The sequence below is a fragment of the Mycolicibacterium holsaticum DSM 44478 = JCM 12374 genome, from assembly GCF_019645835.1.
GTDB lineage: Bacteria > Actinomycetota > Actinomycetes > Mycobacteriales > Mycobacteriaceae > Mycobacterium > Mycobacterium holsaticum.
Genome location: NZ_CP080998.1, coordinates 904,230 through 1,019,572, shown reverse-complemented (window position 1 = coordinate 1,019,572; position 115,343 = coordinate 904,230). Strand labels below are relative to the sequence as shown.

Sequence of the window (115,343 nt, the reverse complement as noted above, 5' to 3'; positions counted from 1 at the left end):
TCTTCGTCGCCGTGTGCGGTGCGGTCGTCGACGACGACGATAAGAGCGCGGCCCACCAACTCGCCTGGCTGTTCCATGAGTGCAACCGTATATGCGGGTAGCGACATCGGCGCGGCCACTGTCAGGGTGGCGCCGCGTGGCCCCGTATTCGTCGTGGTGGTCACTGCTGGGCCTTGCCGAGCGTTACCTGCACCGTCTGCGGCTTACCCGAGCGGTCCAGGAACGTCAGCGTGACCTGATCACCGGGCGCCTTCGAACGCACGGCGGCCACCAGCGCGTCGGCGCTGTTGACGACCCGGCCGTCGACCTTGGTGACCACGACCCCGCTCGGCAGTCCGGCCGCTGCGGCGGCGCCGCCACCGGTGACCTCGACGATCCGGGCGCCGTCGACGGTCGCATCGCTGGTGACCTGCACGCCAAGCGAGGCGTGGGAGGCCGAACCGTTCTTGATCAGCTCGTCGGCGATGCGCTTGGCCTGGTCCACCGGGATTGCGAACCCGAGTCCGATCGACCCGCTGGAGGCCTGCGGTCCCGCGTCGCCGCCGAGTGTGGCGATGGCCGAGTTCACGCCGACCAACTCGCCGTTCATGTTGACCAGCGCGCCACCGGAGTTGCCCGGGTTGATCGCCGCGTCGGTCTGGATGGCGTCGAGCACGGTGTTCTGGTTGCGGGCGTCCCCGCCTGCGGCGACGGGACGGTTCAGCGCGCTGATGATGCCGGTCGTCACGGTGCCTTCGAGACCAAGCGGTGAGCCGATCGCCACCACGTCCTGGCCTACCCGCAGGTCCCCCGACGACCCGATCGCGATGGGCGTCAGCCCGGACACGCCCTCGGCGCGGACCACGGCGATGTCGCTGCTGGGGTCGGTTCCCACGACGCTGAACGACGTGGTGTGGCCGTCGGAGAACGTCACCTTGGTCGATGCGTCGGCGTCCGCGCCGCGGGGCGCTGCCCCGGCCGCAGCCGAGATGACGTGGTTGTTGGTCAGGATCAGGCCGTCCGACGACAGGATGATTCCCGAGCCCTCCTCGGACTGGCGGCCGAGATCGACCTCGAGCTTGACCACGCTGGGCACCACCTTCGCCGCGACCTGTTCGACGGAGCCGGCGGGCAGGCTGGCGGCGGGCACGGTCGGCGCCGCCCCCGTGACCGACGACGTGGCCGCGGGCCGATCCGGTTGCGCGAGCACGGCGACCCCACCACCGATGCCAGCCGAAACCACCGCGACGGCAAGCGCGCCTACCGTCAAAGCGCCTGCACGCGAACGCTTTTGCGGCGGCGGTCCCGACGGTCCACCGGCCATCGGCTGGGATGCGCCCCGGTAGGGGTCGTAGGGCGCACGGAAGGGCGCCGACTGCTGCTGTTGCTGCTGGGTCGCATAGCGCCAGTCGTAGGCCTGCTGATAGGGACCAGACCGCTGCGCACCGGGGTAACCGGGTGCCGCGTTCTCATGCCCGCCGGGCCGACGACCCGGATGTGGTGACGGCGACGAATACCTCGGATGGTTTGTCATAGCGCTGTGATGCTCTTCCTTCTATTAGGGCAGTTATCAAGACAACGGTTCAGCCACGCCCAATGTCCCCAAGCGGGCTGAGAATCCACTTAGAAATCCTTCGGGGCATGCTCTGAGTCGATTCCCCCGTGGCGCGCACCCCAATCATCGGCGACGGCGGGCCCGCGGACGGCGACGTCAGGCTGGCGTGTCGGTATCGGCGGGCACTGGAATCGGGCTGCCGGGCAACACCACGTGCATGGCGGTCCCCGGCGGTTGCCCGCCGGGCGAGGCGTCCTCCACCCACAACGTGCCGCCGTGCTTGACGACGATCTGCTTGACGATCGCCAGCCCCAACCCGGAACCGGACATCGCACGCGCCGACGCCGAGCGGAAGAACCGCTCGAACACCAATTGGCGCTCCTGCGGCGGGATCCCCGGGCCCTCGTCGGACACCACCAACTCGGCGTGCACCGGATCGATCTGGGTCATCCGGACCACGACCCGTCCGCCGGGCGGGCTCCATTTCGCGGCGTTGTCGAGAAGATTGAGCACCGCCCGGCCCAGCCCGCCGTCGTCGCCGTACACCTGCCACGGCGTCACATCCACTCCGAACTGAATGTCGTTGCGGCGGCGACGAACCCGCTCAAGGGACCGGTCGATGATCTCGGTCATGTCGACCGGCTCGTGGATGACCACGCCCGCGTCGTCGCGGGTCAGATCCACCAGATCGCCCACCAACGTGGACAATTCCTGGATCTGGGCGATCACGTCCGCGCGCAACCCGGCCATCTCCTCATCGGGCAACCGTGGCGCCCCCGGCGCCATCGACGCCATCAACAGCTCCACGTTGGTGCGCAGCGAGGTCAGCGGCGTACGCAGTTCGTGCCCGGCGTCGGTGACCAATCTGGCCTGCTGGTCCCGTGATTCCGCGAGCGCGCGCAGCATCATATTGAAAGCTTCGGTGAGCCTTGCGAGTTCATCGCTGCCCACCACCGGGATCGGGCGGAGGTCGTCGGTGCGGGCCACCCGTTCGGCGGCTTCGGTCAGCCGGGCCACCGGACGCAGCCCCGCACGGGCGACCGCGCCGCCGGCCATGGCGGCCACCGCGACACCGATGCCGCCCACGATCGACAGCACCGTGCCCAGCCGTTTGAGCACCAGGGCGGTGGGCGCCATGCTCTTGGAGATCAACAACGAGCTGTCGTTGGACAGGCGCATCGCCAGCACCCGCTGGTGGTTGGCGGTCCGCAGCGACATGAGCAGCTCACCTCGCAGCACCGCCTTCTCCGGCTCGCCGAGCGGCAGCGTCTCGCCCTGTTGGTTCGCGGTGTAGATCGCCCGTCCCGGGATCACCAGCATCGCGTTGACGTCGGAGTAGGCGGTGCCCTCGATCGCCTTGCTCGGGTCCACCTGCAGCGACCCGCTTTCGATGAGCAGTCGAGCGCGGCTGCGCAGTTGGTTGTCGACGTCGTCGTAGAGCGCCCGCGAAACCACCGCCCAGACCGCGACGGCCATCAACACCACCACCATCGCGACCATCGACATGGCGAGCAACATCACCCGCCAGCGCAGCGACACGGACTTGGTGGGCGGCACCGGCGGTGACGAGTTGGGCTGCGGCCCAAATCCGTGACTCGGGGTCGACATCAGGGCGGGGTCTCGCGCAGCACATAACCCACCCCTCGAACGGTGTGGATCAGTCGCGGCTCTCCTTCGGCCTCTGTCTTTCGGCGGAGATAGCCGACATACACCTCGAGGGCGTTGCCCGACGTCGGGAAGTCGAAGCCCCACACTTCCTCGAGGATGCGGCTGCGGGTCAGCACCCGCCGCGGGTTCGCGATGAGCATTTCGAGCAGCGCGAACTCGGTGCGCGTCAGGCTGATCTGGCGTTGCCCGCGGGTGACCTCCCGGGTGACCGGGTCCAGCGAGAGGTCGGAGAACGTCAGGGCGGGCGACTCTTCACCGTCGTCTGAGGTGGTGCGCCGCAGCAACGCGCGCATGCGGGCCAGCAGTTCCTCGAGGGCGAATGGTTTGGGCAGGTAGTCGTCGGCGCCGGCGTCGAGCCCGGCCACCCGCTCGGACACCGAGTCGCGCGCGGTCAACACCAGGATCGGCAGGTCGTCTCCGGTGCTGCGCAGCTGACGGCACACCTCGAGGCCGTCGAGCCGCGGCATCATCACGTCCAACACCAGGGCATCGGGCCGGTCGCTGGCGATCAGGTCGAGGGCTTCGACACCGTCCTGGGCCAGCTCGACCGCGTATCCGTTGAACGAAAGCGAGCGGCGCAGGGATTCGCGCACCGCGCGATCGTCGTCGACGACAAGTATGCGCACAGCCACAGTGTCATCTCCCTATCTGAGAGTGACCTGAGAGGCGCGCCGGAGCAACTAGCGGCGGTCGAGGTCGATCAGGCCGAGGCGGGCGGCCTTGAGCAGCCGGCGCGGCACCTTGTGTTCCCGGCCTGCCACGGTGACGCTGACCAGCTCGGGGCGCTTGGCCTTCCACTGTGAGCGACGGCTACGGGTGTTCGAGCGCGACATCCTGCGCTTGGGCACAGCCATGAAAGAAGTCTCCTCGTGAGGGGGTCACCGGCCGGGCCGGAAATCCAACTTGCGCCGCGGGAGGTGTCCAGCGTCGACAATTGCCCTTCAGGATAGCCCCCGCGCTGCGTAGCCTCCAAAATGCGGAGTGCCTTGACGGGAACCTGCCGGCGCTCGCTAACCTACCGGTTGGTCGGCACGGCACGCCGGTGACGCGATGGGAGGCCTGGTGACTGGTCCGGTCCGCATCGGCAACTGCTCGGGGTTCTACGGCGATCGGCTCTCGGCGATGCGCGAGATGCTCACCGGCGGCGATCTGGACTACCTCACCGGTGACTACCTGGCCGAGCTGACCATGCTGATCCTGGCCCGTGACCGCGCCAAGGACCCCGCTCGCGGCTACGCCAAGACGTTCCTCAAACAGCTCGAGGAGTGCCTGGGCCTCGCGCTCGACCGGGGCGTGCGCATCGTCGCCAACGCGGGCGGGCTCAACCCCGCAGGGCTGGCCGACGCGGTGCGGGGGCTCGCCGAGCGGTTGGGGTTGACGGTGAACGTCGCCCATGTCGAGGGCGACGACCTGATGCCGCGGGCCGGCGAGCTCGGTTTCGAGTCGGCGCTGGCGGCCAACGCCTATCTCGGTGCGTGGGGCATTGTCGACTGCCTGACCGCGGGCGCCGACGTCGTCGTCACCGGCCGGGTGACCGACGCGTCGGTGATCGTCGGGCCCGCCGCCGCGCACCACGGCTGGGACCGCACCGACTACGACCGGCTGGCCGGGGCGATCGCCGCGGGCCACGTGATCGAGTGCGGCGCGCAGGCCACCGGCGGCAACTACGCGTTCTTCGCTCAGGAGTTCGGCGATTTCACGGACTTGCTCCGGCCGGGGTTTCCGCTCGCCGAGATCCACCCCGACGGGTCATCGGTCATCACCAAGCATCCGGGCACCGGCGGCGCGGTCACCGTCGGCACCGTCACCGCGCAACTGCTCTACGAGATCACCGGCGCGCGGTACGCCAACCCGGATGCGACGCTGCGGGTCGACACCGTCGAGTTGTCCTCCGACGGCCCCGACCGGGTGCGCATCAGCGGGGTCAGGGGTGAGCCCCCGCCGCCGACGCTGAAGGTGTCGCTCAACAGCATCGGCGGGTTCCGCAACGAGATGACGTTGGTGCTGACGGGGCTGGACATCGAGGCCAAGGCCGAGCTGGTGCGCAGGCAGCTGGAAAACAACATGGCGGTCAAACCGGCCGAGATGCAGTGGACGCTGGCGCGCACCGACCACGCGGACGCCGACACCGAGGAGACCGCCAGCGCGTTGCTGCGGTGTGTGGTGCGCGATCCGGACCCCGCCAATGTCGGACGCAAATTCTCCTCGGCCGCAGTGGAACTCGCATTGTCGAGCTATCCGGGATTTCACGCCACCGCCCCGCCCGGCGACGGCCAGGTGTACGGGGTGTTTCGGCCGGCGTTCGTCCCCGCGGGCGACGTGCCGCACGTGGCCGTGCACGCCGACGGTACCCGCGTCGACATCGCACCGGCCGCCGAGACGACGGAGCTCGCGGCGGTCGCGTCGCCGGCGCTACCGGAGCCGCATCCGTCCGGGCAGACCCGGCGCGTGCCGCTCGGCACGATCGCCGGCGCTCGCAGCGGCGACAAGGGCGGCAGCGCGAACGTGGGCGTGTGGGTGCGCACCGACCCGCAGTGGCGGTGGCTGGTGCACACCCTGACCGTCGACATGCTGCGCGAATTACTGCCGGAGACGGCGGATTTGCCCGTCACCAGGCATGTGCTGCCCAATCTGCGGGCGGTCAACTTCGTCATCGACGACATCCTCGGCGACGGCGTGGCCTACCAGGCCCGGTTCGACCCGCAGGCCAAAGGGCTTGGCGAATGGCTGCGGAGCCGCACTATCGAGGTACCCGAGGAGCTGTTGGCTTGAGCATCTGGCACACGCCCGAACGTGAACAACTGCGAAAGTCGGTGCGCGCGTTCGCCGAACGCGAGATCCTGCCGTATGTCGACGAGTGGGAACGCAGCGGTGAGCTGCCCCGCGAACTGCACCGCAAGGCCGGTGCGGCCGGGCTGCTGGGCGCGGGATTCCCCGAATCGGTCGGTGGTGGCGGCGGCGACGGCGCCGACGCGGTGGTCATCTGCGAGGAGATGCATCAGGCGGGCTGCCCCGGCGGGGTGTTCGCGTCGCTGTTCACCTGCGGAATCTCGGTGCCACACATGATCGCCTCCGGTGATCAGCGATTGATCGACACCTATGTGCGCCCCACACTCGCCGGTGAGCTGATCGGCAGCCTCGCGATCACCGAACCGGGCGGCGGCTCCGACGTCGGGCACCTGAGGACCCGTGCCGATTCGGACGGTGACGACTACATCATCAACGGCGCCAAGACGTACATCACCTCGGGCGTGCGGGCCGACTACGTCGTCACCGCGGTACGCACGGGCGGCGCTGGGGCAGCGGGGGTTTCGCTGATCGTCGTGGACAAGGGCGCTGCGGGTTTCGAGGTCAGCCGCAAACTCGACAAGATGGGCTGGCGGTCCTCGGACACCGCCGAGCTGTCCTACACCGACGTGCGGGTACCGGCGGCCAACCTGATCGGCGCCGAAAACTCCGGGTTCCTCCAGATCGCCGGGGCGTTCGTCGCCGAACGCGTCGGGCTGGCCGCGCAGGCCTATTCCAGCGCGCAACGCTGCCTGGACCTGACCGTGCAGTGGTGCCGCGACCGGGAGACGTTCGGCCGGCCGCTGATCTCCCGTCAACAGGTCCAGAACACGTTGGCGGAGATGGCCCGTCGCATCGACGTGGCGCGGGTGTACACCCACCACGTGGTGCAGCGTCAGCTCGCCGGAGCCGCGGAGCCGGCGACATCGAGCCAGGGTGAGCCGAACCTGATCGCCGAGGTGTGTTTCGCCAAGAACACCGCCGTGGAGGCCGGAGAATGGGTGGCCAACCAGGCGGTGCAGTTGTTCGGCGGCATGGGCTATATGGCCGAGTCCGAGGTCGAACGCCAGTACCGCGATATGCGCATCCTCGGCATCGGTGGGGGCACCACCGAAATCCTCACCGCGTTGGCCGCCAAAACGTTGGGATTCCAGTCATGACGGCGTTGAAGTCCGTCCTGGACACGAATTCGTCGGGCTACCAGCAGGCCGCGTCGGCGATGATCGCCAAACTGGCCGAGCTGGACGCCGAACACGCCAAGGCGCTGGCCGGCGGCGGCGAGAAGTACGTCAGCCGCCACCACGAGCGCGGCAAGATGACGGCTCGCGAACGCATCGAACTGCTCGTCGACCCGGATTCGCCGTTTCTGGAGTTGAGCCCGCTGGCCGGGTACGGCAGCGATTTCCGGGTCGGTGCCAGCGTCGTCGTCGGTATCGGCGCGGTGAGCGGGGTCGAGTGCATGCTGGTGGCCAACGACCCGACGGTCAAGGGCGGCACCAGCAACCCGTGGACGTTGAAGAAGGTGTTGCGGGCCAACCAGATCGCGCTGGAGAACCGGTTGCCGCTGATCTCGCTGGTGGAGTCCGGCGGCGCCGATCTGCCCACCCAGAAGGAGATCTTCATCCCCGGCGGGCAGATGTTCCGCGACCTCACCCGGCTCTCGGCGGCCGGTATCCCGACGATCGCGCTGGTCTTCGGCAACTCCACCGCGGGCGGCGCCTACATCCCGGGGATGTCTGACCACGTGGTGATGATCAGGGAACGCTCGAAGGTGTTTCTGGCGGGTCCGCCGCTGGTCAAGATGGCCACCGGTGAGGAATCCGACGACGAATCGCTCGGCGGTGCCGAAATGCACGCCCGCACCTCGGGTCTGGCCGACTACTTCGCCATCGACGAGCCCGACGCGATCCGCATCGGACGCCGCATCGTGGCACGGTTGAACTGGCACAAGCGCGGCCCGACACCGCGCCCGGTCACCGAGCCCTTGTTCGACGCCGACGAACTGCTGGGCATCGTGCCGTCGGACCTGCGGGTGCCGTTCGACCCGCGCGAGGTGATCGCCCGCATCGTCGACGGTTCGCAGTTCGACGAGTTCAAGGCCATGTACGGCTCGTCGCTGGTGACCGGATGGGCGACGCTGTACGGCTATCCGATCGGCATCCTGGCCAACCACCGCGGTGTGCTGTTCTCCGAGGAGTCCCAGAAGGCCACCCAGTTCATCCAGTTGGCCAACCGGGCCGACACCCCGTTGTTGTTCCTGCACAACACCACCGGATACATGGTCGGTAAGGCCTACGAAGAAGGCGGGATGATCAAGCACGGGTCGATGATGATCAACGCCGTGTCCAACTCCACCGTTCCGCACATCTCCCTGCTGATCGGCGCCTCCTACGGCGCGGGCCACTACGGCATGTGCGGACGTGCCTACGATCCGCGGTTCCTGTTCGCCTGGCCCAGCGCGAAGTCCGCGGTGATGGGCGGCACCCAACTGGCCGGGGTGTTGTCCATCGTCAGCCGGGCCGCCGCCGAAGCCCGCGGCCAGCAGTTCGACGAGGACGCCGATGCCGCGCTGCGCGCCGCGGTCGAAGCGCAGATCGAAGCGGAGTCGCTGCCGATGTTCTTGAGCGGGCGCCTCTACGACGACGGGGTGATCGACCCGCGCGACACCCGCACCGTGCTGGGAATGTGCCTGTCCGCCATCGCCAACGGCCCGATCAAGGGGACGTCGAACTTCGGCGTCTTCCGGATGTGAGCGCCGTGATGACTGCGATTTCGGTGTGCTTGGTCTCGTTGAGCGTGACCAACTACACCGAAATCACTGAGGGAGGGACCCGATGATCGCCCGCGTACTGGTCGCCAACCGCGGTGAGATCGCCCGACGGGTGTTCGCCACGTGCCGGCGCATCGGTGTCGGCACCGTGGCGGTCTACACCGATCCCGACGCCCGGGCACCGCACGTGGCCGAGGCCGACGCGCGGGTCCGACTGGACGGCACCCGCGGATACCTCGATGCGGCCCAGGTGATCGCCGCCGCACGCGCCGCCGGCGCCGACGCCGTCCACCCCGGTTACGGATTCCTCTCGGAGAACGCCGAATTCGCCAGGGCCGTCCAAGAGGCCGGGCTGACATGGATCGGGCCGCCTGCCGCCGCGGTCGCCGCGATGGGCTCCAAGATCGAGGCGAAAAAGCTGATGGCCGCCGCGGGTGTGCCCGTGCTGGACGAGTTGGACCCCGACACCGTGACAGCCGAGGCGCTGCCGGTGCTGATCAAAGCCTCGGCGGGCGGGGGCGGGCGGGGCATGCGGGTGGTCCGCGATCTCGCCGAGCTGCCCGGCCAGCTCGAGGCGGCCCGCCGCGAAGCCCAGTCCGCGTTCGGCGACCCGACGGTGTTCTGCGAGCGCTATCTGGCCACCGGTCACCACGTCGAAGTGCAGGTGCTCGCCGACGCTCACGGCACGGTGTGGGCGGTCGGCGAACGCGAATGCTCGATCCAGCGACGCCACCAGAAGGTCATCGAGGAAGCACCGTCGCCGCTCGTCGAGCGCACACCGGGCATGCGCGCCAAGCTGTTCGAGGCCGCGCGGCTGGCCGCGAAGGCGATCAGCTACACCGGCGCAGGCACCGTCGAGTTCATGGCCGACGACTCGGGCAACTTCTTCTTCCTCGAGATGAACACCCGGCTGCAGGTCGAGCATCCGGTCACCGAGCTCACCACGGGCCTGGACCTGGTCGAGCTGCAACTGCACGTCGCCGACGGGGGTCGCCTTGACCCCGAACCACCGCCGTCTGGCGGATACTCGATCGAGGCGCGTGTGTACGCCGAGGATCCCGCCAAGGGATGGCAGCCGCAGGCAGGACCGGTGCACCGGTTCGAGGTGACCGGGGCGGTGCGGGTCGACTCCGGCATCGTCGACGGCTCAACGGTTTCCATCTACTACGACCCGATGCTGGCCAAGGTGATCTCGCACGCGCCGACCCGCCGCCAGGCCGCGGGGGTGCTCGCCGACGCACTGGCACGCGCGCGCATCCATGGCGTGCGCACCAACCGCGACCTGCTGGTCAACGTGCTGCGGCATCCGGCGTTCCTCGACGGCGCCACCGACACCTCGTTCTTCGACACCCACGGGCTGGCCGCGTTGTCGGCCACGCTGACCGACGAGCGGGCCGTCACGTTGAGCGCCGTCGCCGCGGCATTCGCCGATGCCGCACAAAACCGCTCGGGCGCAACGGTGTTCGCCGCTGCACCCAGCGGCTGGCGTAACCTGGCATCGGGTTTCCAGACCAAACGCTACAGCGACGCCGCAGGGGGCGAACAGCAGGTGCGGTACCGGTTCACGCGCACCGGGGTGGACCTGCCCGACGTGGCCGGGGTGACGCTGGTGTCGCAGGCGCCGGACCGTGTGGTGCTGCGGGTGGACGGTGTGGACCGTCCGTTCGACGTCGCCCGCTACCGCGACGACGTGTTCGTCGACTCACCACTGGGACCGGTGCACCTCGTCGCGCTGTCGCGCTTTCCGGATCCCGACGCGGCCGTCGCGCACGGTTCGCTGTTGGCCCCGATGCCGGGTTCGGTGCTGCGCATCGGCGCGGCGGTCGGCGACCGGGTCAGCGCCGGCCAGCCGCTGGTGTGGCTGGAGGCGATGAAAATGGAACACACCGTGACCGCGCCCGCCGATGGCGTGCTCGCCGAACTCAACGTCGAATCCGGCCAGCAGGTCGACGTCGGCGCCGTCCTTGCCCGAGTGGACACCGAAGAAGGAGACCCCCGTTGAGCAGCTTTATCGAGACCGAAGAGCAGCACGCGCTGCGTAAGGCCGTCGCCGCGATGGCCACCAACTACGGCCAGGACTACTACCTGGAGAAGGCCCGCGCCGGCCAGCACACCACCGAATTATGGCAGGAGGCAGGCAAACTCGGATTTCTCGGGGTCAACCTGCCCGAGGAGTACGGCGGCGGCGGCGCCGGCATGTACGAGCTGTCGCTGGTGATGGAGGAAATGGCCGCCGCCGGTTCGGCGCTGCTGATGATGGTGGTCTCGCCGGCCATCAACGGCACGATCATCACCAAGTTCGGCACCGACGACCAGAAGAAGCGGTGGCTGCCCGGCCTGGCCGACGGTTCGACCACGATGGCCTTCGCGATCACCGAACCCGACGCCGGGTCCAACAGCCACCGCATCACCACCACCGCGCGCCGCGACGGCTCCGATTGGATCCTGTCGGGGCAGAAGGTGTTCATCTCCGGCATCGACCAGGCGCAGGCGGTGCTGGTGGTCGGCCGCGCCTTCAAAGACGGAGTGGCCAAGTCCGAATCTCTGCGCCCCGCCCTGTTCATCGTCCCCACCGACGCAAAAGGGTTGAGCTGGACCAAGATCGAGATGGAGTTGATCAGCCCCGAGAGCCAGTTCCAGGTGTTCCTCGACGACGTTCGACTGCCCGCCGACGCGCTGGTGGGTTCCGAGGACGCGGCGATCGCCCAACTGTTCGCGGGGCTCAACCCCGAGCGGATCATGGGTGCGGCCAGCGCAGTCGGCATGGGCCGGTTCGCGATCAACAAGGCCGTCGACTACGTCAAGACCCGTCAGGTGTGGAAGACGCCGATCGGTGCGCATCAGGGGCTGTCACATCCGTTGGCGCAGAACCATATCGAGATCGAGCTGGCCAAGTTGATGATGCAGAAGGCGGCTGCGCTCTACGACAGCGGCGACGACGCCGGGGCCGCCGAAGCCGCGAACATGGCCAAGTACGCCGCGGGTGAGGCGTCGGTGCGTGCGGTCGACCAGGCGGTGCAATCGCTGGGTGGCAACGGTTTGACCAAGGAGTACGGCATCGCCGCGGCGGTGACCGCGTCGAAGCTGGCGCGCATCGCCCCGGTCAGCAGGGAGATGGTGCTCAACTTCGTGGCGCAGACCTCGCTGGGCCTGCCGAGGTCCTACTGATGAGCACCTTGGTCCGCTACCGCGTCGACGGCCCCATCGCCCGACTCACCCTGGACTCTCCGGAGAACCGCAACGCGCTGTCCACCGAGTTGGTGGACCAGTTGCACCAGGGCCTCACCCAGGCCGTCGCCGAACCCGGCGCACGGGTCGTCGTCCTCGGCCACACCGGCGGCACCTTCTGCGCGGGAGCCGACCTTCGCGAGACCGCAGGACGCGACCCCGGCGATGTCGCCCTCGACCGCGCCCGCGAGGCGGCCCGGCTGCTGCGTCGCATCCTCGAGTTGCCGATACCCGTCATCGCCGCCGTCGACGGGCATGTCCGCGCGGGCGGGCTCGGGCTCGTCGGTGCCTGCGACCTCGCCGTGGCCGGACCGACGAGCACGTTCGCGTTGACCGAGGCGCGCATCGGGGTCGCGCCCTCGATCATCTCGCTGACCCTGCTGCCCAAGATGACCCCGAGAGCGGCCGGCCGCTACTTCGTGACCGGGGAGAAGTTCGGCGCGCAGCAGGCCGCCGAGATCGGGCTGGTCACGGTCGCCGCCGAGGACGTCGACGCCACCGTGGCCGAGCTGGCCGCAGCCATCGGCAAGGGGTCACCGCAGGGGCTCGCGGCTTCCAAGGCCTTGACGACGTCGCGCATACTGGATGAGTTCGACCGCCACGCCGAAGAGCTGACCAAACAGTCCGCCGAGCTGTTCGTCTCCGAGGAGGCCCGCGAAGGCATGATGGCGTTCCTGGAGAAGCGGCCACCCCGCTGGGCAGGCTGATGGCGCACACCGTCCTGATCACCGGAGCCACCGGCACGCTGGGCCACTGTGTGGTCCCCGAAGCCGTCGACGCAGGACATCAGGTCAGGGCGCTCAGCCGCAAGAACCGGGTCGGCTACACCGGTGTGCGCTGGGCACAGGGCGACCTGCTCGCCGGCACGGGTCTGGACGATGCGCTGCACGGCGTGGACGTGGTGGTGAACTGCGCGACGCAGCCCACCGGCGGCAAGGACGTCACGTCCATGGCCAACCTGATCGCGGCCGCGCGCCGGGCCTCGGTCGGGCACATCGTGCACGTGTCGATCGTCGGCATCGACCGCATCCCGCTGCCGTACTACCGGACCAAACTGCGGGCCGAGCAGCTCCTTGAGGCGTCGGGCGTCGGCCACACCGTGCTGCGCGCCACACAGTTCCACGACCTGATTTACGCCATCTTCGCGATCCAACGGTTCTCCCCGGTGCTGTGCGCGCTGCGCGGGGTGCGGTTCCAGCCGATCGACACCCACGACGTCGCCGCGCGTCTCGTCGAGCTGGTCGACGCCGAACCGGCCGGGCGGGCCCCTGATATCGGCGGGCCCGCCGTGCACACCCACACGGAGCTGGGCCGGATGTACCTCGCGGCGCGCGGCAGCCGGCGCAAGGCCGTCGCGCTGCCGATTACGGGCCGCATCGTCGCCGGGTTTCGCTCGGGCGCCAACCTGGTGCCCGCGAACGCCGTCGGCACGGTCAGCTTCGCCGACTACCTGACGGGGAAGCCATAAACTTTGCACATCTACATGCTTCGCCAACGACGGTGAGGGCACAGTTTGGACAACCACCTTGCATGTGCCAGCGTTCGTCGTAGGCTCGTAATCGATGAGTAGCCCAGCGTCGCGGAACGGTTCAATGCGTGCTGCCGATACCGATCGGATTCAGGTAGCGCAGTTGCTGACGGACGCCGCTGCGCAGGGACGCCTGCAGCTCGGCGAATACGAAGATCGGCTGACCAGGGCGTACGCGGCGCAGACGTACGACGAGCTCGAGCGGTTGTCCGCGGACCTGCCCGGCGCCATGAACCGTGGCCGCAGCGGCGGTCCGTGCCGGCCTGCGCCCTCGACGCTGCTGCTGGCGATCCTGAGCGGCTTCGAACGCCGTGGCCGGTGGAACGTGCCCGAACGGATGACCACGGTTGCCGTGCTGGGCGGCGGCGTGGTGGATTTGCGCTACGCCGACTTCACCTCACCGGAGGTGGAGATCCATGCCTACTCGATCTTCGGCGGGCAGACGATTCTGGTGCCGCCGGAGGTCAACGTCGACCTGCGCGGGGTCGGGGTGATGGGCAGCTTCGACCACAGCGTCAGCGGCGAGGGTTCCCCCGGCGCGCCGTGCGTGCGTATCCGCGGCTTTTCGCTGTGGGGCAGCGTCGGCGTCAAGCGCAAGAAGCGCAAACCCGCCTGACGTTCCCAGCCGAGCAGACGCGAAGTCGCGTGATCGCGGCGCGGAATGTGCGATTCAGTGTCTGCTCGCGGGGCTCAGCGCGAAAGCTAGCGGCGGCGCCGCGAGCGCAGGTAGTCGCCGACAACGGCCGCACCCAACCCGTCGAGCTCCGGCACCACCACACGTCCCTCCACCCGCCGCGCCACCTGGTCGATGAACCGCGCGAGGCCCGGATCGCTACCCAGCCGGAAAATTGTCACCTGCGCGCCGATGCTGGCCACGTCGTCGAAGCCCTTGACCGTGTGGGCGATGGTGCGCGGATGCGGCGGGTAGTCGAAGAAGACTCCCGGCGGCTGAGCCGCCGAATCAGGTCCCGCGCCTCGTTCATAAGACTCCAGGTGCGCGGTCGGCTCGCCGTCGGTGACCACCAGCACCACCGGTTGGGCATTGGGGTGCCGACGCAGATGCCGCACCGCCAGCGCCAGCGCGTGGTGCAGGTTGGTGCCCTGCTCGTAGACGCCCTCCAGGCCGGTGAGTTCGGCGGCGGTGACGGTGCGCGCGTAGCGGCCGAACGCGATGATGGACAACGCATCCGAGCGGAACCGTGTGCTGATCAGATGGCTGAGCGCGAGCGCCGTGCGTTTCATCGGCAGCCACCGGTTCTCCATCACCATCGAGAACGACGTGTCCACCAGCAGCGCGACGGCGGCCTGCGTGCGGGTCTCGGTCTCGGAGATCTCGACGTCCTCGACGGTGATGTCCATCGGCAGCGCCGCGGAGCCCGAGCCCGCTCGTCGTAGCACCGCGTTGGTGAGCGTGCGGGTGACGTTCCACGGCTCGGTGTCGCCGAACTGCCACGGCCGCGTCGCACCGGTGAGCTCACCGGCGGCCCCGGCGCGACGGGTCTCACGCTCCCCGTGTCGACCCGAAAGCTGTTGCGCCACATCACGTAACGCGGTCTGGCCGAGCTGACGCATGGCCTTGGGCGAGAGCCGCCACTGTCCGTCGGAGCCCCGGTCCAGAAAGCCCTGATCCATCAGCGCCCGTTCGAGCTCGGAGAGCGTGCGTGCGTCGACGGCGGCCTCGTCGCCGAGTTGGCGCGCGAGCATGTCCAGATCGACGTCCTCCATGGTGGCACCCGCATAGCTCTGCGACAGCGCCTCGGCGAGCTGTTCGAGCTCGGCGATGTCCTCGAGCGCCTGGGCGCCCTCGCCCATGCCGAGCGGGTTGTCGCCGGAGAACCGCGACGAGCCGGTCCAGTCTTCACCCGGCCGCGCGGCCTGCAGATGGCCGTCGAGCCGGTTCAGCGCGTTCATCAGCGACGGCGAACCAAACGCCTGCTGCGCCAACGCATCCAACTCGGCGCGCTGTTCTGCTGAGAGGCTGTTGCGGAACCGCTGCGCGGCGGCGGCCCGCTTGGCCAACGAGTCCAGCAACTCCTCGACGTTCTGCGGGTTCTCGGGGAAGAACTCGCCGTGCTTGTTCATGAAGTCATCGAAGTCTTGTTGCGAATCCTGTCCTTGGGAATGCTTGTCGAGCAGGTCGTTGAGGTCGTCGAGCATGTCGTTGACCCGTTGCCGGTCCTCGTCGGTGGCGTTCTCCAACGCCTGCTTCATGCCGGAAAACCGCTGATCGAGCATCTCGCGGCCCAGCAGATCCTTGATCTGCTCGTAAGACTCACGCGCCTGCGGGCTGCGCCACTCGTAGTCGGCGAGTTCCTGGACGGCCTTGGCCGGTGACGACGGCAGGTTCTCGATACGCATCTCCTGGAAGCGCGCGTCGTCGTCGAGCGCGCGCGCCAGCTCCTTGCGTTCAGCCAGCACCGCCTCATCGAGCAGCTTCTTGATCTCCTGCAGTGTGCCGTCGAGATTGTTGCGCTGCAACAGTTCTCGACGACGACGGTTGGCCTCGGCGGCGAGCTTGTCGGCGCCGCGCATGTTCTTGGTGCCGCGCCGCAGCATTTCCGACAGCGCGCGTCGCGGCGAGCTGCCCTCCATGACGTCCTGGCCGATCTGCTCGAGCGCGTCACGCAGGTCGACCGGCGGTGCCAGCGGGTCGGGCCCGCCGGTGTACCGCGAATATCGTGAGCTTCTGCTCATTAGCCGCACTCTCTCTCTGCGCTTCGCGCGGGAGGTGCCCCCACAACGCGGCTCGTCCCTCGCTGCTTGATCGTCGTCCGGCGGCGTTTAACCATAGACAGTTTCACCTTCGCCGGATTCCTTGTCGATCCGCTTGGCCAGATACAGCGCCTCCAGCGCCAGTTCGACGGCGGCGGCGCGTTGGCCGTCCGTCGTCGCGCCGAGGCGCTTTTGCACCTCGGCGATCGCGGGCACTTCGGGCACCGCGGCCAGCACCTCGCGCGCCGACACCCGATCGCCTGTGGTGACCGCCGAACCGTTCTCGATCGCCACCACCAGCGGGCCGACGTCGATGCCGCCGAGTAGCCGTTGGGCGGTGTCGGCCGTGGCGCGGCGCAACAGGTGCTCGAGCACCGCCTGTTCGCGGCCCTCTTCGCCGGTCTCGAATTCGAGCTTGCCCCGCAGCACGTCGATCACCGTGGAAAGGTCGACCACCCGGGCCACCGGATCCTGCTCGCCGAGCACGGCCGAGCGGTGCCGCGCGGCCGCGGCGACGGTTTCGGCGGCCGCGATCGCGAACCGGGCCGAGACCCCCGAGCGCTGATCGATCGAGCGCGACTCGCGCAGGTGGCGGGCGAAGCGCGCCAGCACCGCAAGCAGGTACTCGGGCACCTCGGCGGAAAGCTGCGCCTCCTGCTTGATGACGCCGACCTCGGCGTCGAGCTCCCGCGGGTAGTGGGTGCGGATCTCGGCGCCGAACCGGTCCTTGAGCGGGGTGATGATGCGCCCGCGGTTGGTGTAGTCCTCGGGGTTCGCGCTGGCCACCACGAGGACGTCCAGCGGCAACCGCAGGGTGTATCCGCGCACCTGGATGTCGCGCTCCTCCATCACGTTGAGCATCGACACCTGGATGCGCTCGGCGAGGTCGGGCAGCTCGTTGATGGCGACGATGCCGCGGTGTGCGCGTGGGATCAGCCCGTAGGCGATGGTCTCGGGGTCGCCGAGGCTGCGGCCCTCGGCGACCTTGATCGGGTCGATGTCGCCGACCAGATCGGCCACGCTGGTGTCGGGGGTGGCCAGCTTCTCGGTGTAGCGCTCGCTGCGGTGCCGCCACACGATCGGCAGGTCGTCGCCGGAGTCGGCGGTGCGCCGGATCGATTCGGGCGTGATCGGGCTGTAGGGGTGCTCACCGAGCTCCGAACCTTCGATGACCGGCGTCCACTCGTCGAGCAGACCGGTCAGCGCGCGCAGCAGCCGCGTCTTGCCCTGCCCGCGTTCACCGAGCAGTACGACGTCGTGACCAGCGATCAGGGCCCGTTCCAGCTGCGGGATCACGGTGTCGTCGAACCCGAGGATGCCCGGCCATGGGTCGCGGCCCTCGGCGAGGGCGGCCAGCAAGTTGTCCCGGATTTCCTGCTTCACGCCCCGCTCTTGGTGGCCGGAAGCTCTCAGCTCGCCGACGGTGCGGGGCAGATCACGTGGTTGAGTCACCACTCCAAGTTACGCAACTCCGCGCGCCGACGGTCCAGTGTGGGGTTATGCCACGGTTCGGGTGCCGATGGCGTGCGGGTAACCCACGTTCGGCCGTCCCGAAGCTAGCGACCCGCGGGCGGCAGCATCTGGAAGCCGGACAACATCGATTCGGCGTCGGCCTCGAACGTCGGATCCTGCGAGTCGACGGCTTCGATCGTCAGCGACGCGGTGTAGGTCCGATCGGCGGTCTGCAACGACACGAGGAGCAGGGTGGCCGGATGCGGTGCCAGCCCGGCGATCGCGCCGGTCAGGTAGCGGACCGTCTCGGCGGGCAGCCCGCAGACGGTGTGCTTCTCGGTCGTGACGTCAGTGGCGCCGATGGCCGACAGGGCCCCGCGTTTGAGCATGAAGATGCTGTCGGCGGGTGTCAGCGACCGCTCCTCGTCCAGTGACACCAGCGCGCTGGGTGCCACGCCGTCGGTGCTCATCATGCTGTTGTTGTAGAGCGCGAACCGGAAGATTCCGTCCGACTCCATCCAGGTGTTGCGCTCCCAGCCGGGCGGTTGCGGCATCTTTAGCACGGGTTCGTCAGGGTCGGTTTGGATGACGGCCAGCTGTCCCTCGGTGGGTGCGCAGGCGCCGCCGACGGTCGCTTCCGCGGCCGGGACCGCGGGGGCCCCGCCGTCGCCGGCTCCGACGCTGGCTGGGGGTTGCGGCGCGGCCGAGCGCGCGTCGGAGTCGGTTTCCGTGCCGCGGTTCACCACCACGAACGCCATCACGGCGACGAGCATGACGGCGGCACCGACCGCGCCGATGACCCAGCCCAGACGACGCCCGCGCTGCGGCGGTTCCGCCGGCGGCGGTGTTGCCGGCTCGGCCTGGCCCAGCAGCGCGTCGACCTCGGTTCGGGTGCGATAGGTGACGTCCTGGCGGTCGCGTAACTGCCCCAGCAACGCGCAGATGTCACGGCGCGCACCCGCGTCGTCCCCGTCGTCGTCGAGGGCGGCCCGAAGTTCGGCGACGATGACCGTCTGCTGCTGCGGTGTCAGCTGAGATCCGCTGATCTGCCCGCCCAACCGCATCAGGTAGCCGAACGGCATCGGCGGTTCGGCGGGCAGCGGATCGGGCAGCGCGGGCGCCGAGGCCTGCTTCGCACGAACGGCTTCGTCGAGTTCCATCCACGCCTCGATGCTGCGCTGCTGAAAGTCGATCACCTGCATACCGGCCAGCGGGTTGGTGCGCATGCTGTCGACCGGACCGACCAGCACCGGCAAGATGGGCTTGCCCAGCGCCAATGCGTAGCGGATTTCAGCCTGACATGCCTTGGACTGCAACATGTTCTGCGAAAGGGCCGCCAGGAAGACGTCACAGCTTCGGATCTTGCCGAGGATCGCGCGCCACCAGGCGTCTCCCCCGCTGAGTTCATCGTCCATCCACAGGTCATGGTGGCCGCGACGCAGCGCGGCCGCCAGATGCCCGACGGTCTCCGTGTCACGACTGGAGTAGCTGATGAAGACGGCCACGATGCTGCTCCGTTCGGGACGAGTGGTGACGGCGCAGTTCATCCTGCCCGCCGCCGCCGGTTTCAGTGTGCGAAGTGACGCGCGCCGGTGAGGTAGAGCGTGATGCCGGCCTTGGCGGCGGCCTCGGTGACCTGCTCGTCGCGCACCGAGCCGCCGGGATGCACGACGGCCTTCACCCCGCCTTCGATGAGCGTCTCGAGCCCGTCGGGGAACGGGAAGAACGCGTCGGACGCCGCGACCGCGCCGCGCATCCGGTCCCCGGCACGCTGCACGGCCAACCGCGCCGCGTCGACCCGGTTGACCTGACCCATCCCCACCCCGACGGTGGCGCCGTCGGCGGCCACCACGATCGCGTTGGACTTCACCGCGCGGCACACCCGCCAGGCGAACTTCAAATCAGCCAGCGTCGCAGGGTCCGCGGGCGAACCGGCGGCGAGCGTCCAGTTGACCACGTCGTCCCCGGGCGCGGTGAACGCGTCACGCTCCTGGACGAGCAGGCCGCCGCTGATCTGGCGGAATTCCGAACCGCCGGACTGCGGCTCCGAAGCCACCAGCACCCGGATGTTCTTCTTGCGCGCCAGCACTTCCACCGCACCGGGTTCGTAGGCGGGCGCGATGATCACCTCGGTGAAGATGTCGGCGACCGTCTCGGCCATCGCGACGCTGACCGTGGTGTTGGCGGCGATCACACCGCCGAACGCCGAGAGCGGATCGCATTCGTGGGCCTTGCGGTGCGCGTCGGCCACCGAGACCGAGGAGACCGCGATGCCACACGGGTTGGCGTGCTTGATGATCGCGACACAGGTCTCTTCGTGGTCGAACGCCGCGCGCCAGGCCGCGTCGGCGTCGGTGTAGTTGTTGTAGGACATCTCCTTGCCGTGCAGTTGCTCGGCCTGCGCCAGCCCGGGCCACGCCGCGTCGTCGCGGTACAGCGCGGCCTGCTGGTGCGGGTTCTCGCCGTAGCGCAGCACCGCGTCCCGTCGCCACGTCGCACCCAGCCACTGCGGCAACGATGCGGGCGCCGGCCCGCCCTCGGGCGCCAGCACCGAGCCCATCCACGACGCCACCGCGACGTCGTACTCGGCAGTGTGCCGAAACGCCAGCGCCGCCAGCCTCTTTCGCTCTTCCAGCGTGAACCCGCCTGCGCGCACCGCGGCGAGCACCCCGTCGTAGCCCAGCGGGTCCACGACGACGGCGACGCTGGGATGGTTCTTGGCGGCGGCACGGACCATGGATGGGCCGCCGATGTCGATCTGCTCGACGCACTCGTCGATGCCCGCGCCGGATGCGACGGTCTCGGTGAACGGATACAGGTTCGCTACCACGAGCTCGAACGCGGCGACGCCCAGGTCGGCCAGCGCCGAAACATGTTCGGGTTTGCGCTGATCGGCCAGCAGACCGGCGTGCACGTGCGGGTGCAGGGTCTTGACCCGGCCGTCGAGCACCTCGGGGAAACCGGTCACCTCCTCCACCGGGGTGACCGGAACACCGGCGCCGGCAATGGTTTTGGCGGTCGACCCGGTCGAGACGATGGCGACGCCCGCCTCGTGCAGTCCGCGGGCCAGTTCGGCGAGGCCGGTCTTGTCGTACACGCTGACCAACGCGCGCCGAATCGGCCGTTTATCGCTCATCCCAGGGTCGCCTTTCGTCCGGTCCAGGTCACGCCGCGGGTCGCGAGCGCTTCCAGTACGTCCACGAGCAGTCGTCGCTCCACGACCTTGATCCGCTCGTGCAGGGTGGCTTCGTCGTCGTCGTCGAGGACCGGCACCGCCTCCTGGGCCAGCACCGGTCCGGTGTCGGTACCCGCGTCGACCAGATGCACGCTGCAGCCGGTGACCTTGACACCGTAGGCCAGCGCGTCGGTCACCGCGTGCGCGCCGGGGAAGGCAGGCAGCAGCGCCGGATGGGTGTTGAGCACCCGGCCGGGGAAGCGAGAAAGAAATTGGGGACCAAGGATTTTCATGAACCCCGCCGATACCACCAGGTCCGGCGCATATGCGGCGGCGGCCTCGGTGAGGGCGGCGTCCCATGCGGCGCGGTCGGGTTGGTCGCCAAGCGCGACGGTGAACGCGGGCACCGACGACGACGCCGCGATCTGCAGGGCGGCGCAGTCGCGGTCGGTGCCGACCGCGACCACTCGGGCCGGATAGTCGCCGACCGCGGCGGCGAGCAGGGAGGCGAGCAGCGAACCGGTGCCCGAGGCCAGCACCACCACCCGCGCCGGTGCGCTGGGCGGCACACGAAGCGGTTCCTGCACGTCTGGGAGCCTAATGGTCACCGTTGTGGGGCCGGTCTGCGGTGTCCGGCGCACCGTCGTCGTCGACGACGAAGTGTTCCTCGGGGTCCTCGATGGGCACCGCCGCGGCGGCGGGCGCCTTTTCGCCAACCTCGGGTGCTGCGTCGTCGTCGCCGATGTGCTCGGGCTCAGGGTCGGGTTCGGGGTCGGGTTCAGGGTCGGGCTCGAGCTCAGCCTCGGGCTCGGGTTCAGGCTCGGGGTCGGGGTCGGGCTCGGGTTTGGGCTCGGCCGTTCTCGGTCTGCGCGTGACGCCGCCGGACATCGCCACCGTCAGCCCACCGATACCGGCGAACCACAGGAACACCGCGGGCCCGAACGTGGCCTGGTCGACGCCGACGTCGCCGAAGTTGCCCAGCCGCCCCCCGCCGGCGTGGCCGAGCAGCGCCATCGTCACCGCCGCGAGTGCGGCCGCGACGACGAGCTTGAGCAGCGCGGGCACCAACGGCAGCGGTTGTCGCGCGCACTGCTGGCCGATCGCCACCCCGGAGACCGCGGCCACGATCAACAGCGCCACCCAGATCGGACCGAGCGGCGGGGTCGGCACGGCCGCCAGCACCGGCAGCGCAGGGATGTCGCCGCCGAACACGGTGAACGAGCTGAACGTCGCCAACCCGATGTGGGCGCTGGAACCGACGGCGACCGCCGCGGTGCCCACCAGCACGTTCGGGATGTACAGGACCGACAACGCAGCGAGGCTGAGCTGTCCGAACGCCGACTCGGTGATCCCGAACAGGTCATGCATGGTCGACCAGTGCACGATCAGCGATCCGGCGGCCACGACACCGGACAGGCCGAGCAGCGCGAGCACTCCCGCGGTGGCCGCGCGGATCGCGTCGGGCAGCCAGCGCGGCAGCGGCGACGCGCTCAGCAGCCGCCTGCCGACGCGGGATCCCACGCCCACGCCCGCGCCGACCGCATGCACCGCCAGGACGCTGCCGAAGGCGCGCAGCGCGTTGGGCGTCTGCAGGTCGGTCAGCACCGAGGCGGCGTCGTGGACGATCGCCAGGGAGATCGCCGCGATCAGCAGCGGTCCGCCCAGCGCGGATCCGACCACCCACCGGGTCAGGAACCACGAACTCTGGGGTGAGGTGGCAGCCGCCGTCGTGCGGGCCGTGCCCCAGACCATTGCCAGCACCGGCAACAGCGGCATCACGCCGAGCTCGGCACCACCGATGGACACCGGCACCAGGTGCACACCCAGCCACATGCTGGCGATCGCACCGAACGCGCCGGTCATCTCGCTGTTCGCGATGAGCAGCTGGATCAGTACGACCGCGGCGATGATGACGAGCGCGACGATCGACGGACCGAACGCAACCCGAATCAGCTCACGTGCTTGACGCGTGCCCACCGGTCGGTTGTCCACTGGTTGGCCGCTCCTCGCACAAGCTCACCGCGTGCGAAGTTGACGCACGCGCGGCTCAGACTACGACGGCGTCTGCCCCGACTGCGAGGAGGACGACTGCTGTGAGGACGCCTGTGTCGTCTGATTCGAGTTCGACGGCGGCTGCCCGTACGTCGGGAAGCCGGTCGGCGGGGTCGGGGGGCCGCTCTGACCGCCGGACTGCGAGCCCGATTGCTGCGAGCCGGGTTGTGTCCCTTGCTGCGAGCCGGGTTGCGGACCGGCGAACCCGCCGGTCGACGGGCCGCTGCCATAACCGCCGTAGGGCGTGGGATAACCCGGCCGCTGCTGGTGCTGCTGGTGCTGCTGCGGCCCGCCGTACTGCTGGCCGTAGTAGGGCCCGCCGGGACCGCCGTACTGGCCGTAGTTCTGCTCGTACTTCGGGCGCGGGACGGGCGGAGTGATGATGCCTGACTCGAACAGCAGCACCGCCACGGCGACGATCGCCTGCAGCACGGTGAACGCGATGACCAGGTACAGCCCCCAGTCGATCGAGGCGACGCTGGGCTTGTTGATGACCTCGGCGATGACGAGCAGCAACGCCAGCACCGAGAGCACCGTCATCAGCGATGTCGCCACCGTCTGCCGGGGCAGCAGGCTGACACCGGCGAGCAGGCCGGCCAGCACCGCGGCAGCCACGGCCAGCACCAGACCGAACGAGCCGCCGCTGACGTCGACCAGGCCGGGGAAATCCGATGCGGCGATCGTGAAAAGCGGGCCGAAACTGGACAGATAGACCGCCAGGCCGAGCGCGGCGACAGCGGCGATCAGATAGGCGGGCAGCCTGCTGGCGCCTTCGGGCGTCGCGGCTGCGGGTTCGTTCACCTTGCCGAACTGCTGTGTCGGCGCGGCGAACTGGTGGGTCGGCTGTTGTGCGGACGGATATCCGGGGCTACCGGGCGGACCGGGCGGGTAGGTCATGACCTCTCCTGTGCTGGACGGGCTTGAAGACCACGCTAGCGCACCTGGCTGGCATCGACGCGGGCACGGGTTGCCCGATCGAATCCTCTTCGGAATCTTCGGTTTCGCGCACCACGGGCGATGCCGGCGCACGGACGTACTCGAATTCCCAGCGGACGTGCAGAAAGCGGTAGTGCGCAAAACCGCGGCAGAGTTTGCGATACGGCGCAACACGTTCCGCGACGAGTTTTCGGGGCGGTGGCCGACCGCGGGATGCGGACGTTGCTCGGTGCCATATCGACCCCGGTATTGCCACCGCCACTAGAACACGTTCTAATTCGAGGCATGAATTACGGGCTCGTACTTTTCACCAGCGATCGCGGGATCACCCCGGCAGCCGCGGCCAAGCTCGCCGACGACCACGGGTTCACCACCTTCTACGTGCCCGAACACACCCACATCCCGATCAAGCGGCAGGCCGCCCACCCGACGACCGGCGACGAGTCGCTGCCCGACGACCGCTACATGCGAACGCTGGATCCGTGGGTCAGCCTGGGCACGGCCTGCGCGGTGACGACCCGGGTGCGCCTGTCCACCGCGGTCGCGCTGCCGGTCGAGCACGACCCGATCACGCTGGCCAAGTCGATCGCCACCCTCGATCACCTGTCCGGCGGCCGGGTCAGCCTCGGCGTGGGCTTCGGCTGGAACACCGACGAGCTCAAAGACCACAACGTACCCCCGGGCCGCCGGCGCACGATGCTGCGCGAGTATCTGGAGGCCATGCGGGCCCTGTGGACCCAGGAGGAAGCGTCCTACGAGGGCGAGTTCGTCAGTTTCGGGCCGAGCTGGGCATGGCCCAAGCCGGTGCAGCCGCACATCCCGGTGCTGGTCGGCGCGGCGGGCACCGAGAAGAACTTCAAGTGGATCGCGCGCTCGGCCGACGGCTGGATCACCACGCCGCGCGACTTCGACATCGATGCTCCTGTGAAGCAGCTGCAGGACATCTGGGCCGGCGCGGGCCGGCAGGGCGCACCGCAGATCGTGGCGCTGGATTTCAAGCCGGACCCGGAGAAGCTGGCACGCTGGGCCGACCTGGGCGTCACCGAGGTGCTGTTCGGCCTGCCGGACAAATCCCCCGACGACGTCGCCGCCTACGTCGAGCGTCTCGCGGGCAAACTGGCCGCCCTGGCCTGATCAGGGGGCGCCGAAGCCGCCCGCACGCAGCACCCGCTGCCCGGGTTCGGCGGTGACGGCTGCGACGAACCTTCTTGCCAGATCGGGCTTTTCAGACTCCCTCAGGGCCGCGATCGGATAGGTGTTGGCGGCGCCGTTCGATTCGGGAAAGGCCACGGCGCTGACCTGGTCTTTGGCGTCGATCGCGTCGGTGACGTAGACCAGCCCGGCATCGGCCTGTCCGCTGCTCACCTTGTTGAGCACGTCGGTGACCGATGACTCCTCGCTGACCGGGGACAGATCGACGCCCGCCGCCTGTTCGGCACGCCGGGTGGCCGCACCGCAGGGCACCTGCGGTGCGCAGACGACGACGGTGGTGTCCGGCCGCGTCAGGTCACGCAGCGACGCAATGTCTTTGGGGTTGCCGGGTGCGACGGCGATGGTCAGCGTGTTCGACGCGAAGTTCAGCGGCTCGCCCGCCACCAGCCCGGCGTCGATCGCCCTGTCCATGTTGGTGACGTCGGCCGAGGCGAATACGTCGGCCCGCGCACCCTGTGTCAACTGGGTCACCAGGTCCGATGATCCGCCAAACGAAAACTGCACGGAGACACCGGGATCAGCTTGTTCGAACTGCTTACCGATCTCGGTGAACGCAGTTTGCAGTGACGCGGCCGCGAACACCACGATCGTGTTGCCCTCGGAGGCGCGCGAACCGCATCCGGTCAGCGAAGCGAGCACCACCACCGCGGCCAGCAGCACCCGTTTCACGGTCGTTCACCTCAGCGTCGCGCGGTTGCCGTGCTCTGTCGACCGGACGTGGATGGCGGCGTTGAGCGGATCACCGTCGCACATCAGCGCGACCAGGTCGGGATCCTCGGTGGTGGCCATGAAACGCGCATTGTCGGCGTCCAGGCGTCCGACGATGATGCCCGTGGTGGTGGGCCAGTCGTACCGCACGGAGTACGTCTCGATCGTGGCTGCACCTGCGGGTGAGGTGGTCACCGGAACGTTCGGCAACGCACTGATCTGCTGGTTGAGTTGTTCGCTGCGATCGGACCGCCATGGGGCCGACCGGGTGGAGTAGACACCGACCGAGTACTTGCTCATCGTGCCGCCGTTGGCGCCCACGAAGCCGAATTCGCCTGGCTTGTCGCGCAGTTGCGTCACGGTCTCGGCGATCGCGTGCAGCGAGTAGCTGTTGCCCGGCCCGCCGAAGTAGGGCAGGCCCCCGGTCACCGTGAGCCCGCGCGGGTCTGCACCGTCGATGCCGAGCGCCTCGCAGACGACGAACACCGGGAACGGGAAGCAACTGTACAGGTCGAACATGGCGATGTCGTCGACGCCGATCTCGGCGACCCGCAAGGCTTCTCGCGACGCGTGCACTGCCGCAGGGCTGGCGCCGAGGTCGACACGGTCCAGCAGCGCCTGCTCGGTGATATCCGAATGACCGTGCAGATATGCCCATTTCGCCTCGGGTACGCCGAGACGACGGGCGGCCGCCACCGACATCATGATCACGGCCGCGCCCTGGTTCACCTGATCTCGCGCGACCAGCAGGCGGGGGTAGGGATCGCAGATCATCCGGTTGTCGTCGGTGATCGTGCAGATCTCCTCGACCGAACGCTCGACCGGCGATGACGAGAACGGGTTCTTCGCCGCGACTTTCGACATCGGCGCGAACAACTCGGCCATCTGTCGCCGATACTCGACAACACCCAGCCCGAGCCGGCTGCGGCGCGCGTTGTCGAGCAGCCCGTATTGCACTGCCGCACCGGTCAACCCGTGTGAGGCGGTGTACTCGGTGAAGTACTGGTGGATCTGGTGACCGCGGTCCTCCAACTGGCCGTCGACGTGTTCGGTGAAGTCCGGCTTGTCCTCACGTTTGGCGAAGTAGCGTGCGGTCGATCCCGGTTCGGAGCCGATGATCATCGCGACGTCCACCTCGCCGGCCGCGATCGCAGTGCCCGCCTCGGTGACGAGCTTTTGTGGCCCCTGTCCGCCGACGGGTTCCAGCACGACGCGGGCCGGATTCCCGCCCACCCGGTTCATCACCGAGCGCGGGTAGTTGTTCGACTTGCCGAGCGTGGCCGGCATGGGTCCGGAGATCTCGAATTGCCTCAGCCCGTACACCGTTTCGATCGCCTCGGCGATCACGGCCGGGTCGACCCCGGTGTCGGTCAGCGCCGCGCGGACCGCTTCGGTCGCGAGGTCCACCGCCGACATGCCCCGGTAGTCGGGGTCGTCGATGCGTTCGGTGAACTGGCCGACGGCGACCAGCACCGGAGTCCGCGGATCGACCGCCATCGCCGGCCCCTTCCCCAATCTCGCGCACAGAGCGCTAGAGGCTCTGCAGGATCTCCCGGGCCAGCTGGGCCGTCGCCGACGGGGTCTTGCCCACCTTCACACCCGCGGCCTCCAGCGCTTCCTTCTTCGCCTGCGCGGTGCCCGAGGAACCCGACACGATCGCACCGGCGTGGCCCATCGTCTTGCCCTCGGGCGCGGTGAAGCCCGCGACGTAGCCGACGACCGGCTTGGTCACGTTGGCCTTGATGTAGTCGGCAGCACGCTCCTCGGCGTCGCCGCCGATCTCGCCGATCATCACGATCACCTTGGTGTCGGGATCCTTCTCGAACGCCTCGATGGCGTCGATGTGGGTGGTGCCGATGACCGGGTCGCCGCCGATGCCGATCGCGGTCGAGAAGCCGAAGTCGCGCAGCTCGAACATCATCTGGTAGGTCAGCGTGCCGGACTTCGACACCAGGCCGACCGGGCCCGAGCCGGTGATGTTGGCCGGGGTGATACCCGCCAGCGCCTCACCGGGGGTGATGATGCCGGGGCAGTTCGGCCCGATGATCCGCGTCTTCTGCCCTTTCTGCACGTTGTAGGCCCACGCGTATGCGCTGTCCTGCACCGGAATTCCCTCGGTGATGACCACCAGCAGCGGGATCTCGGCGTCGATGGCCTCGATGATGGCGTCCTTGGCGAACTTGGGCGGCACGAAGACCACGGACACGTCGGCGCCGGTCTCCTTCATGGCCTCGGCGACGGTGCCGAACACCGGCAACTTGATGTCTTTGCCATCTTTATCGACGTGCGACACCTCAGTTCCGGCCTTGCGCGCGTTGACGCCGCCGACCAGTTGCGTGCCGGCCTTGAGCATCAGCGCGGTGTGCTTGGTGCCCTCACCGCCGGTGATGCCCTGGACGATGACCTTGGAGTCCTTGTTCAGAAAAATAGACATAAACCCTGGGTCCTTTACTTGTTGGCCAGCTCGGCGGCTTTGTCGGCACCGGCGTCCATGGTGTCGGCCTGGATCACCAGCGGGTGGTTGGCCTCGGCCAGGATGCGGCGACCTTCCTCGACGTTGTTGCCGTCCAGACGGACCACCAGCGGCTTGTTGGCCTCGTCACCGAGGATCTTCAGCGCGTTGACGATGCCGTTGGCGACGGCGTCGCAGGCCGTGATGCCGCCGAACACGTTCACGAAGACGCTCTTGACTTGCGGGTCGTTGAGGATGACGTCCAGCCCGGCGGCCATCACCTCGGCGGACGCGCCGCCGCCGATGTCGAGGAAGTTGGCCGGCTTCACCCCGCCGTGCTTCTCCCCCGCGTACGCCGTCACGTCCAGTGTCGACATCACCAGGCCCGCGCCGTTGCCGATGATGCCGACCGCACCGTCGAGCTTGACGTAGTTGAGGTCGTTCTCCTTGGCCTTGAGCTCCAGCGGGTCCGTCGCGTCGCGGTCCTCGAACTCGGCGTGCTCGGGGTGGCGGAAGTCGGCGTTGGCGTCCAGCGTGACCTTGCCGTCCAGCGCCAGGATCTGCCCTGGGTCGCCCTCACCGAGGGAAGGCGTGCGCACCAGCGGGTTGACCTCGACCAGCGTGGCGTCTTCGGCGACCAAGACCTCCCACAGCTTGGCGATCGTCACCGCCGCGGCGTCGAGCACCTCGGCGGGCAGGTGACCCTTCTCGGCGATCTCGCGGGCGAACGCCTCGTCGACACCCTTGATGGCGTCGACGGGCACCTTGGCCAGCCGATCCGGCTTGGTGGCCGCGACCTCTTCGATCTCCATGCCGCCCTCGACCGAGCACATCGCCAGGTAGGTGCGGTTGGCGCGGTCGAGCAGGAACGAGATGTAGTACTCCTCGGCGATGTCGCTGGCCTCGGAGACCAGCAGCTTCTTGACGACGTGGCCCTTGATGTCCAGGCCGAGGATGTTCTGCGCGTGGGTGAAGGCGTCGTCGGCGGTGGCGGCGTACTTGACGCCGCCGGCTTTGCCGCGGCCGCCGGTTTTGACCTGTGCCTTGACCATCACCGGCTTGCCGATCTCCTCGGCGATCGCCTTGGCTCCCTCGGCGGTGTCGGTCACCCGGCCGGGCGTGGTGGGCACGTTGTGCTTGGCGAACAGTTCTTTCGCCTGATATTCGAAGAGATCCATGGACTCACTGTCTCTAGCGCGTTGACTGCAAAGGTTGGGCCTGACGAGGGCTCGGAGGAACTTTATCGACAGGCGCGGCGTTCGTTTGCACCGCCTACCGCTCATGTGGTCGATCTCACCGCGGCCCAACAGTGATACACCTCACAATCGCCCACGGAATATCCGCTTGGCTTGCAGGCATCATTGGACTTTGGTTAACGTGCCTCTGGTCTAGGTCACGTTTCGGTCACAGCGAAAAGGACTCCTTAGATTGGCAGCGCACCGTTCGTCTCGATTCCCCGACGGGGCTTCGACGAAACGGCAAAAGACCACCCGCGGCGCCGAAAGTCCCGCTGAAGTCACCGACATCATCCCGTTCGACGAGTTCGGCAAGCTGGCCGACGTCGACTTCCGGGAGAACTGCGCGTTCGACCGTGAGTCCGCCGTCTTCTCCGCACCCGAGCTCGACGACCTGCACGACACCGACGATCAGTCCCCGCTGCACCTTGCCGTGCCGTCGGAGTTCGCGCCCGCATCGCGCCACCAACGCCGCACCCACGCCTACCGCGACAGCCACACCGACACCAGCGACGGCATGGACGCGACCGACGTCATCAACATCGGCCGGCGCGGCGTGCACCGCAAACCCGATGTCCCCGTAAAGGGCCGGTTGGTGGTCGCGGCGATGGCCGTCGGCGCCACCGCCGCGGGCGCCTACTCGATGACGCACCCGTCGGCCAAGGAGGCCGACGCCACCGTGCTGGCCGCCGACCAGTCTGCGCTCGCGGGCGGGGCGATCACCGGGTCGATGGACGGCATGCAGATCGTGTCGGTCACACCCGCCGCCAGTGCCGCCGTGCACACCGAGGAGATTCAGAAGGCGGCCGCGTTCGCCCAGGAACGCGCCGAGCGCGAAGCCCGTCTGCAACGCCCGATGTTCGTCATGCCGACCCGCGGCGTGTGGACGTCGGGCTTCGGATACCGCTGGGGCGTCCTGCACGGCGGCATCGACATCGCGAACTCGATCGGCACGCCGATCCTGGCCGCCTCCGACGGTGTCGTCGTCTCGGCCGGCCCGTACGCCGGCTACGGCAACATGGTCAAGCTGCGCCACTCCGACGGTTCGGTGACGCTCTACGGTCACCTCAGCGCCGTGCTGGTCAACGTCGGCCAGCGGGTATGGGCCGGCGACCAGATCGCCAAGATGGGCAACACCGGTAACTCGACCGGACCGCACCTGCACTTCGAGGTCCTGATGAACGGCACCGACCGCGTCGACCCTGTCGGATGGCTGGCCAAACGCGGCCTGAGCCCCTGAGCCACCTGACAATTACGCTGGCTGAGTGGCCGAGGACCCGGAAAGCTCATCGCGGATAATCCGCCGACATCCCACCGGGGAGATTCCCGTCGCCGACGGCGACGCGCTCACCCAGCGGGCCCCCGACAGCGGTGCCGATGAGGCGTTGACGCGCATCATCCGCCGCCACCCGACCGGCGAGATGCCGACCGCCGCTGAGCCGCCGACCTGGGGGCACCTCCCGCCCGGAGGGCAGGGGGATTACCTCCCGCGGGCCAGACCCACCGCCGTGGAACCTTCGCGGCCGCGCCCGACCAACCCGCACGCCGCGATCGCCACCGCTATCACGGCCATCCTGTCCGGGTGGGCGACGGCCGTGATCGCCACCGACATCATCACCGGCTGGTGGCGCAGCGATCCGCTGTTCTGCGTGGCGGTGGCGTTCCTGACCGCGATCTCTGCGGCCGCCTTGATCGCCGGGCTCGTCGGGCTGTTGCTGCGCCGACGGATGAGCCGACTGCTGGTCGTGGTGGGTTCCGTGGTGGCGCTGTTGATCTTCTCGAGCCTGTTCGTCGCGGGCGCGAAACTTCCGCCGGTGGTCTACGCGATCCCGGTGCTGCCGGTGGCCACCATCGTGGCGGCCCTGTTGCCCGCGACGCGCCGCTGGCAGCGCGGGAACTGACCTTGCCGATTTTCGCCGAACGGGACAAACGGGCGAGAAAGTGCGATGTGCTCGTAGGCGTCGACGACGGCAGCGATTGCCTGGAGAACGGTTACCCCGAACAAGGTGCTCGGCCCCGCGTGTGGACCACCACCTGCAAAGTTGCCCCGGCCTCGGCCAGCGCGCGCGTCGTCGTCTCAATGCAGACGGCCGCCTTCTCGCCGTCGTCGTTACAGCTTCGTCAAAGGTGCGTGGTTGTGCATGAGCTTGACCCGGCCCGCACTGCCGAAGTCGATCAGCGACATCGCGGATTCGCCGACGCCGGACACCTCTTCGACGCGACCCAGGCCGTACTTGTCGTGGCTCACCCGGTCACCCGGTTCCAGCACCACCAGCGGGCGCTTACCGGCCGACGACCGGGCCGGTGCCGGACGCGGCGTACCGAATCTTCCTGCCCCGCTGACCGGCGCCGACATCGACGGCCCCGGATCGGTGCGCCGCCAATCGATGAGGTGCTGCGGAATCTCTTTGAGGAACCGTGATTCGGGGTTGAGCATCGGCTGACCCCACGACGACCGGATCTTGGCCCGGCTGACGTAGAGCCGCTGGCGCGCCCTGGTGATGCCGACGTATGCCAGCCGTCGCTCCTCGGACAGCTCGGTGGGGTCACCCAGTGCCCGCATGTGCGGGAACATCCCGTCCTCCCAACCGGTCACGAACACCACCGGGAACTCCAGGCCCTTGGCCGTATGCAGAGTCATCAACGTCACCACACCGGCACCGTGCTCGGGCAGTTCGTCGGCATCGGCCACCAGCGACACCCGTTCCAGGAACTGCGCGAGCACACCGGTGTCGGGGATGTCCTCGTCCACCGGTTCGTCGAGCGCCTGGGCGTTCGCGAGATCGGTGCTGAATTCGTGTGCGACGCTGACCAACTCGTTCAGGTTGTCCAGTCGCGCGAGATCCTGTGGGTCGCTGGAGGATTCCAGCGTCGTGCGGTAACCGGTCCGGTCGAGCACCGCCTCCACCAGGTCGCCCAGTTCACCGTCGAGACGCCCACGCAGGTCGTCGAGCAACTCGACGAAGCCGGCGATCGCCTTCTCCGAACGGGTGTTGAGCATCGGCACCTTGCCCTCGGCGGCCGCCTGCAGCGCATCGTTGAAACTCGCCCCGGTGTTCTCGGCGTAGACCGCAACGCACGCTTCGGCGCGATCGCCGATCCCGCGCCGCGGGGTGTTGAGGATGCGCCGCATGCTCACCGAGTCGCCGGGATTGTCCAGCACCCGCAGATAGGCGACCACGTCACGGATCTCTCTGCGTTCGTAAAAGCGAACGCCGCCAACGACTTTGTAGGGAATTCCGGAGCGAATGAACACCTCCTCCAACGCCCGCGAGGAGTTGTTGGTCCGGTAGAACACGGCGACGTCGTTATAGGTGATGTCGCCGCGGTCCACCAGCGTGTCGATTTCGGAGGCGACGAACCGGGCCTCGTCGTGCTCGTTGTCGGCGACGTAGCCGACGATGAGCTCGCCCTCCCCCGCGTCGGTCCACAGCTGCTTTTCCCGGCGCCCGGCGTTGCGGGAGATCACCGAGTTGGCGGCGTTGAGGATGTTCTGCGTCGAGCGGTAGTTCTGCTCCAGCAGAATCGTTGTGGCGTTGGGGAAATCGCGCTCGAAGTCTTCGATGTTGCGGATCGTGGCGCCGCGGAACGCGTAGATGGACTGATCGGCGTCGCCCACCACGCACAGCTCGGCGGGCGCCACACCATCCTCGGTCTCGCGCCCGACGAGCTCACGCACCAGCACGTACTGGGCGTGGTTGGTGTCCTGGTACTCGTCGACGAGGATGTGTCGGAACCGCCGCCGGTAGTACTGGGCGATCTGCGGAAATGCTTGCAGCACAGCGACTGTCTCGCCGATCAGGTCGTCGAAGTCCAGCGCGTTGGCCGCACGCAACCGGCGCTGGTACTCCGCGTAGACCTCGGCGATGATGCGGGGCAACTCCTCGCCGACGTCGGCGGCATCGGATGCGGCCTCCTGCGGGCCGATCAGCTCGTTCTTGAGGTTGGAGATGCCGTTGGCCAGCAGCCGCGGCGAATACCGCTTGGTGTCCAGCCCCATGTCCTTGCCGATCATCTGCAGCAGCCGGCGCGTGTCGTCGGCGTCGTAGATCGAGAAGTTGGAGTTCAGTCCGGGCAGCAGCGAGGCCTGGTTGCGCAGGATCCGCACACAGGTCGAGTGGAACGTCGACACCCACATCGAGCGCGCGCGGGGCCCGACCAGCGCGACGACCCGCTCACGCATCTCGGCGGCGGCCTTGTTGGTGAACGTGATGGCCAGCACCTGCCCGACGCCGACGTCGCGCGCGGCCAACAGGTAGGCGATGCGGCGGGTGAGCACCGCGGTCTTGCCGGATCCGGCGCCCGCGACGATGAGCAGCGGTGAGCCCTCGTGCAGCACCGCCTGGCGTTGCTGCGGGTTGAGGCCGGCCAGAAGGTCGCCGTCTGCGGAGTCCAAGCCGGTGCTGGCATCCGAACCGGTCACGTGCACACTCATGTCGCCTCCAAACTTACCGCTGACGAGGGACATCCTTTGCGCTGGCGCCGCCATTGGTGGCACACTCATCTGGTGCTCAAAAAGCAGCAAGCGGCTCGACGCCGATTTTTCTACGGGTACCGGCCAGCGGTGCCCGTGGTTTAGCAGCTTCTGTGAGCCCCGTGGTCCGCTTCCGGATCCGGGGCTCGTCTCTTGTGTGAGGCCCGAAACCGGATGAGACCAGACTTGCCACACCACGAGAGCGAAGAGAATTCCATGAGTACTGAAGCCGAACCCCGCACCGACATCGACGACCTGCGTCAGGAGATCGACCGGCTGGACGCCGCGATCCTGGAGGCCGTCAAGCGCCGCACCGAGGTGTCCAAGCTGATCGGCAAGGCCCGGATGGCCTCCGGCGGCACCCGCCTGGTGCACAGCAGGGAGATGAAGGTCATCGAGCGCTACAGCGAGCTGGGTCCCGAGGGTAAGGACCTGGCGATGCTGCTGCTGCGCCTGGGCCGCGGCCGTCTCGGCCACTGACACCGGTGATTACTTGAGGGCGTCGGTCAGCCACGGCGTCAACCACTCCACCGCATCCGGCGTGGGATGCAGGCCGTCGCTGCGCATCCGGATGCCGTCGATGCGGTTGGTGTAGCCGCCGTTGGGCCCGAGCTTGCGGTTGAGGTCGAGGACCTTGACGTTCGGTCGTTTCGTCGCGACCCGGCGCAGCAGATCGTTCCAGTCGTCGATGCGCTGGGGTCGGTCCTCGGGATAGAGGCTGCCGTCGGGCTTCTCCCCGCGCCGGTTGTACGGCTCGGTCGTCACGACGACGCGCGCGCCCGTGGAGCTGAGGATGTCCAGCGCACGGTTGAGTTCGCTGCGCAGATAGGAGTCGAAGACCGGTTCGCCGATGTGTGACCATCGGCCCTCGTGCATCCGGTCGACAACCTCCCAGCGGCCGATGACCAGCAGCACCACGTCCGGGCGATCGTGGTTGATGCGCTGCGCCCACCGGCTCGGCCACGTATCGCATTCCGGCTTCTGGTTCAAGGTGTCACCGACGTGGCGATACGGTCCGCCGCGGGCGATGCCGCAGCCGATCGTGGTGTAGTTGCTGAACGCGAATCCCGGTGTCGGCGGCAGGTACCGCATGATCGTCCAGGCCACCGAGTCGCCGAACACCGCGACGGTCCTGGTGCCGGGCGCGAGTTCGGCAGGCCGGTGCACTTCGACGGGAACCTCGGCGCCGACGAACGCGGCCGAGTCGATCTTGCTCGGGGTCTGCTCGGTCGGTGCCACCCCGACCGGCAGCACCGTCATCGTCACCACTGCGGCGGTGGCGGCCGTCGCGGCGGCCAGCGGCAGCATCGGCACGATCACCGGGCGCCAGTGCCGCACCGGTTGCTCGAGCAACCACCACGACGCCGCGGCCAACGCGACCGTCACCGCGCACCGCAGCGCGAACAGCGACCAGCCCGACCAGCCGGTGAGTTCCCCGTTGAGCGCCAAGAAGATCGGCCAGTGCCACAGGTACACGCCGTAGGAGATGGCGCCCAGCCACACCAGCGGCCGCCACGCCAGCACCCGCGCCACCGGGCCCTCCTGGTCCAGCGCCACCGCGGCGACGACGAACACCGAGGCCACAGCCACGGTGACCAGCAGGCCGCCGCGGAAGTCGCCGGTGCTGCCCGTCGCGTAGTGCACGGCCAGACCCAGCACGACCAGTCCGACGACCGACAGCGCCCTGGCCAGCCATCGCCGCCACCGCGCCCGGATCACCGGCCCGCCCATCGTCACCGTCGACCAGTCCCGCACCACCAGCGCCGCGGCCGCCGCCCCGACGAGCAGCGCCTGCGCCCGGGTGTCGGTGCCGAAGTAGACCCGGTTCAGCGACGCATCGGTGGTGAATACGATCGCCGCGGTCGCCGAGGCCGCCGCGCCGAGGGTGGCCAGGACGAGCACGGCCGCGCGCAACCGCGAACGGAACAGGAAGGCCAGCCCGATCAGCAACACCGGCCAGATCGCGTAGTACTGCTCCTCGACACCGAGCGACCACATGTGTTGCAGCGGTGACGGCGGCGCGCCCTGCGCGAAGTAGTCGGTGCGCTGCGCGACGAACGCCCAGTTGGCCACCCAGAAGAACGAGGCGACGGCGTCGTCACGCAGGGTGGCGATCGCTTCCGTCGGGAACAGCTGACGTAGCCCGACCACCGCCAGCACCACCACGAGCAACGCCGGCAGCAACCGGCGTGCGCGTCGGATCCAGAAGTCGGTCAGGCCGATTCGCCCGGTGCGGGCGTGCTCGTCGAGCAACAGCGAGGTGATCAGGAATCCGCTCAGCACGAAGAAGACGTCGACGCCGAGAAAGCCGCCGGACACGCCGGGAATGCCGCCGTGGTCGGCCAGCACCAGCGCCACCGCCACGGCCCGGAGCCCGTCAAGGGCGGGGATGTCTCGACGGCGGCCGGGGGTCACTGCCGAGATTCTTCCTGCGCAAGCAGACGCGAAATCGCATTAGCGACGGCGTGTCGATGCGATTAAGCGTTCTCCTACCTTCGGCGTGGGCGCATCTCGCCGGAAACGGCTACTTCGTCAGCGCGATGTACTTGATCTCGAGGTACTCGTCGATGCCTTCGAAGCCGCCTTCGCGGCCGAAGCCGGATTCCTTGACCCCGCCGAACGGCGCGGCCGGGTCGGAGATCACGCCGCGGTTGATGCCGACCATGCCGGATTCGATGCCGTCGGCGACACGCAGCGCCCGGTCGAGCGACTGCGTGTAGACGTAGGCGGCCAGCCCGTATTCGGTGTTGTTGGCGGCGGCCACGCCTTCGTCCTCGGTGTCGAAGCCGGTGATCGGCGCGACGGGCCCGAACACCTCCTCTTTGAGGATGCGGGCGTCGGCGGGTACATCGGTCAGCACGGTGGCCGGGTAGAAGTTGCCGGGTCCGCCGGGGGCTTCGCCGCCGACGGCGACGATGGCTCCGCGCGAGACCGCGTCGGACACCAGTTCCTCGACGGTGGCGACCTGCTTGGCGTTGATCAGCGGGCCCAGGGTGGCCGAGTCGTCGATGCCCTTGCCGAGGGTGAACTCGCTCATCCGCTTGACCAGCTTCTCGGTGAACTCCTCGCGCACGGCGTTGGCGACGTGGAATCGGTTGGCCGCCGTGCAGGCCTCGCCGCCGTTGCGCATCTTGGCCAGGATCGCGCCGTCGACCGCGGCGTCGACGTCGGCGTCGTCGAACACCACGAACGGTGCGTTGCCGCCGAGTTCCATCGAGGTGCGCAGCAGTTTGTCGGCGGATTGTTTGACCAGCGCCTTACCGACGCCGGTGGAGCCGGTGAACGTCAGCTTGCGCAGTCGGCCGTCATCGATCAACGCCTCGGTGACGGGTCCGGGGCTGTTGGTCGGCAGCACCGAGAGCACGCCCTTGGGCAGGCCGGCCTCGTCCATCAGCTGGGCCAGCAGCAGCATGGTCAGCGGGGTCTCCTGGGCGGGCTTGACGATCATCGTGCAGCCGGCGGCGAACGCGGGACCGATCTTGCGGGTGCCCATGGCCAGCGGAAAGTTCCACGGCGTGATCGCGTAACAGGGCCCGACCGGCTGCTTGGTGACCAGGACGCGGCCGGTGCCCGCCGGGCTGGGGGTGTAGCGGCCCGCGATGCGTACCGACTCCTCGGCGAACCAGCGGAAGAACTCCGCGCCGTATTTGACCTCGCCCATGCTCTCCGGGAGGACCTTGCCCATCTCCAGGGTCATCAGCGTGGCGATGTCTTCGGCGCGTTCGGTGATCTTCTCGAACACCGCGCGCAGGATCTCACCGCGTTCACGCGGCGCGGTGCCCGCCCAGTCGCCCTGCACACCGCATGCGACGTCGAGCGCGGCGATCGCGTCGTCGGGGGTGGCATTGGCGACCGAGGCCAGCACCTGGTCGTCGGACGGGTCGAGCACGTCGAACGTCGACGAACCGGCCCGTTGCTCACCACCGATCCACAGTCCGGTGGGAACTGACGACAGCAGCTTCGCGGTATCCATACTTCCTCTCTTACACCTTTGGGCTTTTTCCCGCACTAGGGTCGTCGTCATGAGTGCCGACATCCCCGATATCACAGGAACAACTGCGTGGCAGGCCCTGCAACGGCATCACGATGCGATCGGCGAAACACATCTGCGGCAGTTTTTCGCCGACGACCCGGCGCGCGGAACCGAGTTGACGCTGACCGTGGGTGATCTCTACGTCGACTACAGCAAGCACCGCCTGACTCAGGAAACGTTGCAATTGCTGGTGAACCTGGCCCGCGCGGCAGGGCTCGAGCAGCGCCGCGACGCGATGTTCTCCGGCGTGCACATCAACACCTCGGAGAACCGTGCGGTGTTGCACACGGCGCTGCGGCTGCCGCGCGACGCCGAACTGGTCGTCGACGGGCAGAACGTCGTCGAGGACGTGCACGCGGTGCTGGACCGGATGGGCGACTTCACCGACCGGCTGCGCAGCGGCGAGTGGACGGGCGCCACCGGTGAACGGATCACGACCGTCGTCAACATCGGCATCGGCGGTTCGGATCTGGGCCCGGTGATGGTGTACCAGGCGCTGCGCCACTACGCCGACGCCGGCATCTCCGCCCGGTTCGTGTCCAACGTGGATCCCGCAGACCTTGTCGCCACGCTCCACGGGCTAGACCCGGCCACAACGCTTTTCATCGTCGCATCCAAGACGTTCTCGACGTTGGAGACGCTCACCAACGCCACCGCCGCGCGCCGCTGGTTGATCGACGGGCTCGGCGATGCGGCGGTGGCCAAGCATTTCGTCGCGGTATCGACGAACAAGAAGCTGGTCGACGAGTTCGGCATCAACACCGACAACATGTTCGGCTTCTGGGACTGGGTCGGCGGACGCTACTCCGTCGACAGCGCAATCGGTTTGAGCGTGATGGCCGCGATCGGCAGGGAACGCTTCGCCGAGTTCCTTTCCGGGTTCCACATCGTCGACGAGCACTTCCGCACCGCCCCACTGGAGGCCAATGCGCCCGCGCTGCTGGGCCTGATCGGCTTGTGGTACAACAACTTCTTCGGTGCGCAGTCGCGCGCGGTGCTGCCCTACTCCAACGACCTGTCGCGGTTCGCGGCGTATCTGCAGCAGCTGACGATGGAGTCCAACGGTAAGTCGGTGCGCGCCGACGGCACCCCGGTGATCACCGACACCGGCGAAATCTTCTGGGGCGAGCCGGGGACCAACGGCCAGCACGCGTTCTACCAGCTGCTGCACCAGGGCACTCGGTTGGTGCCCGCCGACTTCATCGGTTTCTCCCAGCCCACAGACGATCTGGCGACGGCCGACGGCGCGGGCAGCATGCACGACCTGCTGATGAGCAACTTCTTCGCGCAGACTCAAGTGCTGGCGTTCGGCAAGACCGCAGAGGAGATCGCCGACGAGGGCACGCCCCCGGAAGTGGTGCCGCACAAGGTGATGCCGGGCAACCGCCCCAGCACGTCGATCCTCGCGGCGAAGCTGACCCCGTCGGTTGTCGGCCAACTCATCGCGCTCTACGAACATCAGGTGTTCACCGAGGGCGTCATCTGGGGTATCGACTCCTTCGACCAGTGGGGTGTCGAGCTCGGCAAGACCCAGGCCAAGGCGCTGCTGCCGGTGCTCACCGCCGACGCGTCACCGGCGCAACAGTCGGATTCCTCGACCGACGCGCTGGTGCGGCGCTACCGCGTGGAGCGCGGCCGCCCGGCCTGAGCTTTCACCGGATGCACCGCGGCGCACGCCCCCGGAGGGAGCGTGCGCCGCGTGCTCGTGCTGATTAGTGGTTACGGGGCAGGGATGTTGATGCACCCGACGTTGGGCAGGCAGCCGCTTGCGCCACCGGGTCCAGCCGTCCCGCCGGGACCGTTGGGTGCCAGCGAACCGCTGGCGCCACCGGGTCCGGCCGAACCCTCAGGCCCACCGGGGATCACACCCGCGGCGCCGCCTTGATCAGCGGTGCCCGCCGGACCGTTGGGAACGTTGACCTGGGCGCCGCCACCGGGGCCGGCCTCGACGCTGCCGATCGCGGCGCACGGAGTGCCGTCGGCGTTCAGGCACGGCGGAGGCGCGGGTTGCGCACCGGCGATCGGCGCAGCCGCGATCGCCGCTGCTGCAGCAGCGCTTGCGAACAACAGGGGCGTCATCTTCGTCAGTTTCGCGTTCATGGGCGTTGGCTACCACGATGGCGGACCGATGAAACATCGAATGTTCACAACCTGCCGACCTGCCGCAGGCCGGAAACGGTGTCCGCCAGCGTTTCCTGTGGATCGCGGTAGGTGATTCCCAGGTCGGCTTCGCTGGGTGAGTCGTCGCAGGACGGCATCTGGGTGTAGTACTGCATCGCGGCCCCGGTCACCGGGGTGTCGAACGGCAGATAGGGCCCCACCACGTCCACCACCCGCCCGATATTGCGCAGTAAGACGTCCGGAATGGGGTGCACCCGAAGTGGTGCCTCGGCCGCACCGCCGATCATCGACGCCAGTTCGGCGAGTTCGACTCGCCGGCCGCCCGCCATGTATCGACGTGGCCCCTTGCCAGGCTCGAGCAACGCCGCATGCAGCGCGGCGAGGTCTCGAACATCGACCACCGTCCACGCCGCGCCGCGCCCGGGCACCCCGCGCATCTGAACCGCCGCCTGCACGCCTTCGGCCGCCTCGCCGAATTGGTTGCCCGCCGGAGGTCCGAGCACCATGCCCGGATACGTGATGGCCACCGGCGCGCCGGCGTCCTGGAGACCCCTGGCGTACTTCTCCACCTCTGCCTTGGACTTCCCGTAACCGTCTGTGCCGCCCGCCACCGGGAGATCGGCGTGCAGAGTGCGGCAGCCGGGACGGAACAAGGCCGTGAAGCTCGAAACATGCACGATCGGGTCGAGGCCGCGCTCGGCCGCCAGGCCGAGCACGTTGCGGGCGCCGCCGAGATTGGTGGCCAACATGACGTCGGCCTGTCGCGGATCGGTGGATACCATTGCCGCGGAATGGATTACCGCATCACATCCGTCCATCGCCGCCGCTGCCGACGCGGCGTCGGCGATGTCGCCGACGGCGTAATCGCCGGTGTCGACGCCGATCTGGGCCGCGCTTGTCGCCAGCCGAGCCGGATCGCGGACCAAAAACCTCACCTGATGCCCCGCCTCGGCGACGGCCTTGGCCGTCCAGGCGCCGACGAATCCGGTTCCACCGGTCAACAGCACTCTCATGGCGCTCCCTATTACCCGGTAGCGCAATCGGCTACACGGTGCGCTAAGCGAACGGTTTGGTGAAGCGCGGCGGCAGCAGCCGCAATATCTGCGTCAACGGGGCCCACGGCCACCACGGCACCGCCGCCCGTCCGCTCTCGCGTTCGATGACGTTGACCATGGTGCGCACGCCGGTCTCGTTGTCCACCATCAACATCGTCGACGCGGACTTCGCGGTCATCTCGGATTCGATGTAGCCGGGTTCCAGGACGGTCACCGTGATCGGACCCGTGGCGTACTCCGCGCGCAGCGACTCACCCAGCGAAGATACCCCGGCCTTGCTTGCGGCGTAGGCGGCTTTGACCCCGGGCACACCTTTGTTCCCGAGCACCGACGAGACCAGCACCAGATGCCCGCCCCCGGCCTCCTTGAACATCTCCAGCGCGGTCTCGATCTGGACAAGCGCCGCAACGAGGTTCGTCTCGATGGTGGCCTTGTTGGCCCACAGCTTGCCCGACCCCAGCGGCGCACCCTTGCCGACGCCCGCGTTGACGACGACGCGGTCGATGCCGCCCAGTTCACCGGAGAGCTCTGCGAACACCTTCGGCACCTGATCGTGGTCGTTGACGTCGAGCGCGGCGACGGCGACCTTGACACCGGGATGACGGTCGAGCAGTTCGGCCTTCAACTCGTCGAGTCGGTCGATGCGGCGCGCGCACAGCGCGAGGTCGCGACCCCGTGCGGCGAATGCACGGGCCATCCCGGCGCCCAGGCCCGAGCTCGCGCCGGTGATCAAGATCTTCTGCCGAGTCACCCCGACAGACTAAGCCAGGATCATCGACGTCAAAATGGGCGGATGACTCTTGCGCGGGTGGCGGCGTTCCTGCTGGTGACGTTGGGTGTCTCGGTCTGCCAGGTGACGGCTTCCGCCGAACCCGTCAGCCCGCTGTACCGCCTGGTCGACTCCGCGGCGCAGCGGCTGGCCACCGCCGATCCGGTCGCGGCCGCCAAGTGGCTGCGCGGCGGGGCGATCACCGACCGGCAGCGCGCCGACGCCGTCCTGGACGCCGTCGCCGCGGACGCCACCGCGCGCGGAATCGACTCGGGCTACGTCCGAAGGATCTTCGCCGACCAGATCGACGCCACCGAAGGTGTCGAGTACATCCGGTTCGGCCAGTGGAAGTTCGACCCGGCTACCGCGCCCACCACCGCGCCAGATCTGTCCCAGTCACGTTCGCAGATCGACGGGTACAACAGGACTATGGTCGAAGAGATTGCGCAGCAATGGAACCGGCTGCACGGTCCAGACTGCACGGCCGTGCTGACGGATACGACAGCCGCCGTCGCACAGGCCCGTCAACTCGATCCGCTGTACCGCCAGGCGCTCTCGGCGGCCACCCGCAACTACTGTCCGGTCACTTGAGCAGCCGCGACAACCGCCGGTCGGCGAGCACTTTGCCGCCGGTCTGGCATGTCGGGCAGTACTGGAATGACTTGTCGGCGAACGACACTTCGCGCACGGTGTCCCCGCACACCGGACAGGGCAGCCCGGTGCGCGCGTGTACCCGCAGACCTGACCGCTTCTCCCCCTTCAGCGTCGCGGCCTGCTGACCGACCGAGCGTTCCACGGCGTCGCTGAGAATGCTGATCATCGCGTCGTGCAGCGCAGCGAGCTGCCCATCGGTCAGCTTGCCTGCGGTCGCGAACGGCGACAGCCTGGCGGCGTGCAGGATCTCGTCGCTGTAGGCGTTGCCGATGCCGGCGATCACCTTCTGGTCGGTGAGAACGGTTTTGAGCCGCCCGCTGTTGCCCTTCAAGACGTCGGCGAGTTCGTCGGGTCCCAGCGCCAGCGCGTCGGGCCCCAGCGTGGCGATGCCGGGCACCGTCGCCGGGTCGTCGACGAGCCAGACCGCAAGCCGCTTCTGGGTACCGGCCTCGGTGAGGTCGAAACCCGGAGCCGCCCCGGCGGCGACATTGGGGCTAGGTGCTTCACCGGGGGTCCCGAGGTGCACCCGCAGGGCGATGGGCCCCTTGCCGGGTTTCAGGGGTGCCGCGGCCAACTTGTCCGACCAGCGCAGCCACCCCGCTCTCGACAAGTGCGTGATCAGGTGCCAGTCGCCTGCCTGCAACCCCAGATACTTCCCCCACCGGTTGGCGCCGGTGACGGTTTGGCCGTGCAGCGCCGACGGCGGCGGGTCGAACGTCTTGAGCACCGACAACGCTGATACGTCGATGCGTCCGACGGTGAGGCCGACAGCGTGCCGGCGCAGGTGGTCGGCGAGCGCTTCGATCTCGGGGAGTTCGGGCATGTCTCTAGTCTGCCGTTCGCACCACCAACGACAACAGCCAACTGACCACAGAGAGCACGATCGCCGCCCAGATCGCCGTCCACCAGAAGTCGTCGATGTAGAGGCCCCAGTGGGTGGTGTTCTCGGTGATCCATGACGTGATCCACAACATCAGCGCGTTGATGACGATGTGGATCAAACCGAGCGTCAGGATGTAGAGCGGGATCGAGATGATCTGCACGATCGGCTTGATGACGGCGTTGACCAGACCGAAGACCACCGCGACGACGAAGATGATCCCGATTCTCTGCAACGTCGAATCCCCGCCGATGAATCCGATACCGGGAACGATGAGCGTGACAACCCACAACGCCAGCCCGGTCAGCGCAGCGCGCAACAGAAACGACATCGCATTAGCCTAAACCAGACGACGTGTGGAAGGGGCTGCCATGGATTTCGCACAACGGACCGTCGATCTGGCGCGCCGAAACGTCGAAGAGGGCGGCCGTCCGTTCGCCACCGTCATCGTCAAGGACGGCGAGGTCCTCGCCGAGAGCGCCAATCAGGTTGCCCAGACGCATGATCCGACCGCACACGCCGAGATCCTCGCGATCCGTCAGGCGTGCATGACGTTGGGCACCGAGCATCTCACCGGTACGACGATCTACGTCCTGGCCCATCCGTGCCCGATGTGCCTTGGCTCGTTGTACTACTGCTCGCCCGACGAAGTCGTCTTCCTGACGACCCGCGAGGCGTATGCGCCGTACTACGTCGACGACCGCAAATACTTTGAGCTCAGCACCTTTTACGAAGAGTTCGCCACGGACTGGGCACAACGCCGGCTGCCCATGCGCCATCAACCCCTGCAGGCAGCGGTCGACGTCTACCGCCGCTGGAACGAGCGCAACGGCGGTGAGCGCCGCGTCACCTAGGCGGGCCGCAACAGATAGGTATCCATGATCCAGCCGTGGCGGGCCCGCGCGTCGGCGCGCATCTGCGCGATCTGATCACCGACGTCGCCCACGGTGCCTGCGATCAGCAGCTCGTCGGGCGTGCCCAGGTAGGCGCCCCACCAGATCCGGGTGGCCGGCGGGCAGTCGCGAAAGGCGCAGTCCGCGTCGAGCATCACCACCGCGCTGCCCGACAGACCCTGCTGGCGCAGCTGGCGGCCGGTCGTGATCAGGACGGGCTCGCCGACGTCGTTGAGCGGGATGCGATGCCGCGCCGTCAGCGCCTGAATCGCGGTGATCCCGGGGATGACGTCGTAGGTGATATCGACCCCGCGCGCGACGGTCTGCAGGATCCGAAGGGTGCTGTCGTACAGCGACGGATCCCCCCACGCCAGGAACGCGCCGACGCCGTCTGCCCCGAGTTCGGTCTCGATGGCCGACGCCCACACCCGAGCCCGCGCGGTGTGCCAGTCGGCGACAGCCCGCCGGTAGGCCGGGCTGTCGGGGACCACCCGGTCCCGCGGCGGGTCGGCCAGCGTCACGAACCGGTAGCCCGGTTCGCGGATGAAACGGTCACAGATCTGCCGTCGCAGCGCCACCAAATCGTCTTTGGAGTCGCCCTTGTCCATCGCGAAGAACACCTCGGTGTCGTTGAGCGCGGCCACCGCCTGTGCCGTCACGTAGTCGGGGTCGCCCGCACCGATGCCGATGACGTGGATTCGACGGGTCACGCAGGAAGTATGCCTTCAGTGTCTACGGCCGCGCGAAAAGCGCAGCCGACGAGCTCGCTTGGTGTCCTTCTTCGCAGCGGCCTCGGACTTGCGCAGGTTACGGGTGTCTTTGGGCGGCAGCTGCAACTCCTGTTCGGCGGGCAGCCCGGCCTGCAGCTGGCGGCTGCGTTCCAGCTCGGCGTCCACTTCGGCGCCGAACAGCAGCGCCAGGTTGGTGATCCACAGCCACAGCAGGAACACGATGGCGCCGGCCAGTGTGCCGTATGTCCTGTTGTAGTTGCCGAAGTTCGCCACGTAGAGACCGAACAACAGGGAGGCGATCAACCAGACCACGATCGCGAGCGCCGCACCGCCGCTGATCCAGCGGAACTTCGGCTGCTCGACGTTGGGTGTCACGTAGTACAGGATGGCGACGGCGAGCACGACGAAGAGCAGGATCAGCGGCCACTTGGCGATGCTCCACACCGTCACCGCCGCGTCGCCAAGGCCGATGGCATCGCCGATCCACCGGGCCACCGGACCGCTGATCGCGAGCATCAACAGCACGGCGGCCGCCATCACCAGTCCGGCCAGCGTCAGCAGCAACTGCACCGGGCGCAGCTTCCACACCGGGCGCCCTTCGTCGACCTCGTAGATGCGGTTCATGGCGCGGCCGAACGCCCCCACATACCCCGAGGCCGACCACAGGGCGCCCACGATGCCCACCACCAGCGCCACGCCGGCCGTCGGCGAGTTGACCAGTTGCTCGACCGTCGGCCGCAGCGTGTCGAGCGCGGACGCCGGCGCCACATCGGCGGCGATGTCGAGCAGCGCGTCGACCGTGCGCCGACCCTGCCCGAACACCCCGAGCAGCGACACCATCACCACCAGCGCCGGAAAGATCGACAGCGTCGCGTAGTACGTCAGCGCCGCGGCCAGATCGGTGCACTGGTCCTGCTGGAACTCGCGAACCGCCTTGCGCATCGCATACCTCAGCGACGGCCGTGTGAGGTCGGTCGGAGAATCGGGCTTGCGGGGGTCGTCCGGGTCAAGAGACTCGGCTGCGTTGTCGTCGTCCTCGATTCGCATACCATCTCTTACCCGCGGCTTTCGATGCCAAACGTGGCGTTACCGCAAGTATGCGATACCGCGGGTATTGACTAGTGCATGCGGACTGCCTACCTTGAAGACACCTCATCGAAGGGAGGCACCGATGACCGGCTCGACCCTCAACCCGACGCGCGAGGAATTCTCCGAACGCCTGCTCAAAGGCTCGGTCAAGAAGTCCTACGCGCCGATCGTCGACATCGACTGGGACGCCCCACTGGACCCCGACAAATTCTTCCTACCTCCCAGGACCGTCTCGTTGTACGGAACACCGTTGTGGCAGAGCATGTCCCGCGAGCAACGCATCGAGCTGTCCCGCCAGGAGCTCGTCAATACGCTGTCGGCGGGCATCTGGTTCGAGAACATCCTCAACCAGGCCTTGCTGCGCAAGATGATGCACCAGGATCCCACCGCCCGCGCCACGCACTACGAACTGACCGAGCTCGGTGACGAGACCCGGCACATGATCATGTTCGGCAAGGCGATCGAGCGGGTCGGCGCAAAGCCGGTGCGGCCCAAGCGGTATCAACGCATCATCATCAACGCTTTACCCTTCGCCTTCCAGGGGTCGCTGCTCTGGGTGGCCGCGCTGATCGGCGAAGAGATCTTCGATTCGCTGCAACGCCAGATGATGGACGACCCCGAACTTCAACCGATGGTGCAGCGGCTCATGCGCATTCACGTCACCGAGGAGGCGCGGCACATCCAGTTCGCCCGCGACGGGCTGCGCAAGCGCACCCCGCGCATGCGCCGGATTCCTAAGTTCTTCGTGGCCAACATCAACGGGCTCGGCGGATACTTCTTTCGTCATCTGTTCACCAACCGCGTGCAGTATCGCCGGGTCGGGCTGGATGCCCGCGCGGCCCGACGCATGGCGCGCAACAGCCCGCACCGACGCGACACCCAGATCAGCGGCTTCGCCCCGCTGGCGGCCTTTCTCGACGAGGTCGGCCTGCTGGGGCCGCTCGCCCGCCGGATGTGGCGCCGCACCGGGTTCCTGCCCCGTTGAACCCCGTGTACGACGGCCCGGCGGCCATCCGCGTCGACGACGTAGACCATTCGGTGCGGGTCAGGCTGACCGGTCACCTCGATCCGATCGACGGCCGATACCACTGGCGCGGAATGGTTTTCGACTGGGCATCCGACATCGCGCTGCGGCTGCCGCAGCCGGTGTCGGTGTCGATCGGCGACCGCGTGTCGGAAGGCCACCTGACCGAGGTGACGCCGTGGGGCACCCATTGCGTCGCCGGGGTCGGCGCCCCGCCGTTTGCAATGGCCGCCGTCGACTGACCGGCTACTGCGGGCTCTCGTTGGCGATGGCGCGGTACCCGTGCGCGCCGGCGCGGTCCACCGCCGCGCGCACCAAACCGAACACCAGCCCGTGCAGCGCCGCGGCCGCGATCGCCTGACGGCCGGAGCGTTCGAGGTCCTTGGGGTCCGGCGGTTCGGTGTCCGACGGGCTGACCCGCTGCCAGATCTCGGTGAAGACCTTGCCCGCCAGCAGACCGCCGGCCACGCTGATGGCAAGTTGCAGCGGCATGTACACGGCCTTCGATACGACGCTCATGGCCCCAACGTTCCCATCGGGCCAAACCCTAAACCCGAAACTAGAACACGTTCTAGGATGGCGGGGTGCGCTTCACCTATGCCGAGGCAATGACGGATCCGACGTACTACCTTCCGCTGGCCAAAGCCGCTGACGCGGCGGGCTATCACGCGATGACGATCGCCGACAGCATCGCCTATCCGTTCGAGTCGGATTCCACGTATCCCTACACCCCCGATGGCAACCGAGAGTTCCTCGACGGCAAGGCGTTCATCGAGGCGTTCGTGCTCGCCGGGGCGCTGTGCGCGGTCACCACGACGCTGCGGTTCAACTTCTTCGTCCTCAAGCTGCCGATCCGCCCACCCGCGCTGGTGGCCAAGCAGGCCGGGTCACTGGCCGCGCTTTTCGACAACCGGCTGGGGCTCGGTGTCGGCACCAGCCCGTGGCCCGAGGACTACGAACTGATGGGGGTGCCGTTCGCCAAGCGCGGCAAGCGCATGGACGAGTGCATCGAAATCATCAAGGGCTTGACCACCGGTGAGTACTTCGAGTTCCACGGCGAGTTCTACGACATTCCCAAGACCAAGATGACGCCTGCGCCGACCAAGCCGATCCCCATCCTGGTCGGCGGGCACGCCGAGGCCGCGCTGCGGCGCGCGGCCCGCTGCGACGGGTGGATGCACGGTGGCGGCGATGCCGAGGAACTCGATCGGCTCATCAAGCGGCTCAACCAGCTTCGCGACGAACAGGGCCGCACCGGCCCCTTCGAAATCCATGTCATCTCGGCTGATGCCTTCACCCTGGACGGGATCAAACGCCTCGAGGACAAAGGGGTCACCGATGTGATCGTCGGCTTCCGCCTTCCCTACATCATGGGCCAGGACACCGAGCCGCTGGACACAAAGATCCGCCACCTGGAATCCTTCGCGGAGAAGGTCATCGCGAAGCTGTAGAGGTTAGCGCTCACGCCGGCCCGAGCGGCCACCTGCGACGCGAAGGTCGTCGCCGGCACGCGTTCGCTTAGTTCCTCGCAGCGTGAAGTGCGGGCTCTCTCCATACGTCTGGCGGTACAGCACCGCGAATCTGCCGGTGTGCGCGAAGCCCCAGCGGGCCGCGATCTCGGTGACCGTGTCGTACGTCCCGTCGGCGCCCAACAGTTCCTGACGGGCATAGTGCAGACGTAGCCTGCGCAGATACTGCAAGGGCGTGATTTCCAGGTGTCTGCGGAACATGTACTGCACTGCCCTGGGGGTGACATGCACGGCCTCCGCGACGTCGGCCAGCCCGATGTCCCTGGTGGCGTTGGCCTCCATGAAGTCCATGGCGCGACGGAGCAGCACCGGCTTGTGGTCGGTGTAGTCATGGCCCGAGGACTGGCCGGCCGCCGAGTTCGGGAACGTCGACAGGGTGACCGCGGCCAGCAACCGGCCGGCTTGACCGATCACGAGCGGTGTGGCGAGACGGTCGTCGGCCAGAACATTTTGTCTCACATAGTCGACGGTGTTCTTCCACAGCTGCGCGGCCGCCAAGTCCACCGGGGCGAAGCTGGAGAACCGGACGGGAAGGGGAGCATGGCTGCTTGGCAGGCCCGTCGCCACCCCGGCCACCACCGCCGGGTCCAGCAGCACCGTCGTGGTCGCAAGATCCTGCGATGTGGCGCGGTGCGGCAGGTCGGGCTGAGACGTCACCGCGATGTCTCCGGCCGAGGCCTCGCCGGTCAGACCGTCGCAGTCGGTGTCGAACCAGCCGCGGGTCGTCCACACCACCACAACTCTGTTGAGCGGATCCGGTGCGGCCGCCAAGTGGCCGTCCGAGACGACCTCGTCGATCGCGAAGGGCCCCACGGCGATTCGCGAGTGCGTCAGCAGCGGGCCCTCGCGCGGCCCATCCTGTCGGTGACGCAGCCGAAGGCGCGCTGCGTACACGCCCTGGAGGTATTCCTCGGCGTCCGCAGCGTCGGTTATCTCGACCCGACTTCGTTCCGGTCGGTGCACGTGACAAGAAGTAGTGCTGATGCGATCACCTCATTCTTCAAGGTGACGTACCCCGGGGCGTGTGTGCTCAACCCATGGTCACTCCGTCGTGATGATCTATTCAGTTTGCATGTGATCGGCGATGACCCTAGGACGCCATCGCATCGAACAGTCGGGCGATCTGTGCGGGTGCCACGTCGACATTGCACTGTTGGCGCAACGTGCGCAGTGGCGCCGCGATCGCCTGCAGATCGGCCCACTCCTGCGGATGGGCCACGAAGTAGGCGCGTATCGCGTTCTCGCCTTCACCGGGTGGCATCGCGCCGGCGTTGGTGACGACGTCGTTTGCCCCGGAGTGGCTCGCCAGGTAGTCGCCTGTCGCGGTGGACACCGTGCCGAGCGCGGTGCTCAGCCCGGCCGCGGTGCATTGCGGTTGCGCGGCCGCCGTCGGTAGCGCGATGGTGGTCGCGGCCAGCCCGCCGACCACGCTTGACATGAGCAGACCGAGGGCTGCGTTTTTTCCGCTGATGTTGTGCATAGTCATCCCTTGCGTGGCGTTACGTTCCCGACAGGGTCCTTTACCCTCAGCTCAGGGAGTTGACACTTATCGCGGCCGTGCTGTCACGAGACCCGCACCCCGATCTTGAAGATGAGCGTGATCAGCGCGCCGAAAGCGCCCCGTGCGCCGATGTAGAGCCGTTTGGCGTCGTATCCGGCGACGTCCTTCATGGTCTCAGCGCCGAAGCGGGCCGGGTCTGCCCATCGACGACGGTGACGTCGGCCCCGAGCAGGGCGTGCCTGATGTGGTCGCGTTCGGCGCCGGTGGCGGCGTCGGCGCCGACGACCAGGCTGAGGTTGCCGAGGTTGACCGCGATGTCGGTGTTGTCGCCTGCGGTGATAGGGGCGTCCGGCTCGGGTTTCAGACTGCCTGCGAGCGCGGCGAATGACCCATCACTCCCAGCCGACCTCGTCGGGTTCCTTGTCGGGCCGCAGCCCGCGCCAACTAGGCTGGCGCAGACGGTTATCCGACGTTCGTTCGCTGTAGCGCACCTCGCCGACCAGTTCGGGACGCACGAACGTGACGCCCTTGGCATCCTGGCGGGGAAGCCGGTCGTTGAACGGGCTCTCGTCGGTCTCCAATGGCTTCAGCGTCTTCTTCAGTTCGGTGAGCGCCTTGTCGGTGAAGCCTGTTCCGACGCGGCCGACAAACTTCAGACCACCTTTGGCGGGAATCCCGAGCATCAGCGAACCGATCCCGCTCGAGCGCCCGCCCTCCCCCTGACGCCATCCGCCGATCACGACTTCCTGTGTGTTCCAGAGTTTGTCCTTGATCCACGACGAGGACCGCCTGCCCGGCTGGTACGTCGAGTCGCGTTTCTTCGCGACCACCCCCTCCCACCGCTTCTTGCGGGCCTGTTCCAGCGCCTCGGGGCCGTCACCGGGCAACGTATCCGGAACGATCAGCCCGCCGCCCTCGGCCAGGGCTTCGAGTATCTTGCGGCGGTCGGAGTACTTGGCGCGCAACAGCGACCGTCCGTCGAGATGCAGGATGTCGAACGCCCAGAACTCCACCCGGGTGGAACGCGCCCGGTTCTGCATCTCAGAGAAGCTCGGCACCCCGGACTCGTCGAGCGCGACCGCCTCACCGTCGAGGATCACATGGTGCTCGGCGAGATCGGCTGCTAGCGACTCGAATTGGGGGAACTCGCCGGTGACGTCGCGGCCGCGCCGAGACCGCACGGTGAGGCGGCCCTGGTCGGCGTCGACGATCACGCGGTAGCCGTCCCACTTGCCCTCGAACGCCCACTGGCCGGCCTTGAGCCGTGCGACCGACCCCTCCTTGGACAGCATCGGCGCGAGATCGCCTGCGTGCGGGTGCTTCTGCTCCTTCATCCGGTGCGCGAGCCAGTTCTTGCCGTCGGTCTGGATCAGCGCGTAGCGACCGTCGATTTTGTCGCCCCGCAGGTTGATGATGACCTCACCGCCGTCTTTCGCACTGTCGGGAGGCACATCGTTGAACTTCTCGGCCTCATAGGTACCGCTGTCCCAGATGATCATCTTGCCGCCGCCGTACTCGCCCTTGGGGATTTCACCGTGGAAGGTCAGGTATTCCAGCGGGTGGTCCTCGGTGTGCACCGCCAGATGGTTGACCGACGGGGTGTCCGGCAGGTTCTTGGGCACCGCCCAGCTCACCAGCACGCCGTCGCGTTCCAGACGCAGGTCGTAGTGCAACCGGCGGGCGTGGTGTTCCTGGATGACGAACTTGTCGTTGTTTCCCGTCTTCGGCGGCGTCTTGGGTACCGGCTCCGGGGTTTTCGACGGGTCGCGCATGCTGCGGTAAGTGGTCAGCCGGTCCGCGATGGGCACCGCGACGTCGAGTTCTTCGAGCAGGTCGCCCATCTCTTCGGCGCGGGCCAGCACCTCCTCGAAGGTGAGGTGGCGCAGCTTGGGGTCTTCGATCTCGTCCCAGGTGCGCGGGGCGGCGACGGTCGGCTGCTCGCGTCCGCGAAGCGAATACGGCGCGATCGTCGTCTTGGACGCGTTGTTCTGGCTCCAGTCCAGGAACACCTTTCCGGTGCGCAGGCTCTTGGTCATCGTCGCGGTGACCAGCTTTGGCATCATGGTTTCCAGTTGCTGCGCAACGCGTTTGGCCAACACGACCGCACCCTGCGAGCTGACCGGTTCCTGCAGCGGCGCGTACAGATGCAGCCCCTTGCTGCCGCTGGTGAGCGGATAGGTCATCAACCCGATGTCGCTCATCAAATCCCGTACCGCCGAGGCCACCTGGCACAGCTGCTTCATCGTGACGCCCTCGCCGGGGTCCAGGTCGAAAACGATCCGGGTCGCCGGCCCCGGCTTGCTGGCCACGAACCGCCACTGCGGGACGTGCACCTCCAACGAGGCCTGCTGCGCCAACCACGCGACACCCTCGACGGTGTCGATAACCGGATACGTGGTGGTGCCGGACTTGTGCACGATCGTGCCGCGTTCCAGCCACTCCGGAGCCGACGACGCGAGTTGCTTTTCGAAGAACGACGACTCGCGGACACCGTTGGGCCAGCGCTTGCGGGTGACGGGCCGTCCGGCGATGTGCGGGATCATCACCTCGGCGATGCGCAGGTAGTAGTCGAACACCTCCGCTTTGGTCGTACCCGTCGCGGGGTACAGCACCTTGTCAGGGTTGGTGAGCTTCACCCGACCGAAACGATCCACAGTAGGAACGTATACCCGCTGCTACCGTGGACCAGTGCCGAGAATCCTGGCAGCGTGCCTGATCGCGGCGGCCGCGCTGATCGGCGCCCCGCATGCGGCCGCGGATCCGCAGGATTTGGTGCCCTACTGTTCGGGTGACCAGACGCCGATCGACAGCAACTGCAGGCCCATGGCGCACCAGACCGTCACCCATGAGGGCACCGGCCTGGACCCGGATTTGCCCAGCGGTCTGGACCCGGCCAACCCGGCAGTCGTCGGCGCCGATTAATTCGCGACGTCGACGGATCGCGACAGTTGTCACGCCGCGTCGGGTTCCGGGCCTGCTCGACTTTCGTTGTTGCCGTTCGGGTTCCGTTTATCGACGACTTCTTCGGGTTCGTCGTCGGGTAGTCGGTGGAGACGCTCGGGACGATGGTAGTCGTTGACGCGGGCTTGCCCGGTGTCCAGGTGTGGGGGCGGGAGCCACTCGACGTCGTTGTCTTCGTTGATCCGTGTTTGCCAGCCGCCGGGGCCGACCATGCGGTTGTCGGGCCCACACGCCAAACCGAGTTCGTCGACGTTAGTTTGTCCGTCGTCAGCCCAGTCGCGAGCCGCGTGATGGACTTGGCTGCCGTAGGCGGGCACGGTGCAGCCCGGCTTGGTGCAGCCGCCGTCACGGGCGATGAGCATGATCCGCTGGGCCGGCGAAGCCACGCGCCGAGCGCGAAACAGGTCCAGCGCCGAGCCGGTGGCCTTGTCGAACACCGCCAGGTAGTGGTTGGCGTGTGCAGCCAACCGAATCACGTCGCTGATGGGAACGACGGTCCCTCCACCGGTGACGCCGACTCCAGCCCGGCTCTCCAAATCCTGCAGTGTGGTGCGGATGATGATCGAGGTCGGTATCCCGTTGTGCTGGCCAAGCTCACCGCTTTCCAACACGCTGCGCCCGACCGCGACCAGCGCGTCGTGCTGGCGCTGCGCCAGACTGCGGTGGTCGTTATCGATCTGGGCCTGTGACGGCGTACCCGAAACGCAGGGATTGTCGTCGGCGGGATTGCACATCCCCGGCGCGGCCCACTTGGCGAAGATCGCCTCGTATATCGCCCAGGCTTCCGGAGTCAGGTTGGCCCGCAGCGGGGTCATCTTGTCCGATCCCTGGGGTCCCTTCGACACGCCGCGACGCCGAGCACGTTCACGCTCGTCGGGTTCGGGACCATCCTGGTCAAGAAGGAACAGGATGCGCTCGGCGTGGTCCTTCAATTCCTTGGGACCCACACCGATCGCGGTGCGGACCAGATCGATTTCGATCTGCGCGCGGGTCAGGGAGTCCACCGCGGGCGGGATGCGGTCCATCGCCTCGCGCACGACCTTGACATGCTCGCGATTGACCGCCCCGTGCGCTTGGGCAACCGCGGTGCAGGGCAATAGGGCATCGAGCGGTTCACCGGTCAGGGTGCGACGCGGGCCCAACAATGCTGCCTCGTCGAGTCGGCGGCCGGCCTCACTGGTCGAAATGCGCCACCGGATCGCCAGCACGTCACGCCAGGACTTCGCACCCATTTCCTTCGCGGTGGTCTCGGCTTGCAAACGCGCCAACATCCGATGGCTCTGAGCCGGCAGCTGGCAGGCGAGGGCTTCGAGGTCGTCGAGCGCCGCCATCAACTCCGGCGCACTGAGCGCGTCGATCGACAACGCGGCCAACTCGTCATAGGCCGCACGAAGCGAGGCAACCGTGGCCTGTACCGCTTCCGCACCCATGACTCGAACATACGTTCGAATTCTAAGGAAGTCGCGACGAATTTCTAAGATTTCTCTTATATTCCGTTGTCGGCCCTAGCCGATGCGTTCACCCGTCTTCGGGTGGAACAGGTGCACGCCGGCGTCCGAGCGCTTGCGTAACCGCACGGTGTCGGCCAGCTTCGGTGCGGTACGCGGCGACGAGCGGGCCACCAACTCCACACCGGAGCCGGAGCTGGCATGGGTGTACACGTATGCCTCGCTGCCGAGGTCCTCGACCAGGTCGACGACGACCTCCACGCCGCCGCTGTCGGCGATCTCGAGCTGCTCGGGCCGGATACCGATGGTGACTTCGGTCAGGCCGGCGTCGGCCAGCCGCGTCAGCTGGTCGCGCTCGAGCTCCAAAGTCGAATCCTCGCCGACCCGTACTCCGCCGGACGTGATCGGCAGCGTCACGAGGTTCATCGCCGGTGAGCCGATGAACCCGGCCACGAACGCGTTGGCGGGGTTGTCGTACAACTCGTTGGGTGAGGCGAACTGCTGCAGCTTGCCGTCGCGCAGCACGGCCACCCGGTCACCCATCGTCATCGCCTCCACCTGGTCGTGGGTGACGTACACCGTGGTGGTACCCAGCCTGCGCTGCAGCGCGGCGATCTGGGTGCGGGTCTGCACCCGCAGCTTGGCGTCGAGGTTGGACAACGGCTCGTCCATGCAGAACACCTGGGGCTCACGCACGATGGCCCGGCCCATCGCCACGCGTTGGCGCTGACCGCCGGACAGCTTGGCCGGTTTGCGGTCCAAGAACTCCACCAGGTCAAGCACTTTGGCGGCTTCCTCGACCTTGCGGCGACGCTCGGCGGAGGACACCCCGCGCAGCTTCAACGCGAAACCCATGTTCTCCGCGACGGTCTTGTTCGGGTACAGCGCATAGTTCTGGAACACCATCGCGATGTCGCGGTCCTTGGACGGCACGCCGACCATGTCACGCCCACCGATCTCGATGCTGCCCTCGTCGATGTCCTCGAGGCCGGCGAGCATCCGCAGCGCGGTGCTCTTGCCCGAACCCGACGGCCCGACCAGCACGACGAACTCGCCGTCGGTGATGTCGAGGTTCAACGAGTCGACGGCGAGCTTGTCGGAGCCCTCGTAGATGCAGGAGGCGTTGCGATACGTGATTGTCGCCATGGGATGTGCCTTTCTATTTGATGGCGCCGAAGGAGAGCCCACGAACCAGCTTGTTCTGCGCGATCCAGCCCGCGAGAACTACCGGCAGCGCGGCCATCGTCGCCGCCGCGCACAGCTTGGCCCAGTACAGGCCCTGACCCGCGATGAACCCGACCATGAACACCGGCATGGTCTGCGCCTGCACGGCCGTCAGGTTCACCGCGAAGAAGAACTCGTTCCACGCAAAGATCACGCAGATCAACGCCGTTGCCGCGATGCCAGGCGACACCAGCGGCAGGATCACCTCGCGCACCGAACGCCATGTGCTGGCGCCGTCGAGGCTGGCCGCTTCCAGTAGCTCGCCGGGAACCTCGAGGAAGAACGACCGCATCATCCACACCGCGATCGGCAAATTCATCGCTGTGTACAACACGATCAACGCCCAGATGTTGTCCAGCAGACCGATATTCGACACGATCACATACAGCGGGATGATCACCGCCACGACCGGAAGCATCTTGGTGCTGATGAAGAAGAACAACACATCCTGGGTCTTGCGCACCGGCCGCAGCGACAACGCGAACGCGGCGGGCACCCCCAGCAGCAGCACCAGGACGGTGGACACCCCGGTGGCGAACGCGGAATTCAGCAGAGCCGTGCCCACCCCCTGGTCGAACACCGCCTTGAACTGGTCCAGCGTCGGTACGAAGAAGACCTTCGGTGTCGTGGTGTAGGCGTCGACCTCTTGTTTGAACGCGGTCAGCACCATCCAGAACACCGGGAAGAAGAAGCCCAGCCCGACGATCCAGGCCACCGCGCCCCACGGTTGGAACCTGCGGCGCTTGACTTTCGGCTTGACCGGGGTACGTGTCTCGGTAGTGCTCATCGTGCTGCCTCTTCCTTACCGGTGAACGTCTTGAAGATCATTCGCAGCGCGAAGCTGGCGATCACGATGGTGAACACCACGACGACGACGCCCATCGCTGCGGCCTGGCCGATGTCGAATCCGAGGAACGCGCGTTCGTAGATGTAGAACGGCAGGTTCGCGCTCGCCGTGCCCGGACCGCCCTGCGTCATCATGTAGATCTGGTCGAAGGTGTTGACCAAGTAGATCGCGCCGAGCACCGCACCGAGTTCGATGAACCGACGTAGGTGTGGAAGCGTCAGCTCTCGGAACAGTTGAAACGAACCCGCACCGTCGACCCGGCCGGCCTCCAGGATGTCGCGCGGCATCGACTGAAGCCCGGCGAGGATCAGCAGCATCATGAACGGCGTCCACTGCCAGACCAGCGCGAGGATCACCGAACTCAGCGGGAACCTGCTGACCCAGTCGACGCCCTCGACGCCGAACGGAGACAGCAGCCAGTTCACGATGCCGAACACCGGGTCGAGCATCGCGGTCTTCCACATCAGCGCTCCGGCAACGGGTGTCACGAGGAACGGGGTGATCAACAGGGTCCGCACCACCCCGCGGCCCAGGAACGCCCGGTCCAGCAGCAGCGCCAGCACCAACCCCAGCACCACCGAGATCAGCACCGTGGCCACGATGATCACCACCGTGTTGACCGCCGCTTGCCAGAAGACACTGTCCTGCACCACATCCACGTAGTTCTGCAGCCCGACGAACTTACGCGAGCCCGGCCGCACCAGGTTCCACGACAGCGTGGAGTAGTACAGCGTGAACAGGAACGGGATCTGCGTGACGACGATCGTGAAGATCAGCGCAGGCAGCAGCGGCCCGCGCCTGCGCCAGCCTTCCGCCCGGCTCACCCCGGGGTCCTGCTTCTTCTTGATGCGCGCGCCCTGCCCGGAATCGGTGTGCGGCTCCCGCTCAAGCGTTGTCATGACTTCTCCTGATAGGTGCGGCCGACGACCTCGGCATAATCCTGGGATTGTTTGAGCGCTTCCTCGACCGACTTCTGGCCGGCGATGGCGGCGCTGATCTGCTGGCTGACCCTGGTGCCCAGATCCTGGAACTCCGGGATCGCGAGGAACTGAATTCCGGTGTAGGGCACCGGTTGCACGGTCGGTTTGCGCGGGTTGGCGCTCTCGATCGATTCGAGCGTCACCGCACCGAAGGCCGCCGACACCTCCTGGTATTGCGGGATCTGATAGGTCGACAGCCGATTACCGGGTGGCACCCGGGCCCAGCCGAGTTCCTCACCGACGAGCTTGATGTAGTTCTTGTCGGTCATCCACGCGATGAACTTCCATGCGTCGTCCTTCTTGTCACTGGAGGTGGGGATGCCCAGCGACCAGGCGTACAACCAGCCCGGGTTGGGTTTCTCCACCATCGGCGCCAAGGCGTAGCCGACCTTGCCCACCACGTTGGACTCCTTGGGATCTTCGAGCACCGACACCGCAGACGTGGCGTCGTACCACATGGCGGCCCGCCCCTGCGCGAACTGCGTTGCGCACTCACCGAACCCGCTTGTCGCCGCACCCGGCTCACCGTGTTCGCGCACCAGGTCGACGTAGAACTTCACGGCCTCGGTGGCCTCGGGGCTGTCGAGCGCAGCGTTCCATTCCATGTCGTACCAGCGTCCGCCGAACGTGTTGATCACCGTGTCCAGCGGTGCGAGCACCTCGCCCCAGCCGGGCTTGCCGCGCAGGCAGATGCCGACCATGTCGGGACCGTCGAGTTTGGCCGCGGCATCGGCGACCTGCTGCCAGGTCGGGTTGTGCGGCATCTCGATACCGGCCTGTTCGAACAGGTCCTTGCGGTACATCAGAAACGACGACTCACCGTAGAACGGCACCGAGTACATGTCGCCCTCATAGGACAGCGACTCGCGCAGCGACGGGATGAAGTCGTCCTGGTCGTATCCGGGGGTGTTGGCGATGTAGTCGGAAAGGTTGGTCAGCCAGCCGTTTTCGGCCCACTGCGGGGTCTCGTAGTTGCTGATCATCACGACGTCGAACTCACCGCCGCCCATCGCGGTCGACGCGGTGATCTTGGCCCGGGCCTGGTTCTCCGACAGTGTGACGAACCGCAACTGGATGTCGGGGTTGGCCTCCTCGAAGTGCCGGGCCAGCGACCGCGCATCGGTCATCTGTGAGTTGGAGACCATCGCGATGGTGACCGTGCGGTCGGTCGCGCCGAGCGTTCCCGCACCCGCACAACCGGCCGTCAGCGTCAGGGCCGCCGCGGCCGCACATGCCGCCCATCTGCGTAACGCCTTCACCATTTCTTCACCTTTCACTGTGCCAATAGCCAACGAGCACAATCGATGTCACAAACCAGCAGCCTGGCCAACGTCCCGCGCAACGCGCCGAGGGTGGCGTGGTACTTCGTGACGCCACTGGAGATCAGGATCGTCTTCTGGCAACCGCGGACGTCCGGCAGCGGAACCGACACCGCGCGATGCTGCAACTCGGTGTCGACCGGCACCCCGTCCGCGTCGAAGAACCGTCCGCCGATCTCACCGACCGCACCGAGGGAGACGAGTTCGTCGAGCATGCCGGTGTCGAGGAAACTGCCTTCGAACAGCGTGGTGGACGTGGACACCGCGCCCACCCCGAACAGCATCAGGTCGGCGCGCCTGCCGGCGTCCAACGTGCGCGAGATGAGCGAGTCGCTGCGCATGGACGCCACCGTCGACGGATCGGCGTACAGCGGCGCGGGAAGCCGGATCGCGGTAGCGTGCAACGCATCCGAAAACCGGCTGAGGATGAACTCGGTGCCGGTCTGGTAGGCCGCCGTCGACGTCGCACCGTTCAGCTGCACCACCGCACGGCATTTCGCCGCCCCGGGTGTCAGCGCGGTCGCCACCGCGACCTGCTCAGGTCCCCAGGTGAACCCGAGCACGTCGTCGGGTGCGAGTCGGCGCGCCAGAAGGGCCGCCGCGGCCCGGCCCACGCTGGCGAAGGCCGTATGCCTGCCGGGAGCGCCGACGTCGACCCCGTGGCCGGTGACAACCGCTTCGGTGAGACCGAAGCGCTGCTCGAGTTCGCGTTCCTCCTCGGCGTGCAGGTCGTCGCGCATGCCCGCGGGGACGGCCACCTCGATGCGCACCAGGCCGTGCGCTTTGGCCCGGGCGATCAGGCGTCCCGCCGTCGGCCGCGACACCCCGAGCCGTGCGGCGATCTCGGCCTGCGTCAACCCGTCGAGGTAGTACAGCGTCGCGGCGCGCAGCGCGAGCCGCAGGTCCTCGGCGCTCGCCGTGCGGTTCGGCGCGGGCGCCGCCTCGGCGACCTCGCCGTTCGACGTCGATGCGGCCACAGACCCTCCCTCGGTGAGCATCTGCTCAGGGGTGCGTGTAGATGCTCAAGAGGTTAGCATGGGAGTGTGACGCACACAACACTTCCCCCGGATGCCCACATGCGCGCCGCGGTACTCGTCGAACCCGGCCGCATCGTCGTCCAGGAACGCCCGGTACCCACTCCCGATCCCGGGGACGTCCTGGTCCGCGTCTCGTCGGTAGGGGTCTGCGGCTCCGATACGCACTACTACCGGCACGGCCGGGTGGGCAGCTTCGTCGTCGAGGCGCCGCTGGTGCTCGGCCATGAGGCGGCGGGCACGATCGTCGCCGTCGGCGAGTCGGTCGACCCGTCGCGCATCGGGCAGCGGGTGTCGATCGAGCCGCAGCGTCCCGATCCCGAGACCGAGGAAACCCGCCGGGGCGATTACAACCTGTGTCCGCACATGCGTTTCTATGCGACGCCGCCGGTCGACGGGGCGCTATGCGACTACGTGACCATCGGCGCCGAGTTCGCCCACCCGGTGCCGGGCTCGGTGTCCGACGACGCGGCCGCGCTGTGCGAACCGCTGTCCGTCGGCATCGCCGCGATCCGCAAGGCCGGCGTCGACGCCCGATCACGGGTGCTGATCGCGGGCGCCGGACCGATCGGCATCGTGGTGACCCAACTCGCCAGGGCCTACGGCGCCACCGAGATCATCGTCACCGACCTGGACCCGGCGCGCCGCGAACAGGCCACCCGGTTCGGGGCGACGACCGTGCTCGACCCGACCGTCGATCGGCTGGGTGCAGAACCCGTCGACGCGTTCATCGATGCCTCGGGAGCGCAGTCGGCGGTGGTCGACGGGATCCGCGCGGTGCGCCCGGCGGGCCGGGTGGTGCTGGTGGGCCTGGGGGCCGAAACGATGGAGCTGCCGGTGCAGGTGATCCAGAACCGCGAGCTGATGTTGACCGGGGTGTTCCGGTACGCCAACACGTGGCCGACCGCGATCGCGCTTGTCGAGTCGGGCCAGGTGGATCTCGACTCGATGGTCACCGCCCACTTCACGCTGGAGGAAACCGCGCAGGCCCTGGACTCCGACCGCACGCCGGGTAGCGTCAAGTCGGTGGTGAGGGTGTCATGAAGTTGGACAACTCGACGTTGACCGAGCTCTCCGTGGACAAGCCGAGCTATCGCCGCGACGAAATCAGGGTCGGCATCGTGCATTTCGGTGTTGGCGGCTTTCACCGCGCGCACCAGGCCGCCTATGTCGACCGGCTGCTGGAGATGGGTCTGGCCAAGGATTGGGGCATCTGCGGCGTCGGTGTCATGCCCGCCGACCGCAAGATGGCCGACGTGATGGCCGAACAAGACGGGCTCTACACCCTGCTGCTCGAAAAGCCCGACGGCACAAGCGAAGCCCGGGTGATCGGCTCCATCGTCGACTACCGCTATGCGCCCGACGATCCCGAAGCGGTAATCGAACTGCTCGCGGCGCCGAGCACCCGGATCATCTCGCTGACCATCACCGAGGGCGGGTACAACATCGACAACGCCGGCGGTGAGGTGAACGTGTTCGGGCTTGTCGCCGACGCATTGGCTCGCAGGCGCGAGCGCGGCGTGGCATCGCCGACGATCGTGTCCTGCGACAACATCGAGGGCAACGGCGACGTCGCCCGCCAGGCGTTCACCACCTACGCCGAACGCAGGCAACCCGGCCTCGGAGAATGGATCGGCGCGCACACCCGGTTTCCCAACTCGATGGTCGACCGCATCACGCCGGTCACCACGCCGGAGGTGATCGAGGTGGTCACGCGGGAATTCGGCGTCGACGACCGCTGGCCGGTCGTCGCCGAACCGTTCACGTCGTGGGTGCTCGAAGACGACTTCACCGAAGGCCGACCGCCGCTGGAACAGGCCGGCGTGCTTCTGGTCGACGACGTGACGCCCTACGAGCTGATGAAACTACGGCTGCTCAATGCGAGCCACCAAAGCCTCTGCTACTTCGGCTATTTAGCGGGATACCGGTTGGTCGACGACGCCGCGAGCGACCCGCTGTTCGCCCGATTCCTGCTGGAGTACATGGATTTGGAGGCCACCCCGACGCTTCAGCCGGTGCCGGGCATCGACCTGCCCGACTACAAGCAGACGCTCATCGAGCGGTTCGCCAACCCGGGCATCAAGGACACCATCGCCAGGCTGTGCTTTGCCTCCTCGGACCGGATCCCGAAGTGGCTGCTGCCTGTGGTGCGCGAGAACCTCGAGACGGGCGCTCCGGTCCGGTTGTCGGCGGCGACGGTGGCCAGCTGGGCCCGCTACGCCGAAGGTGTCGACGAGCAGGGGCAGCCCATCGATGTGCAGGATCAGCTCGCCGACATCTTGGTGCCGTTGGCGCAATCTCAGCGCGAGCATCCGACCGCGTTCATCGAAAACACGGCCGTCTTCGGCGATCTGGCTCGCCAACCGCGGTTTGTCGAGGCGTATCTGTGGGCACTCGACTCACTGCACCGTGACGGGGCGCGCGCGACGTTGGAGAACCTGCTGGGAAAGGACACGCCATGACCGAGCCGGGCAGCCCGCAGCGGGCCCTGGTGATCGGCGAGGCGTTGATCGACGTCGTCGAGCGCGACGGCCACATCACAGGCGAATACGTCGGCGGCAGCCCGCTCAACGTCGCCGTCGGCCTGGCCAGGCTGGGCCGGGGCGTCGACTTCCTCACCCACATCGGCGACGACCCGCACGGTCGGCGTATTGCCGATCACGTGAAACACTCTGGGGTGCAGCTAGTTTCAGGAAGTATGAGCGCTCAGCGCACGCCGACCGCGCGAGCCAGCCTCGACTCCGACGGGTCAGCGCAGTACGTGTTCGACATCGAGTGGCAGCTCACCGGCACACCCGAAGTGACACCGCCCCTTGTCGCACATACCGGATCGATCGCCGCGGTGCTGGAGCCGGGTTGCCGCGCCGCCGCGGCGCTGCTGGACACCTACCACCCGGCGGCCACCGTGACGTTCGACCCTAACGTGCGCGCGGTGCTCGTCGACGACGACGACGGCGCACGTGGGCGCATCGACCGGCTCGTCGAACGCAGCGACGTGGTCAAGGCCAGCGACGAGGACATGCGCTGGATCGACCCGGACCGCAGCCCCGAACAACTCGCGCAGACGTGGCTGGGGCTGGGCCCGTCGATCGTGGCGGTGACGATGGGCGACCGAGGCGCGTTCGCACTGTGCGCGGCGGGCGCCGTGCACGTGCCTGCGCTGCAGGTCGACGTGGTGGACACGGTCGGCGCAGGCGACGCGTTCATGTCGGGTCTGATCGACGCGTTGTGGTCACTGGGCCTGCTGGGCGCCCAGCGGCGCCGGGACCTGGCCCACATCAGCACCGAAAGTCTGACCGGCGCGGTGCAGACCGCGGCGCTGTCGTCGGCGCTGACGGTCGCCCGGCCCGGCGCCGACTTGCCAGATCGCGAAACCCGCGATGCCGCCCGCCAATCAGCCATACTGGGCTAATGCGTTCCATCTGGAAAGGCTCCATCGCCTTCGGCCTGGTGAACGTCCCGGTCAAGGTGTACAGCGCCACCGAGGACCACGACGTCAAGTTCCGCCAGGTCCATGCCAAGGACAACGGGCGCATCCGCTACAAGCGGGTCTGCGAGGTGTGCGGCGAGGTCGTCGAATACCGCGACATCGCCAGGGCTTACGAATCCGACGACGGCCAGACGGTGATCATCACCGACGAGGACATCGCGACGCTGCCCGAGGAGCGCAGCCGGGAGATCGACGTGATGGAGTTCGTGCCCGCGAGCGACATCGATCCGATGATGTACGACAAGAGCTATTTCCTGGAGCCCGAGGGCAAGTCGACGAAGTCCTATGTCCTGCTGACCAAGACGCTCAAGGAGACCGACCGCGTCGCGATCGTGCATTTCGCGCTGCGCAACAAGACCCGGCTGGCGGCGCTGCGGGTGCAGGACTTCTCCAAGCGCGACGTGATGGTGATCCAGACCCTGCTGTGGCCCGACGAGATCCGGGATCCCGACTTCCCGGTCCTCGACAAGGAAGTCGACATCAAGCCCGCCGAGTTGAAGATGGCAGGTCAGGTGGTCGACTCGATGACCGACGACTTCAACCCGGACCGCTACCACGACGACTACCAGGAACAGCTGCACGAACTGATCCAGGCGAAACTCGAAGGCGGCGAAGCGTTTACCGCCGAGGAGCAGCCGCAGGAGCTTGACGAGACCGAGGACGTCTCGGATCTGCTGGCCAAGCTCGAGGCCAGCGTCAAGGCGCGGCGCGAGGGCGGCGACTCAGACGGGTCGGCCAAGAAGTCGACAGCGAAGAAGGCTTCCGCCAAGAAAGCACCGGCGAAAAAGGCCGCGAAGAAGGCGGCCAAGAAATCCCCCGCCAAGAAGACCGCCAAGAAGGCCGCCGCCAAGAAGTAGCCGTTTTACCTCCGCTGCACGCGCGTAGCGGACACCTCCCCGCAGCGAATTAGAACGTGTTTCAGAATCACCGCACTCGGACGTGCGCGCCTTGTTACGGTCGCCCGGTGAGGGAAGGTAGGCCAACGTGATTCTTGACAGGTTTCGACTGGACGACCAAGTCGCCGTGGTGACTGGAGCGGGCCGGGGACTCGGCGCGGCGATGGCACTGGCGTTCGCGGAAGCCGGTGCAGACGTGGTGATCGCGGCACGCACCCAGGCCCAACTGGAAGAAGTCGCCGAACAGATCAACGCCGTCGGGCGCAGGGCGCACATCGTGGTCGCCGACCTCGCTCACCCCGAGGACACCGCCCAACTGGCCGGCCGGGCCGTCGCAGCGTTCGGGAAACTAGACATCGTCGTCAACAACGTCGGCGGCACCATGCCCAACGCGCTGCTGAGCACCTCCACCAAAGACCTGCGCGACGCGTTCACCTTCAACGTCACCACCGCGCACGCGCTCACCACGGCGGCTGTTCCGCTGATGCTCGAGCACTCCGGCGGCGGCAGCATCATCAACATCACCTCGACGATGGGACGCGTCGCGGGCCGCGGCTTCGCCGCCTACGGCACGGCCAAGGCCGCGCTGGCGCACTACACCCGGTTGGCCGCGCTGGACCTGTGCCCGCGGATCCGGGTCAACGCGATCGCGCCCGGGTCGATCCTGACATCGGCACTCGACATCGTCGCCTCCAACGACGAACTGCGTGAACCCATGGAGAAGGCCACGCCGATGCGCCGACTGGGCCGACCCGAGGACATCGCCGCGGCCGCGGTGTACCTCGCCTCACCGGCAGGCAGCTATCTGACCGGCAAGACGCTCGAGGTCGACGGCGGCCTCACGTTCCCCAACCTCGACATGCCCATCCCGGACCTGTGAGGAACCCGCTATGACAATCAAAGTCGCCGCGATCGGCACCGGCAACGTCGGTCGCCACGCGCTACGCCAACTCATCACCGACCCTCGTTTCGAGCTCACCGCCGTGTGGGTATCGAGTGAGTCCAAGGTCGGCAAGGACGCCGCTGAGCTTGCCGGGCTGCCGAATTCGACGGGCATCGTGGCCACCACCGACCTCGACGCCGTGCTGGCCACCGACCCGCGGTGCGCGGTCTACACCGCGATGGCCGACAACCGGCTGGTCGAAGCGCTGGAGGACTACCGCCGCATCCTGGCGGCCGGCGTCAACGTCGTCGGCAGCAGCGCGGTGTTCCTGCAGCACCCGTGGGGGGTGCTGCCCGACGAGATGATCAAACCGATCGAAGCGGCTGCGCAACAAGGAAACTCCACGATCTTTGTCAACGGGATCGATCCCGGCTTCGCCAACGATCTGCTGCCGCTCGCGCTCGCGGGCACCTGCCAGAGCATCAAGCAGATCCGCTGCATGGAGATCATCAACTACGACACCTACGACAGCGCAACGGTGATGTTCGACGTGATGGGCTTCGGCAAGCCGCTCGACGAAACCCCGATGCTGCTGCAACCCGGTGTGCTGAGCCTGGCGTGGGGGTCGGTGGTGCGCCAGCTCGCCGCCGGGCTGGGCATCGAACTCGACGAGGTGACCGAGACATTCGTGCGCGAACCAGCGCCCGAGGACTTCGACATCGCGGCCGGCCACATCGAAAAGGGCACCGCGGCGGCCCTGCGCTTCGAGGTGCGCGGGATGAAGGACGGTGAAATCGCCACGGTGCTCGAACACGTCACCCGGCTGCGTGACGACCTGCGCCCGGATTGGCCGCAGCCGGCGCAGGACGGCGGTTCATACCGCGTCGTCGTCACCGGTGAGCCGTCCTACACCCTTGACCTGTGCCAAAGCAGTCCCAACGGCGATCACAACCACGCCGGCCTCGTCGCCACGGCCGCTCGTGTGGTCAATGCGATTCCCGCGGTGCTGGACGCACCGCCGGGTATCAGCACGACCCTCGACTTACCCCTCATCACCGGAAAAGGGTTGTACGCTCGCAGTTAAGACGGGGGAATTCAACAGTAAGGACGTGCCTATGCGGACCACCCTTCGTTATCTCACGCCGATCTTCGCTGCGAGTGGCGTCGCAGCGGCCATGCTGTTGGCCCCCGTGGCCGCAGCCCAGGGCGGCGAGGAAGACCTGCTGCCCAAGTGTGTCGACACCGGCGGCGCCGAAGCGCTCGGCGGCTCCGACACCGAGTGCGCGACGCCCGGCAACACCTCGATTGACGCCACGCCGGCCGAGGTCGGCCCGTGGGGCGACATGTGGGGCGGCGAAGGGTTCTTCTTCCCCTAACAGGTAGTGGGAACCGCGGCCGAAGGAGGCCAATCATGCGGTCCAAGAATCGCTGTGCTGCAGTTCTTTTCGCAAGCGCAGGCATCATTGCAATCGGGCTCGTCGCACCGACTGCCGCGGCCGCGCCGCAATGCACCGACGTCGGCCCCAACACCACCCAATGCCAGACCAACGGCAGCGCTCAGATCGTCACCTCGCCATCGGTGACCAACAACAACTGGGGTTGGCCGTATGGCGGGTTCGTCATCAGCCTCGGCGGGTTCAGATGGTGACCTGCCGATAACCCACCATTAGGTTTCGTCTACCCTAACTTTTCTATTCGCTATCCCGGATAGAAAGGTGGGCTGGTGGCGAGCGACCAGAGGGCACGGCTGCGGCCGAGTTGGGTGCTGCTCGGACCCGCGTTTGTCGCCGCGATTGCCTACGTCGACCCCGGCAACGTCGCGGCCAACGTCAGTGCCGGAGCCCAGTTCGGCTACCTACTGGTGTGGGTGATCGTCGTGGCGAATGCGATGGCCTGCCTGGTGCAGTACCTGTCGGCCAAGCTGGGTCTGGTCAGCGGTCTGTCACTGCCGGAGGCGGTGGGCGGCCAGATGCGTCGACGCAGCCGGCTGGCGTACTGGCTACAGGCCGAATTGGTCGCTATGGCAACCGATCTCGCGGAGGTGGTCGGTGGCGCCATCGCGCTGTACCTGCTGTTCGACCTGCCGCTGCTGACCGGCGGGGTGATCACCGGGGTGGTCTCGCTGCTGCTGCTCGTGGTCAAGGACCGGCGCGGCCAGCAGATGTTCGAACGCGTCATCACCGGACTGCTGCTGGTGATCGCCATCGGATTTCTCACCAGCCTGTTCGTTGCGCCGCCGCCGGCCGCCGAGGTCGCCGGGGGGCTGCTGCCGAAGTTCGCCGGGACCGAGAGCGTGCTGCTGGCGGCGGCGATGCTCGGAGCCACCGTGATGCCGCACGCGGTGTACCTGCACTCAGGTCTGACCCGCGACCGCCATGGTCATCCCGAGCCGGGCCCGATGCGCCGCATGCTGCTGCGGGCGACGCGGTGGGACGTCGGCATCGCGATGGTCGTCGCGGGTGCGGTGAACCTCTCGATGCTGCTGGTCGCGGCGACCAACCTGCAGGGGCAGGACGACACCGACTCCATCGAGGGAGCCCACGCCGCGGTCCAGCACACGCTGGGCACGACGGTCGCGCTGCTGTTCGCGATCGGCCTGCTGGCCTCGGGCCTGGCGTCGTCGTCGGTGGGCGCCTACGCCGGCGCGATGATCATGCAGGGACTGCTGCACCGCGCCATCCCGCTGCTGGTGCGGCGCCTGATCACGCTGACGCCCGCGTTGGTGATTCTGGCGATCGGGCTGGATCCGACCCGCGCGTTGGTGTTGTCGCAGGTGGTGCTGTCGTTCGGGATCCCGTTCGCGTTGATCCCGTTGGTGCGGCTGACGAGCAGTCGGCGTCTGATGGGCGAGGACGTCAACCATCGCGTCACGACGGCGCTGGGCTGGATCGTCGCCGGGCTGATTACCCTGCTGAATGTGGTGCTGATTTACCTGACCGTGACCGGCTAGATGCGTCAGCCCGGGCACACGTATTTCGCGTACGGGTCCAACCTGTGCGCGCAGCAGATGGCCCGGCGCTGTCCCGGGGCCGCCGATCCCCGCCCGGCGATGCTCGCCGACCACGACTGGCTGATCAACGAACGCGGGGTGGCCACCGTCGAACCGTTCGACGGATCGCAAGTGCATGGCGTGCTGTGGCGGCTCACCGATCACGACCTGGCCACCCTGGACAGCGCCGAAGGCGTTCCGGTGCGGTATCGCCGCGACCGGCTCACCGTGCACACCGACGACGGCCCCGCCGAGGCCTGGGTCTACATCGACCACCGCGTCGAACCCGGCCCGCCGCGGCCCGGCTACCTGGAGCGGATCATCGACGGCGCGCGGCACCACGGCCTGCCGCAGCGTTGGGTCGAGTTCCTCAAACGATGGGATCCCGCGGGTTGGCCCCGTACCGCCGAAGCAGCGAATACCCCGGCGCCACAATCTCTTTCAGAGTTGCTGGCCGAGCCCGGCATGATCGAGTACAGCACGCTACGGTCACGTTTCGGCTTTCTGGCCATCCACGGCGGCGGCCTGGAGCAGATGACCGACGTCATCGCCGAACGCGCCGCTGACGCGGCGAACGCGTCGCTGTACGTGCTTCGCCACCCCGACCACTACCCGCACCACCTGCCGTCGGCGCGGTACCGCGCGCAGGAATCCGAACGGCTCGCGGAGTACCTGGCCCACGTCGACGTGGTGATCTCGCTGCACGGGTACGGCCGCATCGGCCGCAGCACACAGCTGTTGGCCGGTGGCCGCAACCGGGCGCTGGCCGAGCACCTCGCACGTCACGTCGAGATACCCGGCTACCGGGTCATCACCGACCTGGACGCGATCCCGCGTGAACTGCGCGGCCTGCACCCGGACAACCCCGTCAACCGGGCCCGCGGCGGCGGCACGCAGCTGGAGTTGTCCCCGCGGGTGCGCGGCATCAGTCCCCGTAGCCAACTGCCCGGCGATGACGGATTGTCCCCGGCGACATCGGCATTGGTGCAGGGGCTTGTCGCGACCGCGCATTCCTGGCACCCGCAGTCGGCTTAAGCCCGTGGCAGTTCTCGCGGCGACTCTGTGTCGGCGTGCCCGCTGCGGGCGCTAACAGCCCGACGTGGTGGCCTCGGTGGCCGCGGCGATGACGTCGGCGACGTCGTGGCGGCGCTGCCAGGCGCGGCGTTGCCGCATGGCGCCGTTGCCCTGTTCGGTCACGCGGACGAGTTCCTCGGTGACCGCGTCGAAGTCACCGACCGCTTCCAACGCCGGGCGGACACGATCGACGAGGCGGTCCAGCAGCAGGCGCGCGGGCACGCTGTGATGGCCCTCCAGCAGGTCGACCGCCTCGCCGTCCAGGCCGTCACGGGCGGACTTCCAGTACGCGGCCTTCAACGCGTGCGGCGCCAGCGCCGGCACCGGTTGGCCCTGACGCTCCTCGTCGAGCGCCGTCATCACCGTCGCCCTGACCAACATGGCCAGCAGCACCGTCTCGGCGACCGTGGCCGGCACGTCGGCGACACGCACCTCGATGGTCGGGAAGGTCGCCGACGGACGGACATCCCAATAGACCATGCCGTCGTCGAGCACGGCCCCGGCGTCGCGCAGCATCGCGACGACGGCGTCGTACTCGTCGACGGAGTCGAAGTGCGGCGGCGGCCCGGCGCTGGGCCAGCGCGCCCACAGCACGCTGCGCCAGCTGGCGTAGCCGGTGTCGGTGTTGCGGTACACCGCCGAATTAGCCGTCAGGGCAAGCAGAACCGGCAGCCACGGGCGAAGCCGATTGCTGACCCGGATGGCGGCCTCGCGGCTGGGGACCGCGACGTGCACGTGGCATCCGCAGATGCCCTGCTCGTGGGCGATCATGCCGAACTTGTCCCCGATTTCCCGGTATCGCGGGGTGTCGGTGATCGGGAACTGGTGCGGCACCGCGGGCGGCAACCCGACGGCGAGAAGTTGGGCACCGCTGGCTGTGGCGGCCTCGGCGGCCGCGCGACGCAACCGAAGCAGGTCGGCACGCAACTCGTGGCCGGCGCCGAAGACGTCGCTGGTGGTTTCGATCTGGCAGCTGGTCAGCTCGAGTTGCAGCTTCACCCCCCGCTCGGCGGCGTGGCGCGCGGTTTCGACGTTGACGGCGACCGGTTCGCCGGATGCCGGATCGGCGAGCAGAAACTCTTCTTCGACGCCGAGCGTGGGATGGGTGGCCATGTTGGAGGTGGTGGAGGTATTGATCCGGCCCGTCGGAATGGTTCACGACGGGCCGGATCGGGCGGGAAATCCTTCGGGGTAAGACCCCGGGAGTCAGGGTCAACGGCAGAAGTATTGCCCCGTGCGGACGCCCGCCAAACCTTCCCAGTCCGCTTGGCGAATACCATCTGGTGATGGCCAAGGATTTCCGGTTCGGTGTGGGGCTGCAGGCCGCGCGTCGCCGACAGTCGGTGCAGGACTTCGCCCGCCACGTCGAGGACATGGGTTACGACGTGCTGCACATGGCCGATCACCTCTACACCACCGCGCCGTTTCCGATGCTCACTGCGATCGCGGTGGCCACCGAGCGGTTGCGCGTCGGCACGTTCGTGCTCAACGCCGGCTTCTACCGGCCCGCGCTGCTGGCCCGCGACGTCACCTCGCTGCGGGATCTGTCCGACGGACGCTTCGAGCTCGGGCTAGGCGCCGGATATGTCGAGGAGGAGTTCCAGCAGGCCGAGCTGCCGTTCCCGACGCCCGGGCAGCGGGTCTCCTGGCTGCGCCACGTGACCGAACACTTCAACGCCCACGTACCCGATGTGCCGATCCTCATCGCAGGCAACGGCGACAAACTGCTCACCCTCGCCGCGCAGCGCGCCGACATCATCGGGCTCACCGGCGGCGCCCCCGTCGGACCGGATAGCGACCCGCTCGCCGATCGCGTCGCGTTCGTCCGCGCGGCGGCCGGGGAGCGGTTCGGCGAGCTGGAGCTGAACCTGGCCGTCACCGCGATGCCGACCGACGATTCGGGCCGACCGGACATGGCGATCACGCGGCAGTTCCTGCCCGGGCTGTCCGATGACGAGCTACTCCGCACGCCCGCGGTGCTGTCGGGGTCGACGAAGGAGATCGCCGACACCCTCCGGGGCTATCGTGAGACCTACGGCGTCACCTACATCACCGTGCAGCAGCCGCATGCGGAGGTGTTCGCGAAGGTGATCGCCGAGCTGCGCTGAGGCCTTTCGGTAAGCTCCGTGCGGTTGCGCCCCCGTAGCTCAGGGGATAGAGCACGGCTCTCCTAAAGCCGGTGTCGCAGGTTCGAATCCTGCCGGGGGCACTTTGCGTTGTGTATGACGTCGGTTGACGCGTGAACTTTGGTCTCCCGGTGATGACTAGCGACTTCCCAGCGTTCGTCCAGCTTGTCAGCGGATGCTTGGGCGGTATGGGATCGCATTCTCGTCGGGACGTGGTGCGGAGTCGGCGGTGCTGAACTGGTCGTTGCTGTCAGGACCGCTGCCGATGGTCTTGAACGTCGCGGCGATCGGCGCGGCCGCCGTGCTGGGCTGGTGTGTGTGCAAAGGCCGACGACCCGGGTGGCTGAAGGTCGCCGCCGCGGTCGGATGCACCCTGGGGTCGGTCGTCGCGGTCGGCGTGGTCGCAACGCTCGCCCGCCGGGTATGGATGCTTTTCCCCGACCAGCTGACGCTACCGGTGTATATCTGGGCGGTCACGGCCGTGCTCGCGGTGACGATTGCGTGCGCAGCGGCGGTCCTCGACCGCCGTCGGTCGAGCACGGTCGCGGGCTTAATGGCGGCGGTGGTGGTCGTGGCCGCCTGCGCCAATCAGATCAACGCGGTCTTCGGTGCCTATCCGACCGCAGCTGACGCATTGGGTTTCAGCCCCTACGATCGCGTCGCCTTGGCTCAGGTCGACTCCCGGGTGCGGGTGGTCAACGTCGCCGATCCGTTGGCGGCGCGGTGGTCACGACCTACTCAGCTGCCGATGAAAGGTAAGGTCGCCGCCGCACCGATACCGGCTCCGGTCTCCCATTTCGTCGCCCGTGAAGCGCAAATCTATTTGCCCCCTGCCTATTTCGCAGATCCGCGGCCTCGGCTGCCGGTGCTGGTGTTGATCGCCGGCGAGCCCGGATCGCCGTTGGACTGGCTGGGTGCGGGAAACCTCGTCGAGACCATGGACTCCTTTGCCGCTTCGCACGGCGGATTGGCGCCGGTGGTGGTCGTCCCCGATGGCACGGGCAGCCAGTTCGGCGATCCGTTGTGTCTGGATTCGCGCCGCGGCAATGCCGACAGCTACCTTGCCCGCGATGTGCCGACCTGGATCAAAACCCACCTGACGGTCGACGATGACCCGCACAGCTGGGCGGTGGGCGGACTGTCCTACGGCGGCACGTGCGCGCTTCAGCTGGCGACCAATCACCCCGACGTCTACCCCACCTTCCTGGACATCTCCGGAGCAGCCGAGCCAAGCCTGGGTGACGAGAAGCTCACGGTTGACGCGGCGTTCGGCGGCGATGCCGCGGCCTATCATCGGGTGAACCCGCTGGATCTGCTGCGGAACCACCGATACCCCAACAGTTCAGGAGCCATCGTCGCCGGCACAGCGGACTCCGACGCGCTGCGCGATTCACGAGTGGTGTATGCCGCCACGCGTGGGGCCGTGATGAACTGCCGCTACCTTGAGTTGCCCGGCGGCCACGATTGGCGGGTGTTCTCCGCGGCACTGGCGCGCGAACTGCCGTGGCTGGCAGATCAGATCGGGGTCACCTAGTGCCGGCGCCGTCGACCGATGTCGTGGTGCCGAAACGGTTTTCGGCCGGTATCACCGAAAGAGAGGGTGTCCGATGATCGAAGTGCTGCCAGACATGCCTGAGGGGGTCACGGGCATCCGGGTATCCGGCCGCCTGAGCGGGGACGATCGGCCTTCAAACGCATCGCGGTCGTGACCGACAAGGAATGGGTTGTCCACACACTGCATGCGCTGGCATGGCTGGTTCCGGGCGAAATCGCCCTGTTCGGCCTCGACGACCTCGAGCAGGCAAAGGCCTGGGCCGCCGGCTGAGAGGGCTCAGCTGTTTCTCGTGTCGATGACGCGCTGCGCGACCTCGGCGAGCCGTATGTTGCCATCCTGGGAGATCTGCCTGAGCATCTCGAACGCCCGCACGTCGTCGACGCCGTAGCGTTCCATGATGATGCCTTTGGCCTGGCCGATGCGGTCCCTGGTGGACAGCGCCGACACCAGCTGCTCGCCGTGGCGGCTGGCCAGAATCGCCGCCGCCGCGTGCGCCGCCAAAATCGTGGCCACCGTTTCGTCTTGGGCATCGAACGCATGCGGTCGGAAACTGAACAGGTTCAGCGCGCCGGCCGTGCGGTCGGCGGTGTACAGCTTTACCGACAGCCCGCTGAGCACCCCCAACTCGACGCACGCAGGTGCGTACTTGGGCCACCGCTCTTCGGCGCGGAAGTCCTCGGTGCGCACGATCACGTCGTCGAGGGCGGCCTGCACGCACGGGCCCTCGTCGAACGTCATCTGAAGCTCATCGAGTTGGTGCGGCAGCTCTGACGTGGCCGCCAACGATTCGAATTTGCCGCCCCTGCCCACCAGCAAGACGCCGGCCGTGTCGGCACCGGGCATCAACTCTCGTGCCGTGGCGGTTACGTCGGACAGCACTTCCTCGACACTGCGCGGCGCCGCGGAGGCCCGTGCCAACTCGGCCATCCGTTGCGCCAGCCCGTGCGGGCTCGTAAGGTCAGCCATTCTCCAGGGTTTCCCGCTATGGCTATCCAATACACGAACGTTTGCCTTTTCGCAGGTACGGGCATTGCCACTAGAGGCGAGCGTGGTGGTCGACCATCTCGCTTGCTGAGGTCTCGTCGGTTCAGAACGGAGCCGACGGGGCCGCCCGCGGACGGATGCGGCAGGCCGTCGTGAGTGCGAGGCGGTGTCGCTCGACACGCCAGATTTCGACCGAAAAACCCTCCCCGTGGAGCTAGCACTCTCTAGTCGAGAGTGCTAATCTCGCAGGTGCACAGTGATTTGGCTGCCCGCCAGGGTGGCGGGCTCTGAAGAACGAGGAGGTGAATTGCTGTGCTTCGTTTTGATCCGTTCAGTGACCTTGATGCGTTGACCCGGGGCCTGCTGACCAGCCAGACCGGATCAAACCGCTCCCCCCGGTTCATGCCGATGGACCTCTGCAAGATCGACGACCACTATCTGCTGACCGCCGATTTGCCCGGCGTCGACCCCGGTTCAGTGGACGTCAACGTCGACAACGGCATGCTGACCATCTCCGCGCATCGCACCGCACGCTCGGAGGACGGGGCGCAGTGGCTTGCCAGCGAGAGGTTCTTCGGCACCTACCGCAGGCAGCTGACCCTCGGCGAAGGTATTGACACCGAGGCTATTTCGGCGACCTACGAGAACGGTGTGCTGACCGTGACCATCCCGCTGGCCGAACGGGCGAAGCCACGCAGGATCGACGTCGCCCACGGCTCCAACCGGACCTCGATCGAGGCAACCACCGTCGAAGCCGAATAGTCTCCTCAGCCGTTGCGGTCCAACCTGAACTCCAGGTTGGACCGCACCGACGGCCATTCGATGTCCAGGATCGAATACACGACCGTGTCTCGCCTCGACCCGTCGGCCAGCAGCTGATGGCTGCGTAGCACGCCGTCGAGTTTGGCGCCCAGTCGCTCGATGGCCGCACGGCTGGCGAAGTTGAAGAAATGGGTTCGCAATTCGACTGCGACACAACACATCTGATCGAAGGCATGGCCGAGCATCAACAGCTTGGTCTCGGCGTTGACGCCGCTGCGCCGCGCCTGCTCGACATACCACGTGTTGCCGATCTCCAGTCGCCGATTGGGTGCGTCGACGCTCATGTAACTCGACGAACCGACGAGCGTTCCGTCGAGGCGGCGCACGACGAAGGTCAGGCCGTGGTCGGGCTTCTGCACCGACAACCGGTTGTCCACCCACTGTTCGACGGTATCGGGCCCAGGGGCCGCGGTGAACCACAGCCGGCCCAGTTCTCCGTCGGCGGCCACCGCGACGATCTCCGGGATATGTTCGCGGCCAAGAGGTTCCAGCTTCACCCAGCGCTGCCCGGTCAGCGTGACCGGCTCCACGAAGCCGGTCACAGCGCCCGGTCCGCCGTCGACCACGCGGCCACCATCGCCCACACCGACAAGATCACCGCGAGGACGGACACCGCGGCAGCCAGGAACAAGCCGTAGCCCGCCGACACCGGCGGGTACACGTAGAGCCGGTAATACCACGCCGTCATCACCACCAGCAGCACCGAAATCGCCAACGCCGCCGACGAAGCCAGCCGGCCCGACAGCCCGCGGCCCGCCATCGCGCCCGTCACGATCAACGTCGACCCCAGCAAGACGATCAGCTGCCCCACGCCGAATCCCGGCGGTGGCGCGGGCAACTCACCGAGCACGACGCCGCCGATCGCGTTGGCACGTCCACCGCCGCCGTCGGCCGATGACGTGAGCCACGGCAGCCAGGCACTCACCACCAGAATCGCCGCGCACAGCGCCACCAACCAACCCGGGCGCACGCGTGACATGGCTTGAGCCTATCGGGTGTGCCTGGTGGCTCCGATCTTTAAGGTGGAGTGTCCGACACCGAAAGCGCGGGTGCTGAAATGACCGAACTTCCCGACTGGGCGCGTCGCCTCGAGCTGTCCCCTCACCCCGAGGGTGGCTGGTTTCGGGAGACATGGCGCAGCGATCTGACCGTGCCGCAGTCGGCGTTGCCAACCGACTACACGGGCCCGCGCAGTGCCGGCACGGCGATCTTGTTCCTGCTCATGCCCGGCCAGCAGTCGGCGTGGCATACGGTGCGCAGCGCGGAGTTGTGGCTCTACCACTCCGGCAGCCCGCTTCTGCTCGAGGTCGGCCCCGAACAGGACGGTGCCACAACATATCTGCTCGGCGCAGACATCTCGGCCGGCGAGCATCCGCAGTACGTGGTGCCGCCCGGTCACTGGCAGCGGGCGCGGCCCCGCGATGACGAACCGACGCTGGTCAGTTGCGTGGTGGTACCCGGGTTCGACTTCGCCGACTTCGAGTTGGCCGCCCCTGCCGACTGACGCAATTCACCGCAGGCCGCTCGCGCGCAGCTTGTCCAGCATCCGGCGATCCCGCTTCGTCGGCCGCCCCGCACCGCGGTCGCGGGCCGCGACCGGGACCGATTCCACCGCCGGGGCTTTGGGGGTGCGATCGAGGAAACAGGTCGCGGCATCGGCCGCACCGACCCGTTTGTGGATGACGCGCACCACCTCGACGACGCGAGTGATCTCACCGATCCGGGCACGCACCTCGTCGCCCGGCGACACCGTGGTGGCCGGTTTCGCGGGCCGACCGTTGACCCGCACGTGCCCGCCCCGGCACGCCGCCGCCGCGTCCGGTCGGGTCTTCGCGATTCGCACGGACCACAGCCATCGGTCCACGCGGGTCGACTCCACGGGCCCATCATGCCGAAAGCGTCAACCTTATTGTGACCTTATCTTGCTCTTATTTTTCTTAGGAAATCGTGTACGGTGGTCCTTCAGCTGATTGATAGCGGCGACGGAAGGAGCCCCACATGCATGAGGCACCCGCACGGATCATCCTGGTCACCGGGGGTTCGCGAGGCATGGGCGCGCAGACCGCACGACAGCTCGCCGCCGCAGGCACGCACGTCGTCGTGCATTACCAGGAGTCGGCCGCGCCCGCGCAAGCCGTCGTCGACGCCATCACCGGCGCGGGCGGGCACGCCTCGATCCTGCGCGCCGACATCTCCGATGCGACCGAGTGCGCGGCGATGGTCGACACCGTCGCGGACCGCTTCGGGCGGTTGGACGCGCTGGTGCTCAACGCGTCGGTGCACCTCGAACCCGGAGCGCATCCGGGTTACGCGATGCGCCGCAACCGCGAGGCGCAGCGCCGCCTGGCCGGCATGGCCATGCCGCTGATACCGGTCGGCGGACGCATCGTGTTCGTCACCGACCATCAGGCGCACTTCTATCCCCACAAGGCGGTGCCGAAGGGGCACACCGCCGTCGTCGCGGGCAGGTGGGCGGGCGAGGCCACGCTGTACGCGATGCGTTCGGATTTCCACCGCGCCGGTGTGCATTTCACGGTGGTCTCCGGTGACACCGTCGACGATTCGTTCGCCGGCGCGATCGTCAACGCCGTCAACACCGCGAACCCGACCGGGATGGTGTATGTCGGCGCGCCCGAACACCTTTTGACCGCCTAGCCCGGCAACGACGACAGGTTGAAGCCGGCCCCGGTCACGTCGGCAACGGCCGCCAACCGACCGTACGGGGTGTCCTCGGCAGCGCGGATCACGCTGCCGCCGTTGTCGACGATCACCTGGACGGTCTTGTCGACGTCGTCGGCGCCGAGGAAAAAGCACCAGTTCGACGGCACACCCTCGGGGAGGTGTTGGGCGCCGTCCATCACCCCGAGCAATGCTTCACCGTCGAAGGAGGCTGTGCTGTACCGGAATTCGTCGGAGTCCGACACCGTCTCGATCTGCCAGCCGAACACCTCGCGGTAGAAGTCCAGCGCCTTGCCGTAGTCGCGGGTGGTGAGCTGGTGGTAGACCGGCGCGCCGTCCTCGTTGACCACTTCAAAGCCGTGGTGCCCGGTCGGCTGCCACAGCCCGAAGAACGCGCCGCTGGGATCGGTCAGCATGCCCATCCAGCCCTTGTCCTTGACCTCCATCGGCTCGACCGGGTCCATGCACGAAATAGCGCCGGCCGCAACGGCCTTGGCCAGCGTCGCGCTGATATCGGCGGTGTGCAGGTAGATGCTCCACCCGTCGGGGCTGTTCCACTGCGGGTCGTTGTGCATCAGCCCCGCGACGGGTCTGCCGTCCTTGAGCGCTGTGACGTAGCCGCCGTATTCCGGACCTGACGACTCGAACGTCCAGCCGAACACCGCGCCGTAGAACTGCTGGGCGCGCTCGAGGTCGGAGGTGGCGAGGTCGATCCAGGTCGGTGCGCCCACGGGGGCGGTAGGGCGAACGGGCACGATGGTCTCCTTCGTGGTGGTGTGGTCGGTCATCCCGGTAGACCACCGCCGCCGGCAAAACTCATCGCCGCTCAAGGGGCGAAGCCGAGGACCCGCATCGCGTTCTGCTTATAGACGAGCGGCACCACGGCCGGATCGATGTCGAGCGTCTCGAAATCGCGGCGCCACCGATCCAGCGCGATGTAGGGGAAGTCGGTGCCGAACAACGCCTTGGTGCGCAACTGCCGGCCCATCGCGTGCACCAACTGAGGCGGGAAGTACTTCGGGCTCCAGCCGGACAGATCGAGGTAGACGTTCGCCTTGTGCGCGGCGATCGCGATCTGCGAGTCCACCCACGGCACCGCGGGATGTGCCATCACGATCGTCAACTCCGGGAAATCGGCGGCGACGTCGTCGAGCAGCATCGGGTCGGAGTACCGCAGCTTGACCCGGCCGCCGCCGGGCAGTCCCGACCCCATGCCCGTCTGCCCGGTGTGGAACAACGCGGGCACACCGGCCTCGGCGATCGCCTCGTAGATCGGGTAGAAGCGCCGGTCGTTGGGCTCGAAGGCCTGCATGCTCGGGTGGAACTTGAAGCCCTTGACGCCGTAGTCGCGGACGAGTTCGTGCACCCGGTGCACTGCGCGGCGTTCGTGCCACGGGTCGACGCTGCCGAACGGGATCAACACGTCGCGGTTGCGCACCGCCCCGGCCACCAGATCCTCGATCGAGTTCGGCACGTGCCGCATCGCGGTGCGCGCATCGACGGTGAACACCACCGCGGCGGTGTTGTGTCGCCGGTACAGGTCGGCGACGGCGTCGACGCTCGACAAGGCGCCGGGCTCGCGCTTGAAGTACTTCTCGGTCGCCTCGATCAACTCGTCGGTGTAGGCCTTGTGGCCGTGGCCGTCGACCTCGACGTGGGTGTGGATGTCGATCGCGGCGATGCGGTCGAAATCGATCCCGTATTCGTACCTTTGGCTCACCCGGCCGCGGTCTCCGGCGCGTAACCGATCGCCGATTTGGTCTCCAGGTATTCGTCGAAGCCGAAATGACCCCACTCGCGGCCGTTGCCGCTGCGCTTGTACCCGCCGAACGGCGCGGTCATGTCGAAGCCGTGGTTGATCGCCACCGAACCCGCGCGGATCCGGCGGGCGACCGCCCGAGCCTGGTCCAGATCGGCACCGGACACGTACCCGGCCAGCCCGTACTCGGTGTCGTTGGCGATCTCGAGCGCCTCGTCGAGGTCGTCGTAGCCGATGATGCACAGCACCGGCCCGAAGATCTCCTCACGCGCGATGGTCATGTCGTTGCGGACGTTGGCGAACACGGTCGGCTTGACGAAGTAGCCGGCGTCCAGGCCGTCGGGCCGGCCGGGGCCGCCGACGACGAGCGTCGCTCCTTCGTCGATGCCCTTCTGCAGCAGGCCCTGGATCTTGTCGAACTGCGCCTTGGAGGCCACCGGCCCCAACGCGCGGGGTTCGTCGGGGTCACCGACCTTCACCGCGGCCGCGGTCTCCTTGGCCACCGCGATCGCCTCGTCCATCCGGGAGTTGGGCACCAGCATGCGCGACGGCGCGTTGCAGCTCTGGCCGCTGTTGACCATCATCACCGAGGTGCCTGCGGCGACGCTCTTGGCGAAGTCGTCGTCGTCGAGCACGATGTTGGGGCTCTTGCCGCCGAGTTCCTGCGTCACCCGTTTCACCGTCGCGGCGGCGTTGCGTGCGACGTCGACGCCGGCGCGGGTGGAGCCGGTGAAGGACACCATGTCGATGTCGGGGTGGCTGGACAGCGCGGCGCCGACGCCCGGGCCGTCACCGTAGACCAGGTTGTACACGCCGGCGGGAATCCCTGCGGCGTCGACGATCTCGGTGAAGATCTGCGCGGAGTACGGCGCCACCTCCGAGGGTTTGAGCACCATCGTGCAGCCGGTCGCCAGCGCCGGGAACACCTTGCAGGCGATCTGGTTGATCGGCCAGTTCCACGGCGTGATCAGGCCGCACACGCCGATCGGCTCCCGGACCACCAGCGTGGATCCGAGCTGTTCTTCGAACGAGAAGTTCTTCAGCACGTCGATGGCCGTGGCCAGGTGGCCCATCCCCAGCGCCACCTGCGGGCCGGCCGCCAGGGACGCAGGTGCGCCCATCTCCTCGTTGACCGCGTCGGCCAGGTCACCGGAGCGCTTCTGGTATCCGGCCAGGATCGCCTGCAGCAGGTCGAGCCGTTCTTCGCGGCTCGACTGGGACCAGGTGGCGAACGCCTTACGCGCCGCCTGCACGGCCACGTCGACGTCGACCGCGGAACCGATCGAGATCCTGCCGGACACCTCTTCGGTGGTCGGGTTGTCGACGTCCAGGGTGTTCGGCTGCACCGGGTCAACCCATTTTCCGTCGATGTAGAACTTCAGATACTCACGCATGGCTCCATCTTTCTCTACTGTGTGCCTTCTGCATACCAGGTCCGGAATCGGTCGTACTTGGGCATCTCCTCGGAGTTGGCCTTCGGGTCGATGCTCACGTGCACCACCCCCACCTTGCCGCTGGCATAGGCGCGGGCGATGGCCGGCCCGATCTCATCGTCCTTCTCGACGTATTCGCCGTGGCAGCCGAAGCCCTCGGCGATCTTGTCCATCCGGACGTCCTTGCTCCAGTGCACACCGGGCTGCGGGGACGGCTGCTCGAACGTGCGCTTGTAGACGCCGACCTCCAGGCCCCACTGATGGTCCACGCCGATCACACACACCAGCGGCACCCCCTCGCGGGCGGCCGTTTCGAGTTCGGCGATGTGGAACAGGAATGACGAGTCGCTTGTCAGCAACATCACCGGGCGGGTGCGGCCCTCGGCCACCGACGCGCCGACCGCGTACGGCAGTCCTGTGCCCAGATGTCCGAAGTTCTGGTTCCAGATCACGTCGCGCGGCTTGGCCTGCGAGTAGGTCCACTGGAAGATCACGGTCGCACCGCCGTCGCGCACCATGATGCCGTCCTCGAGTTCGTTGAATGCCTTGGTGGCTTCGACGACGAACCGCGCCGGATGAATCGGCGAGCGGCCCGACGGCGCGTTTTCGGCGAGTTGGGTGAGCTCCTCGGCGTCGGCCTTGACCAACTTGTCGAGGTTGGCCGACGGTTCGCGCGGGGTGTCGCGGAGCGCCTCGACGAGTTGCGGCACGATACCGCGCAGATCGCCGACCAGCGGCACATCGAACGGGCGGTTGACGCCGATGGCCGCTGGATCCTGCTCGACGTACACCCATTTGCGGTTGTCGTCGTTTCCGGCCCAGTGCTGGGTCCTGCCATAGTGCATGGGCTCGCCGAGTTCGGTACCCAGCGCGACGCACAGGTCGGATTCCTCGACCGCCTCGTTGGCGGCCGGGGAGAACAGGTACGGGAAGGTCCGGTCCTGAAGTCCGGGGATGTACGACGTGCCGCCGGAGGTCTGGATGACCGGGCACGCCATCAGCTCGGCCAGCTCTTTGACCTCCTGCTGCGTGCGGGAGGTGTGCACCCCGTGGCCGACGAGCAGGATCGGGCTCTTGGCCTCGCGGATCAGCTTCACGGCCTCGGCGACCTCAGGGGCTCCCGCCCGCTGGTTGACGAGGCGATACCGGTTGGGCGGCAGGGGTTCTGCGACGTCGAGCTCTTCGAGGATCACGTGCGACGGGAACTCGACGTAGCTGGGTCCGGGCGTGCCCGACATCGAGCGGCGGATGGCCTCACGGATGATCTCGTCGGTCTGGTCGGCGTACTCGATCGAGCTGCTGTATTTGACCGAAGCCTCGAAAAGTGGTTCCTGCTGCACGAATTGGATGCGGCCGCGCCGCACGCGCCGCTCGGTGATGCGGGCGCGCTGGCCGCCGAGGAAGATCACCGGGGAGTTCTCGACAAGTGCGCACTGGATTGCCCCCGCGATGTTCGCCATGCCCGGCCCGAGGGTCCCGATGCACAACCCCGGCCTGCCGGTCATCCGCGAAGCCGCCTCGGCCATGAACCCCGCGCTGAGCTCGTGGTGGGGTGCGACGACCGACCATCCGCGGGCGTCGGCTTCGGCGAACATGTGCACGAAGTTCGGGTCGGGGATGCCGAACAGCGTGTTGATCCCCTCGGCCTCGAAGAGGTCGAGGATGCGCTTGTATACCGGTATGCCCATGGAAACTCCTTGATGTCGTTAGCGATAGCGTTGTGCGAGTCGTTGACGGTGTGTGCTCGGCGAGCCGAACAGTGAACGGTTGAGCGCGGCGCGTTTGAGATAGACGTGGATGCCGCTCTCCCACGTGTAGCCGATGCCGCCGTGCAACTGCATGGCCTTGCCGACGATGTCGACGGCCGCGCCGCACGCGTGGGATTTGGCCATCGCGGCGGCGACGTCGGCGCGCGGATCGTTTCGGGTGATCGCCGCGACCGCGGCGCTGACGAGTTGGCGGGACACCGCGATGGCAACGAGCATGTCGGCGCAGGCGTGTTTGACGGCCTGGAAGGAGCCGATCGGCCTGCCGAACTGGTGGCGCACCTTGGCGTATTCGACGGTCGCGGTGAGCATGGCTTCGCTGAGCCCCAGGCTGTCGCAGGCCACGGCGACGGCGGCCCGGTCACGCAGCCGCGCTATCGCGGCGGCGGGATCCCCGGCGAAGCCCAGCACCTCACCGGCGCAGTCAGGTACGGATACCGTTGCCAGACGGCGGGTTTCGTCGAGTACGGGTTGCGCGGTGACCGTGACGGCCGGTTCGGCGGCACCGCTGGCGGTGACGACGAGCACCCGGTCGGCGTCCTCGGCGTCGGGCACGAAGTCATATGGTTCGAGTGCGACGGCAACGCGGGCGGCGCCGGAGACGACGTCGCGCAGCAGGTCGTCGCGGGCGTCGCTGGGCTGCAGGGCGTTCAGCGTGCCGACGGCCAGCACCGCGCTGCCCAGATAGCTGGTGGCGCTAGCGGCGCGGCCGATCTCCTCACAGACGATCGCCACCTCGTCGAACGTCGCTCCGGCGCCGCCGAATTCCTCGGGTACCTCCAGCCCGGCCCAGCCGGCTTCCACGAGGGAGGGCCAGCCGACCATGCGGTCCTTGCCGAGCAGACCGGCTGCCACCGAGCGCAATTCGTCGTGGAACTCGGAGAACTCGGTGTTCATGCGTTGCTCGGTTCCCGCGGCAGGCCCAGGCCGCGTTCGCCGATGATGGTGCGCTGGATTTCGCTGGACCCGCCGGGGATGGTCCACTCCCAGGAGCCGATGAAGTCCAGCACCCACGAACCTGACTCCCAGCCGCTGGACATCGGCTTGGCCAGCTCGGTGTGGGCAGCCAGGCCGCCGACCTCGGCGCCGAAGTCGGTCATCCGCTGCAACAGCTCGCTGTAGTAGAGCTTGACGATCGACGCGTCGGCGGGTCCGGGTTGGCCGCTCTCGTTGTTTTCCACCAGCTTTCGGCATAGCGCTCGTAGCCCGGTGATCTCGGTCTCGAACTGCGCCAGGCGGTCAGCGACGATCGGATCCTCGACGGGGCAGGACCGCACCAGCCAGCGGAAGCCGGCGTTGCCGAGCCGCTCGGCGAGTTCGAGCATGGTCATACCCCGCTCGGCCCCCAACGTGGCCTGCGCGACTTGCCAGCCGGCGTTCTCGGGCCCGACGAGGTTGGCTGCCGGGATCGCCACGTCGTTGAGGAAGATCTCGCAGAAGTGTGAGTCGCCGATCGCATTGCGGATCGGGCGCACCTCGACCCCGGGTGTGGTCATGTCCAGCAGGAAGTACGAGATGCCCTTGCGTTTGGGCGCATCGGGATCGGTGCGGGCCAACAGCAGGCACCAGTCGGCGTGCATACCGCCGCTGGCCCACAGCTTCTGGCCGTTGACCACGTAGCTGTCGGCGGTTTTGCGTGCCGTGGTGCGCAGGCCGGCCAGATCCGACCCGGCCTCGGGTTCGGAGAAACCCTGCACCCAGATCTCGCCGTCGAGGATGGCGGGCAGATGTCTGCGTCGCTGTTCGTCGGTGCCGGCCGCGAGCAGCGTCGAGGCGGCGTGGTGGATCCCGACGAACGCCAGCACGAGCCGGGGCGCGTCGTGGCGGGCCAGTTCCTGGTAGAGCACCACTTGCTCGGCGACCGACATCTTCCGTTCTGCTCCTCCCGTCCGCAGGCCGCCGCCCCATTCGCGCGGCCAGTGCGGTACGGCGAAACCCGCGCTGTGCAGTTCGGCGAACCAGGTCTTCTGGAAGGTGACGAACTGTTCGGCGGTGGCGCCGGTCTGCTTCTCGCGCCAGTCGGACGGAATGTGTTCGACACACCACTGCCGCACGCGGCGCCGAAACTCGGCTTGTGCCGGGGTGTCCGGCGAGATCTCCGGTTCGGCGGTCATGCGGTGCCGGCCTTGAGCAGGTCCATGGTGCGGGCGGCGGCGACGCCGTCGTCGAACGACGGGGCGATCGAGGCACCGGTTCGCAGTGCGTCGGCGACCTCGGCGAAGTAGGTGGTCAGCGCGGGCGGCGGGGTGCGCCGCGGCGGCGGGTCGAACTCGGTGACGTCTGGTTCCTGATCGGGGCGTCGGAGCACCAGCGTGGTGTCCGCGGTCAACTCGATCGTCCCCGCGCTGCCCATCAGCGTGACGCGCGGTGTCGACGCGACGGCGGCGGCGAACCCGGTGTCGTGGGTGGCGGTGGCGCCGTTGGCCAGCCGGAACCAGGCCGAGTATCCGTCTTCGGCTGTGGCGCCGGGGATGTCGGTGCGGGTGACGCCGCCGCAGTCGACGATGTCGCTGTCGAACAGCCAGCGGGTGAAGTCGATCAGGTGTGAGCCGTAGGCGCCGATCCAGCCGCCGCCGAGTTCGCGGTCGTTGATCCAGCCGAGCGTGCGACCGCGTAGCCCGCTGCCGAAGAAGGTCCAGCTCAGATGGGTGGGGGTGCCGATGGCTCCGGTGTCGCTGAGCTTCTTGAGCATCGACCACGACGCGTTGAACCGGAACTCGAAGTTCAAGAAGTTGGCGACGCCGGCCTGCTGGGCCTTGTCGCGCATGGTGATCGCCTCGTCGGCGTTGCGCCCGAACGGCTTGTCGCACAACACCGCATGCCCGTGCTCGATCGCACCGCCCACGTGCTCGAGGTGCAGAAACGGCGGCGAGTGCACCGAGACGAGGTCGACATCGGACGCCAGCGCGGTTTTCACCGCGCTCGCGTCCCGCGGGCTGACCACCTCGACGTCGAAGCCCACGCTCTGATACGCCGGGGCGGCGGCGTGCTTACCGAAGCCGGTGCCGATCACGACGACCTTCACGCGAACAACCCTGTCAACCCGGCGCGGCCGGCGCTGCGGGTCAGCGCGTCGCGGGTCGCCGACAGGCCCAGCGGCAGCCGCCTCAGCGGCTGGCTGTAGCGCGACAGCCACGACAGCGTGGTCTCGTCGCAGAACCCGACCGCGCCGTGCAGCTGGTGACACACCCGGAACACCACCTCCGCGGCTTCGATTGCCGACATTCTCAGCGCCAGCGCATCGTTGAGTGCCGTGGGCTGGTTTTCCTGAATACTCCACAGCGCGTACTTGGCGAGGATGTCGAGCCCGCTGCGCTCGACTTCGGCGTCGGTGAGCTGGAACTGCACCCCCTGAAACGCCGAAAGCGTCTGCCCGAACTGCTTGCGCAGGCTGATGTGGGCGATGGTCAACTCGATGACCCGGTCCAACATGCCCAGCAGCGTCCAGCACGGCAGCACCAACGCGAGCGCGACGTCGCCCGCGCCGTCGTCATCGACGCGGGACAGCTCCAGTTCGGCGACGAACCCGGGCCCCGACGGGCGCTGGGCACCCACGGTGCTGCGGGTACCGTCCAACATCACGGCGGCCCACCTTGTTTGGAGGCCGGCCACCGGGCCGGCCGGGCGTGCCCCGGCGACCACGATCAACCCCTCGACGTCCAGGTCGGCCGGTTTGGCCAGCCGCTCGGCGACCGGGTAGGGCAGCGCCCAGTAGCCCGCGCTTCGGCACAGCGCCGCGGCGGCCTCCAACCCGTCACCGTCACCGCGCGGGTCGAGGTCCCACGCGCCGAGTTCGGCGAGCACGGGGCCGACGAGTGGTTCGCGGCGCTCCGGTTTGGCTTCGGCCTGCTGCACCAACTGGTCTCCGCCTGCGGCCTCGAAGGCGCGCAGTGCCTGGCGCCCGTACTCCTGGGCGTCGTCGGTCAGGTCGAGAATCATCTCGTTCATTTCGCCGCCGCCAACAACGCGCGGGACAGCAGGATACGTTGCATCTCAATGCTTCCCGACGATACCGTGGATGCCTGCGAGTAGCGCCAGTGGTCGTCGACCTCGCCGAGGAACCACGTCGCCTGCGCAGCGTCGCGCGGCACCTCGGCGGCGATGTCCATCAGCACCTCGGCGCTGTCCTGATCGAGTTTGGTCACCGCGATCCGGTACGCCGCGGCGTCGCCGGGTTGGATGCGTCCGGTGCTCTGCAGGGACACCACCCGATATGCCATCAGCCGGGCGCGACGGCAGTGCGTGAGCATCCGGACCCATCTGCCCCGTAACTCCGCGGGCAGGTCCTCCCAGCGGTCGCCGAGCACGGCCGGTGCGGCGGCCAGCAACCGTTCACACCGTGCGTAGCGGGCGATGCCGACCCGTTCGAAGGCCATCACGTCCTGCACGACCGACCACCCCTGATCCACCGTGCCGAGCACGTCGGCCTCGGTGACCCGCAGATCGTCGAAGAACACCTCGTTGAGGTGATGCGGGCCCAACATGGTGCGGATCGGTCTGACCTGGATCGCCGGATCGTCCATCGGCACCAGGAAAATCGTCAGGCCCTGCTGCTTCTTCTGCCCTTTGGAGGTGCGCGCCAAAAGGAAGCACCACTGCGCCATCGTGGCGTAGGACGTCCAGATCTTCTGCCCGCTGACCAGCCAGCCATCGTCGACGCGGCGGGCGCTGGTGCGCAGTGACGCCAGATCGGAACCCGCCTCTGGTTCCGAGAAACCCTGGCACCAGATCACCTCGCCGCGGGCGATGGGCGGCAGATGCCTGCGCTGCTGCTGTTCGGTGCCGTGCCGCATGATGATCGGGCCGACCCAGTTGACCCCCATGTACTGGGCGCCTCGAGGTTCGTGGTGCGCCCACATCTCCTCGCGCACCACGGTCTGCTCCCATACCGATGCCCCGCCGCCTGCGAACTCCTTGGGCCACGACAGGCACAGCAGTTCGCGCTCGGCGAGCAGCCGGCAGAACCGCTGCGCGATCTGCAGGTCCTCGGGGTCGTCGGTGAACGCGCCTAAATACCGTTCGGGCACATGATCGTTCACCAGTGCGCGGAGTTCGTTGCGCAACGCGGCCGCCTGCTCGCCCATGTCAAAGTGCACGGTCGACTCCTGTCACGCCGAGTTCGGCGAGCACCTCCTCGGTGTCGGCGCCGAGTTCGGGCGCCGGACCCGTCACGGCTCCCGGGGTGCGCGAGAACCACGTCGGCACACCGGGAAAGCGCACCGGACCGTGCGGTGTGTCGACGGTCTGGAACAGCCCCGCCGCGCTCAGGTGCGGATCGTCGAACAACGCATCCGGTGAGTTCAGCGGTGCGGCCGGGATCTCCAGTTCATCGAACAGGGCCAGCCACTCGGCAGTAGTGCGTTCCTTCATCGTCTCGGCTAACAGCCCGTATACGGAGTCGATGTCGCGCGAGCGCATCTCCAGGGTCGCGTGAGACTCGTTGACCCAGGCCGGTTTGACCGCGTTGACGAACGCGTTCCAGTGCTTGTCGTTGTAGATCAGCGCGGCGATGAAGCCGTCGCTGGTGCGGTAGGGCCTGCGGTTGGGCGCCACCGTGCGCGGATACACCGCAGGGCCGAGGGGAGGGTCGAACATGGCGCCGTTGGCATGTTCGACCAGCATGAACGCCGCCATCGTCTCGAACATGGCGACCTCGACCTCCTGGCCCTCCCCGGTGCGCTCGCGATGGAACAGCGCCATCGTCGTCGCGTAGACCGCGGTCAGTCCGGCCACTTTGTCGGCGATGATGGTGCCGACAAAGTCGGCCTCGCCGGTGAGTTGCTGTTGGACAAAGGGGATTCCGCATTCCGCCTGGATGGTGTCGTCGTAGGCGGGCCGGTCTCGTTTCGGGCCGCGCCTGCCGTATCCATAGCAGTTGGTGTAGACGATGGCCGGGTTGATCGCCGCGACGTCCTGATAGCTGAAGCCCAGCTTGGCGATCGCCTTGGACCGCATGGAGTGGATGAACACGTCGGCCCCTTCGATGAGGGTGCGCATCGCGGCCTTACCGGCGTCGGTCCGCAGGTCGATGACGACGCTGCGCTTGCCGCGGTTGACGTTGACGAACACACCGCTCATCCCCGGCGCCGGGCCCACGGAGATGTAGCGGGTGTTATCGCCTTGCGGCGGTTCGATTTTGATCACGTCGGCGCCCATGTCGGCCATGATCTGGGTGCAGTAGGGGCCCATCACCATCGCGGTGAGGTCGACGACGCGTATGCCGTTGAGCGGACCGCTAGCCATGAGGCGCTCCCCGGCTGGCCATCGCGAAGCTGTACCGGATGTGGTCGCCGTGTCCGTCGGGTATTACCGGAAAGATCACCGGGTCCGAGGGGTCACGGATGGCAGCGATCTGCTCGCCCACGTCTTCGATCGACCATGCCGGCTGATACAGGCCGGGGGTTTCGGCGACGAATGCCCTGGCCACCCGGCCGGCCAACGCGATGAACACTTCACCGTTGACCGAACACGATTCGTGGGCGAGCCAACCCACCGTCGGGGCCACCAACTCCGGTCCCATCGGTGGATACGCCGACGTGTCAATGCCTTCGGCCATCCGGGTGACAGCAGCGGGCACGATCACATTGCTGACGACGCCGTCGGCCGCACCTTCCATCGCCGCGACGTTGGACAGCCCGATCACCCCGGCCTTGGCGGCCGCGTAGTTGGCCACCTGATGGTTGCCGTACAACCCGCCGATCGAAGAGGTCAGCACGATCCGCCCGTAGCCGGCGTCGCACATGGTGGGAAACGCGGGCCGCACCACGTGAAATGCACCGCGCAGGTGGACGTCGAGCACGGCGTCGAAGTCGTCGTAGCTCATCTCCCGCAGCGGTGCGCGGCGGACGTTTCCGGCGTTGTGGATGAGGATGTCGATGCGGCCGTACCGGTCGAGCGCGGTGTCGACGATGGCCTTGCCGCCGTCCGCGGTGGCCACCGAGTCGGTATTGGCCACGGCTTGCCCACCGGCAGCGACGATTTCACGCACCACGTCCTCGGCGGGACCGGCATCGGTCCCGCCGCCGGTGAGGTTGCCGCCGGGGTCGTTGACGACGACTTTCGCGCCGCGAGCGGCCAGCAGCATCGCATACGAGCGGCCCAGCCCCCGGCCTGCCCCGGTGATCACGGCGACCCGGTCGTCGAACCTCACCTCAACCTCCGATTTGTGTGCGAAAACGAGCGCTCACCGCGCCTGAACGCACACAAATCGCTACTTTCCGAGGACCAGGCCATCCAGGTCACCCCTGTCGCGCCACTCCTTGAGCAGGTCGCCGAAGGCGTAGAAGCCGGGACCGTAGGGGTCGCCGAGATGAGACCGGATGCCCTCACCGCCACCACCGCCCTCGTTGTTGTAGTAGCCGGGTGTGCAGGACGCGTCGAACGCCGAGTTGTCGACGGCGGTTTCGCGCACGGTCTGACACCAATCATCTTGTGCCTCTTGGGTCGGCTCCACCGTGCTGACGCCGCGGTTCAACGCTTCGGCGATGACGTACGCGATGTGTTCACCCTGCAGTTCGTAGTTCGATGCGATGTTCGCCGAGATGCCGACCTGGGTGAAGCCGGTGTAGAACTGGTTGGGGAAACCGCGGCTGGTCATGCCGTGCAGGGTCTTGTACCCGTCGCGCCAGTAGTCGTAGAGCGACACGCCGTCGCGGCCCTCGATCGCGTCGATCGAGTAGCGCCTGCTGATGTCGGTGGTGATCTCGAATCCGCTGGCGTAGATGATGCAGTCGACCTCGTACTCCTTGCCGCCGGCGATCAGGCCCTTCTCCGTGATCCGTTCGACACCTTTGGAATCCGAAACGTCGACCAGGGTGACGTTGGGGCGGTTGAATGTCGGCAGGTACTCGTCGTTGGACAGCGGACGCTTGCACAGGAACCGGTAGTAGGGCTTGAGCATCTCAGCGGTGCCCTGGTCGCTGACGATCTCGGCGATCCGGCGGCGCAGCCGCTCCATGATCTTGTAGTCCTCTTCCTCCCGGATCGCCATGAACTGCTCGGGTGTCATCGACGCCGGGTCCTCCAGCGCCATCACCCGCGCGGCGGTGTTGCGGCCCAGCTCGGTCCAGAAGTCGCACACCAGATCCGGCTGGCCCAGCGCCATGCCTTCGAACGTCCAAGAGTGGAAGTTGCGCTGGCGTTCCTTCTGCCAGCCCGGCTGCAGCGACTTCACCCACTCGGGATCGGTTGGGGCGTTGTTGCGTTCGTCGACCGTGGACGGGGTGCGTTGGAACACGTACAGGTGCTCGGCATCCTTGGCCAGAAACGGCACGATCTGGATGGCGGTGGCACCGGTGCCGACGACCGCGACGCGCTTGTCGGCCAGCTTGTGCAGGTTTCCGGTGCTGTCGCCGCCGGTGTAGTCGTAGTCCCACCGCGACGAGTGGAAGCTGTGCCCCCGGAAGTCCTTGATCCCGGGAATACCAGGAAGTTTCGGGCGGTGAAAGGGTCCCGAGGCCATGATGACGAACCGGGCCCGGATGTCGTCGTCGCGGTTGGTGCTGATCCGCCACCGCGCAATCTCGTCGTCCCAGCGCAGGCTGCGCACCTGGGTGGAAAAGATCGCCCCGTCGTAAAGCCCAAAGTGCTTACCGATGTTTCGGCAGTGCTGGTAGATCTCGGTGCCGTCGGCGAACTTCTTGGACGGCATGAAGTCGAGCTCTTCGAGCATCGGGATGTAGCAATAGGATTCGTTGTCGCACTGGATACCCGGATACCGGTTCCAGTACCACACCCCGCCGAAGTCACCGCCGAGTTCGATGATCCGGACGTCCTCGACGCCGGCCTTCTTCAGGTACGCGGCCGACAGCAGACCACCGAAGCCGCCACCGAGCACCGCGACGTCGATGTCCTCGTCGATCGGGTCGCGCGGGGCGACGGGCGTGTAGGGATCGACTTCGTAATAGCCGGCGAAGTCGTCGCTCAGTTCGACGTACTGCTTCGAGCCTTCCGGCCGCAGCCTCTTGGCCCGCTCCTGGGCGTACTTCTCCCGCAGCGCATCGATGTCGATGTCGTCGGGGGTCTCCGTCGGACCGCACGGCGGTGCGGAGGTGCTCAGCGTCTCGGTCATCGGTCGGAAAGCTCCTGGGGTTCGCCGGTGCCCATGTATCTGGACAGTTGGTAGTGAAGGTTGACGGTGCTGCGTTCGCGATACGGGTTGGGCCTGGTTCCGGGAAAGCCGAGCGACTTCATGCCCTGCTGCACCGCGGCCATGTTGGAGAAGTCCTGTGGCAGCACCGAGAGCCAGTTCGGGCTGTCCTTCGGTGTGTACTCCCATTCGGTCTGTGGCTCTTGACCTTTCGGGAACAACTCCAGCGTCGCCACTTCGAAGACGCACTTGTTCGGGTCATAGCTCGGGTGCGGTCGCGCGCTGTAGCACAGTGCGGTGGTCAGGCCCTGACCGATCTGGAAGTTCGGGAAGACCTGCCAGGCCGTGCCCGCCTGCCCGAGGATGTCGGCCGGGATCGTCGGCCAGATCACCCCTCGGGCTTCGTCGTCCCGCCGCGCCGACGCCAGCCAGTGTTCGAGGACCTTGTCGGGTGGTGTGCCTTCGGGCAGTTCGTCGACCAGCCTCTTGGCGGCGTTCACCAGCGTTTCGGTGGTGGTGGCGTTGGTCTGCTCCCACGTGTACATCTGCATCTCCGCGGTGGACACGCGCGGATCGTCGCCGGTGCCGAGCCGGATCTTGGACCTGGTGGCCTCCATGTCCTTTGGCGCGTCGTAGCCGATGTTGCTGTGCTTGCCCTGCGCCTTGGCCCAGCCCTTGAACTCGCCGAACCTGTTGAATTCCGGATGGGTGGTGAACACGTGGTAGGTCTCGTTGAAGGCCTCCAGCGCGACCTTCCAGTTACAGTCGAAGTACAGCCATTTGCGCCACTTGTAGCGCATGTTCTCCAGCCCGAACGGATCGAGTATCTTCGCCGCCGGGAACAGGTAGTCGCCAAGCGACTCACACGTCGGGTCCATGTTGATGAACAACCAACCGCCCCAGGTGTCCACCTGAACGGGAGCCAGATGGGTGTTCTCCGGCGTCAGCGCACCCTTCCAGTCGTCCTGTTCCCGGATGTGCGTACACGTGCCGTCGAGAGCGTATGTCCAGCCGTGGAATCCGCACACGAACGACTTACGGGCCCGATCGCAGGCGTTCTTCGCGCCGTCGGGGGTGTCGACGAGACGGCGGCCGCGGTGCATGCAGACGTTGTGATGCGCCTTGAAGGTGTGCGCGCCCGTTCGCACGATGATGATCGAGTCGTCGAGGATGTCGTAGGTCAGATAGCTGCCGACCTCCGGTAGCTCCTCGACCCGGCCGACCTGCTGCCAGACCTTGCGCCACAGCTTGTCGCGTTCGGCACGGGCATAGGCCTCGGAGGTGTAGGCCTCCACACCGATCGTCATCGGCTCGGAAAGCTCCTCGGCGACTTGGGCTTCTAGGTCTGTCATGGGTTCTCCTAAAACCGCTTGATCTCGGCGCGGAAGGATTCGTCTTTGAGGAACAGCGACGTATTGTCGGCGTCCAAATGGGTCCACTTGAGGTTCAGCCCGCCGTCGACGAGCAACGTCTGCCCGGTGATGTAACTCGACAGATCGGACAGCAGAAACAGGATCGCGCCGGCCTGTTCCTCCGGGCGGCCGCGCCGGCCCATCGCGATCGCGCGGCGGTCGCGGTCGGGGTCGTCGTCGACGTACGTGCGTGACGCGGCGGTTTCCGTCACGCCCGGTGCGACGGCGTTGACGCGGATGTCGGCCAGGGCCAACTCGGCGGCCATCGTGCGCGTCATCGCGGCGACCGCGGCCTTGGCGGTGCCGTAGGCGATATGGAACGGCGCGGTGTTCATCCCGCTGATCGACGACAACGACACGATCGAACCGGGGTTGCCCTGCTGCCGAATCTCGGCGGCCACCGCCTGGCTCATGAAGAAGGCCGTCTCGAGGTTGGCGGTGAACAGATCCCGCCAGTCGGTTCGGGTCACCCGGGTGGCGGGCATCCAGGTGGCAGGCGCGGCGCCGCCGGCGATGTTCACCAGCCCGTACAGCTCGCCGTCGGCGCGCCGGGCCTGGTCCATCACGGTCGCGATGCCCTCGTCGGTGGAGGCGTCGGCGGCCACCGGCACCACCGCCAGCCCCTGTGCGGCCAGCGGTGCGACGTGTTCGTCGAGGTTCTCCTTCGACCGGCTGACCGCCACCACGGTGGCGCCGGCCTGCGCGGCCATGCGGGTCACGGTGGTGCCGATGCCGCCGCCGCCAGCCCCCGACACCACGACGATGCGGCCGTCCAGCCTCAAAAGCTCGCTCACGCTAATTGTCCGGACAACATATGGTGCTCTGCATATTGCAGAACACTATTCCGCAGCGCTGATCCGTCCGTCAAGGCCCGATGAGCTGGTATCACAGCCTATTGTCTGGACTAACGGAGCTTGATACGGTCCGAGTTCATGACGCAATCCGCGACGGGGTCACCTCCGCAGGCCCGCTACGTGGGGCCCAACCCGACCGTGACCGAGGGCTGGCAGCTGCGCCGCCTCACCGCGCCGAGCCGGTTGTTCGGCGCGAACGGTCTGCGCACCGGACCCGACGGGCGCGTCTACGTCGCTCAGGTGACCGGCAGCCAGATCAGTGCGCTGGATCTGGGCACCGGCCAGGTGGGCACCGTCAGCGCCAAGGGCGGCGACATCATCGCCCCCGACGACGTCGCGTTCGACGCGCACGGCAACCTCTACGCCACCGAGGTGATGGACGGACGGGTCAGCGTGCGCGATGTTGGCGGCCAGACCCGGGTGTTGCGCGACGACCTGCCCTGCGCCAACGGCATCACCGTGCATCAGGACCGGTTGTTCGTCAACGAGTGCCGCGACGGCGGGCGGTTGATGGAACTCGATCGCGCCACCGGCGCGGCGCGGATCCTGCTCGACGATCTCCCCTCGCCCAACGCGATGGAGGTCGGCCCCGACGGTCTGGTGTACTACCCGCTGATGACGGCCAACGAGATCTGGCGCGTCGACCCCAACGGTGGTCAGCCACAACGGGTTACCGGTGATCTCGGTGTTCCCGACGCGGTGAAGTTCGACCCGCAGGGTTTCATCGTCTCCACGCAGGTGGCCAGCGGGCAGGTGCTGCGCATCGATCCGCGCACGGGCGACAAGACGCTGCTGGCGCAGCTCACCCCCGGGCTGGACAACCTCACGCTGGTCGGTGACCGGGTCCTGGTCTCCAACTTCACCGGCGAGATCACCGAGATCCTGGGCTCCGGGGAGACCCGCACGGTGCTGCCCGGCGGCCTGAATTGGCCAATGGATCTCGCGGTCGCCGAAGACGGCAACCTCTACGTCGCCGACGGCACGTACTTCTATGCGGTCAACCCCGACGGTTCGCTGCGCACCGTCGGCATGCTGTTCACACCCGGATATCCCGGGTTCCTTCGCGGGTTGGCTCCGGCGGGCGCGGGTGCGTTCGTGGTCGCCACATCCGGCGGCCAGATCGGCCGTTACCGCCCCGGCGACGGCGAAACCGATTACCTCGCTGACGGATTCGACCAACTCTACGGGGTGGCGATCGGACCCGGCGAGGGGATCGTGTTCGCCGAGCTTGGCACCGGTCGGGTGCACTCGCTGCGCTCGGGCAGCGCCGAGGTGCTGGCGTCGGGCCTGCAGGATCCGGTCGGCGTGGCGTTCGGCGCCGACGGCTACCCGCTGGTCGCCGAGTCCGGTGCCGGTCGGGTAGTGCGGCTGGCCGGTACCCCCGAGACCGTCATCGACGGGCTGCAGCGCCCGCAGGGCATCCATGTCGCCGACGGCACCCTCTACGTCGTCGACGCCGGGGCCAAAGAGATCGTCGCGTTCGATCTGGACACCAAGGTGCGCACCGCCATCGCCGCGGGCGTAGCAGTCGGCGCACCCCCCGGCGTGCAACCCAAGCCGCTCAAGGGGATGCCGCCGTTCTCCGGACCCCAGGGTCCGTTCGCCGGAATCACCATGGGACCCGACGGCACGCTGTACGTCTCCGCCGACGGTGACGGAAGCGTGCTGGCGTTGCGCCGGAATTCGACATGACGGCCGAGCCCACCGACCACCGGTACCTCCAGGTGGCACGCACCCTGCGAAAGGAGATCGTCGACGGGGTGTATCCGGTGGGATCGCAACTACCCACCGAACAACAGCTGTGCGAACGGTTCGAGGTCAGCCGCTACACGATCCGTGAGGCGCTGCGCCGGCTGCGTGACGACAACCTGGTCTCGTCACGGCCCCGGGCGGGCACCCTCGTCGTCCCGCGCCCCGCGGCCAATTCCTATGCCCAGGACGTGATGTCGATCAACGACCTGCTGGCGTTCGCCGCCGGTGCGCAGCTGGTGATCGAATCCAACGCGATGGTGACCGTCGACGACGACCTCGCGTCAAAGACCGGGCTGGCGGCCGGCTCGCAGTGGCTGGCCGTGCACGGGCACCGGCAGGCCGAGACGGGCAGCACCCCGGTCTGCGTCACCGAGTACTACATCAACCGTGCATTCGCCGCGGTGGGCCGGCTGTTGCAACGGCATTCCGGGCCGATCTTCCCGCTGATCGAGGACCTCTTCGGCGTGAGCATCGTCGAAGTGCTCCAGGAGATCTCGGCGGTCGCCACCACCGAGGACGTGGCCGAGGCGCTGCAGATGGCGCCGGGCGACGCCGCGCTGCAGATGCGGCGCACATACAAGACGTCCGACGGTCAGGTGGCTCAGGTCACCATCAACACCCATCCCTCGTCGCGTTATCGGCACACGATGACCATGCGCCGCATCAAGGGCCGGGCCGCGCCGTGAGGGTCGAAGAGGCCCGCGCGGCCGACGCCTACCGCCGTGGTCTGTGGGTGCATGAGACCCTGGCCGACGCCCTTCGCGATGCCGCCCGGGCCACCCCGCAGCGAACGGTGTTGGTGGACGGAAACATTCGACTCGACTGCCGCAGCCTGCACCAGCAGGCCAGCGCCCTGGCGCACTCGCTCACCTCCCGCATGCCCGCGGGCAGCGTGGTGTCGTTCATGCTGCCGAACTGGCACGAAGCCGCCGTCGTCTACCTCGGTGCGACGCTGGCCGGCATGGTGGTGAACCCGATCCTGCCCTCGCTGCGCGACCGCGAGCTGCAGTTCATCCTGTCCGACGCCGACACCCGGGCCGTCTTCGTGCCGTCGGTCTTCGGACGCCACGATTACGGCGCGATGCTGGAGCGCGTCACCGCCGCGATGTCCGCACCGCCCGAGGTGGTGGTGCTGCGGTCCCGGGGCGCCGGGCACACGCCCTACGAGTCGCTGCTGACCGAATCGGGCACGGCGGTGTTACCGGTGCTCAACCCCGACACCGTGCGGATGATCCTCTACACCTCGGGCACCACTGGCCGTCCCAAAGCTGTGCTGCACAGCCATAACTCGATCCACGCGCTGATCCGTCAGATCGGTGAGCACTGGCGCGTCGAGCATGGTGACACGTTCCTGGTGCCGTCACCGATCGCGCATATCGGCGGGTCGATATATGCCTTCGAATGCCCGCTGCTGCTCGGCAGCACCGCGGTGCTGATGGATGGGTGGCGCCCCGACGACGCCGTATCGTTGATGCGCGCCGAGCGCGTCACGCACATGGCGGGGGCCACGCCGTTCCTCGACGGGTTGCTCACCGCCGCCCGACGGGCCGACACGCGGTTGCCCGATCTGAAGGTCTTCATCTGCGGAGGCGCGTCGGTGCCGCCGTCGTTGATCCGCACAGCGGCCGACTACTTCGAGAACGCCGTCGTGTCACGCGTCTACGGCTCCACCGAGGTGCCGGTCACGACGGTCGGCTCGCTGCAGAGCGCCGAGCATGCGGCCGGCACCGACGGCCGGGCAGGCATCGCCGACATCAAGCTGGTCGACGGCGAGATCCGGGCGCGCGGCCCGCAGATGCTCGTCGGCTACCTGCGTCCCGACGACGAGGTCGCTGCCTTCGACGATGAAGGCTACTTCCGCACAGGCGATCTGGGTCGCTGGGTCGACGACGATTATCTGCTGGTCACCGGCCGTGCGAAGGACATCATCATCCGCAACGGGGAGAACATCTCCCCCAAGGAGGTCGAGGACCTGCTCGCCACACATCCGGGCATCGCCGAGATCGCCGTGGTCGGTGTGCCCGACGCGCGCACCGGGGAACGGGCGTGCGCGGTCGTCGTCGCATCCGATCAGCAGCCACCTGACCTGGCCGGCGTCCGGGACGTGCTGCTGCGCGAAGGGCTGGCCAAGTTCAAAATCCCTGAGCAGGTGGTCGTTTGGGACAGCCTGCCGAAGAACGACGCGGGCAAGGTGCTCAAACACCAGATCCAGGCGGCGCTGACGAGCGAAGGTGGACCGACATGCAGGTAGCGATCGTGACGGGCGCGAGCAGCGGCATCGGCTTCGGCTGCGCGACCAAACTCGCCGAGGCGGGCATGGCCGTGCTCGGGGCCGGCCGCGACCGCAGCAGGCTGGCCGAACTGGAAACGGCGATCGGCGATCCGGACCGGGTGGCCACCGTCGCCGTCGACCTGACCGCCGAGGACGGTCCGCAGCAGATCGTGCAGACCGCACTGGACCGGTGGGGCCGCATCGACTTCCTCATCAACAACGCGGGCGTGGGCAGCCCCAAACCGCTGCACGAAACCGACGACGAAAGCCTGGATTATTTCCTGGGTTTGATGCTGCGCGCGCCGTTCCGGCTGGCCCGCGACGTGATCGTGCACATGCAACCGGGCTCGGCGATCATCAACGTGACGTCGACGTTCGCCGTCGTCGGCGGGCTACGCGGCGGGGCGTACTCGGCGGCCAAGGGCGGGCTGACGGCGCTGACCACCCACATCGCCTGCCAGTACGGCCCCCAGGGCATCCGGTGCAACGCCGTCGCTCCGGGGGTGACGCTGACGCCGATGGTGGCCAGCCGCCTCGAGGACGAGCGGTTCCGCAAGATCAACACCGAGATGACCCCGTATCCGCGCCTCGGCAAGGTCGAGGACCTGGCGAGCACCGTGGCGTTCTTGTGCTCGGAGGGCGCCAGTTTCATCAACGGGCAGACCATCGTCGTCGACGGCGGCTGGAGTTCGACCAAGTACCTGTCGGACTTCGCGCTGAACTCCGAGTGGGTTGCGCGGTGAACCTGTTCGCGCTGCTCGACCAGGCCGCCAGCCGGCTGGGTGATCGCGGCGCGGTGTATCGCGGTGAGCGACAACTGCACACGTGGAATGAGTTGAGGGACCGGGTGCTGCGCCTGGCCGCCACGTTCGGTCCTGCCGGCACCCGCATCGCGGTCGCCAGCGAGAACCGCCCGGAGATCATCGAGTTGATGTTCGCGGTGTGGGCCGCCGAATGTGTCTACGTGCCGCTGAACTACAAGCTGCACCCGCGCGAGATGCACCAGATCCTCGAGGACTCCGGTGCGGCGCTGGCGTTCGCATCGCCCAAGATCGCCGAAGGGCTCGGGGACGCCGAAATCATCGGCAGCGCAAGCTATTCCCAGCGTCTTTCCGCGCCACCTGTCACCGCACCGGCGGACACCGACCCGGCGGCGCTGGCGTGGCTGTTCTACACCAGCGGAACCACGGGCCGCTCCAAGGGCGCAATGCTTTCCCACCGCAACCTGATGGCGATGACCGTCGCGCACCTGGCCGACTTCGACTCCCCGGACGCCGATTGCAGCCTGGTGCACGGTGCGCCGATGTCGCACGGGTCGGGTCTCTACATCCCGCCGTATGTGCTGCGCGGCGCTAGGCAGGTGCTGCCCGACTCCGGCACGTTCGAACCCGACGAGTTCCTCGACCTGTGCGAGCACCATCCCGGTGCCAGCGCGTTCCTGGCACCCACCATGGTCCAGCGGCTGGTGCAGACGGGCCGCGCCCGCCCAGGCAACCTGCGCACGATCGTCTACGGCGGCGGCCCGATGTACGTCGACAGCCTCAAGAAGGCGATGGCCGCGTTCGGCGCGGTCTTCGTGCAACTCTACGGTCAGGGTGAGGCGCCGATGACGATCACCGGCCTGCGCCGCGCCGACCACATCGACACCGACGACGCAATCCTGGGCTCCGTCGGCTACCCGCGCTCGGGCGTCGACGTCGCGGTGCTTCGCGACGACGGCACCCCGGCCCCGCCCGGCGAGATCGGCGAAATCGTCTGCCGCGGTGACGTTGTCATGTCCGGCTACTGGAACAACCCGCAGGCCACCGCGGCGGCGCTGCGAAACGGGTGGCTGTGCACCGGGGACATGGGTTCGTTCGACGAACGCGGCTACCTCACGTTGCGCGACCGCAGCAAGGACGTCGTGATCAGCGGCGGCAGCAATATCTACCCGCGCGAAGTCGAAGAGGTTCTGCTCGAGCACCCGGGCGTGACCGAGGCCGGTGTCGTCGGAGCACCCGACGAGGAGTGGGGTGAGATCGTGGTCGCGTTCATCGTCGGGTCGGTGTCGGCCGCCGAACTCGACGCGCACCTGCTCGAGCGCATCGCCCGGTTCAAGCGGCCCAAACGCTACGAGTTCATCGACGAGTTGCCGAAGAACAGCTACGGCAAGGTGCTCAAGCGCGAGCTGCGCGCCCGGCTGGCCACCTAGGATCGGCGGTATGCGCGTCATCATCGCGGGCGGCCACGGCAACATCGCCAGGATCCTGGAACGGATGCTGACCCAGCGCGGCGACTCGGTCGCCGGCATCATCCGCAATCCCGCCCATAGCGCGGACCTCGAACAAGACGGCGTCGAACCCGTGCTGCTGGACATGGAGGCGGCCTCCGCCGAGGACGTCGCGGCCCATCTCGACGGTGTCGACGCGGTGGTCTTCGCCGCAGGCGCCGGTCCGGGCAGCGGAGCCATCCGCAAGGAAACCGTCGACCGCGCCGCGGCGGTGCTGTTGGCCGATGCGGCGGAGGCGGCCGGAGTCCGCCGCTACGTGATGATTTCGGCGATCGGTGCCGACGCCGAGGCCCCCGACGAGGCAGGCAACCCGGTATTCGTGGCCTACCTGCGCGCCAAGGGTGCGGCCGACGACGACGTACGCTCCCGCGATGGTCTTGACGCCACGATCGTGCGCCCCGGCCTGCTGACCGACGACCCCGGCACGGGCACGGTGACGGTCGCCGAGGAAACCGGACACGGCCGCATTCCCCGCGAGGACGTCGCCGCCGTTCTGCTTGCCGTGCTCGACACGCCGGGCACCGCAGGCCGGACTTTCGAAGTGGTTTCCGGTGATACGCCGATCCACGAAGCCGTCGAGCGCATCGCGGACCGCCGTTGAGCGCGACGACCGGCCACCGGATCGATCCGGAAGTCCTGGCCAAGGTCGCAAGGGAGGTCGTCGGGCTGCCGCTGGAGAACGGTCAGCTGATCACCCGCGCCACCGAACTGCTGGCCGCCGAATATCCCGACCTCATCGATGCGGCGCCGCGACGCTGGGTGGGCAGCCGGGCAGGCGGGATCCTCGGCAAGGTCCGCTTCCTATACTTCAGCCCGCGCGAGTACATCGTGATCTTTGGCTCTCCCACTGGAACACAAGGCTTTTCCGGGCGCTACAAGCGGGTGCAGATCCACAAGTTCCTTCTGGCAGGCCAGATCGACTCCTACGACCTGGAGTCCGACGACCTCGTCGGCATGACCCTACGTCCCGGCGAGCACACCTGCCTGGAGAAGGGGCATGCCCGGGGGCTGACCATCCATCCCGGCTCGTGGCACATCGAGTACGGCCGCGGTGCGGTCGCCACCACGCTGCCGTTCGCGATGGTCGACACGCTGCTGGTGTCGTTGGAATTCGAGTCGGTGCGCCGATCGACGGTCGAGTTCACCCGGCTGGTGCGGCACCGGTTCCGCCGGTGACCCGGGCGCTTTCGCCTCTGTCCGCCGAACGAACTAAGCCGAGGCGAACACCTTTTTGAAGCGCTCGAGTGACTCGCGGATGTCGCCGCGCAGCGCGCCGGCCACCACCAGGCCGATCGGCCCGAACAACGCCGGCCCGCCGAGGTGGACGGCGAGCGACACGGTCGACCCTCCTGCGTCGGTCGGCGAAGCTTTCACCTTGCCGATGAGCTTGACCTTGACCCCGCCCCTGCCGTCGCCGTTGAGCGTCATCGCCTCCGGGGGCCTGAAGTGGACGATGGTCCACTTGATCCGGTTGGGCATGCCCTTGACCTCGACGATGGACTCCAGCGTCGTGCCCTTTTCCAGCGTCTCGGGCGGCTTGCTGCGCCACACCCGGTGGATGGTCAGCCACTCGCGGTAGCGCGACAGGTCAGACGCGCACTCCCACGCCTTCTCCGGGGGCAGCGGAACATCCACGGAGACAGAGAGTTTGGCCATACATCAATTCTGCGGGTGCTGCGGATCGTTCTTGTCTGTGTTTTTCAGGTACGTCTTGGCACTGTCCTGCACCTTGTCGACGTGCTGAGCGTACTTTCCCTGCGTCTTCTGGTCGACGATGTCACCGGCCTTGTCGATCGCGGTGTCCACCTTGTCGGCGTTCTTGGCCAGTAGATCTTTCACCTTGTCGAGAAATGCCATGTGGCCACCCTACTCCGAGCGCCACAGCCGGCGTTGTTCTCCCAGAACCGCCCCCTGCACCCACCAGATCACCTCGATCGCGCCCGCCCCGGCCAGGCCGATGCCCAACGCGATCGACGTCGTTTTCACGTTCGAGGGATCCAGCATGAACAGCTCCCGCGCCAGCGGAATCGAGAAGATCACCACGTAGGCCGCACCCGAGACCACCACCAGCGCAACCCGCCACCACTGGTAGGGCCTGGCCACCACCGCGAGCACCCAGATCGCCGAGACCAGCAGCGTGATCAGCGCCGCCGTGGACGCCTGGGTCTGTTCGGTCTGCGTGGCCGCCCGTCCCTGGTAGGCCGCCAGGTACGAGGCGAACGTCGCGATGCCGATCACCAGGCCCGACGGCAACGCCGCCGTCATCACCCGGCGCACGAACCCCGGATGTGCGCGCTCGTTGTTGGGCGCCAAGGACAGGATGAACGCCGGAATGCCGATGGTGAACCACGCCGCGATCGTGACGTGGATGGGCTGAAACGGGTAGAGCAGCGGATCGGACCCGAACACCTTGGACGCCAGACCCGCAAGGCCCACCAGGACCGCCAGCAGCACCGAGTACACCGTCTTAGTCAGAAACAGGTTGGAGACCCGCTCGATGTTGCCGATCACCCGCCTGCCCTCGCCGACGACGTAGGGCAGCGTGGCGAACTTGTTGTCCAGCAACACGATCTGGGCCACCGCCCGGGACGCCGAACTGCCCGAGCCCATCGCCACGCCGATGTCGGCGTCCTTGAGCGCCAGCACGTCGTTGACCCCGTCGCCCGTCATCGCCACGGTGTGCCCACGCGACTGCAGCGCGTGCACCATCGCGCGTTTCTGGTCGGGCCGCACCCGGCCGAACGTCGTGCACTCCTCGAGGGAGTGTGCCAGTTGGTCGAGTTCGTCGGGCAACTCGCGGGCGTCGATCGTCTGGCCGTGCAGGCCCAGCATTTCGGCCACCGCACCGACCGACACCGCGTTGTCACCGGAGATGACCTTGATCGAAACCTTCTGCGAGGCAAAGTAGTCGAGGGTATCGCGAGCATCGGGCCGGACGCGCTGTTCGAGCACCACCAACGCCGCGGGTGTGACGCACCCGGGTGCGTCGGGGTGGTCGACGGGCAGGTCGCTGGAACCCAGCAGCAGCACCCGCAGGCCGCGCGCGCCGATCTCCTCGGCCTGGGTCGCGACCGGTGAACCTGGTTCGAGCAGCACATCGGGCGCGCCGATCACCCAGTCACCGTGCTCGCCGTAGGACGCCCCGCTCCATTTGGTGGACGACTTGAACGGTGCGGTGGCGGTGGCGGTCCACCCGGGCCCCACCGGATACGCCTCGGCGATCGCCTGCATGCTGGCGTTGGGCCTGGCGTCGTCGGCGGCGAGTTGGGCCAGGATGTCGGCGACGTCACCTTCGGAGAGCTGCTCGAGATCCGCTACGCGCATACCGTTTTCGGTCAGGGTGCCGGTCTTGTCGGCGCACACCACGTCGACGCGGGCCAGCCCCTCGATGGCGGGCAACTCGTTGACCAGACACTGTCGCCGACCCAGCCGGATCACGCCGACCGCGAATGCGATCGACGTCATCAGCACCAGGCCCTCGGGCACCATCGGCACCAGCGCACCGACCATCCGCAGCACCGACTCGCGCCATCCCGCATCGGTGGTGAACAGCTGCGTGTAGATGATCAGCAGGCCCGCGGGGATCAGCAGGTACGTGATGAACTGCAGGATCTTGTTGATGCCGCTGCGCAGTTCGGAATTCACCAGGGTGAACTTGCTGGCCTCCTCGGCGAGCTTGGCCGCGTACGCCTCGCGGCCGACCTTGGTGGCCCGGTATGCGCCGCTGCCCGCGACGACGAAGCTGCCCGACATCACCATGTCGCCGGGGTCTTTGGCGATCGGGTCGGCCTCGCCGGTGAGCAACGACTCGTCGACCTCCAGGTTGGACTCCTCGACGATCTCCCCGTCGACGACGATCTGGTCGCCGGGCCCGAGTTCGATGATGTCGTCGAGGACGACCTCGTTGGGCGGCAGCGGCTCGGCGGTGGACACCGCACCGGATCGCCTTCGCACCAGCGGTTTGGCCTGTCCGACGATGGCCAGCCTGTCCAGTGTCTGTTTGGCCCGCAGTTCCTGGATGATGCCGATGGCGCTGTTGGCGATGATCAACAGCCCGAATGCGCCGTTGATCACCGAACCGGTGGACAGCACGATGATCAGCAGCACACCGAGGATCGCGTTGATGCGGGTGAACACGTTGGACCGCACGATGTCGGATACGCTGCGCGCCGCCCTGGTCGGGACATCGTTCGTCTTGCCCTGCGAAACCCGTTGGGCCACCTCGGCTTCGGTCAGGCCCGCGGCGATGGCCGTGGTCACCGGCGGAACGCTCCCTTGCCGAACTCGTCGTAGTCTTCGATGATGAGGGTGTCGCCGTCGAAGGTGACCTTGCTGACCGAACCGGGCGGTGAGTTCTCCGACACCCAGCTGTAGGTGAACGTGTTGCCGTCCCAATGCGACAGCCGCGCAGCCAACTTCGTCCCGAGGCGCAGCCGCAGCTCACCGTCGGCTTCGGTGATGGTGGCTGCCCCCCAGTAGTCGTTGTGGTAGACGCCGGTGTAGGACGGCAGCGGTGCGGCGGGTGCGGGATCGGCGGGTGGTTGTTTGCCTGCCAACGAGCCCTCCGGCTCGTCCATCTCGCCGAGAGCCTTGCTGTAGAGCCGGTACCAGTCCTCGCGGACCTCGCCGAACTGCACGAGGTCGGCGAATTCGGCGGTGAGCGTTTCCGGCACGCCCGACGGTGAGCCGTTGGTGAGCGCGACGATCGCCACGTCGGCTGACGGCAGGATCACGAAGTTGGTGCCGGCACCGAGCAGGAACGCGCCGGAATGGCTGAGTTCCATCCGCGCCCCCGACGTCGAGCTGACGTTGAAGCCGTAACCGTAGAAACCCGACCGCATCGCCGGCTCGGTCGCCCGGGCCGAGACGATCTGCGGGGTGAGCGCCGGAAGCAGCGCCTTCGGGTCGACGATCTGCTTGCCGTCGTGAGATCCGTTGGCCAGCACCATCGCCAGCCACCGGGTCATGTCGTTGGCCGATGCGCTCGCCCCGCCTGCCGGCGCTTCGGGGTCGGCATCGCGAACGTAGGTGGGCTGATAGCGCCCGTCGACGCGGATGTGGCCGACGGCGCGGTTGGGTCGGTCCTGGTAGTCGGCGAACCGGTAACTCGTCGACGACATGCCGAGCGGTTCGAACAGCACGTCCTCGGCGAGCTGTTCCCACGGTTTGCCGGCGCCGACGGCCACCGCCTCGGCGCCCGCGGTGAAACCGAAGTTGGTGTAGGCGTAGGAGATCCGGAACGGGTCCAGCGGCAGCTGGCCCAGCCGCTCCAACACCTGCCTGCGGTCATAGCCGATGTCCTCGAGCTTGTCGCCGGCGTGGTCGGGCAACCCGGAGCGATGCGCCAGCATGTCGCCGACGGTGACCATTCTCGTGACGGTGGGATCGGACAGGGTGAACCACGGCAGCTTGGACACGATCGGGGTGTTCCAGTCGACCGCCCCGACACCGACCTGGTGGGCCACCACCGTTGCCGCCAGCGGTTTGGACAGCGACGCCAGCTGAAACACGGTGTCAGGATCGACCCGGTTGCTTTCGGTCGTCTCGCCGACGTCTTTGACACCGAACCCCTTGGCGTACACGGTCTTTCCCTCGTGCACGACGGCCACCGCCAGCCCCGGGATACCGGATTTCGCCATCAGGCCCTCGGCGAGGTCGTCGAGTTTGGCGACGGCGTTGTCGACGGCGTTCTGCGGTAACGCCATCGCGGGTACCAGCGGTGGCGGCACGTCGGGCTGCGCGGGCGACGACGTCGCCGGCTGAGCCGGTTGCGATGCGCACCCCACCCCCAGCGTCAACAGCAATACCGCGACGACAGCCCTGACCAGTGCGCTCATGAGGTGAACGGTAACGGGTGCGCACCGCCTGGGCCCGTCATACGCGCCCGGGCACCATGTCGGGCGGGTTCCGGCGCGTCAGAGTCGCCACCACGGGTCGAACGACGACGTGGCGGGGTCGACCCGTTGGCCCGGCTTGGGCACTGCCACCGTGACACGCTCGGCGTCGGCGGCTTTGAGCAGGCGTTCGACGGGTTCTGCCCAGGGATGGGGGGCCAGCCGGAACGTCGCCCAGTGGATCGGCACCAGCAGACCCGAGTGGGCCTCGGCGACGTCGAGGTGGGCGCGCACGGCCTCTTCGGGGTTCATGTGGATGTCCGGCCACGCCGGGTGGTAGGCGCCGATCGGCAGCAGGGTCAGGTCGAAAGGCCCGTGGTCCACCCCGATTTCGGCGAAGCTCTTGGTGTATCCGGTGTCGCCGCCGAAGAACGCGCGGTGCTGCGGACCGGTGATCACCCACGACGCCCACAGCGTGGTGTTGCGGGAGAACAGCCGACCCGAGAAGTGCCGCGCGGGGGTGCACACCAGCCGCAGGTCCCCGATCTGGTGGCTTTCATACCAGTCCAACTCGACGATGCGGCTCTCCGGTATCCGCCACTTGCGCAGGTGCGCACCGACCCCCAGCGGCACCACGAACGGTGAGCGCTGGGTGCGGGCCAGCCCGACGATGGTCTGGATGTCGAGGTGGTCGTAGTGGTCGTGGCTGATCAGCACCGCGTCGACGGCGGGCAGCGCTTCCAGTGGGGCCGGCACGTCGTGCATCCGCTGCGGCCCGACGGCGTGCGACGGCGAACAGCGTTGGCTCCACACCGGGTCGGCGAGCACCCGGTAGCCGTCGATGTCGATCAGCGCCGAGGAGTGCCCGAACCAGCGCACCGCCAGTGGCGGCGCATCGGGGTCGACGACACCCGGTTCGACAACCGGGATGGGGCCGCCGGGCCTGCCGGTGTCCCGAGACCCCAGAAGTTCGCGCAGCAGCAACTGCTGCTGCTCACGGTCGAGGTTGACCGGGGAGGCCGGGTCCAGGTTGACGAAGACGCCGTCGCGGTAGTTCGGCGAGCGCCGCGCCACGGCTTCGATCTCGCCGGGCGAGGCTCCCAGCGCCGCGGGCGCACCGTTCAGCGCGCGCAGCACCCAGCCACCGGCCAGCAGCGAAGCCGTCCCGAAGCCGAAGCGCAGCGCCGCCCGGATCACTCAGGCCCCCTGGAACCTCGGTGGGCGCTTCTCGATACGCGCGACCTGGGCCTCGATGACGTCCTGGCTGCCCCAGGCCCGATCGAAGAGGTCCTGATGCTCGGGTCGCGGGTCCTCGTATGCGCCATCGTCGTTGAGTACCCGCTTGGCGTGCTGCAACGCCAAGGGGGCATAGCCGGCGATCTCGGCGGCCCAAGCCTGCGCATCGGCCGGCGTGCCAATGCGGTTGGCCATGCCGGTCTGCAGCGCGACGTCGGCGGTCAGCCGTTCGGCAGCCAGCAGCATCCCCCGCGCACGACCGGCTCCGACCAGCGAAGTCAATCGTCGGATGCTCCAGTTGTCCAGCGCCAAACCGTATTTCGCGACCGGGAACTGAAAGTACGCCTCGGGGGCCACAACCCGCAGATCGCAGATCATCGAGAGGATGACGCCTGCGCCGATCGCGGGCCCGTTGATTGCGCCGATGACCGGCACCGGGGCCTTGTCGATGGCGAGGTTGAGCGCCTTGGCCTTGTCGGGCAGCTCGTCGGCCACCCCGGAGGGATCCGACAGGTCCGCACCGGAGCTGAACACCGCGCCCTGCCCGGTCAGCACGATCGCGCGGACGTCCTCGGTGGCGGCCTTCTCGATCGCCTCGCGCAGGTTGTCGACGAGCTGGCCGTTCAGCGCGTTGCGGCGCTCGGCGCGCTGCATCTCCAGCGTCATCACCGGGCCGTCGCGGGTTACACCAATCATGTCGCCACCCTAGCGAGCGGCCTCGATCAGCTCTGCGGGGTGACCACTTCCCAGCCGTCGGGAACACCGCTGACCTTGACCTCGTCGCCCTCGGCCTCGATGTGCACGGTCGCATCGCCCAGCGTCAGGTCGGTCAGCGAGACGCGGCCCCAGGATTCCGGGAGCTTCGGGCTGACCACGATGCGCCGGTCCGGCACGTGCGGGTCCAGCCCGAGGAACGCACGCACCAGCAGCAGCGGCGCCGCGCTGGCCCATGCCTGCGGTGAACACGACGTCGGATAGGGCACCGGTGAGCGGAACTCCGAACGCGAGAAACCACAATACAATTCGGGCAATCGCCCGCCGAACGCGGCGGCCGCGTCGAGCAGACCGGTCGCCAACCGTTCGGCCAGCTCCACCGCGCCCGGCACGTGCTTGTAGCGCATGAGGCCCGCGACGACGATCGCGGTGTCGTGCGGCCACACCGACCCGTTGTGGTAGCTCATCGGGTTGTAGGCGCCCATCGACGTGGCCAGCGTGCGCAGGCCGAAGCCGGAGTCCATCTCGTCGGTCGCCAGCTGTTTCACGATCGACTCGACGTGCTCGTCGGCGGCGATGCCCGTCCACAGGCAGTGGCCGATGTTGCTGGTCAGCGAGTCGACCGGATTCTTGTCGCCGTCCAGCGCCAGGGCGTACCAGCCCCGGTCGGGCAGCCAGAACGCGTCGAGGAACTTGGCCCGAAGCGACTGCGCCCGATCGCGCAGCCGCTTGGCGGTCGCCGGCTCGCCGAACGCCTCGGCCAGCTCGGCACGGGCCAGCAGCGCGGCGTACTGGTAGCCCTGGACCTCGCACAACGCGATCGGCGGCTCGGCGATTGGGCCCACCGCGTAGTTGATCCCGTCGAAGCTGTCCTTCCAGCCCTGGTTGACCAGCCCGCGGTCGGTGGCGCGCCGGTACTCGACGAACCCGTCACCGTCGCGGTCGCCGTATCGGGCGGCCCAATCCAGCGCCGCGTCGGCGGCCGGCAGCAGTGAGCGGACCAGGTTCTCGTCGGCTCCCCAGCGCCAGCTTTCGGCGAGCAGCATCACGAACAGCGGCGTCGCGTCGACGGCGCCGTAGTAGACGGGGCCGCCGAGCACCGCGGCGGACAGAGGTCCGCGGCGCAGCTCGTGCATGATCCGGCCGGGCTGTTCCTCGGTGACCGGGTCGACCTGGCGGCCCTGGGTGTCGGCCAGCTGCTGCAGGGTGCCCAGCGACAACCCGTAGTCCACCGGCAGCGACATCCACGCAGTGAGAATGCTGTCGCGCCCGAACAGGGTCATGTACCACGGTGCGCCCGCGGCGACGAACGGCCGCTTCTCACCGCTTTCGTCGTGGATCAGCAGCGCGCCCAGGTCGCTTTCGGTGCGCCGCAACACTTCTGCGAGCACCCGATGGTCGGGGTCGACCTTGGTGGCCGTGCCGCGCCACGCCTGCAACTTCTGTGCGGGCGCGCTGGACTCGAGGTGCTCGCCCGTGCGAAAGCGGCTCTTGACGCTCTGGTTCGACCACGTCGGCTGCGCGACGATCTCGGTCTGCCACCGTTGGCGCGGCGGCACGACGATGCGCCAGCTGAACGCCCCCGGCACCACCGTCGCGCCGTCTGAGGCCGACACGACCAGTCCGCGGACGTGGTCGGTGCGGTCGCGAAGGACGAGTTCGCCGCTGACGACGGTCATTTCGGCACCACCGAGCGAGGGGCGGCCCTCCTTGACCGCGAACAGATCGGCGAAGTCGGCGTCGGCGTGCAGTTCCAGGGACACCACGGTGGGTTCGGTGCCGAGGTTGTGCAGTGTGATCGTCTCGCGCATGCCGTCGGCCACCAGCCGCTCACGCACCACCAGCAGCGTGCTGTCCGCCAGCCCGGCCAGCGGTGCGCGCCGCGAAACAAAATGGGCGGCGAACGCTTCGGGCATTTCGACGGACAGCGGCTCGGGTTCTCGGCCGTCGACGCGCAGCTCCCACCGCGACAGCACCCGCGAGTCGCGGAAGAACAGGCCGTGTGAGCGGCCTTCGAGCACGTCGCCGTGGTGGTCGGAGCGGCAGAAGGTGGCGCCCTCCACCAGCGTCACGGCGTCGCCGCCGAAACCGAGGCTGGCGGGTTCGCCGCTGTTGAGTGCGGACGGGGTGCTCATAGGCGCCCTCGCCTCGACGTAGTGGGGGTGACGATCCGGCGCATCGCGATCGGCTGACGGCCGCGTGCGGCGCCGACGACCTCGCGGTAGATGCGTTCGTAGCCCGAGCCGAAGTGGCCGAATCCGAAGTGCGCGGCCACATGTCGGCGGCAGACGGCCGGGTCCAGCGTTTCGGTCTTCGCGATCGCCTGCGGCAGTTCCTCGGGCCGATCGCAGACGAACCCGGTCACGCCGTCGGCGATCACCTCGGGCACCGCGCCGCCACGCAGCGCCACCACCGGGGTGCCGCAGGCCATCGCCTCGATCATCACCATCCCGAACGGTTCCTCCCATTGGATCGGGAAGAGCACGCACCGCGCGCCGGCCAACAGCTTGCGTTTGTCGTCGGCGTCGGCCTGGCCGAACACGTGGTCGTTCTCGGTGAGCCGCGGGCGCACGTACTCGTCGAAGTAGGCCTGCTCGGCCGGCTCGTCGCACTTGGCGGCCAGCACCAGCGGGATCCCTGCGGCGTGCGCGGCGTCGAGCGCCAGATGGGCGCCCTTGTACGGGGCATAGCGGCCGAGGAACAGCGCGTAGTCGCCCTTGTCGGTTCGGAACGGCCAGTCGTCGATGCGCAGCGAATTGTGGACGCGGCCAACCCAGTTCAGGTCGGGGGCCAGCTCACGCTGGCGGTCGCTGATCGCGATCAGGCCGACGTCGTCGCCGAGCTCCCGATAGAACGGATACAGATCCTCGTCGATCGGACCGTGCATGGTGACCACGGTCGGCAATCCGAGCGACCGGTACAGCGCGGCGTTGAGCGGTCCGGCGAACGTGTGCTCGTGGATGATGTCGACGCCTTCGTTCTCGACGATCCGCTCGATCGCACGCCGGGTCTTGAGCGCGTGCATGATCTCCGGATAGGGCTGGCCGAGGCGGTCGGGAAGCGTGCGGTCCCACACCGGAACGAACTTGGCTGCGGTGCCCGGCTCGCCCGCGCCCAGCAGCGTCACGTCGTGTCCACGTTTCACCAGGGCGTCGGCCAGATCGGCGACGACGGCCTCGGTGCCTCCGTAGCCCTTTGGCGGAACGTCGAAGTAAGGCGGTGCGACGAGCACGATGCGCATCGGTTCGATGGCCGATTGGATGGTCGGTTCGTCGACTTCACGCTCGTTGACGAAATCGGTCGGGCTCAACTGGTCCTCCTTTGTCTCCTCTGCCCTCGCCGCGGCGTTAGCACTCTCACCTCACGAGTGCTAATTATGGCTCGTCGTCGGGCAGTTAGCTAATCGGCCGGCGCGGACCGCAAGCGGCCCGCGTTAGCCTTCTCGGGTGAGCCGTATCGGTGCCGTTGAGCTGCGGGACGCCGTCCTCGATGACGGCTCGTTTCGCAGCTGGGACACCCAGCCACTGCAGGTCGCGACCACCGACTCGTATCGCCGCGAACTGGCCGACGCAGCGGCGAAGACGGGCCTCGACGAGTCGGTACTGACCGGCGAGGGCACGATCTTCGGCCGCCGCGTGGCGTTGGTGATGTGCGAGTTCGACTTCCTGGCCGGCTCGATCGGAGTGGCTGCCGCTGAGCGCATCACCCTGGCGGTGCAGCGGGCCACGGCCGAACGGCTGCCCTTGGTGGCGTCGCCGAGTTCGGGTGGCACGCGGATGCAGGAGGGCACGGTCGCGTTTCTGCAGATGGTCAAGATCGCGGCCGCGGTCGAACTGCACAAAAGAGCGCACCTGCCGTACTTAGTATACCTTCGCAACCCGACGACCGGCGGTGTGTTCGCGTCGTGGGGTTCGCTCGGCCACGTCACCGCCGCCGAACCCGAAGCGCTCATCGGCTTTCTCGGCCCGCGGGTCTACGAGCACCTCTACGGCGAACCGTTTCCGCCGGGCATCCAGACCGCCGAAAACCTCGAACGCCACGGCGTCATCGACGCGGTGGTTCCGCTTGACGCGCTGCGCACGACGCTGGACCGCACGCTGAAGGTGGTCGCCGATCCGGCCGGGGCGCCGCCGCCTGCGCCCGAACCCGAAGAGCTGCCGGACGTGCCGGCGTGGGAGTCGGTGCAGGCCTCACGGCGGCCCGACCGCCCGGGCGTCGGCTACCTGCTGCGGCACGGGACGACCGACCGGGTGCTGCTGTCGGGGACCGGCCAGGGTGAGGCGGCGACGACGATGCTGGCGTTGGCCCGGTTCGGCGGCCAGCCCGCCGTCGTCCTCGGCCAGCAGCGGGTGGTCGGCGGCATGGTCGGACCGGCCGCGTTGCGCGAAGCGCGCCGCGGCATGGCGTTGGCGGCCGGCCTGAAGCTGCCGCTGGTGCTGGTCATCGACACGGCCGGGCCCGCGCTCACCGTCGAAGCCGAACAGGGCGGGCTGGCGGGCGAAATCGCAAGGTGCCTCGCCGAACTCGTCACGCTGGACACCCCGACGGTGTCGGTGCTGCTGGGCCAGGGCAGCGGTGGGCCGGCGCTGGCGATGGTGCCGGCCGACCGGGTGCTGGCCGCGTTGCACGGCTGGTTGGCGCCGCTGCCGCCGGAGGGCGCCAGCGCGATCGTGTTCCGCGACCTCGACCACGCACCGGAACTTGCTGCCGCGCAAGGTGTTCGGTCGGCTGACCTGTTGCGGCAGGGTATCGTCGACGCGATCGTGCCGGAACGCTTCGATGCGGCCGACGAGCCGGTGGAGTTCACCCAGCGGTTGTCGGCCACCATCGCCAACGAACTGCACGCGCTGCGGTCGGTGTCCGACGACGCGCGGCTGAGCACACGGCTGCAGCGGTACCGGCGCATCGGGCTGTAGCGGCGCGCCCCCGCCCCCGGATGGCATGCTGGAAATGTGGAATCTCTGCTTCATTTCGCGGGGAACTTCTGGTGGCTGATCTTTCCGCTGGGCGGCGCGATCGGCGGCGGAGTGCGGGCGATCGCCGCGGCCAACGAGCGCCGTGCACAACGGCGCCTGGAACGCTTCCGCATCAAGCAGCAAACCAAGATTGCGCTCGCCGAGGCGTCGGGACGGACCCGCGAGAACGAGGCGGCCAACCGCCGTGAGATGACCAAAGTGCTGCAGCGCCACGACAGTACCGACGCGCGCTGGCTGGCCTACGAGATCGACGTCGCTAAGTTGTTGGACTTTCCTGTGATGACCGACATGCGTGACCCGTTGACCATCGGCTTCCACAAGGCGCGCAGCCGCGCTGACCTGCTGCGCCCCGACACCGTCGAGGACATCCTCGGCGACCGCGCCGCCCAGCTCGAATACCGTGATGCCGTCCATGACTACGTGGCAGCGTTCGACGTGGCCGAGGCCGAGGCGATACGACGGCGGCGCAGCGACTTCTCGGCCGAGGACCGCGACCGGTTGGACCGCGCCGCGCACCTGTTGCGGCTGGCCTCCGACGGCGGTGCCACCCCCGGTGAACGCAGGGCCGCCTATGCCCGTGCCCGAAAGGAACTCGACGGGCTGATCGTGCTGCCCGCGGTGACCAGGGCCAGCATCGAACGCAAGATCGCCGGGGAGATCGAGGCCTAGCGGCCGTCGCTAGCCGCCCAGCTCCGATACCGCCGCGTCGAGGATGCTGGCCTGCTCGGTCAGCGCGCGCTCGGAGGGATCCCGGCCGACGCGGCTGACCAGGTCCTCGCGGGAGATCACTTCCAGCGCGCCGCGATACTTGTCCGACGCCAGCGCTCCGGCGCCGATGACCTCGATGCGGCCCTCCACCATCACCAGGATGGCGTCCTTGTCCTCGGTCTGCAGCAGTCGACGCACGTCGTCGGTCGAGATCGTCATGCTTCCGCTATACCCCTTCGTGCGCTGAGTTCGCCCAACCGGCGGCTGTAGGCGTAGAGCACCGCCGCGGCGGCCAGCGCCTCGGTCAGCGCCAGCGTTGTAGCGACGGTCATCACCGTCGACGGCTGCTCGGCGGTGCCCGTCGCACCGTGTTGGTGGGTGGGGCCCGGCAGGTGCAGCGCGATCATCGCCAGGTTCATCAGCGCGACGACGACCCAGGCCCGAACGGTGCCGTCGCGCCAGAGGTCACGCGCGCAGTACAGGCAGGCCCCGATCATCGCCGCCAGCAGCAGCGCCGCCGCCGCGCCGGCGTGGCCCAGCATCACCGCATGCAGCCCGGCCGAGGTCACCGCGAGCCCGGCGCACGTCCGCCGTCCGAGGACGGCCAGCTTTTTCCTCACGTCACTAGGGACTCCGCGCCACGACGAAATTCATCCGTGCGACCATGCGGCATGGCCTCGATCACCCCGTTTCGCATCGCCGTTGCCGATTCCGACCTCGAAGACCTGCGCGCGCGGTTGGCCCGCACGCGATGGCCGGAGGCCGAATGCGTTGACGACTGGAGCCAGGGTATCCCGCTTGTCTACACCCGCGAGCTGGCCGACTACTGGGCCAACACCTACGACTGGCGTGCCCGCGAAGCCGCGCTCAACCGGTTCGACCACTTCACCACCGAAATCGACGGGCTCGACATTCATTTCATCCACCAGCGCTGCGGCCGCGATGACGCGTTCCCGTTGCTGATCACCCACGGCTGGCCAGGTTCGGTGGTCGAGTTCCACAAGGTGATCGAGCCGCTCACCGAGCGCGGGTTCGACGTGGTGTGCCCGTCGCTGCCCGGATACGGATTCTCCGGCAAGCCGACCCAAACCGGTTGGGGCATTGAAAGAATCGCGACGGCCTGGGACACGCTGATGGGTCGGCTCGGCTACCAGCGCTACGGCGCACAGGGCGGCGACTGGGGGTCGGCGGTCACCACCCAGATCGGGCGCAACGGGGGTCGCCGGAGCCGCTCCGGCGGCGACATCAGCCGATGCGTGGCCATCCACACCAACATGCCGCTGGGCTTCCCGCCGGGCAACCTGGAAAATCCGACCGAGGAGGAGAAGCAGGCGCTCGAGCGGGCGGACTACTACCAGAAGTGGGATTCGGGCTACTCCAAACAGCAGTCGACGCGGCCGCAGACCCTGGGCTACGGGCTTGTCGACTCCCCGGTCGGACAGCTGGCGTGGATCGTCGAGAAATTCTGGTCGTGGATGGACTGCGACGGCCATCCGGAGAACGTGTTGAGCCGCGACGAGCTACTCGACAACGTGATGCTGTACTGGCTCACCGCGTCAGGCGCATCCTCGGGCCGGCTCTACTGGGAGAGCTTCAACGCGTTCGGCGGGTTCGACCGCGTCGAATTGCCCACTGGCGTAGCGGCTTTCCCCAAGGAGATTCTCAAGGCGCCGCGCAGTTGGTGCGAAGCCGGATACAACATCACCCATTGGACGACGATGCCGCGCGGCGGCCACTTCGCCGCGTTCGAGCAGCCC

General features: G+C 67.7%; 107 protein-coding genes, 1 tRNA gene and 2 pseudogenes (2 of these 110 cut by a window edge). 45 read left to right on the top strand and 65 right to left on the bottom strand.

The annotated features are described in order from the left end of the window. From K3U96_RS05035 to rpmF, 5 genes are all read right to left on the bottom strand, one after another. On the bottom strand, positions 1–125 hold the beginning of the coding sequence (locus K3U96_RS05035) for a MogA/MoaB family molybdenum cofactor biosynthesis protein (protein ID WP_372514910.1). It extends 421 nt beyond the left edge of the window; the window shows 125 of its 546 coding nt (coding positions 1–125); the start codon lies at positions 123–125; its stop codon lies beyond the left edge, outside the window. A 35-nt stretch (positions 126–160) separates the two neighbouring features. After that, positions 161–1,513 carry a S1C family serine protease gene (locus tag K3U96_RS05030; RefSeq protein ID WP_069407137.1) on the bottom strand — a complete coding sequence of 451 codons (1,353 nt, stop codon included), beginning with the start codon at positions 1,511–1,513 and terminating at the stop codon, positions 161–163. Between the two features lie 177 nt (positions 1,514–1,690). Beyond that, the gene (locus K3U96_RS05025) at positions 1,691–3,142 is read right to left on the bottom strand and encodes a HAMP domain-containing sensor histidine kinase (protein WP_069407138.1); all 1,452 of its coding nucleotides are present in this window, start codon (positions 3,140–3,142) and stop codon (positions 1,691–1,693) included. After that, entirely contained in the window at positions 3,142–3,828 is a 687-nt protein-coding gene (locus K3U96_RS05020) for a response regulator transcription factor (protein WP_069407145.1), read from the bottom strand. The genes K3U96_RS05025 and K3U96_RS05020 overlap by 1 nt, the downstream gene beginning before the upstream one ends. A 54-nt stretch (positions 3,829–3,882) precedes the next feature. Continuing rightward, positions 3,883–4,056 carry a 50S ribosomal protein L32 gene (rpmF, locus tag K3U96_RS05015; RefSeq protein WP_069407139.1) on the bottom strand — a complete coding sequence of 58 codons (174 nt, stop codon included), beginning with the start codon at positions 4,054–4,056 and terminating at the stop codon, positions 3,883–3,885. 208 nt (positions 4,057–4,264) lie between these two features. Here rpmF and K3U96_RS05010 point away from each other — a divergent pair, with 208 nt between their 5' ends. The 8 genes from K3U96_RS05010 to K3U96_RS04975 all read left to right on the top strand — a co-directional run bounded on the left by K3U96_RS05010 (position 4,265) and on the right by K3U96_RS04975 (position 14,131). After that, positions 4,265–5,974, top strand: a complete 1,710-nt coding sequence (locus K3U96_RS05010) for an acyclic terpene utilization AtuA family protein (RefSeq protein ID WP_220692270.1) — start codon at positions 4,265–4,267, stop codon at positions 5,972–5,974. After that, positions 5,971–7,149 carry an acyl-CoA dehydrogenase family protein gene (locus K3U96_RS05005; protein WP_220692269.1) on the top strand — a complete coding sequence of 393 codons (1,179 nt, stop codon included), beginning with the start codon at positions 5,971–5,973 and terminating at the stop codon, positions 7,147–7,149. The genes K3U96_RS05010 and K3U96_RS05005 overlap by 4 nt, the downstream gene beginning before the upstream one ends. Then, on the top strand, positions 7,146–8,741 hold the full coding sequence (locus K3U96_RS05000; RefSeq protein WP_069407142.1) for an acyl-CoA carboxylase subunit beta: 1,596 nt from the start codon (positions 7,146–7,148) through the stop codon (positions 8,739–8,741). Before K3U96_RS05005 ends, K3U96_RS05000 begins: the two co-directional genes overlap by 4 nt. A gap of 82 nt (positions 8,742–8,823) precedes the next feature. Further along, positions 8,824–10,761, top strand: a complete 1,938-nt coding sequence (locus K3U96_RS04995; RefSeq protein ID WP_220692268.1) for an ATP-binding protein — start codon at positions 8,824–8,826, stop codon at positions 10,759–10,761. Continuing rightward, complete coding sequence (locus K3U96_RS04990) at positions 10,758–11,927, top strand: acyl-CoA dehydrogenase family protein (RefSeq protein WP_069407144.1); 1,170 nt, start codon at positions 10,758–10,760, stop codon at positions 11,925–11,927. Before K3U96_RS04995 ends, K3U96_RS04990 begins: the two co-directional genes overlap by 4 nt. Next, a complete protein-coding gene (locus K3U96_RS04985; protein ID WP_220692267.1) occupies positions 11,927–12,694 on the top strand; it encodes an enoyl-CoA hydratase family protein in 768 nt (255 codons plus the stop codon). The genes K3U96_RS04990 and K3U96_RS04985 overlap by 1 nt, the downstream gene beginning before the upstream one ends. Continuing rightward, entirely contained in the window at positions 12,694–13,455 is a 762-nt protein-coding gene (locus K3U96_RS04980; RefSeq protein WP_220692266.1) for an SDR family oxidoreductase, read from the top strand. The genes K3U96_RS04985 and K3U96_RS04980 overlap by 1 nt, the downstream gene beginning before the upstream one ends. A gap of 94 nt (positions 13,456–13,549) precedes the next feature. After that, the gene (locus K3U96_RS04975) at positions 13,550–14,131 is read left to right on the top strand and encodes a DUF1707 SHOCT-like domain-containing protein (RefSeq protein WP_220692265.1); all 582 of its coding nucleotides are present in this window, start codon (positions 13,550–13,552) and stop codon (positions 14,129–14,131) included. 86 nt (positions 14,132–14,217) lie between these two features. Here the strand turns inward: K3U96_RS04975 and K3U96_RS04970 are convergent, their stop codons facing one another. From K3U96_RS04970 to K3U96_RS04940, 7 genes are all read right to left on the bottom strand, one after another. Beyond that, complete coding sequence (locus K3U96_RS04970) at positions 14,218–16,209, bottom strand: vWA domain-containing protein (protein ID WP_220692264.1); 1,992 nt, start codon at positions 16,207–16,209, stop codon at positions 14,218–14,220. 87 nt (positions 16,210–16,296) lie between these two features. Then, a complete protein-coding gene (locus tag K3U96_RS04965; protein WP_220692263.1) occupies positions 16,297–17,679 on the bottom strand; it encodes a sigma 54-interacting transcriptional regulator in 1,383 nt (460 codons plus the stop codon). A 104-nt stretch (positions 17,680–17,783) separates the two neighbouring features. After that, positions 17,784–19,184 carry a toll/interleukin-1 receptor domain-containing protein gene (locus K3U96_RS04960; RefSeq protein WP_220692262.1) on the bottom strand — a complete coding sequence of 467 codons (1,401 nt, stop codon included), beginning with the start codon at positions 19,182–19,184 and terminating at the stop codon, positions 17,784–17,786. 62 nt (positions 19,185–19,246) lie between these two features. After that, a complete protein-coding gene (gene purH, locus K3U96_RS04955; protein WP_220692261.1) occupies positions 19,247–20,815 on the bottom strand; it encodes a bifunctional phosphoribosylaminoimidazolecarboxamide formyltransferase/IMP cyclohydrolase in 1,569 nt (522 codons plus the stop codon). Beyond that, positions 20,812–21,441, bottom strand: coding sequence for a phosphoribosylglycinamide formyltransferase (gene purN, locus K3U96_RS04950; protein ID WP_220692260.1), 630 nt, complete (start codon positions 21,439–21,441; stop codon positions 20,812–20,814). Before purN ends, purH begins: the two co-directional genes overlap by 4 nt. Positions 21,442–21,451: 10 nt before the next feature. Beyond that, the gene (locus K3U96_RS04945) at positions 21,452–22,846 is read right to left on the bottom strand and encodes a cell division protein PerM (protein WP_220692259.1); all 1,395 of its coding nucleotides are present in this window, start codon (positions 22,844–22,846) and stop codon (positions 21,452–21,454) included. A gap of 60 nt (positions 22,847–22,906) precedes the next feature. Next, the gene (locus K3U96_RS04940; RefSeq protein WP_220692258.1) at positions 22,907–23,803 is read right to left on the bottom strand and encodes a DUF5336 domain-containing protein; all 897 of its coding nucleotides are present in this window, start codon (positions 23,801–23,803) and stop codon (positions 22,907–22,909) included. A gap of 324 nt (positions 23,804–24,127) precedes the next feature. Between K3U96_RS04940 and K3U96_RS04935 the strand changes: the two genes are divergently transcribed. Further along, positions 24,128–24,976, top strand: coding sequence for an LLM class F420-dependent oxidoreductase (locus K3U96_RS04935; RefSeq protein WP_069406172.1), 849 nt, complete (start codon positions 24,128–24,130; stop codon positions 24,974–24,976). On the opposite strand, the gene modA is transcribed toward K3U96_RS04935, so the two are convergent. From modA to sucC, 4 genes are read right to left on the bottom strand one after another with little or no spacing between them, the layout of a single operon-like run. After that, positions 24,977–25,723, bottom strand: coding sequence for a molybdate ABC transporter substrate-binding protein (gene modA / locus K3U96_RS04930; protein ID WP_220692257.1), 747 nt, complete (start codon positions 25,721–25,723; stop codon positions 24,977–24,979). A gap of 6 nt (positions 25,724–25,729) precedes the next feature. Next, positions 25,730–27,259, bottom strand: a complete 1,530-nt coding sequence (locus tag K3U96_RS04925) for an acetyl-CoA acetyltransferase (RefSeq protein ID WP_220692256.1) — start codon at positions 27,257–27,259, stop codon at positions 25,730–25,732. 34 nt (positions 27,260–27,293) lie between these two features. Then, entirely contained in the window at positions 27,294–28,196 is a 903-nt protein-coding gene (sucD, locus tag K3U96_RS04920; protein WP_069406086.1) for a succinate--CoA ligase subunit alpha, read from the bottom strand. Between the two features lie 14 nt (positions 28,197–28,210). After that, positions 28,211–29,497, bottom strand: coding sequence for an ADP-forming succinate--CoA ligase subunit beta (sucC, locus tag K3U96_RS04915; RefSeq protein ID WP_268928482.1), 1,287 nt, complete (start codon positions 29,495–29,497; stop codon positions 28,211–28,213). 145 nt (positions 29,498–29,642) lie between these two features. Here sucC and K3U96_RS04910 point away from each other — a divergent pair, with 145 nt between their 5' ends. Both K3U96_RS04910 and K3U96_RS04905 read left to right on the top strand, forming a co-directional pair. Further along, positions 29,643–30,689, top strand: a complete 1,047-nt coding sequence (locus K3U96_RS04910; RefSeq protein WP_220692254.1) for a M23 family metallopeptidase — start codon at positions 29,643–29,645, stop codon at positions 30,687–30,689. 25 nt (positions 30,690–30,714) lie between these two features. After that, positions 30,715–31,350 carry a hypothetical protein gene (locus tag K3U96_RS04905; RefSeq protein WP_220692253.1) on the top strand — a complete coding sequence of 212 codons (636 nt, stop codon included), beginning with the start codon at positions 30,715–30,717 and terminating at the stop codon, positions 31,348–31,350. Between the two features lie 209 nt (positions 31,351–31,559). Here K3U96_RS04905 and pcrA read toward each other — a convergent pair whose 3' ends face one another. After that, positions 31,560–33,884 (bottom strand): DNA helicase PcrA, encoded by a 2,325-nt coding sequence (gene pcrA, locus K3U96_RS04900; protein ID WP_220692252.1) that lies wholly within the window; start codon positions 33,882–33,884, stop codon positions 31,560–31,562. 213 nt (positions 33,885–34,097) lie between these two features. Between pcrA and K3U96_RS04895 the strand changes: the two genes are divergently transcribed. Beyond that, positions 34,098–34,403: a chorismate mutase gene (locus K3U96_RS04895; RefSeq protein WP_069406081.1), complete on the top strand. Its 306-nt coding sequence runs from the start codon at positions 34,098–34,100 to the stop codon at positions 34,401–34,403. 9 nt (positions 34,404–34,412) lie between these two features. Here the strand turns inward: K3U96_RS04895 and K3U96_RS04890 are convergent, their stop codons facing one another. Continuing rightward, positions 34,413–36,347: an acyltransferase family protein gene (locus K3U96_RS04890; RefSeq protein ID WP_220693397.1), complete on the bottom strand. Its 1,935-nt coding sequence runs from the start codon at positions 36,345–36,347 to the stop codon at positions 34,413–34,415. Between the two features lie 100 nt (positions 36,348–36,447). Beyond that, positions 36,448–37,896: an NAD-dependent succinate-semialdehyde dehydrogenase gene (locus K3U96_RS04885; protein ID WP_220692251.1), complete on the bottom strand. Its 1,449-nt coding sequence runs from the start codon at positions 37,894–37,896 to the stop codon at positions 36,448–36,450. Positions 37,897–37,945: 49 nt separating this feature from the next. On the opposite strand from K3U96_RS04885, the gene pgi reads away from it, so the two are divergent. Further along, the gene (gene pgi, locus K3U96_RS04880) at positions 37,946–39,604 is read left to right on the top strand and encodes a glucose-6-phosphate isomerase (RefSeq protein WP_220692250.1); all 1,659 of its coding nucleotides are present in this window, start codon (positions 37,946–37,948) and stop codon (positions 39,602–39,604) included. Between the two features lie 71 nt (positions 39,605–39,675). On the opposite strand, the gene K3U96_RS04875 is transcribed toward pgi, so the two are convergent. Genes K3U96_RS04875 through K3U96_RS04865 form a run of 3 tightly spaced genes read right to left on the bottom strand, consistent with a single transcriptional unit; the run spans position 39,676 to position 41,883 of the window. Further along, positions 39,676–40,056, bottom strand: a complete 381-nt coding sequence (locus K3U96_RS04875) for a hypothetical protein (RefSeq protein ID WP_069406078.1) — start codon at positions 40,054–40,056, stop codon at positions 39,676–39,678. Between the two features lie 44 nt (positions 40,057–40,100). Next, on the bottom strand, positions 40,101–41,090 hold the full coding sequence (locus K3U96_RS04870; RefSeq protein WP_220692249.1) for an NAD-dependent epimerase/dehydratase family protein: 990 nt from the start codon (positions 41,088–41,090) through the stop codon (positions 40,101–40,103). 43 nt (positions 41,091–41,133) lie between these two features. Beyond that, entirely contained in the window at positions 41,134–41,883 is a 750-nt protein-coding gene (locus tag K3U96_RS04865; protein WP_220692248.1) for an SDR family oxidoreductase, read from the bottom strand. Positions 41,884–41,925: 42 nt separating this feature from the next. Here K3U96_RS04865 and K3U96_RS04860 point away from each other — a divergent pair, with 42 nt between their 5' ends. Continuing rightward, the gene (locus K3U96_RS04860; protein WP_220692247.1) at positions 41,926–42,492 is read left to right on the top strand and encodes a chorismate mutase; all 567 of its coding nucleotides are present in this window, start codon (positions 41,926–41,928) and stop codon (positions 42,490–42,492) included. Here the strand turns inward: K3U96_RS04860 and K3U96_RS27105 are convergent. Further along, positions 42,485–43,378, bottom strand: a complete 894-nt coding sequence (locus K3U96_RS27105) for an Fpg/Nei family DNA glycosylase (RefSeq protein ID WP_220692246.1) — start codon at positions 43,376–43,378, stop codon at positions 42,485–42,487. The two genes, K3U96_RS04860 and K3U96_RS27105, sit on opposite strands and share 8 nt — an antisense overlap. A gap of 4 nt (positions 43,379–43,382) precedes the next feature. Further along, positions 43,383–43,766 carry a phage holin family protein gene (locus tag K3U96_RS04850; RefSeq protein ID WP_069406073.1) on the bottom strand — a complete coding sequence of 128 codons (384 nt, stop codon included), beginning with the start codon at positions 43,764–43,766 and terminating at the stop codon, positions 43,383–43,385. Between the two features lie 40 nt (positions 43,767–43,806). Between K3U96_RS04850 and K3U96_RS04845 the strand changes: the two genes are divergently transcribed. Continuing rightward, positions 43,807–44,289, top strand: a complete 483-nt coding sequence (locus K3U96_RS04845) for a nucleoside deaminase (protein ID WP_220692245.1) — start codon at positions 43,807–43,809, stop codon at positions 44,287–44,289. On the opposite strand, the gene cobF is transcribed toward K3U96_RS04845, so the two are convergent. Together cobF and K3U96_RS04835 are read right to left on the bottom strand one after the other, a co-directional pair. Then, entirely contained in the window at positions 44,286–45,038 is a 753-nt protein-coding gene (gene cobF / locus K3U96_RS04840) for a precorrin-6A synthase (deacetylating) (RefSeq protein WP_220692244.1), read from the bottom strand. The two genes, K3U96_RS04845 and cobF, sit on opposite strands and share 4 nt — an antisense overlap. 15 nt (positions 45,039–45,053) lie before the next feature. Next, a complete protein-coding gene (locus K3U96_RS04835) occupies positions 45,054–46,106 on the bottom strand; it encodes a YihY/virulence factor BrkB family protein (RefSeq protein WP_220692243.1) in 1,053 nt (350 codons plus the stop codon). A 124-nt stretch (positions 46,107–46,230) separates the two neighbouring features. Between K3U96_RS04835 and K3U96_RS04830 the strand changes: the two are divergent. Next, positions 46,231–47,414: pseudogene (locus K3U96_RS04830) on the top strand (diiron oxygenase). Between the two features lie 4 nt (positions 47,415–47,418). Here the strand turns inward: K3U96_RS04830 and K3U96_RS04820 are convergent. Further along, positions 47,419–47,691: a DUF4235 domain-containing protein gene (locus K3U96_RS04820; protein WP_220692241.1), complete on the bottom strand. Its 273-nt coding sequence runs from the start codon at positions 47,689–47,691 to the stop codon at positions 47,419–47,421. Between the two features lie 65 nt (positions 47,692–47,756). On the opposite strand from K3U96_RS04820, the gene K3U96_RS04815 reads away from it, so the two are divergent. Next, entirely contained in the window at positions 47,757–48,623 is an 867-nt protein-coding gene (locus tag K3U96_RS04815; protein ID WP_069404115.1) for an LLM class flavin-dependent oxidoreductase, read from the top strand. Between the two features lie 3 nt (positions 48,624–48,626). On the opposite strand, the gene K3U96_RS04810 is transcribed toward K3U96_RS04815, so the two are convergent. From K3U96_RS04810 to K3U96_RS04795, 3 genes are all read right to left on the bottom strand, one after another. Continuing rightward, a complete protein-coding gene (locus K3U96_RS04810; RefSeq protein ID WP_230982367.1) occupies positions 48,627–49,595 on the bottom strand; it encodes a helix-turn-helix transcriptional regulator in 969 nt (322 codons plus the stop codon). 196 nt (positions 49,596–49,791) lie between these two features. Beyond that, the gene (locus K3U96_RS04805) at positions 49,792–50,139 is read right to left on the bottom strand and encodes a heme-binding protein (RefSeq protein ID WP_230982366.1); all 348 of its coding nucleotides are present in this window, start codon (positions 50,137–50,139) and stop codon (positions 49,792–49,794) included. A 455-nt stretch (positions 50,140–50,594) separates the two neighbouring features. Next, positions 50,595–52,856 (bottom strand): ATP-dependent DNA ligase, encoded by a 2,262-nt coding sequence (locus K3U96_RS04795; RefSeq protein ID WP_220692240.1) that lies wholly within the window; start codon positions 52,854–52,856, stop codon positions 50,595–50,597. A gap of 34 nt (positions 52,857–52,890) precedes the next feature. Here K3U96_RS04795 and K3U96_RS04790 point away from each other — a divergent pair, with 34 nt between their 5' ends. Next, the gene (locus K3U96_RS04790; protein WP_220692239.1) at positions 52,891–53,124 is read left to right on the top strand and encodes a hypothetical protein; all 234 of its coding nucleotides are present in this window, start codon (positions 52,891–52,893) and stop codon (positions 53,122–53,124) included. Between the two features lie 29 nt (positions 53,125–53,153). Here the strand turns inward: K3U96_RS04790 and K3U96_RS04785 are convergent, their stop codons facing one another. From K3U96_RS04785 to K3U96_RS04760, 6 genes are all read right to left on the bottom strand, one after another. Then, positions 53,154–54,593 (bottom strand): HNH endonuclease signature motif containing protein, encoded by a 1,440-nt coding sequence (locus K3U96_RS04785; RefSeq protein WP_220692238.1) that lies wholly within the window; start codon positions 54,591–54,593, stop codon positions 53,154–53,156. A 75-nt stretch (positions 54,594–54,668) separates the two neighbouring features. Next, positions 54,669–55,757, bottom strand: a complete 1,089-nt coding sequence (locus K3U96_RS04780; RefSeq protein ID WP_220692237.1) for an ABC transporter ATP-binding protein — start codon at positions 55,755–55,757, stop codon at positions 54,669–54,671. A gap of 13 nt (positions 55,758–55,770) precedes the next feature. After that, positions 55,771–56,622, bottom strand: coding sequence for a carbohydrate ABC transporter permease (locus tag K3U96_RS04775; protein ID WP_220692236.1), 852 nt, complete (start codon positions 56,620–56,622; stop codon positions 55,771–55,773). Continuing rightward, positions 56,619–57,581: a carbohydrate ABC transporter permease gene (locus K3U96_RS04770; protein WP_220692235.1), complete on the bottom strand. Its 963-nt coding sequence runs from the start codon at positions 57,579–57,581 to the stop codon at positions 56,619–56,621. The genes K3U96_RS04775 and K3U96_RS04770 overlap by 4 nt, the downstream gene beginning before the upstream one ends. After that, positions 57,578–58,924 (bottom strand): ABC transporter substrate-binding protein, encoded by a 1,347-nt coding sequence (locus K3U96_RS04765; protein ID WP_205870953.1) that lies wholly within the window; start codon positions 58,922–58,924, stop codon positions 57,578–57,580. Before K3U96_RS04765 ends, K3U96_RS04770 begins: the two co-directional genes overlap by 4 nt. An 11-nt stretch (positions 58,925–58,935) precedes the next feature. Further along, a complete protein-coding gene (locus K3U96_RS04760) occupies positions 58,936–59,979 on the bottom strand; it encodes a sugar-binding transcriptional regulator (protein WP_220692234.1) in 1,044 nt (347 codons plus the stop codon). 78 nt (positions 59,980–60,057) lie between these two features. Between K3U96_RS04760 and K3U96_RS04755 the strand changes: the two genes are divergently transcribed. The 10 genes from K3U96_RS04755 to K3U96_RS04710 all read left to right on the top strand — a co-directional run bounded on the left by K3U96_RS04755 (position 60,058) and on the right by K3U96_RS04710 (position 69,308). After that, positions 60,058–61,059, top strand: a complete 1,002-nt coding sequence (locus tag K3U96_RS04755) for an NAD(P)-dependent alcohol dehydrogenase (protein ID WP_069404123.1) — start codon at positions 60,058–60,060, stop codon at positions 61,057–61,059. Beyond that, a complete protein-coding gene (locus K3U96_RS04750) occupies positions 61,056–62,477 on the top strand; it encodes a mannitol dehydrogenase family protein (RefSeq protein WP_220692233.1) in 1,422 nt (473 codons plus the stop codon). The genes K3U96_RS04755 and K3U96_RS04750 overlap by 4 nt, the downstream gene beginning before the upstream one ends. Then, a complete protein-coding gene (locus tag K3U96_RS04745; protein WP_220692232.1) occupies positions 62,474–63,427 on the top strand; it encodes a carbohydrate kinase family protein in 954 nt (317 codons plus the stop codon). The genes K3U96_RS04750 and K3U96_RS04745 overlap by 4 nt, the downstream gene beginning before the upstream one ends. Next, positions 63,427–64,362: a non-homologous end joining protein Ku gene (gene ku / locus K3U96_RS04740; RefSeq protein ID WP_220692231.1), complete on the top strand. Its 936-nt coding sequence runs from the start codon at positions 63,427–63,429 to the stop codon at positions 64,360–64,362. Before K3U96_RS04745 ends, ku begins: the two co-directional genes overlap by 1 nt. Before the next feature lie 127 nt (positions 64,363–64,489). Next, positions 64,490–65,281 (top strand): SDR family oxidoreductase, encoded by a 792-nt coding sequence (locus K3U96_RS04735; protein ID WP_220692230.1) that lies wholly within the window; start codon positions 64,490–64,492, stop codon positions 65,279–65,281. 10 nt (positions 65,282–65,291) lie between these two features. Continuing rightward, entirely contained in the window at positions 65,292–66,368 is a 1,077-nt protein-coding gene (locus K3U96_RS04730; protein WP_220692229.1) for an NAD(P)H-dependent amine dehydrogenase family protein, read from the top strand. Positions 66,369–66,399: 31 nt separating this feature from the next. Then, positions 66,400–66,660 carry a hypothetical protein gene (locus tag K3U96_RS04725; protein ID WP_069404129.1) on the top strand — a complete coding sequence of 87 codons (261 nt, stop codon included), beginning with the start codon at positions 66,400–66,402 and terminating at the stop codon, positions 66,658–66,660. 35 nt (positions 66,661–66,695) lie between these two features. Next, positions 66,696–66,932, top strand: coding sequence for a hypothetical protein (locus K3U96_RS04720; protein WP_069404130.1), 237 nt, complete (start codon positions 66,696–66,698; stop codon positions 66,930–66,932). Between the two features lie 75 nt (positions 66,933–67,007). After that, positions 67,008–68,234, top strand: a complete 1,227-nt coding sequence (locus K3U96_RS04715; protein ID WP_220692228.1) for an Nramp family divalent metal transporter — start codon at positions 67,008–67,010, stop codon at positions 68,232–68,234. Further along, a complete protein-coding gene (locus K3U96_RS04710; protein WP_220692227.1) occupies positions 68,235–69,308 on the top strand; it encodes a poly-gamma-glutamate hydrolase family protein in 1,074 nt (357 codons plus the stop codon). 51 nt (positions 69,309–69,359) lie between these two features. On the opposite strand, the gene K3U96_RS04705 is transcribed toward K3U96_RS04710, so the two are convergent. Continuing rightward, positions 69,360–70,460, bottom strand: coding sequence for a glutamate--cysteine ligase 2 (locus K3U96_RS04705; protein WP_220692226.1), 1,101 nt, complete (start codon positions 70,458–70,460; stop codon positions 69,360–69,362). A 173-nt stretch (positions 70,461–70,633) separates the two neighbouring features. On the opposite strand from K3U96_RS04705, the gene K3U96_RS04700 reads away from it, so the two are divergent. From K3U96_RS04700 to K3U96_RS04685, 4 genes and pseudogenes are all read left to right on the top strand, one after another. Then, positions 70,634–71,455, top strand: a complete 822-nt coding sequence (locus K3U96_RS04700; protein WP_220692225.1) for a TIGR03621 family F420-dependent LLM class oxidoreductase — start codon at positions 70,634–70,636, stop codon at positions 71,453–71,455. Between the two features lie 28 nt (positions 71,456–71,483). Next, a tRNA-Arg gene (locus K3U96_RS04695) sits at positions 71,484–71,556 on the top strand. 92 nt (positions 71,557–71,648) lie between these two features. Continuing rightward, positions 71,649–73,007: an alpha/beta hydrolase gene (locus tag K3U96_RS04690; RefSeq protein ID WP_220692224.1), complete on the top strand. Its 1,359-nt coding sequence runs from the start codon at positions 71,649–71,651 to the stop codon at positions 73,005–73,007. Between the two features lie 73 nt (positions 73,008–73,080). Continuing rightward, positions 73,081–73,298 (top strand): annotated as a pseudogene (locus K3U96_RS04685) (SpoIIAA family protein). Between the two features lie 6 nt (positions 73,299–73,304). Here the strand turns inward: K3U96_RS04685 and K3U96_RS04680 are convergent. Then, entirely contained in the window at positions 73,305–73,994 is a 690-nt protein-coding gene (locus K3U96_RS04680) for a GAF and ANTAR domain-containing protein (protein WP_220692223.1), read from the bottom strand. A gap of 330 nt (positions 73,995–74,324) precedes the next feature. Here K3U96_RS04680 and K3U96_RS04675 point away from each other — a divergent pair, with 330 nt between their 5' ends. Then, positions 74,325–74,774, top strand: coding sequence for an Hsp20/alpha crystallin family protein (locus K3U96_RS04675; protein WP_069404137.1), 450 nt, complete (start codon positions 74,325–74,327; stop codon positions 74,772–74,774). Between the two features lie 5 nt (positions 74,775–74,779). Here K3U96_RS04675 and K3U96_RS04670 read toward each other — a convergent pair whose 3' ends face one another. Further along, positions 74,780–75,376 carry a GNAT family N-acetyltransferase gene (locus K3U96_RS04670; RefSeq protein WP_220693395.1) on the bottom strand — a complete coding sequence of 199 codons (597 nt, stop codon included), beginning with the start codon at positions 75,374–75,376 and terminating at the stop codon, positions 74,780–74,782. Next, positions 75,373–75,813 carry a hypothetical protein gene (locus K3U96_RS04665; protein ID WP_069404138.1) on the bottom strand — a complete coding sequence of 147 codons (441 nt, stop codon included), beginning with the start codon at positions 75,811–75,813 and terminating at the stop codon, positions 75,373–75,375. The genes K3U96_RS04670 and K3U96_RS04665 overlap by 4 nt, the downstream gene beginning before the upstream one ends. A gap of 78 nt (positions 75,814–75,891) precedes the next feature. On the opposite strand from K3U96_RS04665, the gene K3U96_RS04660 reads away from it, so the two are divergent. Beyond that, a complete protein-coding gene (locus K3U96_RS04660; RefSeq protein ID WP_069404156.1) occupies positions 75,892–76,338 on the top strand; it encodes a cupin domain-containing protein in 447 nt (148 codons plus the stop codon). A 6-nt stretch (positions 76,339–76,344) separates the two neighbouring features. Here K3U96_RS04660 and K3U96_RS04655 read toward each other — a convergent pair whose 3' ends face one another. Next, positions 76,345–76,713 carry an Hsp15 family ribosome-associated heat shock protein gene (locus K3U96_RS04655; protein WP_069404139.1) on the bottom strand — a complete coding sequence of 123 codons (369 nt, stop codon included), beginning with the start codon at positions 76,711–76,713 and terminating at the stop codon, positions 76,345–76,347. Positions 76,714–76,832: 119 nt separating this feature from the next. Between K3U96_RS04655 and K3U96_RS04650 the strand changes: the two genes are divergently transcribed. Next, positions 76,833–77,489 (top strand): SDR family oxidoreductase, encoded by a 657-nt coding sequence (locus tag K3U96_RS04650; protein ID WP_069404140.1) that lies wholly within the window; start codon positions 76,833–76,835, stop codon positions 77,487–77,489. Here the strand turns inward: K3U96_RS04650 and K3U96_RS04645 are convergent. From K3U96_RS04645 to K3U96_RS04580, 14 genes are all read right to left on the bottom strand, one after another. Beyond that, positions 77,486–78,268 (bottom strand): VOC family protein, encoded by a 783-nt coding sequence (locus tag K3U96_RS04645; RefSeq protein WP_220692222.1) that lies wholly within the window; start codon positions 78,266–78,268, stop codon positions 77,486–77,488. The two genes, K3U96_RS04650 and K3U96_RS04645, sit on opposite strands and share 4 nt — an antisense overlap. 71 nt (positions 78,269–78,339) lie before the next feature. Continuing rightward, a complete protein-coding gene (locus tag K3U96_RS04640) occupies positions 78,340–79,233 on the bottom strand; it encodes an amidohydrolase family protein (RefSeq protein WP_230982364.1) in 894 nt (297 codons plus the stop codon). Beyond that, positions 79,230–80,666 (bottom strand): aldehyde dehydrogenase family protein, encoded by a 1,437-nt coding sequence (locus K3U96_RS04635; protein WP_220692221.1) that lies wholly within the window; start codon positions 80,664–80,666, stop codon positions 79,230–79,232. Before K3U96_RS04635 ends, K3U96_RS04640 begins: the two co-directional genes overlap by 4 nt. Positions 80,667–80,680: 14 nt before the next feature. Further along, complete coding sequence (locus tag K3U96_RS04630; protein ID WP_220692220.1) at positions 80,681–82,393, bottom strand: thiamine pyrophosphate-binding protein; 1,713 nt, start codon at positions 82,391–82,393, stop codon at positions 80,681–80,683. Between the two features lie 18 nt (positions 82,394–82,411). Beyond that, positions 82,412–83,368: an acyl-CoA dehydrogenase family protein gene (locus K3U96_RS04625; protein ID WP_220692219.1), complete on the bottom strand. Its 957-nt coding sequence runs from the start codon at positions 83,366–83,368 to the stop codon at positions 82,412–82,414. Then, positions 83,365–84,585, bottom strand: coding sequence for an acyl-CoA dehydrogenase family protein (locus K3U96_RS04620; protein WP_220692218.1), 1,221 nt, complete (start codon positions 84,583–84,585; stop codon positions 83,365–83,367). The genes K3U96_RS04625 and K3U96_RS04620 overlap by 4 nt, the downstream gene beginning before the upstream one ends. After that, positions 84,582–85,496: a Gfo/Idh/MocA family protein gene (locus K3U96_RS04615; protein ID WP_069404146.1), complete on the bottom strand. Its 915-nt coding sequence runs from the start codon at positions 85,494–85,496 to the stop codon at positions 84,582–84,584. The genes K3U96_RS04620 and K3U96_RS04615 overlap by 4 nt, the downstream gene beginning before the upstream one ends. Further along, entirely contained in the window at positions 85,493–86,410 is a 918-nt protein-coding gene (locus K3U96_RS04610) for an acyl-CoA dehydrogenase family protein (protein ID WP_220693393.1), read from the bottom strand. Before K3U96_RS04610 ends, K3U96_RS04615 begins: the two co-directional genes overlap by 4 nt. 5 nt (positions 86,411–86,415) lie before the next feature. Then, positions 86,416–87,555: an acyl-CoA dehydrogenase family protein gene (locus tag K3U96_RS04605; protein ID WP_220693392.1), complete on the bottom strand. Its 1,140-nt coding sequence runs from the start codon at positions 87,553–87,555 to the stop codon at positions 86,416–86,418. A 1-nt stretch (position 87,556) separates the two neighbouring features. Next, complete coding sequence (locus tag K3U96_RS04600; RefSeq protein ID WP_220692217.1) at positions 87,557–88,714, bottom strand: CaiB/BaiF CoA transferase family protein; 1,158 nt, start codon at positions 88,712–88,714, stop codon at positions 87,557–87,559. Continuing rightward, on the bottom strand, positions 88,707–89,621 hold the full coding sequence (locus K3U96_RS04595) for an SDR family NAD(P)-dependent oxidoreductase (protein ID WP_220692216.1): 915 nt from the start codon (positions 89,619–89,621) through the stop codon (positions 88,707–88,709). The genes K3U96_RS04600 and K3U96_RS04595 overlap by 8 nt, the downstream gene beginning before the upstream one ends. 60 nt (positions 89,622–89,681) lie before the next feature. Further along, complete coding sequence (locus tag K3U96_RS04590) at positions 89,682–91,541, bottom strand: flavin-containing monooxygenase (protein WP_220692215.1); 1,860 nt, start codon at positions 91,539–91,541, stop codon at positions 89,682–89,684. Continuing rightward, a complete protein-coding gene (locus tag K3U96_RS04585; RefSeq protein WP_220692214.1) occupies positions 91,538–92,911 on the bottom strand; it encodes an aromatic ring-hydroxylating oxygenase subunit alpha in 1,374 nt (457 codons plus the stop codon). The genes K3U96_RS04590 and K3U96_RS04585 overlap by 4 nt, the downstream gene beginning before the upstream one ends. Before the next feature lie 8 nt (positions 92,912–92,919). Further along, positions 92,920–93,765, bottom strand: coding sequence for an SDR family NAD(P)-dependent oxidoreductase (locus tag K3U96_RS04580; RefSeq protein WP_220692213.1), 846 nt, complete (start codon positions 93,763–93,765; stop codon positions 92,920–92,922). Positions 93,766–93,903: 138 nt separating this feature from the next. On the opposite strand from K3U96_RS04580, the gene K3U96_RS04575 reads away from it, so the two are divergent. The 7 genes from K3U96_RS04575 to K3U96_RS04545 are packed head-to-tail and all read left to right on the top strand — an operon-like array spanning position 93,904 to position 101,294. After that, a complete protein-coding gene (locus K3U96_RS04575) occupies positions 93,904–95,517 on the top strand; it encodes an SMP-30/gluconolactonase/LRE family protein (RefSeq protein WP_220692212.1) in 1,614 nt (537 codons plus the stop codon). After that, the gene (locus K3U96_RS04570; protein WP_220692211.1) at positions 95,514–96,263 is read left to right on the top strand and encodes a GntR family transcriptional regulator; all 750 of its coding nucleotides are present in this window, start codon (positions 95,514–95,516) and stop codon (positions 96,261–96,263) included. The genes K3U96_RS04575 and K3U96_RS04570 overlap by 4 nt, the downstream gene beginning before the upstream one ends. Beyond that, entirely contained in the window at positions 96,260–97,828 is a 1,569-nt protein-coding gene (locus tag K3U96_RS04565) for an AMP-binding protein (RefSeq protein ID WP_220692210.1), read from the top strand. Before K3U96_RS04570 ends, K3U96_RS04565 begins: the two co-directional genes overlap by 4 nt. After that, positions 97,819–98,592, top strand: a complete 774-nt coding sequence (locus K3U96_RS04560) for an SDR family NAD(P)-dependent oxidoreductase (protein ID WP_069403245.1) — start codon at positions 97,819–97,821, stop codon at positions 98,590–98,592. The genes K3U96_RS04565 and K3U96_RS04560 overlap by 10 nt, the downstream gene beginning before the upstream one ends. Next, positions 98,589–100,040: an acyl-CoA synthetase gene (locus K3U96_RS04555; protein WP_220692209.1), complete on the top strand. Its 1,452-nt coding sequence runs from the start codon at positions 98,589–98,591 to the stop codon at positions 100,038–100,040. Before K3U96_RS04560 ends, K3U96_RS04555 begins: the two co-directional genes overlap by 4 nt. Before the next feature lie 10 nt (positions 100,041–100,050). Then, positions 100,051–100,719, top strand: coding sequence for an NAD(P)H-binding protein (locus K3U96_RS04550; protein WP_220692208.1), 669 nt, complete (start codon positions 100,051–100,053; stop codon positions 100,717–100,719). Continuing rightward, positions 100,716–101,294, top strand: coding sequence for an isomerase (locus K3U96_RS04545; RefSeq protein ID WP_069403243.1), 579 nt, complete (start codon positions 100,716–100,718; stop codon positions 101,292–101,294). Before K3U96_RS04550 ends, K3U96_RS04545 begins: the two co-directional genes overlap by 4 nt. A 33-nt stretch (positions 101,295–101,327) precedes the next feature. On the opposite strand, the gene K3U96_RS04540 is transcribed toward K3U96_RS04545, so the two are convergent. From K3U96_RS04540 to K3U96_RS04505, 8 genes are all read right to left on the bottom strand, one after another. Beyond that, entirely contained in the window at positions 101,328–101,774 is a 447-nt protein-coding gene (locus tag K3U96_RS04540; RefSeq protein WP_069403242.1) for a type II toxin-antitoxin system Rv0910 family toxin, read from the bottom strand. Between the two features lie 3 nt (positions 101,775–101,777). After that, positions 101,778–101,975, bottom strand: coding sequence for an antitoxin (locus K3U96_RS04535; protein WP_220692207.1), 198 nt, complete (start codon positions 101,973–101,975; stop codon positions 101,778–101,780). A 9-nt stretch (positions 101,976–101,984) separates the two neighbouring features. Next, positions 101,985–104,378, bottom strand: coding sequence for a cation-translocating P-type ATPase (locus K3U96_RS04530; RefSeq protein WP_220692206.1), 2,394 nt, complete (start codon positions 104,376–104,378; stop codon positions 101,985–101,987). Continuing rightward, the gene (locus K3U96_RS04525; RefSeq protein WP_220692205.1) at positions 104,375–105,955 is read right to left on the bottom strand and encodes a serine hydrolase; all 1,581 of its coding nucleotides are present in this window, start codon (positions 105,953–105,955) and stop codon (positions 104,375–104,377) included. The genes K3U96_RS04530 and K3U96_RS04525 overlap by 4 nt, the downstream gene beginning before the upstream one ends. Positions 105,956–106,033: 78 nt before the next feature. Next, on the bottom strand, positions 106,034–107,149 hold the full coding sequence (locus K3U96_RS04520) for an MBL fold metallo-hydrolase (protein WP_220692204.1): 1,116 nt from the start codon (positions 107,147–107,149) through the stop codon (positions 106,034–106,036). Continuing rightward, positions 107,150–107,884, bottom strand: coding sequence for an enoyl-CoA hydratase (locus tag K3U96_RS04515; RefSeq protein WP_220692203.1), 735 nt, complete (start codon positions 107,882–107,884; stop codon positions 107,150–107,152). Positions 107,885–107,910: 26 nt separating this feature from the next. Then, complete coding sequence (locus tag K3U96_RS04510; RefSeq protein ID WP_220692202.1) at positions 107,911–110,037, bottom strand: amylo-alpha-1,6-glucosidase; 2,127 nt, start codon at positions 110,035–110,037, stop codon at positions 107,911–107,913. Beyond that, on the bottom strand, positions 110,034–111,212 hold the full coding sequence (locus K3U96_RS04505) for a glycosyltransferase family 4 protein (RefSeq protein WP_372514892.1): 1,179 nt from the start codon (positions 111,210–111,212) through the stop codon (positions 110,034–110,036). The genes K3U96_RS04510 and K3U96_RS04505 overlap by 4 nt, the downstream gene beginning before the upstream one ends. Positions 111,213–111,348: 136 nt before the next feature. On the opposite strand from K3U96_RS04505, the gene K3U96_RS04500 reads away from it, so the two are divergent. Next, positions 111,349–112,818 (top strand): acetyl-coenzyme A carboxylase carboxyl transferase subunits beta/alpha, encoded by a 1,470-nt coding sequence (locus K3U96_RS04500; RefSeq protein WP_220692201.1) that lies wholly within the window; start codon positions 111,349–111,351, stop codon positions 112,816–112,818. A gap of 36 nt (positions 112,819–112,854) precedes the next feature. Next, the gene (locus K3U96_RS04495) at positions 112,855–113,547 is read left to right on the top strand and encodes a hypothetical protein (protein ID WP_220692200.1); all 693 of its coding nucleotides are present in this window, start codon (positions 112,855–112,857) and stop codon (positions 113,545–113,547) included. A 9-nt stretch (positions 113,548–113,556) separates the two neighbouring features. On the opposite strand, the gene K3U96_RS04490 is transcribed toward K3U96_RS04495, so the two are convergent. Together K3U96_RS04490 and K3U96_RS04485 are read right to left on the bottom strand one after the other, a co-directional pair. Further along, positions 113,557–113,805 (bottom strand): hypothetical protein, encoded by a 249-nt coding sequence (locus tag K3U96_RS04490; RefSeq protein ID WP_069403233.1) that lies wholly within the window; start codon positions 113,803–113,805, stop codon positions 113,557–113,559. Then, a complete protein-coding gene (locus K3U96_RS04485; protein WP_220692199.1) occupies positions 113,802–114,206 on the bottom strand; it encodes a hypothetical protein in 405 nt (134 codons plus the stop codon). Before K3U96_RS04485 ends, K3U96_RS04490 begins: the two co-directional genes overlap by 4 nt. A 51-nt stretch (positions 114,207–114,257) precedes the next feature. Between K3U96_RS04485 and K3U96_RS04480 the strand changes: the two genes are divergently transcribed. After that, positions 114,258–115,343: the 5' portion of an epoxide hydrolase family protein gene (locus K3U96_RS04480; RefSeq protein ID WP_220692198.1), read on the top strand. The gene runs 51 nt beyond the window's last position; only the first 1,086 of its 1,137 coding nucleotides appear in the window; the start codon lies at positions 114,258–114,260; its stop codon lies beyond the right edge, outside the window.

Coding starts and splice junctions, on each gene's coding strand:
- K3U96_RS04995 (WP_220692268.1), top strand. CDS start 8,824: ATGATCGCCCGCGTACTGGTCGCCAACCGCGGTGAGATCGCCCGACGG.
- rpmF (WP_069407139.1), bottom strand. CDS start 4,056: ATGGCTGTGCCCAAGCGCAGGATGTCGCGCTCGAACACCCGTAGCCGT.
- K3U96_RS04870 (WP_220692249.1), bottom strand. CDS start 41,090: ATGAGAGTGCTGTTGACCGGTGGAACCGGATTCGTCGGCGCCTGGACG.
- K3U96_RS04785 (WP_220692238.1), bottom strand. CDS start 54,593: ATGGGTGCGGAAGCGGTACAGGCCACGGTTGCCTCGCTTCGTGCGGCC.
- K3U96_RS05000 (WP_069407142.1), top strand. CDS start 7,146: ATGACGGCGTTGAAGTCCGTCCTGGACACGAATTCGTCGGGCTACCAG.
- ku (WP_220692231.1), top strand. CDS start 63,427: ATGCGTTCCATCTGGAAAGGCTCCATCGCCTTCGGCCTGGTGAACGTC.
- K3U96_RS04725 (WP_069404129.1), top strand. CDS start 66,400: ATGCGGACCACCCTTCGTTATCTCACGCCGATCTTCGCTGCGAGTGGC.
- K3U96_RS04630 (WP_220692220.1), bottom strand. CDS start 82,393: ATGGGCATACCGGTATACAAGCGCATCCTCGACCTCTTCGAGGCCGAG.
- K3U96_RS04705 (WP_220692226.1), bottom strand. CDS start 70,460: ATGGCCACCCATCCCACGCTCGGCGTCGAAGAAGAGTTTCTGCTCGCC.
- K3U96_RS04690 (WP_220692224.1), top strand. CDS start 71,649: ATGCTTGGGCGGTATGGGATCGCATTCTCGTCGGGACGTGGTGCGGAG.
- K3U96_RS04940 (WP_220692258.1), bottom strand. CDS start 23,803: ATGACCTACCCGCCCGGTCCGCCCGGTAGCCCCGGATATCCGTCCGCA.
- K3U96_RS04635 (WP_220692221.1), bottom strand. CDS start 80,666: ATGCGTGAGTATCTGAAGTTCTACATCGACGGAAAATGGGTTGACCCG.
- K3U96_RS04680 (WP_220692223.1), bottom strand. CDS start 73,994: ATGGCTGACCTTACGAGCCCGCACGGGCTGGCGCAACGGATGGCCGAG.
- K3U96_RS04845 (WP_220692245.1), top strand. CDS start 43,807: ATGGATTTCGCACAACGGACCGTCGATCTGGCGCGCCGAAACGTCGAA.
- K3U96_RS05030 (WP_069407137.1), bottom strand. CDS start 1,513: ATGACAAACCATCCGAGGTATTCGTCGCCGTCACCACATCCGGGTCGT.
- K3U96_RS04540 (WP_069403242.1), bottom strand. CDS start 101,774: ATGGCCAAACTCTCTGTCTCCGTGGATGTTCCGCTGCCCCCGGAGAAG.
- K3U96_RS04560 (WP_069403245.1), top strand. CDS start 97,819: ATGCAGGTAGCGATCGTGACGGGCGCGAGCAGCGGCATCGGCTTCGGC.
- K3U96_RS04510 (WP_220692202.1), bottom strand. CDS start 110,037: ATGAGCACCCCGTCCGCACTCAACAGCGGCGAACCCGCCAGCCTCGGT.
- K3U96_RS04650 (WP_069404140.1), top strand. CDS start 76,833: ATGCATGAGGCACCCGCACGGATCATCCTGGTCACCGGGGGTTCGCGA.
- K3U96_RS04700 (WP_220692225.1), top strand. CDS start 70,634: ATGGCCAAGGATTTCCGGTTCGGTGTGGGGCTGCAGGCCGCGCGTCGC.
- K3U96_RS04585 (WP_220692214.1), bottom strand. CDS start 92,911: ATGACAGACCTAGAAGCCCAAGTCGCCGAGGAGCTTTCCGAGCCGATG.
- K3U96_RS04760 (WP_220692234.1), bottom strand. CDS start 59,979: ATGCTCACCGAGGGAGGGTCTGTGGCCGCATCGACGTCGAACGGCGAG.
- K3U96_RS04860 (WP_220692247.1), top strand. CDS start 41,926: ATGACTCTTGCGCGGGTGGCGGCGTTCCTGCTGGTGACGTTGGGTGTC.
- K3U96_RS04895 (WP_069406081.1), top strand. CDS start 34,098: ATGAGACCAGACTTGCCACACCACGAGAGCGAAGAGAATTCCATGAGT.
- K3U96_RS04820 (WP_220692241.1), bottom strand. CDS start 47,691: ATGAGCGTCGTATCGAAGGCCGTGTACATGCCGCTGCAACTTGCCATC.
- K3U96_RS04745 (WP_220692232.1), top strand. CDS start 62,474: ATGACCGAGCCGGGCAGCCCGCAGCGGGCCCTGGTGATCGGCGAGGCG.
- K3U96_RS04935 (WP_069406172.1), top strand. CDS start 24,128: ATGAATTACGGGCTCGTACTTTTCACCAGCGATCGCGGGATCACCCCG.
- K3U96_RS27105 (WP_220692246.1), bottom strand. CDS start 43,378: ATGCCCGAACTCCCCGAGATCGAAGCGCTCGCCGACCACCTGCGCCGG.
- K3U96_RS04490 (WP_069403233.1), bottom strand. CDS start 113,805: ATGACGATCTCGACCGACGACGTGCGTCGACTGCTGCAGACCGAGGAC.
- K3U96_RS04875 (WP_069406078.1), bottom strand. CDS start 40,056: ATGAACGCGAAACTGACGAAGATGACGCCCCTGTTGTTCGCAAGCGCT.
- K3U96_RS04850 (WP_069406073.1), bottom strand. CDS start 43,766: ATGTCGTTTCTGTTGCGCGCTGCGCTGACCGGGCTGGCGTTGTGGGTT.
- K3U96_RS04620 (WP_220692218.1), bottom strand. CDS start 84,585: ATGACCGCCGAACCGGAGATCTCGCCGGACACCCCGGCACAAGCCGAG.
- K3U96_RS04805 (WP_230982366.1), bottom strand. CDS start 50,139: ATGTCAAGCGTGGTCGGCGGGCTGGCCGCGACCACCATCGCGCTACCG.
- K3U96_RS04550 (WP_220692208.1), top strand. CDS start 100,051: ATGCGCGTCATCATCGCGGGCGGCCACGGCAACATCGCCAGGATCCTG.
- K3U96_RS04780 (WP_220692237.1), bottom strand. CDS start 55,757: ATGGCGACAATCACGTATCGCAACGCCTCCTGCATCTACGAGGGCTCC.
- K3U96_RS04975 (WP_220692265.1), top strand. CDS start 13,550: ATGAGTAGCCCAGCGTCGCGGAACGGTTCAATGCGTGCTGCCGATACC.
- K3U96_RS04605 (WP_220693392.1), bottom strand. CDS start 87,555: ATGGGCGAGCAGGCGGCCGCGTTGCGCAACGAACTCCGCGCACTGGTG.
- K3U96_RS04885 (WP_220692251.1), bottom strand. CDS start 37,896: ATGGATACCGCGAAGCTGCTGTCGTCAGTTCCCACCGGACTGTGGATC.
- K3U96_RS04590 (WP_220692215.1), bottom strand. CDS start 91,541: ATGACCGAGACGCTGAGCACCTCCGCACCGCCGTGCGGTCCGACGGAG.
- K3U96_RS04985 (WP_220692267.1), top strand. CDS start 11,927: ATGAGCACCTTGGTCCGCTACCGCGTCGACGGCCCCATCGCCCGACTC.
- K3U96_RS04980 (WP_220692266.1), top strand. CDS start 12,694: ATGGCGCACACCGTCCTGATCACCGGAGCCACCGGCACGCTGGGCCAC.
- sucD (WP_069406086.1), bottom strand. CDS start 28,196: ATGTCTATTTTTCTGAACAAGGACTCCAAGGTCATCGTCCAGGGCATC.
- K3U96_RS04515 (WP_220692203.1), bottom strand. CDS start 107,884: ATGATTGGTGTAACCCGCGACGGCCCGGTGATGACGCTGGAGATGCAG.
- K3U96_RS04775 (WP_220692236.1), bottom strand. CDS start 56,622: ATGAGCACTACCGAGACACGTACCCCGGTCAAGCCGAAAGTCAAGCGC.
- K3U96_RS05025 (WP_069407138.1), bottom strand. CDS start 3,142: ATGTCGACCCCGAGTCACGGATTTGGGCCGCAGCCCAACTCGTCACCG.
- pgi (WP_220692250.1), top strand. CDS start 37,946: ATGAGTGCCGACATCCCCGATATCACAGGAACAACTGCGTGGCAGGCC.
- K3U96_RS04765 (WP_205870953.1), bottom strand. CDS start 58,924: ATGGTGAAGGCGTTACGCAGATGGGCGGCATGTGCGGCCGCGGCGGCC.
- K3U96_RS04835 (WP_220692243.1), bottom strand. CDS start 46,106: ATGCGAATCGAGGACGACGACAACGCAGCCGAGTCTCTTGACCCGGAC.
- K3U96_RS04925 (WP_220692256.1), bottom strand. CDS start 27,259: ATGGCGGTCGATCCGCGGACTCCGGTGCTGGTCGCCGTCGGCCAGTTC.
- K3U96_RS04625 (WP_220692219.1), bottom strand. CDS start 83,368: ATGAACACCGAGTTCTCCGAGTTCCACGACGAATTGCGCTCGGTGGCA.
- K3U96_RS04970 (WP_220692264.1), bottom strand. CDS start 16,209: ATGAGCAGAAGCTCACGATATTCGCGGTACACCGGCGGGCCCGACCCG.
- sucC (WP_268928482.1), bottom strand. CDS start 29,497: ATGAGCGGTAGGCGGTGCAAACGAACGCCGCGCCTGTCGATAAAGTTC.
- pcrA (WP_220692252.1), bottom strand. CDS start 33,884: ATGAGTGTGCACGTGACCGGTTCGGATGCCAGCACCGGCTTGGACTCC.
- K3U96_RS04610 (WP_220693393.1), bottom strand. CDS start 86,410: ATGATTCTCGACCTGACCGACGACGCCCAGGAGTACGGGCGCCAGGCA.
- K3U96_RS04720 (WP_069404130.1), top strand. CDS start 66,696: ATGCGGTCCAAGAATCGCTGTGCTGCAGTTCTTTTCGCAAGCGCAGGC.
- K3U96_RS04750 (WP_220692233.1), top strand. CDS start 61,056: ATGAAGTTGGACAACTCGACGTTGACCGAGCTCTCCGTGGACAAGCCG.
- K3U96_RS04710 (WP_220692227.1), top strand. CDS start 68,235: ATGCGTCAGCCCGGGCACACGTATTTCGCGTACGGGTCCAACCTGTGC.
- K3U96_RS04730 (WP_220692229.1), top strand. CDS start 65,292: ATGACAATCAAAGTCGCCGCGATCGGCACCGGCAACGTCGGTCGCCAC.
- K3U96_RS04525 (WP_220692205.1), bottom strand. CDS start 105,955: ATGAGCGCACTGGTCAGGGCTGTCGTCGCGGTATTGCTGTTGACGCTG.
- K3U96_RS04535 (WP_220692207.1), bottom strand. CDS start 101,975: ATGGCATTTCTCGACAAGGTGAAAGATCTACTGGCCAAGAACGCCGAC.
- K3U96_RS04570 (WP_220692211.1), top strand. CDS start 95,514: ATGACGGCCGAGCCCACCGACCACCGGTACCTCCAGGTGGCACGCACC.
- K3U96_RS04665 (WP_069404138.1), bottom strand. CDS start 75,813: ATGTCACGCGTGCGCCCGGGTTGGTTGGTGGCGCTGTGCGCGGCGATT.
- K3U96_RS04770 (WP_220692235.1), bottom strand. CDS start 57,581: ATGACAACGCTTGAGCGGGAGCCGCACACCGATTCCGGGCAGGGCGCG.
- K3U96_RS04660 (WP_069404156.1), top strand. CDS start 75,892: ATGACCGAACTTCCCGACTGGGCGCGTCGCCTCGAGCTGTCCCCTCAC.
- K3U96_RS04755 (WP_069404123.1), top strand. CDS start 60,058: ATGCGCGCCGCGGTACTCGTCGAACCCGGCCGCATCGTCGTCCAGGAA.
- K3U96_RS04600 (WP_220692217.1), bottom strand. CDS start 88,714: ATGGCTAGCGGTCCGCTCAACGGCATACGCGTCGTCGACCTCACCGCG.
- K3U96_RS04575 (WP_220692212.1), top strand. CDS start 93,904: ATGACGCAATCCGCGACGGGGTCACCTCCGCAGGCCCGCTACGTGGGG.
- purH (WP_220692261.1), bottom strand. CDS start 20,815: ATGAGCGATAAACGGCCGATTCGGCGCGCGTTGGTCAGCGTGTACGAC.